The following is a 115,343-nucleotide window of genomic DNA, read 5'->3' as shown; positions in this document are numbered from 1 at the left end:
CGGCCTCACCGTCGGCAGCGGGCCGCTGTTTTACGAAGCCATGGAAAAAGCGGCCGCCGTCGGCCTGCCCGTGAGCGTTCACTGCGAGGCTCCCGGCTTCGAAGGCGACCGCTCCATGAACCGCGGCGAGATCTCCAAAAAACTGGGGCTCGCCGGCGCGCCGGCGCTGGCCGAGGAGCTGATGATCATGCGCGACGTGTTCTTCGCCGAGAAGACGGGCGCGCATGTGCACGTGCAGCATGTCAGTTCGCGCCGCGGCGTCGAGATCATCGCGGCGGCGAAAGCCCGCGGCGTCGCCGTTACCGGCGAGGCCACGCCGCATCATATGTTCCTCGACGAAACGGCGATTCTCGAATGCGGCGCCAACGCCAAGATGAGCCCGCCGCTGCGCACGGCCGACGACGCGGCGGCGATCCGCGAGGCGCTGATGAGCGGCGTGCTCGACGTGGTCGCCACCGATCACGCGCCGCACACGCCGGCCGAAAAAGCCCTCGGCATCGCCAAGGCCCCCAACGGCATCATCGGTCTGGAAACGTCGCTGGGGCTGTGCCTCGACGGATTGTGCCGCGAGCGCGGATTTTCGCTTTCCTCGCTGGTGGAGCGCATGAGCTCCGCGCCGCGGCGGATCTTCAAGCTACCGCCCGTTCATCTTCAGCCCGGCTCGCCGGCCGATCTGACGCTGTTCGATCCCGAACGCCGCTGGCGCGTGGACGCGGCGAAGTTCAAATCGAAGTCGCGCAACTGTCCGTTCAACGGCTGGACGCTGAGCGGCACGGTCCTGATGACCGTGCTGGGCGGACGGATCGTCTGCGATCGAAGAACTTTCGTGCAATCGGTTGTATAAAACGGTCCGTTGCGATACAATAAATCCGTCGATCGCGCGGCCGTTTGCGCCGCGCGCCGGGGGATGAAAGCGCGCCGCGCAAACGGCCGCGCGGGGAGCGCCAACGAGAGGGGAGTTTGGATTGATTCGCGATTACGATTCGCGGCTGCTCGAAAAGGAACGGGTCTCGCCGGACATCTGGCATTTGACGTTCGCGTGTCCAGAGATTGCCGAAAACGCGCGGCCGGGGAATTTCGTGCTGCTCAAAACGTCGGCCGCCACGGCGCCGCTGCTGCGCCGGCCGCTCGGCATCCTCGATGCCGACCCCGCAAAGGGGACGATCGAGACGCTTTTCCGCGTCGTTGGGCAGGGCACGGCTCTGCTGGCTGCCGCCGAACCTGGCGCGTCGCTTTCCGTGCGCGGGCCCGTAGGCGGGCAGTTCGCCCCGTTCCGGCACGAAAAAGTCTGGGGCGTGGCCGGCACGCTGGGCATCGCGCCGCTGCTGTTCCTGCGCCGCGAGCTGAACGGTTTCGACCGTCTGTTCCTCGGCGTCGGCAACGCCTCGTGGCGGAGCTTCGCCGACTGGGTGCGCGCCCGCGCGCCGGAGATGGTTTTGTACAGCGACGACGGTTCGATCGGACGCAGGGGATTTTCCATCGCCGGACTGGAAGGGCAGGATCTGAGCGACGTGTCGCTGGCCTGCTGCGGCCCCAATCCGATGATGAAAGCGCTGTACGAACGGTACGGCGCGCAGTGCGACGACATCCAGGTCAGCCTCGAGCGCCGCATGGGCTGCGGCATGGGCGGCTGCTTCGGCTGCGTGGTCGACACCACGACGGGACGGCGGCGCGTCTGCATCGACGGCCCCGTGTTCCAGGCCAGGGAGGTGAAATGGGATGAGCTGCATCTCTGATCCGCTCGCGCTCGACGTCGGCGGCATGAAGCTGAAAGTCCCCGTCGTGATCGCGTCGGGCACGTGGGCTTACGAAGCCGGAATGTGGGCGGACGACCTGACGCGCCACGTCGGCGCGATCTGTTCCAAAGCCATCACCAAGGATCCCTGCCCCGGCAATCCCGGCTACCGCATCTGGGAGACGCCCTCGGGCGTTCTCAACAGCATCGGATTGCAGAACGAGGGCATCGACCGCTTCATCGACTGCCGTCTGCCCGACCTGAAAAAACGCGGCGTGCCCGTGATGCTCAACGTCTGTATGCAGAGCGCGGAAGATCTGGCTTACATGATGGACCGCATCGCCGAAGCCGGGGACATGGTCGACGGCGTGGAACTGAACGTTTCCTGCCCCAACACCGATCACGGCTGCATGAGCTGGGGCGTCGACCCGGCGCTGACGGCGCAGGCCACGGAGATGGCGCGCCGGCGCTGGGACGGCCCGTTGTGGGTGAAGCTGACGCCGCAGGCGCCCGACATTCCCGCGGTGGCGAAGGCCGCCGAGTCGGCCGGAGCCAGCGCGGTCGTGGCCGCCAACACCTGGCTGGGCATGGCGATCGACACGCTGCGCGGGGTGCCGGTTTTCAGCCGCCGCGTGGCGGGACTTTCCGGCCCGGCCGTTTTTCCGCTGGCGCTGCGCGTCGTCTGGGACGCGGCCGGCGCCGTGAAAATTCCCGTGATCGGCTGCGGCGGCGTGGACGGCCCCGATTCGGCGCTGGCCATGATCATGGCCGGAGCCAGCGCCGTGGAAGTCGGAGCGGCGCTGTTCGGCGATTTCAAAGTGCTTGAAAACGTCCACGAGGGATTGCTCGCCGCCGTGGAGCGCTGGAACGTCGCTTCCCTGGCCGAACTGATCGGCCGCGCCCGCCGCGCGTGAGCACGCGAAAATTTTGTCAAAAAAACGGGATCGATCCTATCAACGTGAGGAGTGCTTTTATGACCGAACACACATCTTTGCCGCTGTTTGCGGCGCTCGACCTCGACACGCTGCGCGAGGCGCGCCGCACGATGGACGCCCTTTCGGGAATCGTGGACGCCATCAAGATCGGCCCGCGCCTCTACGCTCAGGGCGGCGCGCCGTTTCTGAAGGAGATCGTCGACCACGGTTTCAAACTGTTTCTCGACCTGAAGCTGCACGACATCCCCAACACCGTGCGCCTGGCCGTGGAGACGCTGGCCGACCTCGGCATCTTCTGTCTGACGCTGCAGGCCGCGGGCGGCCGCCGCATGATGGAAGAATCTGTCGCCGCCCGCGATCGGCTCGGCTCGACCATGAAGCTGCTCGGCATCACCGTGCTGACCAGCTTCGACGAAAAAAGCTGGGACGAAGTCGCCCCCGGCTGCCCGATGGACGCGGCCATCAAAAAGCGCGCCTGGCTGTGCGGAGACTGCGGCATGGACGGGCTGGTGTGCTCGCCGCTCGATCTGACCGAGGTGCGCGCCGTGACGCCGCCGACGCTGCTCAAGGTCGTGCCCGGCGTGCGCCTCGTCGCCGGCGGCGACGACCAGAGCCGCGTCGCCACGCCCGCCGACGCGTTCCGCAACGGCGCCGATTACATCGTCATGGGGCGTCCCATCTACAAAGCGCCCGACGTTCGCAAGGCGGTCGAAGAGATCGCCCGATCCATCGAGGAGGGATTGGCATGTCGGAAGTGATGACGAATTCTCAGGTGCAGGAAAAACTGAAAGAGATGCTCGTCGAGAGCAAAGCGTGGCTTGAGGGGCATTTCAAGCTCACCTCGGGGCGGCACAGCGGCAACTACATGCAGTGCGCCATGCTGCTGCGCTTTCCCAAATACGCGGCGTTCGCCGGCGGCGAGATCGCCAAACGGATCGCCGCGTTCAGGCCCGACTTCATCGTCTCGCCGGCGCTGGGGGGGCTGATCATCGGACATGAGGTGGCGCGCGCGCTGGATATTCCATTTTTGTTCTGCGAACGTGAGGAAGGCAAAATGAAGCTGCGCCGCTTCCCGATGCCGGTCGGCAAACGTTTCGTCGCCGTCGAGGATGTCGTCACCACGGGCGGCTCCGTCAAGGAGACCGCCGAGCACATGATCGCCGGCGGCTGCGTCTGGGCCGGTTCTGCCTGCATCGTCGACCGTTCCGGCGGCGCGCAGCAGCTCGGGCCCGAGCTCGTTTCGCTCTTCAAGGTCTCTTTCCCCACCTGGGAAGCCGACGACTGCCCGCTGTGCCGCGAACTGGGCACGCCTCCCGTCAAGCCCGGCAGCCGGCCCAACGCGAAGTAGAAAAACGATCCTTTTACGACTGGAGGCGACGCGGCGTTGAAACTGAAAGAAAAAGCCGTCGTGATGACGGCCGAAGACATGGAGCGCGCCTTGCGCCGCATGGGCAACGAGATCGTCGAACGCAACCACGGCGCCGACGACCTCGTCATCATCGGCATCCAGCGCCGCGGCGTCTATCTGGCCGGACGGCTGCGCGAGTTCCTGCGCGCCTCCGAAGGCGTCAAGCTGCCGCTGGGTGAACTGGACATCACGCTGTACCGCGACGACATCACGCTGCTCAGCGACCAGCCTGTCGTGCACAGCACCGCCATTCCCGTCGACGTCAACGGCCGCCGCATCATCCTCGTCGACGACGTGCTGTACACGGGACGCACGATCCGCGCCGCGCTGGAAGCCATCGGCGACATCGGCCGCCCCGCCTGCGTGCAGCTGCTGATCCTCATCGACCGCGGCCATCGCGAGCTGCCGATCCAGCCCGACTATCTCGGCAAGGCCGTGCCCACCTCGTCGCAGGAGATCGTGGACGTGCGCGTCAAAGAGCTGGACGGCGAGGATGTCGCCGTGATCTGCGCCAAAGCCTAGCCATGCGCCGGTTCCGAATCGTCCTCTGCGGCGCGGCGCTGCTGCTGGGCGCGCTGTCGGCCGCCGCCGCGGAAAAAACGCGCGTGCTGGCGCTCGACCCGATGACCGAGCTGCTGTTTCAATTTATCGGCGGCCCTTATGTGAGCACTGCATCCGGCGCGAGCTGGGACGACAACGGCCGCCTGCGTGTCAGCCGCGCCGCCATCATGGGCAGCGCGAACGCGGCGCTGCCGCTTTACGCGCTCGACCCGGCGCAGTATCGCGAGTTCATGACGGCCGGCCGCCGCGGCAAGAATCTGACCGCCGCCGAGCAAAACCGCGCCAATCTGCATTATCTTTATCCCGACGGCGTGAAGCGCGGCGACGTCGACGCCTTTTACGGCGATCCCGCCAACATGCCGTTCACCGCGCAGCAGGTCGCAAACGCCCTCAGCGAACTCGTCCCCGCGCGCTATGCCTACTTCCAGCGCCGTCTCGGCGAATTCAACGCGCGCCTCCGCTCCGTGCTGATCACCGGACGCCGTCTCATGACGGGCACGAAGGTGCTCTGCCTGAGCGAACGGTATCGTCTCTTCTTCGCCGCTTTCGGCTGCACCGTCAGCGTTCCGACCGAGGAGGAAATGCGGCGCATCCGCCAGATCAGCCAGGCTTCCAATCCGAAATACATCGAAAGTCTCGCCGCCGGCCTGGCCGCCGGACGCCTCGTGGTCGTCGCTCACGATGCCGATCCCAAGCTCCGCCGCGCCTTGATCGCCCATCTCGGGGCCGTTTACATTGCGCCGCCGAAGAACGAGGACATCCTGTTTTTCATGCACCGCGTCCTCCTCGACGTCGGTTCCCGTCTCAGCCGCCGTTGAACGAAAAGGCAGGACAAAGGCCGCCGCGGAGACACGGAGAAAAGCAAAGAGAAAAATGGAGCCGCCGCTTTGCGGCGAAAATCGAAAACCGCGAGGGCGGATGACCGATTCACATCCGGTCATCCGCCCTCGCGGTTTTCGATGTCTCTTTTCCTCCGTTTTTGCGCCGCTTCTCCGCGGCGGCCTTTGTCCCCATGGTCATACGCAGACGATGCGCCCCGTGCCGGGCTTGAAGCGGCCGATCACGCCGGCGCGGTCGAAACCGTGCCGTTTGGCGAGCGCCGCGATTTCTTCGGCGTCTTCCGGCGGGCAGGCCATCATCAGGCCGCCGGAAGTCTGCGTGTCGAAGAGGAAGTCGCGGTACGTGCGCGATACTTTTTCGAGACGGTCGATCTGCGGCGCATAGAGCTTTTCGTTGCGGTAACCGCCGGCGGGAAACAATCCCATCTGGGCGAGGTCGGCCGCGCCGTCGAGCAGCGGCAGAGCCTCGACGCTCAGTTCGAGGTCGACGCGGTGGTCGGAAACCATGTCGAGCGCGTGCCCGGCCAGGCCGAAGCCGGTGACGTCCGTGGCGGCGTGGACGCGGCGGCGCTGCTCGGCCGTCATGCGGTGGGGCAGGTCGTTGAGCGCCGTCATCCAGCGCACGGCCTCCGCCGCCTGCGCGGGATCGGCCATTTCCGCCTTGATGGCGGTGGCCATGATACCCGTGCCGAGCGGCTTGGTGAGCACGAGCGCGTCGCCGGGATGCGCGCCGGTGGTGCGCCACATGGCGTCGCGTTCCACTTCGCCGAAGACGCAGAGCCCGTACTTGGGCTCCTGATCCTCGACGCTGTGCCCGCCCATGAGAAAAGCGCCGCTTTCGGACACTTTCGAAGCGCCGCCTTCCATGAGGCGCTTGAGCATGTCCAGCGGCAGACAGTTGAGCGGGAAGGCGACGATGTTGAGCGCCACGAACGGCGAGCCACCCATGGCGAAGACGTCGCTGATCGAATTGGCGGCGGCGATCTGCCCCCACACGTAAGGATCGTCGACGACCGGCGTGATGAAGTCGAGCGTGAGGATGCCGACGCGCTCTTCGGTGATCTTCCACAGCGCCGCGTCCTCGCCCCCTTCCCAGTCGGTGAGGATACGGCCGTCGTGGGGACGGGGGAGATCCGCCAAAACTTTCGCCAGGTCCTCCGGACCTATTTTGGCGGCTCAGCCGCTGCTGTGGGAAAGTTGGGTCAGTCGTTGGTCAAGGCTCATTTTCGTTTCGCTCCTGTCGTAAAACTTCTTTAATAACCATTATACCGCAGCGGCGGCAAAAAGTCGCCCGGCGGCTCAGCGGCGGAAGAAGAGGTTGGCGGGGACGGTGAGGACGACGCTGACGACGATCGAGCTGGCGAGCGGGAAATGAATCGACCAGTTCTTGCCCTGCCAGGCAAAGTCGCCGGGCAGGCGGCCGAGGGGCAGAAAGCGCCCGCCGAAATGGACGACGGCCCCGACGGCGAACAGCGCGAGACCGATGATCATGATGGTTTTGCCGATGTCGTGAACCATGATTTCATTCCTTTCCGTGAAGTCTCCGTTTTCGATTGACCGGGATCTTTGGAAGCGCCGCGTTTCGAAGCGGGCAGGTCCGCCGGGGCGGCGCGGCTTCGACGAGCCGGCGGCGGAAGGATCTTCGTCGTTTTATTTATACCATGTCGGCGCAAAAGGGCAAGCGCCGCGGCGGAGAGATACGTAAAAAATGCAGACAAAAGAGAGGCAACGGATTCTGCATCGAGGCGCAGGATGCTATAATAAATGACAAATCTGTTTTTCAGGAGGAATGAAACCGATGGCATTGATGCCGATCACCACGGTCATGGAGGAACTGCAGGCGCTGAAGGCCGAGCTGCAGGAAAGCCTTTGACCTGCCTGCGATAAGGAAGGACTGCGAAGAATTGCGCGCCGAAACGGCCGCGCCCGATTTCTGGTCGGGGGCCGACGCGCAGAAAGTTTCGGCCCGGCTGTCGCGACGCGAGGCCGATTTGGCCCGCTGGGACAAGATCGAACGGGAATTCGCCGATCTGCAGACGATCGCCGAGCTGCTGGGCGACGGCGAGGACGCCGAACTGACGAGCGAGTTTGGCGAACGCAGCGCGGCGTTCCGCCGCGAGATCGAAGACGAGCAGATGGCGCTGCTGTTGTCGGGCCCCTACGACCATTGCAGCGCTATTTTGAGCGTGCACGCCGGTTCGGGCGGGCTGGATTCGCAGGACTGGGCGGAAATGCTGTACCGCATGTACCTGCGCTGGTGCGAGGAGCGCCGTTTCAAGACGAAGCTGCTCGATTACCAGCACGACGAAGAAGCCGGTATCAAGAGCGCGACGCTGCTGATCCAGGGCGAGACGGCCTACGGCTATCTGCGCTCGGAGATCGGCGTGCACCGCCTCGTGCGCATCTCGCCGTTCGACACCAACAAACGGCGGCACACGAGCTTTGCGTCGGTGGACGTGTCGCCGCAGCTGCCCGACGACGTGGACGTGGAGATCGCGCCGGAGGATCTGCGCATCGATACCTATCGTTCCAGCGGCGCGGGCGGCCAGCACGTCAACATGACGGATTCGGCGGTGCGCATCACGCATTTGCCCACGGGCATCGTGGTCAGCTGCCAGAACGAGCGCAGCCAGCACATGAACAAAGCTACGGCCCTGTCGGTGCTGAAGTCGAAACTTTACCAGCGGGAGCTCGAGCAGCGGCATGCGGAGATGAGCGCGCTCGCCGGCGAAAAGAAAGAGAGCACGTGGGGCAGCCAGATCCGTTCCTACGTGCTCCAGCCCTACACGCTGGTCAAGGATCACCGTACCGGCGAAGAGACGGGCAACGTCGGCGGCGTGCTCGACGGGGGGCTCGATCCTTTTATTTTGGCCTATCTGAGGTGGGCGCGATGAAACGATTTTGGGCGGTTGTGGGCGCAGCGCTGGCGCTGTGCGTTCCGGCTGCGGCGGAGCCTTTTGCGCCGACGGAGCCGATCATGCCGCTGGCGCAGGTGCGGGCGGGCATGAAAGGGTACGCGAAAACGGTCTTTTCCGGCAGCAGGATCAAATCGTTCCCGGTCGAAGTGCTGGGAGTCGTCAGCAAGAAAGACCGCCCCTCGAAGCTGATCCTGATCCGCGCCTCCGGTCCGGACATCGACAGGGCCGGCGGCATGGCCTCGGGCATGAGCGGTTCGCCGGTGTACGTGAACGGGCGGCTGATCGGCGCGTTTTCCTTCGGCTGGGATTTCGGCGATCCGAAGATGGGGTTGGTGACGCCGATCGAACAGATGATGGAGCTTTTCGATTATCCGAGCCGCGCTCAAAAGCTTGCGAGCGTGCGTCCGCTGCTCTCGAAAAAGAAGGATACCGAGCTGGAACGGCGGTTCAGCGAACTGTACGACCAGTACGCGCGGAACGCCGCGAAGAAAGCGGACGGCGTTTTGGCGCCGACGCCGGCACATCGGGCGATGAAGGAAAAGTCGGTTCCCGATTTCGAGTTCTCGCTGCCGCAGGATATCGCCGCCGCGGAAGCCGAAGAACTGACTCATAGGGAGCCGGCGGTCGCCGAGACCACGGCGAAAATGTACGCGACGGCGGATGGACTCAGCCGCCGCGCGCTGAAGAAACTCGGCGACCGGCTCGGCATGCGCGTGGTCGAGGGCGGTTCGGGCGACAATACGGCGGTGTCGGAAAAGGCCAAGCCGCTCAAGCCGGGCGACGCCGTTTCGGCGATGCTGGCCTGGGGCGACGTGGCGCTCGACGTCAGCGGCACGCTGACGGCCGTGGACCGCGACGGACGCTTCATTGCCTTCGGCCACAGCTTCAAGAACTGGGGGGCCGTGGCCTACCCGCTGGCGAAAAGCGAAGTCTACGGTGTCATCGGCAGCTACGAGTCGCCGTTCAAGCTGACCGCGTCGCAGCGCCTCGTCGGCACGGTGACGCAGGATCGGCCGGAGGGCATCGCCGGCTGGCTGGGGCGCTTCCCGCCGGCGGTCTCGGTGCGGGTGGAAATCGAAGATCTCGACAGCCGCCGTACGGTGGTGCGCCGTTTTCAGATGATCAACGACGAGCACGCCGTGGTCTCGCTCTTGCCGGAGCTGCTTGCGGGACTGGCGGACCGCGAGCTGGCGCGCGAGTCGGGAGGCACCGTGCGTTATGACGTCACCGTCACGGGCGACGGCATGCCCGACGACTGGAGCGTGAACGACGTGGTGGTTGCCGACGAGGACGTGATGAGCGACGCCGTGTCGCCGCTTGCGGCGCTGGTGTCGAACGTGGTCGGCAATCCCTATCGGAACGTCAGCCCCGTGGGGCTGAAGATCAAGCTGTCGGCCTCGTCGCAGATCCGCAAGCTGATCATCGAGAGTCTCAGCGTCGACCGCAGCGAGGCGGCTCCGGGCGATACGGTGACGGTGACGGCGACGCTGCGCCCGTGGCGTCATCAGCCGGTGATCCGCAGTTTCACGCTGAAAGTTCCCGAGGATGCGGCGGGCGGCTACACGGTTGCGCTTCGGCAAGGGAATCCCGCGCCGACGGACGATTCGAACGACGAGCCGCCGGTGACCGATCGCCGTCTGTCGTCGTTCGAGCAGCTGCTGTACGAGCTGCAGACGCGCGAACGGAGCTGCGAGGTGATCGTGGAGCTGGTCAGCCAGGATGATTCGGGGACGCACAGCGAATTCCCCGGCGAAGTCCGCCGCCGCAAAATGCGCGAAGGCTCGATGCGGATCTTCCGCTCCGATTACGTGGTCGAAGGCAGCCTGCAGGTGCCGCTGACCGTGCTCGAACCGAAAAAGAAACGTTCGTGAGCGGCGGAGAACGACGGCCGCCGCGGAGAACCCGAAGATCGGTCACGAAGGAACCGGAAAAATTCCAATGAAAGTAATGCAGAAAGCCTGTCGATCGCTTGATCGGCAGGCTTTCTGCATATGGGCGGTTCTGTACGGACGTTCCATATCATATTCTTTTGAATTTTTTTCTTCGCTCCACCGCTTCTCCGTGACGGCTTTTGTTTGAAAACATGCTCATCGTCCGGCGGGGATATCGACGGTGACCAGCGTGCCGCCCTCGGGGCGGGGGCGGATGGAAAACGACGCGCCGATCAGCGCGGCGCGTTCGTTCATGCTGGCGATGCCGCGGTGCCCCTGCACGCGCAGGACTTCGGGATCGAATTCGCGGTCGATGCCGGAGCCGTCGTCGGCGATGGTGAGTCGACAGCCGTCGCCGCAAGTCAGCTTGACGTCCACGGCCGCGGCGTGCCCGTGCCGGGCGGAGTTGGCCACGGCTTCCTGGACGATGCGGCACAGCGCCAGCACCTCCTTTTCGCTGAGCGCGTCGACGCAGCCTTCGACGGCAGCCGTGACGGCGACGTTGTGGATGCGGCTGAGACGATTGGAAATCTCCTCCAGGGCGCGCATGGCGCCAAGGCTGAGCCACGGCGGCGAGAGCCGGTCACAGACGTCGCGCATCTCCTGTACGGCGGTGAGGGCGGCTTCCTGCGCGGCGGCAAGGTGTCCGCCGACGCGTTCGCGGTCGATCTCAGGCCTGCCCAGGCCGCGCAGCGCGAGCTGAATGCGCTGGATCAGCGACGCCACGGTCTGCAGCGGGCTGTCGTGGATCTCGCGGGCGAGGCGGGTGCGTTCTTCTTCCTGAGTGCGCACGATGTCGCCGACGTAGTTCTTCTTTAAAATCTCGCGGTCGACGGCGCTGACCGACAGTTCCGAGAGGGCTTCCTGCATGTTCTGCAGTTCGGGCAGCGGCGGTCGGGAACCGGCGCGCAGCACGTCCCGCCCCCAGTGCAGCGTTTCCACCTGCGCGGCAAGACGGCGCAGCGGCGTCACGCACCAGCGCCACAAAAGCCAGATACCGATCAGGGCGATCGCGCTGACGCCGATGGTGATGAACTGCTGCAGAAAGACGAGATCGCGCATCGGCCCGGGGACGAGGAACTTGGAGATGACGACGACGACGACGCGGATGCCGTCGGGATAAGGATAGACGGCCGCAGCCGAGGGCGGATGCGGATCGATCTGCACGGAGAGCAGCTGCATCTCGCCGCTGGCGAACGCGCGGTTGACGGCGAGCGCCAGCTCGGGCGTGATCTTGCTGCCGGGCGAGCCCTGCAGCTTGATCCCCCCCGGTCCGACGGTGGCGATCCAGCCGGGCACGGGCGGACCGAGCGTGAGCATTTTCAGGAACAGCCCCATGCGCCGGTGGCGCTGCAGCGGCGATTCGTTGCTCGCGCCGCTTTCCTCGCGGACGATGCTGCGCGCCAGACTCTGAGCGTAGCGCGACGCCATGCCCGCCATGGCCCGCTGCTGCCGGTAAAGGCCGAAACCGGAAAAAAGCAGCGCGGACAGCGTCGGCACGAGGATCATCATGAGGATGGCGGGGAGCAGCCAGCGGCGTTTCCTCATGAAGGAAGTTCCCCTTCAAGCAGTTCATCGACGAGGATCACGCCGTTTTTCAGGGCGATGATCAGGGCCTCGGTCTTGTTCTTGGCGCCGAACTTGGCGTAGACGGAGGAGAGATGGGCCTGAACGGTGCGTTCGGTGATGAACAGCTTCGCCGCCACTTCTTTGACGGGAAATCCCTGGGACGAAAGCAGCAGCACTTCACGCTCGCGCGGCGAGAGCGGTTCCAGTTCGTTCGACGCGGAGTCGACGGAGTTGGCGATGGCGGAATCGAGATAGATGCCGCCGCCGATCACCGACTGCAGCGCCTGCGTCAGCTCCATGACCGCCGACGTCTTGACGATGAAACCGCGCGCGCCGGCCGAAAGCGCCGCCACGATGTACGGCTGGGCGTTGTAGGCCGTGAGCATGATGACCTTCGTCGGCAGCTTGGCGTCCTTGACTTTGCGGGCCACGGTGATGCCGTCCATTTCCGGCATGCGGATGTCGAGCAAGGCCACGTCGGGTTTGAGCTTTTCGATCATTTCCCAGGCCTGTTTGCCGTCGGACGCCTCGCCGAGCAGATTGAGACCTTCTTCTTCGTTAATGAGCGCCGCCAGCCCGGCGCGGGTGAGCGGATGGTCGTCGGCCAGAACGATTGAGATCATGTGAAAGAACCTCCCGTTTCATGATGGAGTCGCTATCCGGTACTGCGCTTATTGTATCGCCGGAAAATCGGATTGGGAATGGGAATCTGTACAATCTTTTGTGACAGCGGGTTTGAACCGTCAAGGACAGCGCGCAAAAATTTCCTGTGAGAATCCGCAGGCGGAGGATTGATGAATCCTTCAATGCGCGGCGGGCGCTTTTCAATTATACTCAGGACACGTTCGAGGGAGAACGCGAGAGAGGTTCCCCTGCGGCGCGTTCCATGAAAAGACATTTATAACAGGAGGCCATGCAAAATGAAAAAAACGCATCGTGTTCTCGGCGGTCTGGCGATCGCGATCCTTGGCAGCGCGGCGGCGTGGGCTGTTCCGCCTCGCCCCGGCCGGGAAATCCACGGCGGTCCCGGCATGCCCCCGCCACTGCGGATACAGCGCTGGGAAACTGACAGGCGTATCTCTGAGAAGGCGCCTGAGGAAATCAAAAACGCTTTTGCGGAGATGAAAAGCCTGAAGAAAGACCTTCGCCTCGAGCTTGGCAAGGATAAGCCCGACTCGGCCAAGGCGCTGGAGATGCTGAAAAAGTCCGAGGAACTGCACGCCAAGGTGCGCGAGTGGGAAGTGAAGCAGATCCTTGAGGGCAACGCGCCCAAACCCGACGGCCGCCGGCATCGCGGCGGTTTCAGGGGACACGGCCCCGACGGCCGTCTCGCGCCTGCCGCGCCCGGGTTCGGTCCGCACGCTCCGGCGCCGGTGGTTCCGCATTATTATATGATGCCGATGATGCCTTACTCCGTGGCACCGATGTACCACTGCCCTTGCATGACGATGGTGTCGCCGGTGTCCCCGCAGGACGCGCCCGCGGCGCCCGCCGCCGAAGCTCCGGCGGCCGAGGATGCCGTTTCTCGCGCAGACGGGGTTTGATGACGGAAGGGCGGAGAATCCGTCCGTGTCCTCTGCTTGAAGAAGGGAATGAGTTTTGATGAAAGCCACACGCGCTCTGTTTGCTTCGCTGCTTTTGGGATCTTTTGTCCTCTCGTCCCCGGCGGCGACTTTTGCAGCCGTCCGCGGCGACGTCGCAGCAGAAAACATGTCGCCGCGGAGCGGCGCTGATCGTCCGGCACCGCCTCGTCCGATGCCTGCGCCTGACCGTCCGGGGCCCGATCGTCGGCGACCTGCGCCGGATCGTCCGGGCTCCCGCCGTCCTACGCCCGCTCCCAGCCGACCGATGCCCGGTCCGAATCGTTCAGGAACGAACCATCCCGGGCCAGACCGTCCGATGCCAGGACGACCTGCACCTCAGCCTCCCGCACGCGGAGGCTATAATCCTCCTCCCCCTCCGCCCCGTCGTGATCGTCATCACGACGACCACGACGCGCTGAAAGTCGGCGGCGCCATGCTCCTTCTCGGAGTGCTGATCGGCGCGGCCGCCAACAGCGGCGACTGATACTTCCCGAAATCTAATTCTCCAGTGTCCCGCGGACACTGAACTATTGCAGACAAGGAGGTTTTTCCATGTATAAGAAAAGACTGGCCGGCGTCGTTCTTGTCGCTGCGGCTGTCGTCGTCCTGAGCGGGGCGGGAACAGCCGGTGCCGCCTCGAAGAAAAGTGCCGTATCCCAGATTGCTGTTCCGCGCCGCGGCCCCGGCGGTCCGGGCTTCCGTCCCGCGCCCCCGCCGCCTCGTCCCGGTGGTCCGGGCTTCCGTCCCGCGCCTCCGCCCCGTCCCGGCGGTCCGGGCTTCCGCCCCGCGCCTCCGCCGCCCCGTCCCGGCGGTCCGGGCTTCCATCCCGCGCCTCCGCCGCCTCGTCCCGGTGGTCCGGGCTTCCGTCCCGCGCCCCCGCCGCCCCGTCCCGGCGGTCCGGGATTCCATCCTGCGCCCCCTCCGCCCCCGCCTCCGTACGGGCACCGTCCGCCGCCCCCTCCGCCTCCCCGGAGATATCATCGTCATCGCGACCGCGACGATCTGTTCGTTGTGGGCGGCGCCATGTTGCTGCTCGGAGCGATCCTCGGCGGCGCGAACTGAACTCCTCCTCGAATCGGCAGCTCAATGAACGGCTCCCGGCAGGAATCCTGCCGGGAGCTTTTTATGGAGCTATCATACTATTTTTCTTGATTGGAATACTGAAGAACAAAGGCGCTCCGAGGAAGATTCACAAAACGAACGACGCAGTCGAGATCGTCCTGAGCGGGCGCTGGGCGCTTGCAGTTAAGCTGTTCCATTAAGAATTGGTATCACAACATTTGCAAACGGGAAGGAGAACGCTCGAGGAAGTTATGTTTTCTTTGTTTTCGCCGAGGGACGATGAATCTGTTTTGCCGAAAAAAAGTAAGCGACGGCGCAGAAAAAATTTGCAAAATTTCTTCGCGGACGGTATACTTACTTCCATCTACAGGCAATCGGCCCATTTGGACTGATTGTGGCGATGTGTTCCGAAAAAAACTTTTGTTCCGGGGGGACGGAAAGGTTTTTCGGCAAAATCTTGTGTGTCGAGAAGGAGCGAGAAGAGATTATGCTTGAGTTCTTTAAGTACAATTTCATGGCGGCGTTTGCCATCTGCGGTCTGATGTACGTCATCGGCGAATGGGTTTCCACGATCACAAAAGCCTGGGTTCCCTCGGTTTTCGTCACGGCCTGCCTGATGCTGCTGGGGTACTGGCACGGAGTGCCTCACGATCTGGTCACCAATTCGGTGCTGATCCCCTTCGGCGCGAGCACGGGCATTTTCCTGCTGCTGGTGCACATGGGCACGATCATCAGCTTCAAACAGCTGATGGAGCAGTGGAAGGTCGTCGTTGTGGCGTTGGCCGGTCTGGCTGGCATGTGCCTTGCCGGTTACTTCGTCTGCCCGTTGTTCATGGATCGCAGCTTCGTCATCGCCGGACTGCCGCCTCTGACGGGAGGCATCGTCGCCGCTTCGATCATGCAGCAGGCGGCCATCGCCAAGGGCATGACGGCCGTCGGCGTGTTCGCCATCGCCATGTACTGCGTACAGGGTTTCGCGGGCTATCCTCTGACGGCGATCTTCCTCCAGAACGAAGGGCGCCGTTTGATCAGGAACTTCCGCGCCGGCAAATCCGACGCCAACGGCGTCACGGAAGAGCAGGCCGTTCTGGCCGCTGCCGCGGTGCGCCGCAAGTTGCTTCCTTCCGTGCCGAAGAAATTCGATTCGGCCGTGGTGGTGCTGCTCAAACTGGGGATCGTCGGCTATCTCGCCACAGTCATGGGCGGCGTCTCCTTCGGTCCCGTCGGCAAGATCAGCGGCGCGATCTGGTGCCTGCTGCTCGGCGTGCTGTTCACGTCGATCGGCTTCCTTGACGAGAATTCGCTGACGAAATGCAACTCCTTCGGCATCGTCATGTTCGCGCTGATGATGTACATTTTCGACGGCCTGAAGGACTGCACCCCCGAGATGCTCAAGTCCATCATCCTGCCCCTGGTGCAGCTGATCGTTACCGGCGTTTCCGGCCAGTTGTTGTTTGCCTTCATCGCGGCGAAGATCGTCAAGCTCTCCGTCCCGCTGGCGTTCTCCGTTTCGCTGACCGCCTTGTACGGCTTTCCCCCCAACGCCGTCATCACCGAGTCGATCTGCAGGGCTCTGGCCGAAAACGACGAAGAGCACGATTACCTGTCGGGCATCCTCATGCCGGCCATGATCGTCGGCGGCTTCGTCACCGTTACGATCACGTCCGTCTTCGTGGCTGGGATCTTCGAGAAGCTGTTCTAAACGGAGTGCAATAGGTGCGCGGAAAGCTGCCAGGCTATGGTCTGACAGCTTTCCGCGTCGGAAGCGATTGAAAGGAGAAATGCATTATGGACGTCAAAGCTCTTGCCGACAAGTACGAATCCTACATCGTCGAACGCCGCCGCTATTACCATTCCTGCCCGGAACTGTCGGGCGAGGAGAAGGAGACGCGCGCGCAACTCCGCCGCGACCTCGAGGCCATGGGCGTCACCGACATCAGAGAGTTGAAAAACTGCTGCGGTCTGACGGCCACGATCCACGGCGGCCATCCCGGCAAAACGGTGGCGCTGCGCAGCGACATCGACGCGCTGCCCGTAAAGGAGCAGACCGGTCTGCCGTTCGCCTCGAAAAACGAGGGCAAAATGCATGCGTGCGGCCACGACAACCATATGGCCATGCTGCTGGGCGCGGCGCAGATCCTCAACGAGGTGAAAGGCGAGCTGCACGGCGACGTGCGCCTGATCATCCAGCCCGCCGAAGAAGTGGCCACCGGCGCCAAGGCCATGCTCGCCGAGGACGCGCTGGACGGCGTCGAGGCCATTTACGGCGCTCACATCTGGGGCGTGCTGGGGAGCGGGCTGATCGACGTGACGCCGGGCAATCGCATGGCCTGCTGCCACCAGTTCAAAATCACCGTCACGGGCGTGTCGGCCCACGGTTCGGCCCCGCATCTGGGCATCGACGCCATCACCGTTTCGGCGGCGATCGTCAATAACCTGCAGCAGTGCGTGTCGCGCATGAACGACCCGCTCAATCCCCTCGTGCTGACGGTGGGCACGGTGCACGGCGGCGACCGCTGGAACTGCGTGCCCCGCGAGGTGGAAATGGAAGGCACGGTGCGCACTTTCAAAGCCGATACCTCGGTGGAAGAGGCCATGCGCCGCGTCATTGCCGACACGGCCTCGGCCTTCGGCGCTACGGGCACGCTCGAATACAAGTATCTGACCCTGCCCGTGATCAACGAGGACGAACAGCTGAACCGCATTGCCCATGACGCCGTAGTCAAACTGTACGGCGAGGAAAGCGTCGGGCACATGCCCACGATCATGGGCAGCGAAGATTTCTCGTGGTTCGGCGAAAAATGCCGCTGCATCTTCGGCTTCATCGGCAGCCGCGACGAGGAAAAGGGCTACGTTTACACGAATCACCAGGAGAAATACGACGTGGACGAGAGCGTCCTCAAGCGCGGCAGCGCCGTGATGGCTCAGTTCGCGGCGGATTTCCTGGCCGAAACGGCGCGCTAGGAGGTAAAACGAGAGACGCCGCGAAAGCGGAAAGAGGATCGCAGAGAAAGCTCGCAGGACGTTTTTCTTAGGAGAAGTCCCGCGTGAAACGTTCGATGCCGAACGTCAAAGAGGCGGCCCGCCGGAACACGTCGGCGGGCCGCCTCTTGTCTGGCCGCAACGGAGAAGATGAAATGGAGGCGAGGCGCATGAAGTTCGAGGCCGTCATGGCGAAAACGGAAGACGCTTTCACCATGGAAGTGTGACAGGCGTCCGGCGCGGCTTTTCACGGGAGCGGTCTACGCCAGCAGTTTCGTGCCGGGATAGGCCTTCAACCCTTCGCCGAGGATGGCGATGGCGCGGGTGAGATCGGCGCAGTTGAGCACGTAGGCCAGGCGCGCTTCGTCCCTGCCGAGGCCGGGCGTGGCGTAAAAGCCGCTGCCGGGCGCGAACATGACGGTCTCGCCGTGGGAGTCGAAGTGTTCCAGCAGCCAGATCGCAAACTTTTCGGCGTCGTCGATGGGCATTTTGATCATCACGTAGAAAGCGCCCTGCGGCGACGAACAGGCGACGCCGGGGATTTTGGCGAGCTCGCGCTGGAGCGTGTCGCGCCGCCGGCGGTACTCGGCGTTGACGCCGTCGAGATAGCTCTTCGGCGTGGCGTAGAGCGCGGCGGCGCCGATCTGTTCCAGCTCGGGACAGCACAGGCGGGCCTGGCAGTATTTCATGATCTGGACGCAGAAATCTCTGTTGCGGCTCAGCAGCGCGCCGATACGCGCGCCGCAGGCGCTGTAACGCTTGGAAAGCGAATCGACGAGCACGAGATGCTTGTCGAGCTCCGGCATGGCGCCGAAGCTGCGGTACGAAGCTCCGTAAACGAACTCGCGGTACACTTCGTCGGCGATCAGCGCCAGATTGTGGCGGCGCACGACGCGCGAGATCAGTTCCATCTCCGCGGGCGTATAGACGCGCCCCGTGGGGTTGCCGGGATTGGTCAGCAGAATGGCTTTGGTGCGCGGCGTGATGCTGCGCTCCACGTGCGCTTCTTCCGGCAGCGCATAGCCGTTTTCGACATGCGTCGTAATGGCGCGAACGGTGATGTTGAGCGCCCGGGCAAGCGCGTTGTAATTGGCGTAAAAGGGCTCGAAAACGAGGATCTCGTCGCCGGGGTCGCAAAGCGCCATCATGGCGATCAGCAACGCTTCCGAGCCGCCGTTGGTGATGGTGATCTGTTCGATGCCGTAATCCATGCTCCAGCTCTGGTAATAGGCGCGGATCGCTTCGAGCAGGCGCGGATTGCCGTGCGAGTCGCCGTAGGCGATGACTTTTTTGTCGAAGCGGTGGATTGCCTCAAGAAAGCCGGCGGGTGTTTCGATGTCGGGCTGACCGATGTTCAGATGGTAGACTTTCTTGCCTGCGGCCTTTGCCGCGGCGGCGTAGGGAGTCAGCTTTCTGATGGGGGACGCGGACAGGCTGCTGATTCGTTCTGAAATGATCATTGTCAATTCATCTCCTTCGGAATTTGGTGAACAGCGGCGCGAAGAACCCGGCCTTCGCATGCGTGTTCCTTGTGAAATAAACGTGCTTCATAGTGCCTCGAGAAATCGAACCGTCCTGACACAATATAGCAGCTGATACTATTTCTTGATAGAAAGCGTTAACGTGGTCTACTGGGCGCTGCGAGCGACTGAACTCCCTCGCAGCGCCCTTGCGTTTGGCATTTTAATCGAGAACCAGTATGACAAACTGGAAGGCATCGTATCCGAGATTTCCGCCGCGGCGTTCTTCAAAACGCGGCGGCGTTATGCCGGATCACCTGAGCATCCGCCACAGGGTGCTTCTGCTGATGCCAAGGCGTTTGGCGGTTTTCGTCTGGTTCATGTTCTCCTGCGCGAAAATTGCCGTGACGATCTCCCTGACGATCTCGTTCAAAGGACGGTTCAGGTTAAAAGCGGCCGCAGCGGTGGGGAGCAGCTGATGACGCTCCTCCGCCAGAACCTCTTCCGTCGCGCTGGCGGAAATGTAGGACATCTTGGCGGAGACCACGAGACAGCGCACCACTCTGACGAGCTGGTCGATGTTCCGCTCCCAGGGAAACTTTTGGAGCAGCAGCATGGCTTCGGGCGTGAACCCCACGACTTGGGTGCCAAGCCGGGCGTTCAGCGAGTTGATGTAAAGCCCTACCAGGGTGGGAATGTCGCCGCTGTGCCGTCGTAGAGGCGGGATTTCGACGGTAAGGCAGGAAAAGATTTCCCTGAGATAGATGAAGAAGCTGTCGCGCTCGGTGAAGCCGTCGCCGAGAGAACAGGAAAGGATGAACTTGTTTCGGCACGCAACGGCGGTGTTCCCGAAATAGTTTTCCAGCCTCAGGCGCTGTTCGGGCGGAATGCGTTCGACGCAGCGGATGTAAAAGGTGAGACCGTTGTCGCGGAGCGGGGAGTTCTCGTTTTCAAGCAGATACTCCCAGTGAGATTCCGTCATCATCCTGCAGTCGATACGGACCAAGGAGCTGCGGCGCCGTCTGCTGTGAGCGTAAATATAGTGAGCGAAACGGTCTTTCCCGGTCCCGGGTTCGCCCACCAGAAGCACCGGCTGGTCGATGGCGGCGCAACGGTTGATGCGGTGAATGACCTTTTGCATGATCTCGCTCTCGCCGAGAAAATTTTCGAAAGGCGCCGTCTGAAGGGCTTCCTCCGGATCGTAACACCGCAGCGCCTTGTTGCCAAAGGGTTCCGCGTAAGGCTGCCGCGTCAGCGTGTAGACGCAGTAGTTCCGTTCCCTCGAGACAAGGGCTTTGCCTTCGATGGAAACTCGCTGCGCGTCAAGGCGTCGGACGAGATGCAGGTTCTCTCCGGAAAGAATCGAGGGGACATTTTTTTCCAAGGTGGAACGAAGTTTCTGCGGGATATCCTTCAGTGTGGAGAAGCAAAGTTCCCGGCGGTCGCCAAAGACGATCAGGTTGTCGTTGAGGCTGTTGAGCAGGGAATCGAGAAGATTTTTGCTTTCCTGCAGGTCGCGGTAATAACTTTGCAGGTGCAGCGCCCTTTGGAACGCGTCTTCGATGCTTTCCATGCCTGAGGTGACCAGGATTCCGTTCATATCGAGCTTTTGGGCGATGATGGCGGTGATCGTGTCGCCGACGACGATTCGGCGCCCTTCCTTTTTGAGTTTTTCGAGCTGTTCTCGCGCTTCGTCGGCGCTGTGGATGGTGATCACGGGAGTCGTGTACTGAAGCAGGTCGCAGAGCGACGAGGCGTTTTTTGTGATGCTCGGGTAGCCCATGATGGCAAAGTCGTCGGAGAAATTGCGGGCCAGCCGGATGGCCCGCAGGATGTCGCAGACCGAGAGATCGATCTCGCAGACGGGAATGGAGAAATGCCTGCGGATCTCTTCGGCCGTGCCTCCTCGTGAGATGATGGCGTCGATGCTGGATTCGAGGTGCTCCGAAACGGCTCTGACGCCGTCGGCCAGATCGCCGACGCGGATCACGAGCTCCAGGTCGCTGCGGCGCGCGGCAATGTTCATCATGACGTCGCGCATTCCTTCGTAGGGGGCGATACAGAGCAGACGAACCTTTTTCAAAATACGACACCTCCCAGGTCAGTATGTTTTATTCTAACACAAATTTCGGAAATGGACGAAAACGGAACGGTCCTGCGATTTTATGAGCATGGCTGAGCGGCGGCGCGGAACGCTCGAGCGAAAGCGCGCATTCCAGGCGAGGCCGTGATCGTTTTTCCTTCTTGTTTCAAAATAAAACACATCGTCGAAAAGAGTTTCATAATGAAACTGAAAAAAGAATATCCGCTCTTGTTTACGAAATATTTTTTTCTTATGCTTTTGCGTAGGAAACGAAAACAAGAGAAAGAATCGTTGAAGGGAGCTGACGATATGCTTCGACTGCTGATACTGGCCGACGATTTTACGGGGGCGCTCGATTCGGGGGTACAGCTGGCTCAATGTGGAGCGCACACTCACGTGACGACCAATCTGGATGTCTCCTTCGATGCTTGGAAGGACGACGCCAGGGAATCTGTCGTCGTTGTCGACACGGAATCGCGCCACATCGATCCGCGGCGGGCCTTCGAGATCGTCCGCGACATCGCCGGACGTGCCGTGAAAAGCGGCGTTCCCGTGATTTACAAGAAAACCGACTCGGCACTGCGCGGCAACATCGGGGCAGAGCTGGAAGGCGCTCTGGCCGGCAGCGGAGCGACGCGCCTTCTGTTCGTCCCTGCGTATCCGAAATTGAAGCGCCTGACCCTTGGAGGGATTCAGTACATTGACGGCGTCCCCGTGAGCGAGAGCGTTTTCGGCCGCGATCCCTTCGATCCCGTAAGGGAATCGTCGGTGGCGAAGATCATCGGACTTCAAAGTACCCTTCCCGTGGTATCGGTGGCGGAGGGAGCGCCGATTTTGGCAGCGGAACGTCGGGAGATTCTCGTTTTCGACGCTTCGTCGGACGAAGCCTGCGTGGCCATCGCAAGACAGCTTGGAGAGATCAGGGAGACCACCGTTTTGGCTGGCTGCGCCGGGTTCGCGGGGCATCTGCCGCAGCTGCTTGGCCTGCGTCGTCCCCTTCCGCCGGTGACGCTTGAGGCGCAGGGACTTCTGGTGGTTTCGGGAAGCCTGAACCCGATCACGACGGCTCAGCTGGAATACGCGCGCAGTTCGGGTTTCGACGCCTATCGGCTCACCTCGTCGCAGATGCAGGAGGGGATTCCTGCAGGCCCCGAGGGCGACAGGATATTGGACGATATTGCGACGCTTTACGGGCGGAACAAGCGGCTTCTTTTGTACGGCGCGCCGCCGGAAGAGGGGGTGGGTTCCGTCGCTTTGGAAGAAAAGAGCCGCGCCGTGGCCGGTCACCTCGGCGAGCTGGTTCGGCGACTGTACCGCCGCGGTCTCAGGGGCGTTTTCGCCGTGACCGGCGGGGATATCCTGAGCGGCGTGCTGGCCCACATGGAATGTTCGCGTATGCGCCCTCTTTGCGAGATCGAATCGGGCGTGGTGCTTTCCCGCGCCATCCTTCCCGAAGGCGACGTGATGATCGTTTCCAAATCGGGGGGAATGGGATCTCGCGAGGTCTTCGTGAACGTGGCCGACTTTATTGAGCGGCACCGCGCGTCCTAGGACCTCGTGGCTTCGAGCATGAACCACCGGCGTCGGCGACAGAGGCGTCCGTGCCCCCAACGACATTCGGGAGGCCTGTCGGCAACCCTTCCGACAGCTTTGAAAAAAATGGAGTGAGATCATGTATAGACCCCTGCTTGGCATTACCATGGGCGATCCCGCCGGCTGCGGCCCGGAAATCGCCGTAAAGGCCCTGGCCGATTCCCGAGTTTACGAGCGGTGCCGCCCTTTGCTTATCGGCGACGTGAAAGTCATGAGCGACGCTCTGAGAATCGCCGGACACCCCGAGGTGAAGATCAACGCCGTCTCGTCGCCGCGCGACGGAAAATACGAGTTTGGAACGATAGACGTTCATGCCTTGGATTTAGTCGATATGGACAGCCTCGTCTACGGCAAGGTCCAGTCTCAGGCGGGCGAAGCCGCTTTTCAGTGCGTGAAAAAAGCCATCGAGCTGGCCATGAGTCGGGATATCGACGCGACCGTGACCAACCCGATCAGCAAGGAAGCGATCAACCTCGCGGGACATCATTATTCGGGACACACGGAGATCTACGCGGAATTCACCCGCACGAGAAAGTACACTATGATGCTGGCTCACGGCGACCTGCGCGTCGTTCATGTCTCCACTCACGTGTCGTTGCGCGAAGCCTGCGAGCGAGTCAAGAGAGAACGCGTCCTCGACGTGATCCGCATCGCGAACAAGGCATGCAAAGACCTTGGCATCGAGAAGCCTCGCGTAGGTGTGGCCGGACTGAACCCTCATGCCGGAGAAAACGGCATGTTTGGGCGCGAGGAGATCGAAGAGATCATCCCCGCGATCGAGTCGGCCCGGGCCGAGGGGATCGACGCTATCGGCCCGGTACCGCCCGACACGGTTTTCTCGAAAGCGCTGGGCGGGTGGTACGACATGGTCGTTTGCATGTATCACGATCAGGGGCATATCCCCCTGAAAGTGGTCGGCTTCGTCTACGACAGGGGAAAGAAGATGTGGAACGCTGTCGCCGGCGTGAACGTCACGCTGGGACTGCCGATCATCCGCGCCTCGGTGGATCACGGCACCGCCTTCGGTCACGCGGGAACGGGCGTCGCCAACGAGCTGAGCCTTGTGAACGCCATTGACTACGCTGTCCGTTTGGCTCAGGCGAAAAGGCGCCGGGAAGAGCCGTCGTAAGCGCGGACGAGGGAAGCGTCAACGCCGTAGGCTGCGAGCGGAAAAAAGTTCCGCGCACGGCGCGGAGATGGGCGACGGCGGCAGATGCCGCGTGTGCCGCATCCTGCGGGATAAGGGGAGCGTGTGGTTTATCGGCGCGGAAACGTTCGAGCGCCGAGCGTGGAAGCGGCTTCGGCATTTCATTTTTCTACCAAGGAGAGAAGAGCATGAAAATTTTGAAAACAGTGCAAAAGATCCCGGGGGGCTTGATGGTCGTTCCTCTGCTGCTGGGCGTCGTCGTCAACTCGGTGTTCCCCAGGTCGATTCAGATCGGCGGCTTTACCACGGCGCTGTTCAAGAGCGGCGCGACGGCCCTGATCGCTCTGTTCTGCCTGTGCAATGCGGCGCAGATCGACGTCAGGCAGGCAGGTAAGCCTTTGGCGAAGGGGATCCTTTTGACGGCTTCCAAATTTTTTATCGGCGCGTTCATCGGGTGGGGCGTAGGCAAATTCGCCGGGCCCGCGGGCGTTTTGGGCCTGACTCCGCTGGCCATCGTCGCCGCCGTCACGAATTCCAACGGCGGATTGTACGCCGCTTTGGCGGGGCAGTACGGAGACTCCACCGACGTTGGCGCTATTTCCATCCTCTCGCTGAACGACGGCCCCTTCTTCACGATGCTGGCCTTCGGGCTGACGGGCTTGGCGAACATCCCCTTCCTGACCTTCGTCGCCGCGTTGGTCCCCATCGTTCTGGGCTTTATCCTGGGCAACCTTGACGAAGATCTCCGCAAGTTTCTGGCCAGCGGTACGACGGTTCTGATCCCTTTCTTCGCTTTTCCGCTCGGTTCAAGTCTCAGCTTTAGCCAGCTGGTCCGCGGCGGTTTGCCGGGCATCGTCCTGGGCGTGATGTGCACCGCCCTGACCGGCATGGCGGGGTATTTCGTTATCCGCGCCATGGGCGAGCGCAAAGCCAGCGGTGCGGCGATCGGCACCACGGCCGGCAACGCCGTCGGCACGCCGGCTGTCCTTGCCGCCGCCGATCCTTCGCTGGGCGCTGTCGAGGCGATCTCCACCGTGCAGGTGGCGGCTGCCATCATCGTGACGGCGATCCTTTGCCCGCTGTTGTGCAACCTGCTGGACCGGCGTTTGCGCAAAAGATACGGGACCGATCCCGACGGCACGATCCGTCAGGAAGATCGGTAAACGTTTTTCCCGGGCAGTCTTGGCATGGGAAAGAACGCGCAGCGCATCTCTGGAAGAAAGGCGGGAAAACATTCATGAACGCAGTCATTCACGTGAATCCTCGGGACAATCTGGTGACGTGCCTGCGCCCGGTGGCAAAGGGCGAACGAATCGAATTTGAGGGCACAACCTACGTGGCCGCGGCCGACATTCCGCAGTTTCACAAGATGGCGGTAGCCGAGATCAAGAAGGGCGAACATTGCTACAAATATGGCGAGATCATCGGCACCGCGCTGACAGATCTGCATCCGGGCGATTACGTGCACGTGCATAATCTGGAAAGCACCCGCGGCCGCGGCGACAGAAACGCCGAAGGGAGGAATGAACGATGAAGCTGATGGGATACAGGCGCGCACAAGGACCGCACGGTATTCGCAATTATCTGCTGGTGCTGCCGACCTCGGTCTGCGCGGCGGATACGGCGGAGAAGATCGCCTGCCAGGTTCCCGGCGCCGTCAGCGTCCCCACCCAACATGGCTGCTGTCAGATCGGCAGCGATCTGGCCCTGACCGAACGCGCTCTGGCGGGCTTTGGCATGAACGCCAACGTCGGGGCGGTTCTTGTGGTGGGGCTGGGCTGCGATGGCATTCAGGCGCGCCATCTGGCCGGCATGATCGAGCCGATGGGCAAACCCGTACAGTCCATCGTCATTCAGGAAGAAGGCGGTACGCTGAAGACCATCGCCGAAGGTGGACGCATCGCGGCCGATATGGCGCGGGCCATTTCCGCGGACGTTCGCGAGGAGTTCGACATCGGCGAGATCATCTTGGGCATGGAGTGCGGAGGCAGCGATCCCACAAGCGGGCTCGCCTCCAACCCCGCTATCGGTTATGTCTCCGACAAGCTGGTGGACATGGGCGGCAGCTCGATCCTCAGCGAGACCACCGAGGTTATCGGGGCCGAACATCTGCTGGCCGCGCGTTTCGCCGACGAAGAAGAGCGGCGCAAGTTCCTGCGTATGGTCAAGGATGTGGAAGACCGCGCCATCATGTTGGGGCAAGATCTTCGCAGCGGCCAGCCTACCCCGGGAAACAAGGAAGGCGGACTCTCCACCATCGAGGAGAAGTCTTTGGGATGTATGTACAAGGCCGGTACCCGTCCTTTTGCCGGCGCTCTGGAATATGCCGAGCGGATTCCGGAGGGAAAGAGAGGCCTGTATTTCATGGATACGCCGGGGCAGGATATCGATTCCATCACCGGCATGGTTGCCGGCGGCGCGCAGGTCGTCGTTTTCTCCACAGGACGCGGCACGCCCACGGGGAGCCCGATCGCTCCGGTCGTCAAAATCACCGGCAACGCCGAGACGTTCCGCAGCATGCGCGACAACATGGACATCAACGCCGGTCGCATCATCACCGAGGGGGCCTCGCTGCCGCAGATCGGCGAAGAATTGTTCGAGATGATGGTGAAAGTCTGCAACGGCAGGCAAACCAAAGCGGAAGCGCTGGGACACCGGGAGTTTGGCATCTATAAACTGGCGGGCACGTTCTGACGCCGATTTTCAATGGTGAAGCGTCGAACTGACCGAGATTCCGCGCTCCGAAACGCGGCAAAGGCGCCTGGCGCGCCGGTCATGAAGATGGGAGGCTGGAAGATGAAAGTCGGCGTGTTCGGCATCGGCGGCGTCGGCGGTTTTGTGGGCGGCGCGCTGGCGCGCGTCCACGGGGAAACGTATTTTTGTGCTCGCGGCGAAAATCTCGAAACGATCCGCCGCGGCGGATTGAGAGTCGAGTCCGTCCAGCTGGGAAATTTCACGGCGGTTCCGGCGGGGATCTCGGAGCGCGCGGCCGATCTCGGCGTCATGGACGTGTTGGTCGTCGCCTGCAAGGGCTACGAACTGGAGGCTTCCTGCGCGGCCATGCGTCCGATGGTCGGGGCGCGGACGCTGGTGGTCCCGCTGCTCAACGGCGTCGTCGTTTCCGAGCAGATGGAGCCGCTTCTGCCGTCGTGCCTGCTGGCCGACGGCACGATCCGCGTGTTCAGCCATCTGGAAGCTCCCGGCGTGGTGGTTCAGACGGCGGGCCAGTGCAGCGTGGTTCTGGGAATGAAAGACGGTTCGCGCCCGGCCGCGTTCGACGCGGCGGCGGAGCTGCTGAACCGCTCGGGCGTCGAGACGAAAGTGACCGATCGCATCGTGCGCGCCAGCTGGAACAAGTACGTGACCATGGGCAGCAACAGCTGCGTGTTCTGCTGGTACGACGGCCCGGCCGGCAAGGTCCTGGCCGACCCCGATCATGAAAAGGTGATCCGCGCCGTCATCGGCGAGATGACGGCAGTCGCGGCCGCCAAAGGCGTGGATTTGCCGGCGTCGCTGCCCGACAAGCTGGTCGACGCCTTCGAAAAAATGCCGGCCGACACGGTCACGTCGCTGTACCGCGATCTGAGCGCCGGCAAAGATCCCGCCCGCACCGAACTGGATCACATCATCGGCCGCATGGTGCGGCTGGGTCGCGAAACGGGCGTGCCCGTGCCCTACCACGAAGCGGCGTATGAAAAATGGCGCAAGTAAAACAAAAGAGACCGGTTCGCGCCGGTCTCTTTTGTTTTATGGACGCCGGCGGCCGTCGCCGAAAAATTCGGCGGCGGGCGGGTGAATCGCTCGGCGGCGCTTGCCTTTTCGGCACTTTTTGCTTATAAAGAGAGAAAGTTTTTCATCTCATTGACGAACGAGGAGAGAGCCATGGACGAACAAACGGCGGCAATCACACTGGACGTGCAGCTGACGCCCGTCGTCAACTACGCGCAGCAGCAGAACGGCCTGCCCCTTGTGCGCCGCGTCGCCGTGAGCAATGACGGCGAGGCGGATTGGGAAGATCTGGAAGTGCGCCTTTTCGCGGCGGAGGATTTCGTCGAGCCGGCGAGATTCGGCGTCGCGCGGCTTCCGGCCGGCGAGACCGCGGAGATCGGCGACCTCAAACTCACGCTCAGGGCCGAGCGTCTCGCGCAGCTGACGGAGCGCGTCGTCACGACGCTGACGGCGGAAGTATGGCGGGGAGAGCGCCGTCTGGCTTCCGTCGTGAAAGAAGTGACCTTCCTGGCCTTCGACGAGTGGCAGGGAAGCGGCTACTATCCCGAGCTGCTGGCGGCCTTCGTCACGCCCAACCATCCCGAGATCGCCCGACTCATGAAGCGCGCTTCGAAGCTGCTGGAAGAATGGACGGGCAGCCCTTCGTTTGACGCGTATCAGACGCAGAATCCCAACCGCGTGCTCCGGCAGGCGGCCGCTCTGTACGGCGCGATTCAGGAGCTGAACGTCGTCTACGCCGTGCCGCCGTCGAGTTTCGAAGCGACGGGACAGCGCGTGCGCCTCTGCGACGCGGTGACAGGAACGCGGATGGGCACCTGCCTTGACCTGACGCTGCTCTACGCGGCCTGCCTCGAGGCGGCGGGATTGTATCCGCTGCTCCTGCTCAAGAACGATCATATTTTCGCTGGCGTCTGGCTGGAGGAGATGACCTTCCAGGACGCGGTCAAGGACGATCCGTCGCTGGTGAGCAAGCGCATGGCCGACGGCATCGGCGAGATCGCCGTGGTGGAATGCACCGGCGCCGCCGCCGGGAAAGGCCTGACCTTCGACGAAGCCCGCGCCGCCGCCGCGTCGGAAATGGGCGGCGACGATCCCGTGCGTCTCGTCGTCGACGTGCACCGCGCCCGCCTGGCGGGGATCCGCCCGCTGCCGCTGCGCGTGCAGAGCGATCAGGGCTGGCGCGTGGAAGCCGAATCCCGTTCCGCCGCGGAGCTGACCGCCGCGCCGGAAGAGATGGCGGCGCGCGTCCCCGAAAGCGCCGGACAACCGGCGGCACGGCGGCCGCTGGACGCGCGCGGAAAGAAAATCTTGCAGTGGGAACGCAAGCTGCTCGATCTGGGGCTGCGCAACACGCTGCTCAACCTGCGCGCCTCCAGGAATCTGATCCCCGTGCTGGCCGCGTCGCTGCCGCAGCTCGAAGACGCGCTCGCCGACGGACGGCAGTTCACCGTCTCGCCGCGCCCGCAGGAGTGGCGTCTTCCCGAGGGGGCGGCGCGCAGCCTGGAACCGCTGCCGGAGCTGCCGCTTTCCCGGGATCTGCTGCATTCGGAATACCAGAACGGGCGGCTGCGCTCGCTGATGAACGAGACCGAGCTGCAGCGCGCCGTCAAAGAACTGTACCGCGCCGCCAAAGTCTCGCTCGAGGAAAACGGCGCCAACAGCCTGTATTTATCGCTGGGGCTGCTGCGCTGGTACGAGACCGAGCGCAGCGAACGCCCGCGTTACGCGCCGCTGGTCCTGCTGCCGGCGGAGATCGTGCGCAAGGCCGCCAACAAGGGCTACGGCCTGCGTCTGCGCGACGAGGAGCCGGTCATGAACGTGACGCTGCTGGAGATGCTCAAGCAGAATTTCGGCATCGTCATCGACGGCCTCGACCCGCTGCCGGCCGACGGACACGGCGCCGACGTCGTGCGCGTCTTCACCGCCGTGCGCCGCGCCGTGATGCAGCAGAAACGCTGGGACGTGGTCGAGTCGGCCTTCGTGGGCATTTTCTCGTTCTCGCGCTTCGTGATGTGGAACGACATCCGCAACCGCATGGACGATCTCGAAAAGAACAAAGTCGTACGAAGCCTGATGGACGGCAAACTGAGCTGGGAAGCCGCGCCCATGGAGGCGCCGCGGGAGCTTGACGAGGCCGGACTGCTGCTGCCGCTGCCGGTGGACTCGTCGCAGCTTTACGCCATCAAGTCGGCCGTCGCGGGCGAGACCTTCGTGCTGCACGGGCCGCCCGGCACCGGCAAGTCGCAGACCATCACGGGACTGATCGTCAACGCGCTGGCGCAGGGCAAGACCGTGCTCTTCGTCGCCGAGAAGATGGCGGCGCTGTCGGTCGTGCAGAAACGCCTGCGCAAATTGGGGCTCGATCCGTTCTGCCTCGAACTCCATTCCAACAAAGCCCGCAAAAAAGACGTGCTCGAACAGCTGCGCGCCGCGGCCGAAGCCGGACGCGCGCAGAAAACCCCGATCTACGCGCAAAAAGCCGAACAGGCCGCGCGGCTGCGCTCCGAACTGGCGGAGTATCCCCGCCGTCTGCACGAAAAGCGCGCTTCGGGCCTTTCCGTTTACGAGATGATCAACGCCTACGAGCCGCTGGCCGACGCCGACGACGCCGGCATCCGTCTCGAATATTCGCGTACCTCCGCCTGGACGGCGAACGATCTGCAGCGCAACGAGTCGCTGCTTGGCCGCCTTGCCGCCGCGGCGCGCGCGGTCGGCCATCCCTGCGGCCATCCGCTGCGCCTCGTCGGCGAGACGGAATATTCGCAGCGCCTGCGCAGCCAACTGCCGTCGCTGGCCGAAGATTATCGGGCGCGCCTCGATGCGTTGGAAGAATCGGCGCGGTCTTTCGCGGCGCGACTGGGGCGGGACGCGCCGCGTCTGAAAAAGGAATACGAACAACTCCGCGACGTCGCCGCCGAACTGTCGCAGTGGCGGGAATGGCCGCGCCGCTGGGCCGCGGACGGCGACGCCGGAGCGTATCTGCGCGGCGTGCAGGAAATGGCCCGGCACGCTCTTGCGGCGGGAGAATGCGGCGGCGAACTGCTCAAGGCGTATCGCCCCGCCTTCCTCGAACAGGACGGCGAGGCCCTGCGCGGCGAGTGGAACGAAATCCAGCGGAAGTGGCTGCTGCCGCGCCTGCTGGCCGAATCGGGCTTTGTGAAAAAAATTTCGTCCTATGCGTTCCTCAAACGCGGCAAAGAAGATGTGCCCGGAGATCTCGACCGGCTGAACGCCTACCGCGCCGAAATGGCGAGCGCCGCCCGGCTTCGTCGGGAGTACGCCCCCGGCCTCGAATCGCTCGACCGCGGCGGGGACACGGACTGGCGGCGCGTGGCCGATATGGCTCGAAAGGCCGAGCAAAGCGCGCTCCGTCTCGACGGATTGAACGGCGGCGCGGCGCTGCGGCAGCGGCACGCCGCCGATCCCGAATCGCAGCGGGCGGCCGCGGAACTGCTGGCGCTCTGGCGGGAACTGGAAACGTCGCGCGGCGCGCTCGACGAACTGCTGCGCACGGAAGATCCTCCCGACGGCGGCGACTGGCTCGCGGCGCTGAAAGACCTCTGCGCCGCCCTGCTCAACAACGCCGACGCTCTGCGCGACTGGATCCTCTGGAACAGCCTGTGCGAAGAGGCCGAAGACGCCGGACTGGGGCCCGTCGTCTCGGCCTGCCGAAACGGGCTGGAACATGACAAGGCGTTGCCCGCCTACCGCAAAGCCTGCCTGCGCAACCTCATCGAGGACGCCGTCGACGGCGATTCCGTGCTGAACCGCTTTTCCGGCGCGGTTTTCGGTGAAAAAATCGCCCAGATCAAGGGACTGATCGACGAGCTGTCGCGGCTGGCCAGCGCCGAAGCCTGCGCCGTTCTGGCCGCCCGAGTCCCCGACTTCGCGCGCGAAGCCTCGCAGAACTCCGAACTGGGCATCTTGCAGCGCGCCATCCGCTCCGGCGGGCGCAACCTCAGCATCCGACGCCTCTTCGAACAGCTGCCCAACCTGCTGCCGCGCCTGTGCCCCTGCATGCTCATGAGCCCGATCTCGGCCGCCCAGTATCTCGACCCGCGGCGCGAGATGTTCGACCTCGTCGTCTTCGACGAAGCGTCGCAGCTCACCACCAGCAAGGCCGTCGGCGCGCTGGCCCGCGGAAGGAACGCCGTGATCGTCGGCGATCCCAAGCAGATGCCGCCCACCAGTTTTTTCATGACCAATCTCGACGACCGCGAGGAAGACCCCGAAGTGGCCGACCTCACCAGCATCCTCGACGACTGTCTGGCGCTCGGCATGCCGGAAACGCACCTGCTCTGGCACTACCGCAGCCGCCACGAAAGCCTGATCGCCTTCAGCAACAATCGGTTCTACGAGAACAAACTCTGCACGTTCCCGTCGGCAAACGACCGCGTTTCGAAGGTGAGCTTCGTCAAGATCGGCGGCACGTTCGACCGCGGCGGTTCCAGGACCAACCGCGCCGAGGCCGAAGCCGTCGTGGCCGAAGTGATCCGCCGCGCCAAGGACCCGGCGCGGCGCCGCGAAAGCGTCGGCGTCGTCACCTTCAACATCTCGCAGCAGAACCTCGTCGACGACCTGTTCGAAGAGGCCCGCGGCCAAGATCCCGAACTGGAAAAGTGGTATCAGGAGTCCGAAGAGCCGCTGTTCATCAAGAACCTCGAGAACGTGCAGGGCGACGAGCGCGACGTGATCCTGTTCTCGGTCGGCTTTGGCGCCGACCGCGAAGGGCGCGTGAGCATGAACTTCGGCCCCGTCAATCAGGCCGGCGGCTGGCGGCGGCTCAACGTCGCCGTGTCGCGCTCGCGCGCCGAGATGATGGTGTTCTCGTCGCTGGAACCGGAGCAGATCGACCTGACCCGCACTGCCTCGGAAGGCGTGGCGGCGCTGAAGGCGTTCCTCCAATACGCCCGCAGCGGTTATCTGCCGTTGAAAGCTTCCGCCGCTGGAACAGCCGCGCCGCACGAGCCCGACGGCGTCGCCGCCGAGATCTGCGCGCGGCTGAACGAATGCGGCTACGAGACGGCGCGCCAGGTCGGACATTCCAAATTCCGCGTCGACATCGGCGTCGTCGATCCCGATCAGCCCGGCGAATACCTGCTGGGCGTTCTGCTCGACGGCGGCGCGTACCGCGACGCCCGCATGGTGCGCGAGCGCGAGATCTCCCAGATCGGCGTGCTGAAGGGCCTGGGCTGGACGATCGAGCGCCTCTGGACCATGGACTGGTGGGACAACAGGAAGCGCGAGCTCGATCGCCTGCTGCGCCGCATCGAAGCGTGCCGCGCCGCCCGCCGCGAAGAGCGCGAAGCCAAACGCCGCGCCGCGGAGGAAGCCGCGAAGGCCGAAGCCGAAGCGGCCGTGCGCCGCGCCGCTGAAAACGGAGAAGACGCGGCGATCCCCGCAGAATGTGCCGTCGCGGCCGATGGCGGCGGACCGGAGCGCACAGGAAAGGCGGATCCTTCGCCGCAGACAGATGCCGCTGCCGAAAAAACGACGACGGCTCCGCGAACGGCCGGCCGGCCGTACCGCCCCGCGCTGTTGCCCGAGAAAAAACTCACGACGGCCGAATTCGCCGAGCCGCGCAACGAAAAATTATTGCGCGGCCGCGTCGAGGCCATCGTGCGCACCGAAGCCCCTATCTCCGCAAAACTGCTGACACGACGCCTGCTGCAAAGCCTCGGCATGAGCCGCCTCGGGCCGCGCGCGCAGAAGCGCCTCGACGAACTGCTGACGTCGATGAAATTGCAAACGACCGAGCGCGAGGGCGTCGTCTGGTACTGGCACAGCGGGCAGGATCCCGATACATACGCGGGATTCCGCGTCAGCGGCGCCGGCCGCGCCAGGCGCGACGCCGCCGACGTGCCCGCGCAGGAGGCGGCCAACGCCCTTTGCGAAGTGCTGCGCGAACAGATCGCCCTGCCCGAGGAAGACCTGCTGCGCGAAACGGCGAAAAAACTCGGTTCCTCCCGCGCCGGCGCTTCCGCGCGAAACGCCGCGGCCGCCGGACTGGCCCTCGCCGTTTCCCGCGGGCTGACCGCGCCGGACCGCAACGGCTGCTGGACGCTGAAATAAGCGCGCCGGGGAGACGGCACGAAGCAGACGAAAAAAGCTGGAAGAACTCGCGGAACTTCAAGCTGAACAATGCCGAAAGCCTGACGGTCGAACGATCGCCAGGCTTTTTGCGTAAGCGATGTTCCACGTGGAACATCGCCGGCCGCTGAGCGTTTTCTTTTTTCCCGACTTTTAGAAATCGAAGAAGCGCAAAGACTTGCAATAACTCTTTCGGCAGGGAGTTTTTATGACTTTTGAATATACGCTTAAGAATCGCTTAATATGTTATAATACTCCTTGAGGAATCGTCCTCCCGGAGGTCAGCATGAGTTTCCGAATCAAACTGATGAAAAACAAGGGCAGACTTTACGCGGCCATCGTCGAGGAGACTTACAATCCTCTCATCAAACGCAGTTCCGGAAAAACGATCCGCACGTACGGCGACCTGAACAAACGCCGCCTCACAGAGCCGGACATCGACGAAAGAATTCAGGCGGATCTTGCTGAGTTGAGGGCAAACGCAGATCTTGCAGAACGCCTCAAAGCGCAGACGCTTAAGGATCAGGTCGCAACATGTGCACCCAACAATAAACCGGACTGTGCGGGCATTTATAACTACGGCATCGCCCTTTACCGCAGATTATGGGAACGCCTTGGGCTGGACGTCTGGTTCAAACAGTATCGACGCAATCACCGACTCAAGTTCGACTTCGACCTTGCCGCATTCTTCCTCGCCGCACTGCGCATTCTGGCGCCTTGTTCGAAAAAACGGACGCACGAATACCGCGGGAACTTTGTCTTCGATTTCTCTTCCCTCACCCAGGCGGACCTTTACGAAACTCTCGGGCTCCTGAGCGGGAGCAAGGATGTCCTGATACGTAACGTCAACAAGGGGATCGCGGATATCTACGAGCGAACGATGACTGTCGCGCTTTACGACTGCACCACGTTTTACTTCGAGAGTTTTGATTCCGACGAACTTCGCGCGCGCGGGATGTCCAAGGAGAACCGCACGAATGAGGTGCAGGTGGTGATGGGACTGCTCGTTGACGCCGACGGCATCCCTCTTGACTATGAGCTGTTCTGCGGTAACACGTCGGAGATCAAGACCCTGCTGCAGGTCGTCCGGAAGCACAAGGTAAATTCCGGACTGGGGAAAGTCACGGTCGTCGCGGATCGCGGGCTCAACTGCAAGCTCAACTTGCAGCACCTTGCGGAAGAGGGTTTTGATTACATCGTGGCCCAGAGCATCAGTCGGCTGAAAAAGGACGTGAAGGAGCGGGTTCTTTCCGAGGAGAACTGGGAGCACAGCGAACGGTTCCACGAGGACGTGTTCAAGATGAAGCGTCTGGACGCCAGAGCGGATCCCGAACGTGACGCAGGCATCATCGTCACTTGGTCGCTGAAACGGCACCACCATGACCTGGACGTTCTGGAGGAATTGTGGACGAAGGGGAAAGAACTGGTCGCGAAGGGAGCCTCAGCCGTCGAGACATCCATGAAACACGGCTCAAGACAGTTTCTGAAGAGCAAGAAAGGGAAGAAAGGCGAATACGAGGTGAACACCTCTCTCTACGAAAAGCGTAAAAAGCAGGCGGGTTTCTACGTCATCGCCACCTCCAACAAGGACGCCTCCCCGCAGGAGATCTTCGCGAACCTGCGCCGGCTTTGGCGCGTCGAGGAATGTTTTCGAGTACTCAAGAGCAACCTCGATGCCAGGCCGGTTTTCGTCTGGACGCCGGAACACATCCGCGGGCACTTCCTCGTCTGTTACCTTGCGCTGGTTCTGGAACGTCTTTCCTGTCACCTCATCCGCATGAAGGGCATCAGAGACATCTCGCCTCACAAGCTCGTTGAACTCATGCGCCAGCAGAACGTCACCGTCCTGAGCGGCAGAGCCAGGAGCACGCCCATCAGCCTTCGACTGGGACACGACGGCAGCACGCCGGAGAGAAAGAACGCGGACATCGCGTCGGCCGACGCCGTGATGCAGATATTTGGAATCGCACCCGTCAATATGATGGAAGCCTATCCCGATCTCAAGAACAAACTCGCTTGTCGACTGCCTTTTGCTGCACGGGAGGCGACAGGAGGGATTATCCGTAGATCTCGCGGTTGAAAAAAATCGCGCTTACTCTTGATGCTGCTTGAGCTTGGCTTCGATTCCCCTTGGAAAAGTCGGGTAAGCGATGTTCCACGTGGAACATCGCCGGCCGCTGAGCGTTTTCTTTTTTTCGCCGCGTCTTCGTGGCGGGAGACTTGCTTTTCCTCTGTCAGCGAAATTCGGCCTCGCTCCGTTGGCTTTTGCTCGATAAGGATGGATCGCTCGCACTTTTCGTGATAAAAATTATTCGTATCAACGGACACGCGTCATCAAAATTTTTCATATAATTTATGAACGATCACCGATGGAAAGGGAGGCGGCCGCCGTGGAAGACATCGTGCTGCAGGCGACGGGGCTGAAAAAGTCGTTCGGCCACGTGCGGGCGCTGACGGACGGCTCGTTGAAACTGCGCCGCGGCGAGATCATGGCGTTGGTGGGCGACAACGGCGCGGGAAAATCGACGCTGATCAAATGCCTTTCCGGCGTGCTGACGCCCGACGCCGGCGCGATCGAAACCGGCGGCAAACGCTACGGACGCCTGACGGTGCCTCTGGCGCGCGCCCTCGGCGTGGCCGTGGTCTATCAGGATCTGGCGCTGGCCGACCATCTGGACGTAGCCGCCAACATCTGGCTGGGCGCGGAGCCGCTGAAATGGGGATTTTTTCTCGACCGTGCGCGCATGATCGCCGACGCGGAAAAACTGCTGGCGCGGCTGTCCGTCCGCCTCACCGCGCGCGGCGTGCCGGTGGGCGCCCTTTCCGGCGGTCAGCGCCAGGCCGTGGCCGTCGTGCGGGCCATCGCGCAGGGGGGGCGCGTCCTGATCATGGACGAGCCGACCGCCGCCATGGGGCTGCGCGAATCGTCCCATCTGCTGGAGGTCATGTCGCAGCTGCGCGAGCAGGGGCTGACGCTGTTGTGCATCAGTCATAACCTGCCGCAGATTTTGCAGATCGCCGACCGCGTCACGGTGCTCCGCCGCGGCGTGACGATTCGCGAGGAGCCGGCGCGCGGCCTGGATCCTCTGAAGCTGGCTGGGTGGATGTCGGGAGCGCTGTCATGACCTTCATGAAAAGACATCTGCAGCAGTTCGCGCTGGCCGGCGTGATCCTGCTTTTCGGCGCGCTGTTTTGCGCCACGTCGCCCTATTTCTGGGACGCCGACAATCTGCGCAACATCCTCGACCAGAGCACGGTGAACGTCGTCGCCGGTCTGGGCATGACACTGGTCCTCACGTCCGGCGTCACCGATCTGTCGGTCGGTTCCGCCGCGGCGCTGACGGGCGTGCTGACGGCGCTGGCGATGAAGGCGGGAGCGCCCGCGTGGGCGGGCTGCGCGCTGGCGCTGCTGTGCGGCCTCGGCGTCGGCCTGTGGAACTCGCTGATCATCGTGCGCGTGGGCGTCAATCCCTTCATGGGCACGCTGACGTCGATGTCAGTCTTTTCCGGACTGGCGCTGGTGATCACGCAGGCGTCGCCGGTGTACGGCCTGCCGCCGGCATTCACGTGGATCGGCCGCGGGCGGATCGGCGGCATGCCGGCGTCGGTGCTGATTGCCGCGGCGCTGTTCGCGCTGATCTTCATCCTCTATTACGGCACGCGGTGCGGCGTGTACGTCAGCACGCTGGGCGTCAACGCCGAGGCGCTGCGTCGTTGCGGTGTGAACGACCGGCGCTGGCGGACCGGGACGTTCTGCGCGTGCAGTCTCTGCGCCGCCGTGGCGTCGATCCTGATCACGGCGCGGCTGAACTGCGCCGAGCCGCTGGCGGGCGCGGCCATGAACCTCGACGCCATCGCCACGTCGGTGTTGGGAGGAACGGCCCCGCGGGGCGGACGGGCGGCGCTTTTCGGCACGGCGCTGGCGGGCGTGCTGCTGGCGCTCGTCAAAAACGGGCTGACGATGTGGAGCGTCTCTTCGTATTATCAGGAGCTGGCGGTGTGGGCGTGATCATCCTCGTCTCGATCGTGCTTTCCGAGGCGCGCCGCGGCTGATTTTGGACGGTGTTTTACCGGCGTTTGGCGCCGTGATATTTTTTTCGAAGGATGTGCCGTTATGAAAAAGTTTTTCGTTCTGTTCCTGTGTCTGTGCGCTTTCGCCGCGTCTCTGAACGCGGCGGAGAACCCGATGGTGCTGTCTTCCATCGCCAAACTGGAAGAGCAGCTCGCGCCGCTGCCCGAACTGACGGGCAAGGAGCGCGTCGGCGTGCTGGTGACGTCGCTTTCCAACCCCTACTGGGTGACGATGAAGGAACGCTACGGCGAGTGGGCTGAAAAGATGGGCGTCGCCGTCGAGGTGATGGCGCCCGCGACCGACAAGGACCCGCGCGCGCAGCTCGATCTGTTCGAGGCGATGATCGCCCGCCAGTACGACGCCATTATCGTCACGCCGCTGGACGGCATGAATCTGGTACCGGGTGTGCTCAAGGCCAACGAGAAGAAGGTCCCCGTAGTCTGCTCCGGTCCTGCCGTGAGCGCCGAGGGGCTGGCCCAGGCCGGCGCGAAGATGGACGGCTGGATCTCCGCCGCCTTCCTCGAGCAGGGACGCCTCTGCGCCGAAGACATGGCCAAAAAACTGCCGGCCGGTTCTTCCGTGGCGGTGATCGAGGGCAAACCGGGCGCCATGCAGAGCCGCCTGCGCCGCGAGGGCGCGATTGCGGCTTTCGAAGCCGCGGGCATGAAGGTCGTCGCCGTGCAGGCCGGCAACTGGGACCGCAACGAAGCTTACAACATCGCCACGAATATGGTCAAGGCGCATCCCGAATTGAAGGGGCTGTACTGCGCTAACGACGTGATGGCGCTCGCTGCCGTCGACGCGTTCGAAGTGGCCGGAATCAAGGGCGTGATGGTCTACGGCACAGACTTCATCCCGCAGGCAAAAGAAGCGATTGCCGCCGGACGTCTGACGGGCTCGACGACGTTCTCGCAGGCGGCCTGGACGCGCGGCGCGCTGATCTACACGCTGAAGCTGAGCAAGGGGCTGTCCGTGCCGGAACGCCTCGGCATTCCCATCACGCTGGTCACGTCGGAGAACATCAATAATTTCGAAAGCTGGAAATAGCGTGTCCCGCCGCGTCGGCATCCTCTTCGGCGATCAGGACAATCCCTTCTGGCAGGAACAGATTCGTTGGTATCGGATGTTTCTGCCCGAATTTCCCTTCGAAACGCAGATTTTCTTTCCCGATCCGCCGCGCGACGCGAACGCGCAGGCGCGCCTGTGCGCAACTTTGATGGGACGCGGTTTCGACGCGCTGATCGTCAATCCTCTTGACGGCGCGGCGCTGGCAACCGCGGCGGCGGAAGCCGGCGACACGCCGCTGTTCGACGTCGGGCCGAAGAGCGACCCCGTCCTGGCGTCGCGCGTCGCCTGTTATCGGCCCCTGACCGTCTGCGACTTCGAGGAACAGGGACGGCTCTGCGCGCGCGAACTGACGTGCGCCGCAAAAAAACGGCGGCGCTTTGCCTGCGTGTCCGGTCCCGCCGCGGCGCGTCAGAGTGCCGGCCGCGTCGCCGGAGCGCTGGCCGAAGCGCGAGCCGGAGGAGCTGAAGAGGTGCGCGTGGAGCAAAGCGATTTTACCCGCGCCGGCGGACGCGCCGCGATGGAGCGCCTGCTGCCGTGGCAGCCGGACGCCGTGTTCTGCGCCAACGACCTGATGGCGCTCGGCGCCTGTGACGTTTTGGCGCCGCGCGGGCTGGAACTTCCCGTCGGCGGCGTCGATCTGATCCCCGAAGCGCTCCGCGCCGTCGCGGACGGGCGCATGACCGCCAGCGTCGGGCCGCTGGGACGCGAGATCGTCCGCGGCGTGCTGGAAGCGGTGCGGTCATATTTTGAAACTGGATGCATCCCGTCGGGTTTCATTGCCAAAAATCATCTGGTCACGCGGACTTCGTTGTTGCCCGAGCAGCAGACAAGCTGACCGCAAAAGAAAAACGCGGGATACCTCCGTTTCCCGTTGAGAAGTTGTGAGGCGGTATGGCCAGCGTGTCCGAAAGCGCTTTATTCCAAGCGGCAAAAAGAGCGGGCTCCGGCTGATTTTTCAGTCGAAGCCCGCTCTTTTTGTCCATGCGTACTACAGAGTGATTGAAATCCCGTCTGGCCTTTCGATGCGCTTCGTGCGAAGGAGCACATGCGGGAGTCGCTTTACAATGCCGGCGGCTTGCGGAAATGCGAATGCTGTTCGAAGGCATAGGCGATGGCGATGAGCAGAGCTTCGCTCCATGGGCGGCCGATGATCTCCATGCCGACGGGAACGCCGACCGGCGCGTTTTCGTCGGGAGCGAATCCCGCCGGCACGCAGACCGAAGGGAACCCCGTGGACGAGCAGAGCACGCCGTTGCGCTGCCGCTGGCTGGCGCCGCATTTGCAGACCAGCTGCTGCTGGTGGGGGTAGATCATCGCGTCAAGCCGCAGATCGGCCATGATCTTCAGCACGCGAGTGCGGAGCCCGATCTTGTTGTACATCTTTTCAAGGTAACGCGGAGTACCGACTTCGAGTTTCATCGCGTCACGCATGTTGCTTTCCGAGAAAGGGTGGAACAGCCCTTTGTCGAGGATTTCCTTCATGCTGTGAACGGGCCAGTCGGCGGGCAGTTCCCTGAGATAGCTGTCCAGATCGCGGCGAAAATCGTCGAGGTGGACGGACGTCTCGCTGGTCAGCCATGACTGGTCGATGTCGTCCCTGACGGGAACCAGCGTGGCTCCGTTGGCCTCGAATACCTTCATCGCTTCGCTCATGACGGCGTTGGTGGAGCGGTTGACGGCTTCCTTGCCGAAAAGACTTTCCAACACGCCGATACGTTTGCCCGGCAGCGCGTTTTCGTCGAGATACTTGGTGTAGTCTTCCACGACGTGGCCGACGCCCCACGCCGTTTCCGCGTCGTCGGGGTCGTAGCCGGCGATGACGCTGAGGCACCGCGCCGCGTCCTCCACGGTGCGGCAGATCGGTCCGGCCGTGTCCTGCGTCAGCGAGTAAGGCACGATGCCGGCCCGCGAAACCAGGCCGATCGTGGGACGGATGCCTACAAGGCTGTTGGCCGAGGCGGGCGAACGCACCGAGTTGATCGTGTCGGTGCCCAGGCCGACGATGCCGATGTTGGCGGCGATCGTCGCGCCGGTACCGCCGGAAGAGCCGCCGGGCGTGCGTGTCGGATCGTACGGATTGACCGACTGGCCGAGGATGGAGCTGACCGTTTCGCCCCAGATGGCGAACTCGTGCAAGTTGGTCTTGGCGAGGATCAGCGCGCCGCTTTCGCGCAGCCTTTTGGTGACGAGGGCGTCTTTTTGCGGCACCCAGCCCTTCAGCGCGACGCTTCCCGCCGTCGTGGGCATGTCGGTCGTGTTGAAGTTGTCTTTCAGCATCACGGGGATGCCATGAAGCGCTCCGCAAAGCCGGCGTCTTTCTTTTACATACGCGTCGAAGCGGTCGGCTTCTTCCAGCGCCTTGGGATTGACGCAGATGATGGAATTGATCCGCGGCTCCAGCTGTTCAATGCGCTTCAGATAATATTCACACAGCGCGCGGCAGGTCAGCGAATCGTCCAAATAGGCGGCGTGGACTTTGGCGACGGTCGCTTCCATAAAATCGAAAGGTTCCATAATAATCTCTCTCTCTTACGGGGTAAGAAAATATCCCGTTTCTTGGCACAAAGCTGCGCTTCTACATAAACAGAGGCGCAGCTTTGTCTTTAAGAAGCGTCTTATTTGAGTATCTGGCTAAAACCACGGTAAGATTTGCATCGTAACAGCTACAATAATAGTGGTGATTGCCATCGACGTTACATTTGCTACCGTACCTGGCACATAATCGGGTATTTTGTTGGCGAAAAATTCAGCCAGAGGTGCTCCTAGGATTGCTCCTAACACTGCGGAGAAAAGCGCTACAGGTATTGTGGCGCCGAACATCAGAACACAGGCCGGTGCTGTACTTACGACGGGGACGTAGGTGGCATACCAGCCTTTTTTCTTCCACTTGCCGGCATAAAGAAACACACCCACGCTACCCGCAATTATTTCAGACAAGACAATGGCACCGATGCATTTTCCACCGTAGACTGAAAGTCCTGGATTCAGCATTGTATCGAGGAATACGCCGATTAATAGAAGAAATCCAGCCAGATCATTGCCATAAAAGAGAGGTTCCGTAAAGTCGGCCAGAGTACGGCGGATCAACCAAGTTGCGCTCTGCGTATCGTTATGGATCGGGATAGGAACGGTAATTGGTCTGATATCCTTTTTCTTCATCCACGGCAGTGCCTGGCAGGCAGAAGCCGCAATAGTACCTGCTATGGCCATTGCTCCAACGTTGGAAACGACGCCAGGAACGTTCCATGGAGCAAATACTTTACTTAACCAAACAGCAACAGGGGTGCAGATAAGAGCTCCCAATACAGAAGTTGTAAGTAAGCTCACAATGCCAGGACCGTATATAAGGGTTAGAGCTGGAGGAACATTGACGATGGCTATAAAGGTTGGAATCCAGGTGACGTCTTCCTTGAACAACGACATGTAGTTGAATCCAAACATGACGAGCGAAAGCGTCAAAACCTGTGAAGCAAAAACCCATGGCCAAATTCGTGCGTTGCCATAACAGATCTCAAAGCCAGCCAAGGCAGAGCCTCTAAGAGCCGCTCCCCAGGCAATCGCTGCTCCGATGATGATAAGGAGCGATGAACAGAAGCCTGCGAAAAAATTAGCTTCTGTAAAGTTCATGAAGAACCAGTACAGTTCCCCCTTGCCATGGATATTTTTAATAACGGTGTCATAGTCAGGAAGCGTTGTTCCTCCTTGAATTGAGTTCAGCCCATAATAAAGTGCAAAACCGAGCAGGACGACAATGATCAGCCCCAGTGGAGAACCGCATCTCGGCTGATGTTCAACTTGCGGAGCATCAGGCATCTGCACTCCCTCCTTTCCGTTTTCTTTCAGTTCACTTGCCGTATCCCTTGAGGAGGCACATATCGCCTACGCCTGTGTTGCGCAGCATGCCGAACTTAGTCATCCAGCCGCCGGCTCCGTTACCGCGGCGCACGATACGATGTTCAAAGGAAGTGATAGTTCCATTGACGATCGTGTACACGGGAAGTTTGTTTTCTCTGCTAATGACGGTAACGTTCGCTAACGCACCAACGCCAAGATTGCCGATCTTTGTGTTCCACCACGGATTGGCGGTCAATTTGGCAATCTGGTCGGCCGGATTGGCTGTCATGGTTGCAACAGAATCCATAAGGGAAAGGACGCCCATCTCTGCGAGTTCAAGGATAGCTGGCACATCGTCGCGAGTATCGCCGAATCCCTTCATAGAACCATCGCCTTGTCCATCGGAGATCAAAATTTTCACGATACCCTTCTCAAGAGCTTCATAACAGACTTTTTGAGCTTGGGGTTGGATAAGCAAGCCTTCACGATGACCACGTGACGGGCGCATCATGGAAGTGACGAATTCGCCGGAAACATGTTCATTCTCTTTGATGAGGCCGACAATAATGTCCATAGCTTCCTTTCCATCCATATGCGTACCACAGCCGGGGGCGCTGGCGTGCCCGAGATGAAGCGGGCGTCCCTTGGACAACTTGACCATGCGCAGAGTATGTTCAGGATCTTGAGTGTGAGACATGTAGATCATGTGCGCCTGAGAAGTGACTTCAAAGAGCTTGTCGATGTTTTCGTCAGACATAATGAAGTGTCCCATATGATCTTTGATGCCCATGACCAGATTGCCTGTCGTCCCTGAGACGGCATTACGGGTGAACTTACTGTAAACAGTTGCCTCATCGCACTCACCCTTAAAATAACGGATCAAATCTTCCGTAGACATCATGGTTCCAGCGACGTTCGCACCTCCAAGATAGAGCCCAAGGTTCATCGGAAGACCTCTGTCGATCTCAGCACCGAGTAGAGACGGCGACATCGAAGTGTTTCCGGCTCCCGGCGAAAGGCCGATAGCAACGCCATCACAGGCCGCATTAAAGATAGGTGCGGTTGAGACTTCGAACAAGTCTCCAAGGTGGACATGCATATCGATCAAACCAGGAACGACTAACAAGCCTTCGCAGTCAAGTACCATATCCCCTTTTTCGACTGGAATATCTACGTTGATGTTGACAACCTCTCCACCCTCAATGACAATATCACGAATATCTTGGATTCTGTTCTTGGGATCGACCACATAGCCATCTTTGAGCACAAGGCGACCGCTTTTTGGAATATCACCAATCGTATCCTTAATAGCCGAATTGCGCACCGTAGCAAGCTGCTCCGACATAAAGTGGACATTATTGCTATAGTACATAAAAAGTTCCCCCCTACTCTAGAAAGATTGATGTTACATAAAGAGACTACCGATCGCTCGGAAAGAGCCATTTGAAAAGAAACATTTGCGTATTAAATGTATTCATTTGTCTGTGTGCAAAAATCAATTGCCGAGAATCTGATAGCCGACGCCGATGGATTTGTGTCCCGACAGCTCATGCATGGCCAGGTTTCCGTAGAAGCACAGCGTGAACTCTTCCCTGCGCCGCACGACGGCCGCTTTGAAACAGAAGTTCTGGCCGATGGCGTCGGAAGCGCGGGTACTCTGCGCCGTTTCGAGGACGCAGTGGCAGACCGGATGAACATGGGACCTCTTGCGTTCGATCACGTTCGTATTCAGACAGAGATTGACCACGCTTCGCACGATGCTCGTCTGGCTGTCGATGCCGAACCCCGAAATCATCGTCGCGGCGCTGCGCAGGCCAAGTTTTTGATACTGCGCGATGATTTCCTTCTCGACGTCCTGATTCGGCGTCATGGCAAGGAGAATCACCAAACGGCAAAGATCGGTTTCGTTGTCGGGGATCATGAAATTCTCCCACGTTACCATGGCATCACTCTCCTCATCCGATGAAAAAATAAAAGCAAGTGAAAGCAAGCCCTCGCGGCCTGTTTTTACTTGCTTACTCAGATACTTTTACTGGCGCAAAAAACTTTGGATTTTTACTTAGTATGCTATGGATTCATATACTTTTCTTACGTCGAAAGTATATAACAGAATTCTTCCCCTCGTCAAGTGTTTTTTGTTCGATCGATTTTCATTCGAAGGCACTGAAGCGGCATGGATATTTCCGCGTCAGCGGCGCGGCATTTTCTCCATCGCCAGAGCGATGAGGGCGAGGAAGGGGTCGTCCACGGAGTTATGCGCGGGGGAGTGGATGAAATAATGTCCGAAAAGGTCCTGTACGGTCTCGCGCCGCGCGACGATGTCCACGAAGCGTTCGGCGAGGTGGACGGGGCTGTCGCCTGCCGAGACGATCTGGAAGCCGAGGATCTGGCCGGGCTTGAATCCCTCGTCTTCGCCCGTGGAGAGAACGACCTTCCAAACGGCGTCCTTGCCCGAGGGCATGAAGGGATCTCGGCTGCGCACCGGCAGGGAAAGCGGGATCACATTGAATCCGGCGCGGCGGGCCGCTTCTTCGCTCCAGCCCACGGCGCCCCAGTGCAGGCCGAAGATCTCGCTCACGCCCCAGAGCGTCGCAGGCGGAAGCTGCGCGGGCAGTCCGGCGACGTCCATAACGGCCGTCATGGCCTGGCGCATCGCCAGCGTGCCGATCAGCGGCAGAACGGAGCGCCCCGACGCCGCGTCGGCGACCTGCGCGGCGTCTCCCACGGCCCATACCGAAGGCAGCGAGGTGCGCTGCGCGGCGTCGACGACGATGCCGCGCTCGATTTTCAGCCCCATGGCGCGCGCCAAATCGAGGCGCGGGCGCACGCCCGAAGCGAAGACGACCGCGTCGGCGGCGAGTTCTCCGCTGCGCAGCGTCAGCGTGCCGGGCGTCCAGCTCAGCACGGCGTCGTTCAGATGGAGTTCGACGCCCCGTTCGCGCAGGCGGCGTTCTACCGCCGCGGCCATGTCGGCGTCCAGCGCCGAAACGGCGTGCGGCAGAGCTTCTACGGCGACGACGCCGACGCCGCGGTCGGAAAGGGCTTCGATGATCTCCAGGCCGACGGCTCCCGTGCCGACGACGGCCACTTTTTGGACGCGCGCGGCCAGTTCGTCCAAAGCGCGAGCGTCCTGAGCGCCTCTGAGGACGTAAACGCCGTCGGCGAGGAACGAACGCTCGACGAGCCGGTCGCCGACGGCGACCATCAGGCCGGAAGCGCCCCCCTTTTCTTTTAAGATCCCTTCCGCCGGCGGCAGCCAGGGGACGGCGCCGGGAGCGAGGATCAGGTTCTCGTAGGCGATCTGCGTCTCGCCCGCGGGGCCTGCGACCGTCGCGGTCTTCGCCGCCGCGTCGATTGTCGTCACGGAGCCGAAAACGACGTCTTTCGCGGCGTTGGGCGGCAGGCGTTTCTCGCGCGACAGATCGACGACCGTCGCTTCGGGGCCGTCGGGGATCAGGCGGCGTCCCACGCCGTAGGGCAGGCTGCAGATGACGGTGGGTTCTTCGTTCATCACCATGACGGCCGGTTCCACGCCGAAACGGCGGGCTGTGATGTACGACACGCGGCCGCCGGGACCTCCCCCGACGATCAAGAGTTTTGCTGCGCGCACGGCTTCTTTTTTCTCAGACATGTTTTCGTTCCTCCTCCGGAAATGTCCCCGCATCCGCCGCGCCGCTGCCGGCGCGTTCTTTGGATGCAAGGCGTTTTTGCGCTGTGGTTCCACTTTAACCGTTCGCCGGATTTCTTTCAGTGATAACGTCACAGTTCTCTGATATTGAAATAACGGCAGTTGTTATTCATGTTTATTTTTGTTATACTTTATTCACGTTAAGCTTCGAATAGGCGCGGTTATAGGATTCGGGAAAATATATGACGCTGAGGGGTTGACAACGATGTCCGAGGCCACTATGCTGTCACAGCACAGCACAGCACAGCACAGCACAGCACAGCACAGCTAACTAAAACTGTTTCCTTCGATAGAGTGAAAAAGCCTCCGGAAGGCGGCGGAACGACCAGGTTTTGTGGTCGTTCCGCCGCCTTCCGGAGGCTTTTTTTGTAAATGTACGTTTGTGTGACAAGTTGAACGTTCTATGATGTAAAAGCTAACGTAAGGATTATGTCGTGCGCTTTTTCGCTCATGGGACCAAACGATTTTCCGGATTAGGAACTGTTCCGATCCTGATTTTCAATTAAAAAGCACAATTGAAAATCAGGATCAGTTTACGGAAAGGGGCTTCCTCATTTGAGAATCCTAGCCAGAGCCAAAGAGATCTACGCTTACCGCGAGATGGTCTACAACCTCGTGCGGCGGGATCTTCACGGACGCTACAAACGTTCTTTCTTCGGTTTTGCCTGGACGTTTTTGAATCCTCTTTTACAGCTCATCGTCTATACGATCGTCTTTTCAACCATCATGCGCGCGGGGATCGACAAGTTTTATTTATTCCTTTTCGTCGCCCTGATCCCGTGGACTTTCTTCAGCGCCTCGCTCACCGGCGGCTGCGGTTCCGTCCTGGCCCAGGGCGGCATGGTCAAGAAAATCTACTTCCCGCGCGAAGTCCTGCCCATCGCCTTTGTCACGACAAGCTTCGTCAACATGCTCTACTGTTTCGTCGTCGTGTTTGCCGTCGTCGCCGTATCGGGCGTCGGCTTCAACCTGCGCGCGCTCCTGTGCCTCCCGTTCGTCATGCTCGTCGAGTACGTCATCTGCCTGGGCGTCGCCCTGCTGACGTCGGCCGTCACCGTTTACTGCCGCGACCTGGAGTACATGCTCGGCATCGTTTCCATGCTGTGGATGTACCTCACTCCGGTCCTCTACCCGATCTCCATGGTGCCGCGGCGGTACCTGCCGCTTTTCATGCTCAACCCGATGACTCCGGTCATCACGGCCTATCGCGACATCCTTTACGCCGCCAAAGCGCCGGAACTCTCCACGCTGCTGCACTCGCTCGCGATGGGCGTTCTCGTTTTGGGCGTCGGCTGGTACGTCTTTGAAAAACTGCAGCGCGGTTTTGCGGAGGAACTGTAACGATGAAAGCCATTCAGGTCCATGACGTCGCCAAACGATTCAAGATCTATTACGACCGAAATCGAACGTTGAAAGAACGCCTGCTCTTTCGCAAAAGGAACCGCTACGACGAGCGCTGGGTCCTCAAAGACGTTTCGTTCGACATCGAGCAGGGGGAAGCCGTCGGCCTCGTCGGCGAAAACGGCTGCGGCAAAAGCACCACGCTCAAGCTGCTCTCCCGCATCCTCTTTCCCGACCGCGGCACGATCGCCGTCAACGGCCGCGTCTCCTGCCTGATCGAGCTGGGCGCCGGCTTTCATCCCGACATGAACGGCATCGAGAACATCTACCTCAACGCCGCCATGTTCGGCGTCGGCCGCAAGGAAACCGGCAAACGCCTCGACCGGATCATCGCCTTTTCGGAACTGGAACCCTTCATCGAAAACCCCATACGCACCTATTCTTCGGGCATGTACATGCGCCTCGCCTTTTCCGTGGCGATCAACGTCGATGCCGACGTGCTGTTGATCGACGAGATCCTTGCCGTCGGCGACATGAACTTTCAGGAGAAATGTCTCGCCCGCCTGCGCGAGATCAAGGAGCGCGGCGCCACCATCGTCATCGTCTCCCACTCGCTGGGACAGATCGAAGCCTTCTGCGACCGCTCCATCTGGATTGACGGCGGACGCGTCCAGGCCGACGGCGCCCCCGCGGAGACCCACGCCCGGTACGCCGCGTTCATGAACGGAAAGAAGGCTCAGCCATGATTCCCGCTTTATTGGGTATGAAAAACGCCATGGGAGAAATGCGCGCGCGGCCGCTGCGGATCCTTCAGGTCGTCGACAAGCTCACGCCCGACAGCGGCGTTGCCGGCGTTGTCCTGCGCTATCACGACGCAATAGACAAAAAACGAATCGTCTTCGATTTTCTCGCGCATGAAGAGCCCGACCTCTGGATCAGACGCAGACTCGAAAAAGACGGCTCGAAGATCTTTGTCGCCCCGCCGCTGCGTCTCGCCGCGCTTGTTCCCTATCTTCGCTTCCTGAGACGCTTCTACGCGGAGCATCCCGAGTACGCGATCGTCCACGGTCACCTGCCCAACGCCGCGCCGTTTTATCTGGGCATGGCCCGGGCGGCCGGCGTGCCCGTGCGCATCGTTCACTGCCACAACACCCGCAGCGGCGACACCGCCCCGAAGAGGATCAGGAACAGCCTGCTCTTCAAGCTGATCCCCTTGTGCGCCAACGTGCGCTGCGCCTGCTCGGAGGCCGCGGCCAGGTTCCTTTTCGGCGCGCGCAACGGGCGCGTCAAACGTCCTTATCATTTGGTCCGCAACGCTTTGCCGCTGGGACCGTACCGTTTCCGCCCCGAGGTGCGGGAACGGGCCCGCGGCGAACTTGGCCTCGGTACGGACTGCCTTGTGGTCGGCCACATCGGCCGCATGTGCCCGCAAAAAAATCAGGCCTTTCTGCTGAAAATCTTTGCCGCGTTTTACGCCAAACACAAGAACGCCGTGTTGATGCTGATCGGCGACGGCGAACTGCATGAAACCCTTCGCCGCTAGGCCCGCGAACTCGTCCCCGAAGGAGCCGTCCTCTGGCTGGGCGTGCGAAACGACGTCCCCGCGCTCCTTCAGGCGATGGACGTTTTCGTCCTGCCCTCGCTTTACGAAGGTTTGCCCCTTGCCGCGCTCGAGGCTCAGGCGTCGGGCTTGCCCTGTCTTTTGTCGGCGAACATCACAGAAGAAGCCCGCATCGTCCCCGGCTTGGCGCAGTATATCAGCCTGCAAGAAACGCCCGCCGAGTGGGCCGCCCTGATCCAGCCCCGGCACGAAAGAACGTCCGACACCGGACGCTTCTTTGCCGCCGCCGGCTACGACATTTCCACTGAAGCGGCAAAACTAGCAACACTGTACGAAAAACTTCACGAAGAACATTGCCGGCAACGCCCGGCGGAGGAGCCTTGACGATGAATGAAACGACAAAACAAACACGGCCGCAGAATCGCTACGACGTCAGCTGCCTCGTGACCTTTCACAGCGAGGGCTATCTGGCGCACCGTACGCTGACTTCGATCGGCATGTGCCGGGACTACGCCGAAAAGCGCGGACTCCATGTCGAGCTGGTGCTCGTTCTCGACAACGCCGATGCCGTGACCGAAGCGGTCGTCGCCGGGCACTTCGCCGTACGCAAGGACGATCAGATCCTACGCGTACATGAACGCAGCGCCCCTATGTCACGGAATAAGGGAATACAGGCTGCCAAGGGAGAATTCATATCCATTCACGATGGAGATGATTATTATTCTGAAAATCTCGTCTATGAAGGAGTGGCGCAGTGCAAAGCACAGCCGCGCCTGATCACGCATGCCGAGATAAATATCGGATTCGAATCCGAGTATTACATGTATAGAGTTGGAAATATCCGACACGGCGATTACACAAAATACGATCTGCTCACTCAGAATCCTCTCAGCGTGCAAACCATAGCACCTCGACACGTATTTATACAGATCCCTTACCAGCCAACTGGAAACGGTTTTGGTTACGAGGATTGGCATTGGAATGCCGAGACGATAGCCGCCGGATTCGAACACGTTACAGTTCCGCATACATTCATGTTCTATCGGCGCAAAAGACAAGGATCAGTACTTGCAAGAGAATCTGCCAGCAAGTCTTTGATTCGTCCGAGCCGTTTGTTCGATCAGCTGGAATCGCCAATGCATGAACTGTCCTCCTCCATTTTGCGAGACAACCTGTCGGAAAACACCTCTCGAAAGCCGGTCGTTTCTGCCGATCTTGCCGATGTCGTAAAAACTGCCCGAAGAAAATCACGGCTCTACGCTTTTCTTAAGCCGCCGGCTAAAAAACTGATTTCCAAATTGCCCGACGACCTGCAGCCGCCGGCAAAGGCTTTTGCGTGGTCTTTTCTGGCACTGGCCCGTTCGGTCAGAGAACATGTCAGAAACAAACGGCCGACGCCGGCTGTCCAGACGTCGCCAGCCGTCCCGCAGACAGAAAAGCCGGCGCCAGAAATTTTCCCCACCGTCAGCATGGCCGAATGCGTTGCGGCGCTCAAGAGAATCTCGCGCCTCGACTCGTCGCTTCATCCTGACGTGAACCCGCCGCTTTATGAATACCGTTTTGTTTCGGACGACCGTCTCGGCCGACTCTTCGCTCTTTTGTACAATCCCATAAAGGGGCAACGTTACGATGCAGTGTACCTCGTGCCGTGGCTTGTGCCCGGCGGCGCCGATCTGATGACGATCAACTTCGCCAACACTTTGGCGGGACAAGGCAAAAAGGTCCTTGTGATCAGCACTTTGCCCTGCCCGTCACCATGGCGAAACCAGTTGGCCGAGGGCGTGGATTTTGTCGACCTCGGCAACGCGGCCGACGGATTTTTCAACGAGGACAAGAAGCTTCTTCTGGCGCGCATCCTGCTGCAGCTCCAGCCCAAGGCCGTTCACTGTATGCTGTCGCAGCTGGGCTATGAGACTTTTATCGACTATGCTGCCGCCCTGAGACAATACATGAAGCTCTATGCTGCGTTTTATTGCGACGAAAAGCGCAAAGATGGCTCAGATGCAGGATATGTGCCCCTCTTTCTTATGGCAATACTGCCGATCGTATCGGGGATCAGCACGGACAACACGGTGATGCCACGTCTCTGGCACAGGAAGTACGGCGCGCCCCTTGCGCTTTTCAGTACGGTTTATGGGCGTATGGATTTTGCGCCTTCCGATGGGGAAAATCCTTTTTGCAGCGGGAAATCCGTTCTCTGGGCCGGGCGCTTCTGCCAGCAAAAACGCCCGGAGCTTTTGCTGGAAATCGTCAAAAAAATGCCCGAGACTCATTTCTTCGTTTATGGTGAACCGTATGCGGAAGAGGACAGACACCTGTACAGTTCTTTCAAATCTCTGCCGAACGTCACTCTTGGCGGAAAATATAGTGGTTTTGTCTCTCTGCCGGTCAAAGAGTGCTTCTGCTTTCTCTACACCAGCGCGTATGACGGCCTGCCCAATGTTCTCCTCGAAGCTGCTGCAGCCGGCTTGCCCACAATTGCGCCCGACATCGGTGGCATCAGCGATTTTATCAACGATCAAACCGGTTGGCTCGTGGGACAGGATGCATCGGCCGATGATTATGCGAGAGCAATGGAAGAGATGCGCAGCGCGCCGGAACTGCGCCGGACAAAAGTCCTTGCGGCGCAGAATCTGTTGCATGTACGCCACAATGAAACGGCTTTTAAAAACAGTATATTAAAGTTCTATGGATTCTAGGTGTTGTAAAAAAACATCATATCATCCCATAGAACGTGACCTGTCATAACAACAACGGCTGTCTCATCTTCTCAAATGGGAAGATGAGACAGCCGTTGTACTTCTGTGGCAAGAGAGATCGTTAGCCCCACTGGATCAGGCCCGTGTCGAACAGGTTGTCAAGATCGGGGCTGTAGGCGAGGACGCGCAGGCCGTAGAGGTAGCGGCCGTTGTGGGTGGGGGTGTAGGCGCCTTGATAGACGAGGCGCCCCTGGTCGTCGCTGCCGGTGCAGGAGAGCGCGAGCACGTCGGGTTTTTCGATGAAGTTGCGCTCGTCGCTGCGTCCGGCCACGAATTGGAGCTGCAGTTCTTCGGGTTTCATGGCGCCGGGCACCACGTACGCGGTGACGCTGAGCGGATCGGTGCAGGCCACGGCGTTCTGCACGAGGCCCTGAACCTGGATCTGATCGATGCGCACGCCGGCGAAGCGCGCTCCGACGTCGGCTTTCCAGGCCGCGAGCGTGCGGGGCAGCAGGCGGTTTTGGGCGCGCATTTTCACGTGGCGCTGCGCGGCCGGCCGGTAGCATTCTTCGAAGTACTGGCGCACCATGCGAGCGCTGCTGTACTGCGGACTCAGCGTAGCGACGCTGTTTTTCATGCGCGCGATCCAGCCGTGGGGGAGGCCGTCGCCGGCGCGTTCGAAGTAGAGCGGCGCCACTTCGTCTTCCAGCAGCGCGTAGAGGCTTTCGGCGTCGGCGTAGTCGCTTTGTTCGGCGGGCGCGTCGTGAATGGAGGTGACGCGGGGGCCGATGGTCCAGCCGTTGAGGCCGTTGTCGCCTTCGCACCACCAGCCGTCGGACACGCTCAGGTTGAGCGTGCCGTTGGGGGCCGCTTTCTGGCCGCTGGTGCCGCTGGCTTCGTAGGGGCGGCGCGGCGTGTTCAGCCACACGTCGCAGCCCTGCACCATGATTCTGGTGATGTCGAGGTTGTAGTTGGGGATGAAAAAGAGTTTGCCGAAGAGTTCGTTTCGGCTGGCGAGCACGACTTTCTGGATCAGGTCGTTGCCCTGCGTGTCGGCCGGATGGGCTTTGCCGGAAAAAACGAGGATCACGGGACGCCGGGCATCCGAGAGGATCTTCGTCAGCCGCGCCAGATCGGCGAGGACGAGCGTGGCGCGTTTGTAGGGCGCGAAACGGCGCGCGAAGCCGATCACCAGCGGCTGCTGCTGCCATTCGGAAGAGGCCTTGTGGAACGCCTTGGGCGACGTCTTCTTGAGCAGCTCCAACAGGGCTTTTTTCTGCTCCTGCTTGGCCTGCCAGAAATCGGCGTCGGCGATCTGTTCCACTTTTTGCCATTGCGGCGACTGCGGCGGCAACGCGCTCCAGTCCGCGCCCACCGCCGTTGCGAGCAGCGCCGCCGCGGGGCGCCCCGCAAAGCTGTTCAGGTGCACTCCGTTTGTGATGTAGCCGATGGGGATTTCTTCCGTGGGCACGCCTTTCCAGTTGAACTGCCACATGGCGCGCGACACGCCGCCATGGAGGCGGCTGACGCCGTTGCTGCGCATGGCGTGGTTCAGCGCCAGCAGCGTCAGCTCGAAATCGCCGGACGTTCCCGGACGGGTGCCCAGGTTCATCAGCTCGTCGCGGCTGACGCCGATGCGCCGCGCCAGCTCGTCGAAATAGCGGTGCATGAGTTCGGCGGAGAAACGTTCGTTGCCGGCGTCCACGGGCGTGTGAGTGGTGAAGACGCTGTCGCCGCGCACCACCTCGCGGGCGGCGGCGAAGCTGAGGCCGCGGGTCAGACAGAGGTGGCGGATGCGTTCCAGGATCATGAAGGCCGAGTGCCCTTCGTTCATGTGGTAGGCGCGCGGATGATAGCCCAGCGCCGCCAGCGCGCGCGGACCGCCCATGCCGAGCAGGATCTCCTGGCGGATGCGTGTGTCGCGGTCGGCCACGTAGAGGCGCTCGGTGATGCGGCGGTCTTCCTCGGTGTTCTTGGGCGTGTCGGTGTCGAGCAGATAGAGCGGCACGCGCCCGACCTGGACTTTCCAGACGCGGGCGAAAAGCGTGCGCCCCGGCAGGTCAAGCGACACGTAAAGGTGTTCGCCGGTCTTTTCGTTTTTGACGCGGCCGATGGGCAGCAGCCGGAAATTGTTCTCCGGATAAAGCGCCGTCTGGTGGCCGTCGGCAGCGATTTTCTGCTGGAAGTAACCGCATTTGTAAAGCAGCCCCACGGCGACCAGCGGGATGCGCAGGTCGCTGGCCGATTTGAGGTGATCGCCGGAAAGCACGCCGAGCCCCCCGGAGTAAATGGGCAGACTTTCGTGAATGCCGTACTCGGTCGAAAAGTAGGCGACGGGCGTCGTGGCCGTCAATTCGGGGACCGACGTGTCGAAAGGCGCCTTCATGTCGGCGTCGAATCGTTCCAGAGCGCGGCCGTAAAGCTGCACGTATCCTTCGTTCTGCGCCAGCTCGACAAAGCGGCTGTGATCAGTTTTCCCCAGCAGTTCGACGGCATTGTGACCGATTTTGTCCCACAGCGCCGGATCGACGCGGCGGAACAGCGGCTCGTATTCGGGATGCCACGTCCACCAGAGATTGTGGGCCAGTTCGCCGAGGCGGCTCAGCTTGTCCGGCAGCTTGACCGAGCTGGTGAAACCGTGCAGCAGCGGCGTCACCGACGGCGTGCCGGTGAAAACGCGCGTCAGGATCTCGTCGTCCATGCGCGAAACCGGCCGCGTGGCCACGCGCTGGCGGGCCTGATTCGCGGCGAGAGCGTAGGCGTCGTCGTAATGCTGATAAAAGGTGGACCAGTCGGTCTTTTCGGCCAGCGCGCGGGCGGCGGCGCGGCGCTTCAGCAGCGCTTCCTCCGGCAGCGAAGCCAGCTCGCCCATCAAAAAGGTCAGTTTTTTCACCGTCGCCTCGTAAGGCGCGTGACTGCGTTCGATGACGGCGATGCCCTCGTTCTCGCCCTGTTCGCGCGCCCACAGGCCGAAGCCCGCCAGATCGCTGGTGACGGTCGGCACGGAATTGGCCGCGGCCTCCTGAGGCGTATAGCCCCACGGCTCGTACCACGAGGGGAAGATCCCTGCGTCGCAAGCCGACAGCACCTCGTCGTAGGTCATGCCGAAGAGGCCGTCCTGCCCGTCCAGCAAGGCGGGATTGAGGACGACCTGCACGGCGTTTTCGGGACGGTTGTCCAGCCCGAGGCGGGCGCAGGCGTTCAGGATCGGGTCGTGAACCTTGTCGAACACCCGATGGGCCGTGATCCAGAAGGGCGCGTCGTCGGGTTTCTGGGCGGGATTGCCCGAGAGCGCCCGTTCGTCGGTGCCGTTGTGTCCGTTCATGACGGCGCACAAGGCGACGATGGGCGGTTCGCCCGCGGAACGCGAGCGGTTCAGCGCCGCGGCGGCGTCGAGAAACAGGTCGATGCCTTTGTTGCGGAACTCGTAACGCCCGGAGATAAGGAACAGGCGGCTGTTTTCCGGCAGCGGGCGGCGCAGCAGCCGGGCGACGGCGGCGAGAATTTTCTTCTTGTTGGCGGCGGGCGCGGAACGGTCGCCGCTGTAATCGGGAATGGCGCTCAGGCTCAGGCCGTTCGGCGTCACCAGGTCGGGGCGGCGGCCGAGAAACGCCGCCGCCTCGTGAGCCGTGAGGGCGCTGACCGTCGTGAAACAGTCGGCTTCGCGCGCGGCGGCCGTTTCCATGGAACATTTGGCGGTGACGTTGAAGTTGGCGGCTTCGCGCGCTGCGTTGATCTGGTCCATCTCGGCGTAGATGTCGCGCCCCGCCCCCGCCATGGAGCGTCCCAGCACGGTGGCGTGGGTGGTGAATACCGTGGAAATGGAGGGCGCGTGCTTTTTCAGATAGAGCAGGCCGGCGCCGCACATCCACTCGTGAAAATGGGCGGTGACGGCGCGTTCGCCTTCGTTCTCGTCGGAGATGACCTGCGAGAACGCCGCGATCGCCTCGCCGCAGGCCATGCTGAACATCACCGGCTCCACGTAGTCCCACGCGCCCGTCAGCGAATCGACGCCGAAGTCGCGCCACAGGTCGTAAAGGATCTGATTCTGATTGTAGCGGTCCTTCCAATCCACCAGGACCGCTTTGGGCGAACCGGGGATGTCCCAGCGCCCGAAGCGGCATTTCAGATTGTGAAGCGCCGCGGCGCGTCGGAACGTCTCCCACAGGCGGCCTTCCTCGCCTTCGGCGGAAGCCTCGATGAATCCCGGGTTCTTGTCGCGCGCCGGACCGAGCAGAAAATAGTTCTGTCCGAAGCGATCCACGGCCTGCCGGGCCTTGGTGGCGACCACGGTGTAAATGCCGCCGACTTTGTTGCACACTTCCCATGAGACTTCGAAGAGCGTGGCGGGAAGCTGGGCTGAATCCTTATGCGTCATAAAATACCCCTTTACTCGGATCTCTCGTGATTTTTAGCTGTCCAGCGTCATTTTGAAGTCGGACAGCACGTTCATGTAATTGATGTAGGCGTCGTAGGGCGTGCCGTAGGGATTGAAATACTTGTGCACGTCGCCGTCGGAGAACCATTTGGTGCACATGTAGTAGAAATGGTCCGACGTCTGCAGCCGCCGCCAGGTGCGCACGATGCCTTCGCCGCCGTCGGCCAGGACTTTTTCCTTGAGCGAGTAAACGGTCTCGATGGCGTCGCGCTCCATGTCGTTGCCGATCCAGGCGGTGAGGTCGCGTTCCACGTCGGCCCAGGAGATGGCGTTGGGCACGTCGATGCGGGCGATGGGCGAGTAACGCTCGGCCGCCTGCGAGGGCGTGACGAAATCGAAGTTTGGATCGGCGAAAACGGCTGCCGGCAGCGCCTCCATGAAGTCGAAGATGCCCGTTTCGGCCCATTGGTGTTCGCCGAACGTCTCGTAGTCCATGAAGAGATTGATCAGCTCGCCGGCTCCGTTGACGGCGTGCGCCCAGTCCGCGAACTTTTCGGCGGTGAGCGGCCACTGGTCCCAGCCGCGGTTGGAGAAGCGGAAGGCGATGTCGTCGGACAGCCGGTAGTTCTTGAGCAGCAGCTTCAGCTTCGTGCAGCTTGACGGCTGGTACATGTAGTTGGGACTGCGCCAGCCGAGGATGTGGTCGGCGCCTTCGGTGAGGATCGCCTCGTAGCCCATGTCCTCGACCATGCGCGCGATGTCGTTGCGGTAGATCAGCTCGGTGTTGCGGAACACGCGCGGCGTCACGCCGAAGTGCTTTTTGATCAGCTCGTCGTGCAGCGCGACCTGCGCGCGGAACTCGTCGGCGTCGTACAGCGCGGCCAGAGAGTGGGCGTAGGTCTCCGAGATCAGTTCGACGCAGCCCGTGTCGACAAGAGCGCGGAAGCTGTCGAGAATCTCCGGCTGGTACTCCTCGAACTGATCCATGGCCACGCCGGAGAGCGAAAACGCGACGCGGAAGCGCCCTTCCCAGCGGCGGATCATTTTCAGCAGCAGTTCGTTCATGGGCAGATAACATTTCTGCGCCACCTTGTCGAGGATCGTGCGGTTGGCTTCGGCGTCCTCGTAGAAATGATCCTGCCCGATGTCGAAGAAGCTGTAGTGTCGCAGCCGGTACGGCTGATGAACCTGGAAATAGAAACAGATCGATGGCATAGCGCTCAACTCCTCCGGATGCAGTCACGATACATTGCGTTCAGGCGATCGGCGGCGGCAGACCAGCGGATGCGGCGCAGATCCTCGCGGCTGTTCTTCACCATCGCTTCGGCCAGTTTCGGGTAGGCAAGCACGGCGCAGATTTTGTTGGCCATTTCCTGAACGTCCCAAAAGTCCACCTTCAGCGCGTTGCGCACCACTTCGGCGACGCCGGACTGACGCGAAAGGATCACCGGCGTGTCGCAGATCATGGCCTCCAGCGGGGCGATGCCGAAAGGTTCGGAGACGCTGGGCATGACGTAGAGGTCGCAGCTGGCATACATCCGTTCCACGTTCACGCCGGACTGGAAGCCGGGAAAGTGGAATGCGGTCCCCATCCCCAGCTGGGCGATGCGGCGCACCATGCGGTGGAACATGTCGCCGCTGCCGGCCATGACGAAGTGCACGTCGGGCATGCGCTCGTGCACGAGCCGCGCGGCTTCGACGAAGTAGTCGGGCCCTTTCTGATAGGTGATGCGGCCCATGAAGAGCACGCGCTTCTCCCGGTGCGGCGGGATGCTTCGCCAGCCCAACTGCGATTCGTTGCGGTTGACGGCGTTGTGGACGACGTCGATTTTTTCGTCGGGGATCCGGTAAAGGCGCATCACTTTGTTCTTGGTGTAATAGCTTACGGCGACCACACGATCGGCGGCGGTCATGCCGGCCCACTCGATGTGGGCGATCTCGGGATTGACGTTTTCGCCGCTGCGGTCGTGCTCCAGCGCGTGGATGTGAGTGATCAGCGGCTTGCCGGTGATCTGCTTGATGAGGATCCCCGCCGGGTAAGTCATCCAGTCGTGCACGTGGATCACGTCGAATTTTTCTTCGCGCGCGATCTGCGCGGCCGCGAGACTGTAGCGGTACACTTCGGACATCAGGTCCTGCCCGTAGCCGCCGTGGATTTCGACCGGCTTCCAGCGGACGGCCGCGTCCTGCGGCTGTGAAGCCGCCGCTGCGGCGTCGGCGGGCCAAACGCTCCCGCCAAGCTGCGGCAGCCCGAGGCGGCGGAAGATCTCATTTTTCCCGCCGGCGGCGCTTGAGGTTCGGCGGCCTTTGCCGTGCCGGGCGAGTCGTTGTTCGTAACTTGCCGCGCTGTCGTAGGGACGAAGGCTCGACCTGATGCCGCGCACGACCATCCGCGCGGCAAACTGCTGAAGCTCCGCGATGCCGCAGTTTTGCCGCGGCCTTGCAGCGTTTTGAGAATGGCTGTCCGGTGCGGCCGTGGCGCCCCCCGCTTCCGGTTCGCTCCGCGAGACGACGGGGATCAGGGTTCCCGAGGCGGAACGCAGTTTGACGTGCGACTCGGGGTGCTCGGTCAGGCGAGTCTGCGGCATGACGAAAAGCACGTCGGTGCCTTTCCGCAGCAGCGCCTGCGTGATGCCGTAACAGGCGGTGCCAAGGCCTCCGCTCTTGTCGGGCGGAAATTCCCAGCCAAGCATGAGCACGCGCATTTACCTCGCCTCCTCTCGCAGGTTCGTCTCCCAGCGACGATACACGCCCGGAGCGGCGCGCTGCATCTTTTTCAGGACGCGCAGCAGTTCCGCCACGCTCCAGGCCTGGGCGACGGCGCCGTTGGGGCGATACGGCGGCGCGGCGTCGAAAATTTCGGCCACTGAACCGACGCCGTACTCGCGCAGATGGGCGGTGCACAGCGGCGTGATCGTCCCCAGCAGATGCCGGGCGGCCGCCGGCCGATCCCATAAAGCGAAGAGCAGGGTATCGCCGTAGGCTCCCAGCAGCCACGGCCAGACGGTGCCCTGATGGTAGGCGGAATCGCGTTCCTCCGGCGACCCTTCATAAAGCGATCGGTAGTTGGCGTCGGCGGGCGACAGGGTGCGCAGTCCATACGGCGTGAGCAGCAGCGTGCGTACCCGCCCCAGCATCTCCGCCGCCAGCGGCCGGTCGAGCACCGGTTCGGGCAGCGAGGCGGCAAAAAGCTGGTTGGGACGGAAGCTCCAATCGGCGCCGTCCGCGCGCCACACGTCGGCCAGGTAGCCGCGCTCCTCGCTCCAGAAGCGGCGCTGGAATTCCTTTTTCAGCGCCGCAAGACGCTTTTTGTCCCACGGCGGCGTTTCGCCCAGGGCGGCGGCGGTCTTGCCGGCAAAAACGAGGGCGTTGTACCACAGCGCGTTGATCTCCACCGGGCAGCCCCAGCGCGGCGTCACCGGCCGCCCGCCGACCGACGCGTCCATCCAGGTGAGCTGGGTGTCGGGGGCGCCGACATGGAGCAGTCCCGCTTCATCCATGTGCGTGTGGGGAGCGCGTCCGTCCGCGTACGCGGCAATGATCTCTTTGATGGGCTGCCAGCACAGCTTTTTGACGAGCTGCAGCCCATTGGCGGCCTGCTCGGCCATCTGTTGGACGGCCCAGACGTACCAGAGCGAGGCGTCGGCGGAATTGTAACTGTGATGGACGCCGTCGGCGCCGTAACAGTTGGGGATCAGACCGTCCTTTATGGCTCCTCCCGCGCCCGCAAGAATGTCCACGCCCTCCTGGCTGCGTCCGGCGCAGAACGTCAGCCCCGGCAGAGCGATGAAAGTGTCGCGCCCCCAGGCGTCGAACCATGGATAGCCGGCGATCACGGTTTTTCCGTTGCGCGGGCTGTCGATGAGGAATTTTTCGCCCTCCCGCTCGAGATGGGCGGTCAGGCTCCTGTCCTCGCCGCGGCTGAGGCGGCGCCGCGTTTCATCGTTCCAGAGCCGCGCCAGCCGTCCGGCTTTGCCGGTCGGCTGCAGCGCCGCGCTGAGGATCACGGGACGCTGCGGCGAAAGCTCGATTTCGAACAGGCCGGGCTGGAACAGGTCTTCCGCGTAAGGGAAGCCGCGCTCGCGCTCGATCAGGTATTCGGCGTTGTAGTACCAATCGGGCGACGGCAAAAACGTGAAACGGCCGTCGGTCTGCATGAACAGCGGCGGCATCCCGTCGTAAGGTTCAACCTTGAAGCCCGCGGTCTCCGGCCAGGTGCGCACGTGCAGATTCATGTTGGCGTGCGTGAGCGCGTGAAAATTCCGGTAGGCGAGCAGCAGCTTGATTCTCAGCTTCGCCAGCGCGGCGCCGCCTTCCAGCGAATAGCGGATCAGCACGCGGTGTTCGCCGTGCGGCATGACGATCTCGCGCGTCAGCACGGCATCGCCGATGCGGTAGCGAAACAGCGGCCAGGCGCCGATCTCGGCCTCGCGCAGATATTCGTGCCCCTTGGGGAAGAAGTTGCCGGGATGCTGGCGGCAGGAGAAGAAAAACTCGTGCCCGCCAAGCAGCAGCGATTCTTCCAGCGCCGACAGCAGCACGTGACGTCCCGCCGGGCGGTCGAGATTGGCGACGAAAAGTCCGTGATAACGGCGCGTGTTGCACGAAACGATGGAGCTGGAGGCGTAATCTCCCAGACCGTTGGTTTCCAGCCACTCCAGGCGCAGCGATTCGCGCAGGTTCTGGCAGATCGCTTTGTTGTATTTGAAGTTCATGTCTGTTCCCTCCTCCGAGCCCTGAAGTGCGGCATTGATATTATCTTCCACCTGTATTATAAACACTTGCATGAGTGATTGTAAATCAAATCTGTGTTAAAATCTCAGCGATTTCTCGAACGGGACGAACAGGGCGCAGGCGCGTTCTCGCGGCGGCCCTGGAAAACCCGGAGCGGGAAGGACGGGAGGATTGACTGTGCCTGAACTGCCGGAGGTCGAAACGGTAAAGAACGTGACGGCGCCGCAAATCTGCGGACGCCGCATCGAAAGAGTAACGCTGGACCGGCGCGAGGTGATCGCCCATCCGGCGCCGGACGATTTCGTCAGCCTCGTGACGGGACGTGCGGTGACGGGGATGGGACGGCGCGGCAAATTCCTGCGCTTCTTCCTCGACGACGGCGCCGAGATGGTGTTGCACCTGCGCATGACGGGGCAGCTGCTGGTCGTGCCGCCGGAATTTCCCGCGGAGAAGCATACGCATGCCATTTTTTCGCTGAGCGGACATCTGCAGCTGCGCTTTGCCGACATGCGCCGTTTCGGCCGTTTCTGGCTGCTGCGAAAGGGCGAGAAGGACTGCACCGGCATGAACGGTCTCGGCCTGGAACCCTTCGACGCCGCGTTGACGCCCGTCTGGCTGAAAGAGCGGCTGGGCGCCTCTCGCCGCGCCGTCAAGACCTGCCTGCTCGATCAGAGCGTCGTCGCCGGCATCGGCAACATTTACAGCGACGAAATCCTTTTCGCCGCGCGGATCCGGCCGACGCGCGCCGCGTGTTCGCTGAGCCGTCCCGAATGGGAACGCCTGACGCGGGCGGTCCGCGAGGTGATGCGCTTTCACGTGGAGCGGATCGCCGTTTCGGCGGAGGAGTTTCTGCGCGGACGCGGCAAGGAATATCGCAACACGCCGCTGCTGAAAGTTTACGGACACGACGGCGACCCCTGCCCCGTCTGCGGCGCGGCGTTGCGGCGCGCCGTCGTCGGCGGCCGTTCCAGCGTGTTTTGTCCGCGCTGCCAAAAGCGGAATGGAACAAAAGCGCCTTCGCTTCGGCGGGAAGCGGCGGAAAGAATAAAGGACGTTCGATGAACGACACTGTTCCACGTGGAACAGTGTCCCACGAAAAACGCCGGCGGTCAGACGACCGCCGGCGTTTGCGCATGGAGCGCCCAGAGGCCGTTTCCGGCCGATGCCGATTTTTTTCTGTTCACCGCCGAAGACGGAAGCGCTCCGGTTTCAGCCCCAAGGATGCGCAGAGCCGTTCGCACTCGTCGAACTTGCAGCACAGCGTGGCGGCGCGGTGACTGTCGCTGGACAGGACGACGCGGCCGCCTTTGGCGGCGATGCGTTTCAGCAGCGGCGGCGACGGATAGGGCGTCGTGCGCCAGCCGCGGGAGACGGCGCCGCTGTTGATCTCGAAAGGACGCCCCGTTTCCAGCAGGGCGTCGAGGGCTTCGGTGGCGGCGCGGACGTAGCGCGGATGACTTTCGTCGAAAAATCTTCCGCCCTCGTTGAACTTGCCGATCAGGTCGAAATGGCCGATCAGATCGGCGTGAGTGCGGCTGACCACGTCGGCCTCCTGCCGATAGTACAGTTCGGCCATCGCGTAAAAGTCGCCGCCGAAATATTTTTGGGCGGCCTGCTGAAAAATTTCGGGACTCTCGTCGACGGGCACATAGTCGCCGCCGATCTTCAGATAATGCACCGAGCCGATGACGTAGTCGTAGCCGTCGGCGGGCAGATCGGCGAAGTAATCCTGTTCGATGCCGCAGCAGATGACCAACCGCTGCCGGTACTTTTCGCGCAGCGCCGCGATCTCGCTCGTGTAGGCGGCGGTCCCTGCCACGGACATGCAGTACGATTCGTCGCAGGGCGTGTGGCTGTGCCCGGAGAAGCCCAGCCGCGTCATGCCCATGGCGATGGCGGCCTGAACGACGGCCTCGGCGCGGTCTTCGCCGTCGCAGAACGTCGTATGGACGTGAAAGTCCTCGCGGATCATGAGGTCATTTTCTCCTGCTTCACCTTGCGGTCGATGACATGCCGCGAGGCAAGCTCGTGCATGACGTCGTCGAGCGAGATCCCGGCCTGGATCATGAGCACCAGCACGTGATAGGCGAGGTCGGCGATCTCGTAGACGGTCTCTTTCCTGTCCTCCGCTTTGGCGGCAATGATCACCTCGGCAGATTCCTCGCCGACTTTCTTGAGGATCTTGTCGAGCCCCTTCTCGAACAGATACGTGGTGTAGGAATTTTCCTTCTTCTCGGTTTTGCGGGAGGCAATGAGCCGCATCAGCTCTTCCAGCGAGAATTCGCCGCGGCTCTCGCTTTGCCAGAGGGGGTTGGAGAAGCACGAAGCCGTGCCGAGGTGGCAGGCCGGCCCGTCGGGATCGACCATGACGAGCAGCGCGTCCTTGTCGCAGTCGGCCGTGATGGAGACGATGTGCTGGTAGTTGCCGCTGCTCTCGCCTTTGAGCCACAGGCGCCGGCGCGAACGGCTCCAGAAACAGGTCAGTCCCTTGGCCATGCTGATCGCCAGGCTCTCGCGGTTCATGTAGGCCAGCGTGAGCACGCGCTTTGTGGCCGCATCGGCCACGATCGCGGGGATCAGCCCTTTTTCGTCGAATTTCAGTTCGTCGATGGAAATCATGCAATCGTCCTTTTCTCAGTCAAAGCCTGACGGGAATGCGGTTTCGGGCCATTTCCGCCTTGAGGTCGGCGATCTTCACCTCGCCGAAATGAAAGATGGACGCCGCCAGCCCGGCGTCGACCTTGGGCAGCGTTTTGAACAGCGTGATGAAATCGCCGATGCTGCCGGCGCCGCCGGAAGCGATCACGGGCACCGATACGGCTTCGCAGACGGCGGCGAGCAGTTCCAGATCGAATCCTTTTTTCACGCCGTCGGTGTCGATTGAGTTGACCACCACTTCGCCGGCGCCGTCGCCGACGCAGCGCTCGATCCATGCGACGGCGTCCATGCCGGTATCGTCGCGCCCGCCGCGGGCGAACACGTGAAAAGCGCCGTCCACGCGTTTGACGTCGACGGAGAGAACGACGCACTGGTCGCCGTACAATGCCGCCGCTTCGCGGATCAATTGCGGGCGCGCGATGGCGCCGCTGTTGACGCTGACTTTGTCGGCGCCGCAGGAGAGCGCGCGTTCGAAGTCAGCCACGGCGCTGATGCCGCCGCCGACGGTGAGCGGGATGAAAACGCGGCGCGCCGTCTCGCGCAGGATTTCCGTGAAAAGCCTGCGCCCGTCCGACGACGCGGTGATGTCGTAAAACACCAACTCGTCGGCGCCGCAGGAACTGTAGAACTGCGCCAGATCGGGCGGCGACGACACGTCGTGAAGTCCCGCAAAGTTGACGCCCTTGACGACGCGCCCGTCCTTGACGTCGAGACAAGGGATGATCCGTTTGGTAATCATTGGGCCACCTCGATCGCTGCCGCGATGGAAATCGCTTTCGTGTAATAGGCCTTGCCGATGATCGCGCCGTACAGTCCCAGCGCGGTCAGTCGCTTGACGTCGTCCAGCGACGAGACGCCGCCGGAGGCGATGATCCGCATTTTCAGTTCGGTCGAAAGAGTTTTGTACAGCGCCACGTTCGTCCCCTGCATCATGCCGTCCCGGGAGATGTCGGTGCAGACCAGCGTGGCAACGCCGTCGGACTGCATGCGCCGGCAGAACTCGAACGCTTTCAGCGGCGATTTTTCCGTCCAACCTTTGACGGCTGCGAAGCCGTCTTTGATGTCCACGCCCACGGCGATGCGCACGCCGTATCGTGCGACGGCCCGGGCCGCGAAATGCGCCTGGGTCGCCGCGGCCGTGCCGAGGATGACGCGATCGACGCCGGCATCCAGATACGCGGCGATCGCGTCCATGCTGCGGATGCCGCCGCCCACCTGACAGAAGAGGCCGGAACTGTTTTTGACGGCGACGATCGTCTCGAGGTTGGGCGTGCCGCCGCTTCGGGCGCCTTCGAGGTCGACCAGATGGATCTGTCTCGCCCCCTGGGCGGCGAAGTCGGCGGCGACGGTTTCGGGACGGTCGCTGTAGACGGTCATCTGCGCATAATCGCCGCGCTGCAGCCGCACCGCTTTGCCGGCGTAAAGGTCGATGGCCGGATAGATCAGCATGAGGGGCCCCCCAGCTCGCAGAAAGCGCGCAGGATGCCGAGGCCGACGGAACCGCTCTTTTCGGGGTGGAATTGGCAGCCGAACACGTTGTCCCGCGCGACCGCCGCCGTCAGCCAGGCGCCGTATTCGGTCTCGGCCGTGACGTAATCGTCGCAGCCTCGCGCGGCGAACGAGTGTACGAAGTAGACGCAGTCGCCTTCCGTGACGTACTTGAACAGCGGCGTCGGTTTTCTGAACCTCAGCGCGTTCCAGCCGATGTGGGGGATCTTCAGTCCCGGCGGGACCGCTTCGGCGATGGCGCGTACTTCGCCGGGAATCAGGCCGAGCCCGGCGTGTTCGCCGTACTCGAAACCTGTGTCGAACAGCAGCTGCATGCCCAGGCAGATGCCCAGAAGCGGCTTGCCGGACGCGGCCTCGTCCAGCAGAGGACGGTCGAGCCCCGAGGCGCGCAATTTGTCGGCCGCGTCGCCGAAGGCGCCGACGCCGGGCAGGATGATCTTCTCCGCACGGCGCAGTTCAGCCGCGTCGGCCGTGACGGTCACCGCCGCGCCGAGGGCCGCGAACGAGCTGCGCAGCGAAAAGAGGTTGCCCACGCCGTAATCGACGATGGCGATCACTTCAGAGCACCCCCTTGGTGGACGGGATCTCGTCGGCGCAATCGGCCTCGATGGCCACGGCCTGACGCAGACTGCGGGCTGCCGCCTTGAACGCGCCCTCGATGATGTGATGCGAGTTGCCGCCGGCCAGCCGGCGCAGATGCAGGGAGCAGCCGGCGCAGCGCGCGAAAGCCTGCCAGAATTCCTGCACCAGCTCGGTGTCGAAGGAGCCCACCTTTTGCGCGGGGACCGGCAGGTCGTAACCGAGGCACGCGCGTCCGGAGAAATCCACGGCGGCGAGGACCAGAGCCTCGTCCATGGGCAGGGCGCAGAAACCGTAGCGCGAGATGCCGCGCTTTTCGCCAAGCGCCTGCGCGAAGGCTCGGCCGAGACAGATGCCGATGTCTTCGACGCTGTGATGGTCGTCCACGCTCGTGTCGCCGCGGCAGGTCAGCTTCAGATCGAAACGGCCGTGCTGCGCCAGCAGCGTCAGCATGTGGTCCAGAAAGCCCACGCCGCTGTCGATCTCGCTTTGTCCCGTGCCGTCAAGTTCCAGCCTCAGGGCGATGTCGGTCTCGGCGGTCTGGCGGATGATTTCGGCATGACGCATTCAGCATTCCTCCAAAATAGTTCCAAGCGTGTCCAGCAGGCGGTTCATCTGCTCGCGGCTGCCGATGGTGATGCGGTTGTGCCGGGCCAGCAGCGGCGTGTCGAAATGGCGCACGAGGATGCCGCGGGCGCGCAGTTCCTCGTAGAGCTTGTGACCGTCGATTTTGGGATGGCGGGGAAACACGAAATTGGCCTTCGAGTCTCCGAGTTCAAAGCCCATTTCGCGCAGCGCGGCGGTGACGTCCTCGCGCGTCTCCATGACGGCGTGGCAGTTGGCGCGCGTGTATTCCTCGTCTTCCAGCGCGCCGATGCCGGCGGCCATGGTCATGCCGTTGACGTTGTAGGGATTGGTGGCGTATTTGATCGCGTTCAGGTCGGCGATCAGCTCCTTGCACGCGGCGCCGAAGCCGAGGCGGGCTCCGGCCATGGAGCGCGACTTGGAAAACGTCATGGTCACGAGCAGATTGTCGTACTTGTGGATCAGCGGCAGCGCGCTTTCGCCGCCGAAGTCGACGTAGGCCTCGTCGACGACGACGACGCTGCCGGGATTGCCCCTGACGAGGCGTTCGACGTCGGCGAGCGGCAGGGCCAGCCCCGTGGGGGCGTTGGGATTGGCGATGAAGATGGTCTTGTTCAGGCCGACGTAGTCGTTCACGTTCGCGGAAAAGTCTTCGCGCAGCGGGACCTCTTCGTACGGCACGCCGTTCAGCGCCGCGAAGACCTTGTAAAAGCCGTAGGTGACGTTGGGAAAGGCGGCGGGGTGCTCTGCGTCGCAGAAGGCCATGAAGGCGAAGTTGAGGATCTCGTCGGAACCGTTGGTGCACAGGATCTCCTCGGGCGCGAGATGGTAGACCTCGGCCAGTTTCGCGTTCAGGGCGCGGCACTCGGGGTCGGAGTAGAGGTTCAGCCGGCGCGCGGCCTCCGCGGCGGCGCGGATGGCCCGCGAGGAGGGGGGGAAAGGCGATTCGTTCGTGTTCAGTTTGATGAACTCCTGGCTGCGCGGCTGTTCGCCCGGTACATAGGGGACCAGCCCGGCGTATTTGCTGCTGAAAAAGCGGCTCATCGATTTTCCTCCGTTCGGCTCAGGACGCTGCGGGCGTGTCCCGTCAGCCCCTCCTGGCGCGCGAAGCCGGCAACGTCCGGCGCCGCTTTGCACAAAGCGTCGCGCGTGTAATAGATGTACTGCGATTTCTTCACGAAGTCGTCCACCGACAGCGGGCTTGAAAAACGCGCCGTGCCGCCGGTGGGCAGGGTGTGGTTGGGGCCGGCGAAATAATCGCCCAGCGCCTCGGGACAGTGGCGGCCGAGAAACACCGAACCGGCGTGACGGATGCCGTCAAGATAGTCGAACGGAGCGTCGACGCACAGCTCCAGGTGTTCCGGCGCGATCGTGTTGGCGATCTCGACGGCTTTCGTCAGCGTGTCGGCGACGATGATCTTGCCGTTGTTCTCGATGGCGGCGCGGGCGATCTCGCTCCGCTCCAGTTCGGGGAGCTGGCGCTCGATCTCGGCCTGGACGGCCCGGGCCAGCGCCATGGAATCCGTGATCAGCACGGCGCTGGCCATTGTGTCGTGCTCGGCCTGCGAGAGCAGATCGGCGGCGCACCAACGCGGATTGGTCCGGCCGTCGGCGATGACGAGGATCTCGCTGGGGCCGGCGATCATGTCGATGGAGACGGCGCCGAAGACCTGTTTCTTCGCCTCGGCGACGAACGCGTTGCCGGGGCCGACGATCTTGTCCACGCGCGGCACGCTTTCCGTTCCGTAAGCCAAAGCGGCGATGGCCTGAGCGCCGCCGCTCTTGAAGATCCGGTCGGCTCCGGCGACGCGAGCGGCGGCGAGGATAGCGGGATCGACCGAACCGTCCCGGCGCGGCGGCGTCGTCATGATGATCTCGCGCACGCCGGCGATCTTGGCGGGAATGAGATCCATCAGCACCGTCGAAGGGTAGGCGGCCGTGCCGCCGGGCACGTAAATGCCGGCGCGATCCATGGGGATGACCTTCTGGCCGATGACGACGCCTGGCTCGTCGTTGATGATGAAGCCGTTCCTGACTTGGCGCGAATGAAAGGCGCGGACGTTCCCCGCCGCCTTCTCGAGGATGCCGATGAACTCCGGCGCGACCTGCGCCATGGCGGCCTCGATCTCCGCCGGCGTCACCGCCAGCGTCTCGAGCCTGGCGCCGTCGAATTTCTCGGCGTATTTTTTCAGCGCCGCGTCGCCGTTTTTCCGCACGTCGGCGATGATCTCCGCCACGACGCCCTCGACGTCCGCCGTCGGGATGGCGCGCGCGAGGATATCCCCGTCGGCGACCTCGCCGCATTTCAATATTCTGATCATTGTTCTGCCTCCGTCATGGCGGTCATGGCCCGCATGATCTCCAAGATCTGTCCGTTTTTGAATTTGAAGCTCGCCTTGTTGGCGATAAGCCGCGCGCTGATGGAGACGACCGTGTCGAGCACGCGCAGATGGTTTTCCTTCAGCGTCGTGCCCGTTTCGACGATGTCGACGATCACGTCGGAAAGGCCGAGGATCGGCGCCAGCTCCACCGAACCGTTGATGCGGATGATGTCGATGTCGCGCCCTTTGGCGGCGTAATAGTTCTGGGCGATGTGCACGAACTTGCTGGCGACGCGCAGCGTGCGGTCGGGGTTGTCGCGGAAGTCTGCCCGCGCGGCGACGGCCATGCGGCAGACGCCGGTATGGAGGTCGAGCAGCTCGTAAACGTCGGGCTCGTGTTCGAGCAGGATGTCCTTGCCTGCCGCGCCGAGGTCGGCTGCTCCCCGCTCGACGTAAATGGCGACATCGGAGGGCTTGACCCAGAAATAGCGCACGCCCTTGTGCGGGTTTTCGAAAATCAGACGGCGCCCCGGCTCGAGCACGCCGCCGCATTCCAGTCCGGCCCGCGCGAACATGGCGTAGACCCGCTCGCCCAGGCGTCCCTTGGGCAGTGCCACGTTAAGCATGTTCAAGGAGCTTCGCCTCGTTTCCGTCAAGTCTCATCAGCTGCCTGAACTTGATGCCCTCGGGCAGTTCCTTTTGGGCCATGACGCTGTGTCCGCCGGACGTCAGCTTGGCCGCGGCGGCGCGCAGCGCGCGGGGATCGTCGCGGCGGTCGTAGAGAAGGAGCGTGTCCACGTCGTAGGCGCGTTCGGCGTGGTCGAGCCGTTCGAGCAGGTCCAGATAAATGGCGAAACCGATGGCGCCCGACTGGTGCTTCATCTTGCGCATGAGTCGATCGTACTGGCCGCCGGAAAGGACGCCCGTCGGCACGCCTTCGACGAAGCCGCGGAAGACGATGCCGTTGTAGTAATTGAGGTCGTTGGCGACGGAGAAGTCCACGCGCAGCATGTCCTCGAGGTCAGTCCCTTTGAACTGTACGACGATGCGTTCCAGCTCGTCCAGCTGTTCGGCAAGCCGCGCGCTGCCGGAACGGCTCAGCAGGGCGCGCAGCTTCGGCATGGCCGCGGCCGGACGGTCGCAGAGCGACACCAGCCGGCGGAGGGCGGCGGCCTTGTTCTCCTCGACGCCGGACTGAGCGCAGATCAGGCTCAGCTCGTGCACGTTTTTTTCGTTGATGCACTTGAGGACGGCGCGGCGGACGCTTTCGGAAAAGGAGAAGTCGTCGATGATGGCGGCGATGATGCCAAGATGAGCGACATCGAGCACGCAGCGCGGCGAGATGCAGCGCAGACTTTCGGCGGCGAGCATCAGCACTTCGCCGATACAGTACGCGTCGATGGCGCCCACGCACTCCAGACCGACCTGCATGATCTCTTTGAACGTGCGGGTCTTCTGCGAGACGCGGTAGACGTTCTCGTTGTAGAAGAGTTTCTGGACGACGCCGGGCTCGTCTTTGATGTGGCGGATGATGGAGAGCGTCACGTCGGGTTTGAGGGCCATCAGGCGCCCGTTCGTGTCTGTAAAGGTGATGACGCTGTCGCTGACGAGGAAATCCTTGTTGCGCACGTACAGATCGTACTCCTCGAACTTGCTCATTTTGTAATAGGAGTAGCCGTATTTCGAGTAAAGCGAGCGCAGCGCGAAAATGGCGCGCTCGTCGTACTTGAGGGAATTCGAGTCGATGTTCATTCTTTCACCGCTTTTCCCGCCCGAGCCGCGCCAAGTCGGTCGGTAAGTTCTGAGCTGAGGTAAGTCATGGGGAACCGTTCCGTCCTTCCGGGAAAATTTACGAATGGCATGTTATCACTTTACCATGATAAAGTCAAGAAGCCTCGGCGGATTAAAAAAAGCAGCCTGCCCGAAAGCAGACTGCGAAAAAATCACCGCGAGCGGTACAGTTCCGACTCGACCGGTTCGAGCCATTCGGTGGCTGTCTCCTCGCCGGGGACTTCCACGGAAACGTGCGAGAACCAGCCGTCCCGCGCCGTGCCGGTGCTTGACGTTTGGGGGGATGACGACGACCTGGCCGGGCGTCAGTTCGGCGGGGTCTTTGCCTTCCTCCTGGTACCAGCCGCGCCCGGCGGTTTGTTTTTTCATTGGTGCCTCCTGTGCCGACTGAATTCGAGCCTTGCCGACCCGTGAGTCGATCATACGCTTCCATTCGAAGAAGTCGAATGTCTTTGTTCAATAGGCCGCTATGCCCGCGGCACATGGCGGCGAAAATTTTTTCGGCGCCGATCCGCGTTTTCTCCGGATCTTGTCCCCCGCGCCCGGCGGCAATGGCCCCGGAACGCTACAGACGGCCCTGTTCGCGCAGCGCCTGCACCTTCACGGGCAGTCCCCAGAGGTTGATGAAGCCGGCCGCCTGTGCCTGATCGTAATCGCTCTCGCCGAAGGTGACCAGCTTTTCGGAATACAGCGAATACGGCGAGGTCGTTCCGGCCGGGATGATGTTGCCCTTGTACAGCTTGAGTTTGACCGAGCCGGTCACGTATTTGTTCGCTTCGTCGGCGAACGCCGTCAGCGCCTCCTGCAGCGGCGTGTACCACTTGCCGTTGTAAATGAGGTCGGCGAAATCGACGGCCAGCTTCTGCTTGACGTGCAGCGTGTCCTTGTCCACCGTGATCATTTCCAGCTGCTCGTGCGCAAAATAAAGGATGCTCCCGCCCGGCGTCTCGTAAATGCCGCGATCCTTCATGCCGACCAGGCGGTTCTCGACGATGTCGGTAATGCCGATGCCGTTCTTGCCTCCGGCCTCGTTCAGCTTCCTGATGATGTCCGACGCCTTCATCTTCTCGCCGTTGAACGCCGTCGGCGCGCCGGCCTCGAAGTCGACGCTGACGTATTCCGGCGCGTCCGGGGCCTGCATCGGCGAAACGCTCATCTCGAGGAACCCCGGCTTGTCGTATTGCGGCTCGTTGGCGGGATCTTCGAGGTCGAGGCCCTCGTGGCTCAGGTGCCACAGGTTCTTGTCCTTCGAGTAGTTCGTCTCGCGCGAGATCCGCAGCGGCACGTGATGCGCCTCGGCGTAGTCGATCTCCTCGTCGCGGGATTTGATGTCCCACTCGCGCCAGGGCGCGATGATCGGCATGTCCGGCGCGAAACGTTTGATGGCGAGCTCGAAGCGGACCTGGTCGTTCCCTTTGCCCGTCGCGCCGTGGCAGATCGCGTCGGCTCCTTCCGCCAGCGCGATCTCGGCGAGCTTCTTGCCGATCACCGGGCGCGCGAAGGCGGTGCCGAGCAGATACTTTTCGTATTTTGCCCCCATCTTCAGCGCCGGGATGATGATCCCGTCCACCATTTCGTCGACGAGGTCGGCCACGATCAACTTGGCGGCGCCGGTTTTGATGGCTTTTTCCTCCAACCCTTCCAGCTCGTCGCCCTGTCCGACGTCGCCCGAAACGGCAATGATCTCGGGATTGTCGTAGTTCTCCTTCAGCCAGGGGATGATGATCGAGGTGTCGAGGCCGCCTGAGTACGCCAATACGATTTTTCTGATGCTCTTCTTCATGGATCGTTCCTCCCTATCTGTGTGGTTTTTGGGGCGGCGCGCAAATGTGCCGTCCTGCACGGGAACCAGCCGCCCAGTTTTCTTCGTTCGTTCGATTCGCCGTCGGGACGACGTTCTGCGTCGCGGCCGACGCGTCATCCCGTTTTGCCTCCTTCCTTTGCCGAGCATGGGCCACCGCGTGCGACCCGCAGGTCTTAAAATATGAGTTGATATTGTCGTGTGTTACTATACCATAATTTATTTTCTGGTCAATATCGAATTTTCATCGAGATGTAATAAATGAACTTATATTTATTATCGTCCGCCGTTTCATGCGCAATGAGCGCGGGACGCCAACGCCGCATCGTTTTTTTCAGCGAACGGATACGCCTTTCATGCCGAAGATTTCAACGTTTTGCTCCGGAATCTCCGAGACTCGAAACGGAAGTAAATAATTATTCATTATCTATTGACAAATAAACTTTGATGGATTATGATCTGATTCAAGGTTAGTTTATAACCTGTGATAAAATAAACTGTCTTTTAGGAGGTAACAGCATGTGGAAACGTATTCTTGGAGGGGCCGCTTTGTCCGTTCTGGCCGCCACGGCGGCTTTCGCCGTTTCGGCAATGGACAAGGAGACGCTGATCGTCGGCACGTCCGGCGCCTATCCGCCGTATGAGTTTCATGGGCAGTCCGGCGACTTGGTCGGATTTGATATCGACATGACCGAAGCCATCGCCAAAAAGCTGGGCAAAAAATTGCAGTGGCTCGATATGCCCTTTGATTCGCTGCTTCCGTCGCTGATGGCCGACAAGATCGACCTGGTCTCGGCCGGCCTTTCGGCGACGCCGGAGCGCGCCAAGCGCGTCAGCTTTTCGTCGCCTTACGAGATTTCCTACAGCGCTTTCATCACTCGCGTCGACTATCAGCCCAAGAGCACCGACGATCTGGCCGGCAAGACCGTAGCCGTACAGATCGGCACTGTGCAGGAGACCTTTGCGCGCGCTCTCGGCAACGTCGAAGTCAAGACGTATCAGAAATTCGACGAGTGCGTGCGCGAAGTGGCGCTGGGGCGTGTCGACGCGACCTTCATGGACATTCCCGCCGCCAAGGCCTACGTCAAGGCCAAGGATTTCGACGGCAAGATCACCATCGCCTTCAACAAGCAGATTACCGGCGCCGACAAGGCGATCGCCATCTCCAAGGAAAATGTGGAACTGACGGCCGCCGTGAGCCGGATCATTGAGGAAATGGACAAAAACGGCGAACTTCAGGCCCTGCGCGACAAGTGGTTCAACGAGTGAACGAACGGGATGTTCCACGTGGAACATCCCGCGGACAAAAAGACATCGGGGTGTCCGCACGGTCATCGTGCGGGACACCCCGATGTCTTTTTGGGCGGGTTCCTCGCGGTTCAGAGTGGGGAACAGAAGAAAGCGAGAAGGACGTTTCCTGCGACAAGAGACTGCTTTTTTGAGAAATCCACGCGTCGTGCCAGTCGAAACAGAGCGGCGCAGTTCGGCTGCAATTTGCCGCAGACAAGGTAGATCATGGTCTTGAAATATTCAAGGTTACCGAATCCCCCTCGCGCAGCGCTTGATATCCTGGATGACGCTGTTCAAGTCTCCAATCATCGCGTTGGTGCGGCGGATGTCAAAGGAGTCGAGGATCTCGTCCGCAGAGGCGTCGATAGTATATAGATTGTATTGAAGAGGGATTCCGGCTCGAGGCAGCGCATTACGCGGGCCGGTAGATTGTCGCCAGGTTCGAGCGATCGACCTGATGAATTGCTCCGCGGCGCCGCGCTGGATATTACCAGACGGGGAACTGGGGGATGTTTTTCGCGCAGGAGGTTGGGCCGAGGGCAGGTGCAGGTCAGGCCGCCGTCCGCGCTGTTTTTGCCGCGGACGGCGGCCCTTCGTCGTTACCGCCGGCCGGTCATCGCTCCGACGTCTTCGAGCCAGGCGTCGATGGAGCTTGGCACGTTGCAGAGATGACCGTCGCGGATGTCGGCTTTGGGGGCTGACGCCCGCAGGCTCTCGACGCTCTTCTGGATCGAACTGCCGCCGCTGGTGGCAAAGGGCAGGATGGTTTTGCCATCGAGGTTGTGGGCGTCGAGGAAGGAGCGGATGGGCATCGGCTCCACGAACCACCAGATCGGATAGCCCAGCAGGATCAGGTCGTAGTCTCCGATGTCGGGGACGGAGGCGGTCAATTTGGGACGGATGTTTTCGGCTTTTTCCTTTTTGGCCTGAGCCACGGTGTCGCTGTAACCGGCGGGGTAGGGCGTTTCGGTGCGGATCTCGAAGATATCGCCGCCGATTTTTTCATGAATGGCGCGGGCTGCCGTGCGCGTGTTGCCGCCCCAGGAGAAATACGCGACGAGAATTTTCTTGCCGTTTTTGGCGGTTGAACCGAGCACGTCTTTTTCCGCGGCGGTGGCGTCTACGCGCGCGCGGCTCGTGTTCAGCCAGCCGACGACGGACTCCCATTTCCACGCGGCGCCGCCGGCGGCAACGAGCAGCAACGCCAGCAGGGCCATCATCAGTTTTCTCATCGGGATCACCTCGTTCGCAGGATCGCGGCCTTATGGACCGCTGTGATGATGTCATCACTATAACACATGGACTGGGCTTTATGGCGAGGGGAATTTTGCATGCTGCCGTCTTTTGAGCGGCGCTTCTTTTTGCGGGGCGCTCCTGCTAAAATGATCTTGGAACGTCGGCAGGCGTTTTCGGCGTGCGGAAGGAAAGCCGCTGCCGCAGCGGCCTCAACAAAGTGAAAAAACGGCACGCACACATCAAGGGAGTGACCAAAATGAGCAAGACAACGAAAAAGATCCTCGTCACCGTGATGCCCGTCACGGAAGAACACAAGATGTGGCTGGAGGAGCGGGCCGGGGGCGGAAATTTCGACTGCCGGTTTGTCTATCAGGAAGGCGGTCTGAGCGCCACCGATCTGGAAGACGTGAACGTCGTCATCGGCAACCTGCCGCCGGAACTGGCCAAAGGCGCGCCGAAGCTCGAATGGCTGCAGCTCAATTCCGCCGGCGCCGATCCCTACGCGCAGCCCGGCGCGCTTCCCCCGGGCTGCCGGCTCACCAGTGCTTCGGGCGCTTACGGGCTGACCGTGTCGGAGCACATGCTGGCGCTGACGTTCGCGCTGGTGCGCCGCCTCGAGCAGTACGCCCTCAATCAGACGCGGCGCGAATGGAGCGCGCGCGGCAGCATCATCTCCGTGGAGGGGGCGACGATCCTCGTCCTCGGTCTGGGCGACATCGGCGGCTCTTACGCGCGCAAGGTGCACGCGCTGGGCGCTCACGTCCTCGGCGTGCGCCGCCGCGTCGGCGAGAAGCCGGATTATCTCGACGAACTGCACGCCATCGACGAGCTCGATCGGCTGCTGCCCCGCGCCGATATCGTCGCCATGGTCCTGCCCGGCGGCGCCGCGACGGAACACCTGATGGACGAGCGCCGCCTCGGCCTGATGAAAAAAGGCGCTTTCCTCATCAACGTCGGCCGCGGCAGCGCCGTCGACCCGGAAGCGCTGAAAAAGGCGCTGCGCGCCAAGCATCTCGGCGGCGCGGCCTTGGACGTGACGGAGCCGGAGCCGCTGCCCGCCGGCGACGAGCTGTGGGGGTTCGACAACGTCATCATCACGCCGCACGTGGCCGGATTCTTTTATCTGCCCGAAACGCTGAACCGCATCGTGCGCATCGCCGGGGACAACCTGCGCGCCTGGACGCGCGGCAGACCTCTGAGCCATGTTGTCGACGTGAAAAAAGACGCTTGAACGCAGAACGGCTCGGCCGTTCATGAAATTTTCTTCATGAGCGGCCGAGCCGTCCGTTTTTGCGATCGCGCGGAAAAAGGACTACAGATACGGCATATAACGCCGTCGTCCGTGCCGCTCGCGCCGCAGCGATTCCCTCGTGACCACGTGATTTTCGGCGAGGAATCCGCTGGAGACGGCGCCGGCCGTCAGAAAGTCGTCCATGGTGCGGATGACGCCGAGCGCGACGTCGTCCCCGCGAGGGCCGACGGTGGCCGTCATGTCGCCGGTTCCGACGGCGAACTTCGCTCCCGGTCGTTGAAGTCGGAGCGCGTAAGATGTTATACTGACCTGCACAAGATAAGTGCAAGGAGAATGAAGCATGAGCTATATAACGACGTACGGCGGCATCCATTTCGATCCGCTGGCGCCGCGGCCGGAGCAGATCCTGGCGGAAGACATCGCCCACGCCCTGTCGCTGATTTGCCGCGGCAACGGACACGTGCGGCGCTTTTACTCGGTGGCGCAGCACAGTCTGGCTTGTTCATACGAAGCGGAAGCCCGCGGACTTTCGGCGCGCGTCCGGCTGGCCTGCCTGCTTCACGATGCGGCCGAAGCTTATCTGTCGGACGTGACGCGCCCCGTGAAGACGCTGATGCCGCAGCTTCGCGCCGCTGAAGACCGATTGCTCGACGTCATCTGGCGCAAATTTCTCGACGAGGCGCCGGACGAGAGCGAACAGGCGTTGGTTTTTGAAATCGACGACGACATGCTCAGCTACGAGTTTCACGTTCTCATGCCCGAGGATATTTCCGATCGCTGGCGCAAAATCCGCTGTGCCGTCGATACCCGCTGGGAAGAACCGGCCCGCGCGGCGGCCCGCTTCGAGAAGCGGTTGCGCGAGCTGTGGGCGATGATTTTGGAATAGAATGGGTATCTTTCGAGAGGCGTTTGCGCGGAACGGAAACTGACGCGGCAGAGCGCGGAGAAAGGCGCACGGCATTTTCAATTTGTTTTCGAGCGCCTGTGCCGTCTCTTGCCGAGGACCGCCCCCGAAGCGGTCGAAAAGTTTTCACGGTGGCTGTTTCAAGAAGGCGGGAGACGTGCGCCGGAAACGATTTCTCCGGCAATGCCGAGAACGCTTCTGCACCGTGGACGCCTCTCCCTTTGGGGGCTTGCCTCGTGATGTATAATGACGGCGGGGAAACGGATTTTTGTTCAATATCTTATGGATTGCGGGGGGATTTGTGATGGATTACAAAGAAGTGCTGGAAACGGCGCGCAAAGTTCTGGCGGCCAAGTGCCGCGTCTGTCCGGTGTGCGACGGGCGCGCCTGCCGCGGCGAGGTGCCCGGCGTGGGCGGCAAGGGAACCGGCGCCACGTTCGTGCGCAACGTCGCCGCCCTTGCGGAAGTGAAGCTCGTGCTCGACACGCTCTACGCCGACCGCGGTCAGGACACGAGCTGCGAGTTCTTCGGACGCACGTTCGCCATGCCCGTGTTCGCCGCGCCGATCGGCGGCATGAAACTCAACTACGGCTCCGACATTGGCGAAGCCGCCAACGGCGAACGCGTCGTCAGAGGGGCGCACGCCGCCGGCAGCGCCGCCTTCACCGGCGATTCGCCCGACGAGGCCTTTTACGGTCCGCTGGAGGCGATCAAGGCGCTGGACGGCTGGGGCGTGCCCACCATCAAACCCTGGGCCATGAAGCAGGCGCTTGCGCGCATGGCCGACGCCGTCGCCGCCGGCGTGATGGCCGTGGCCATGGATGTGGACGCCGCCGGCCTGGTCAACGTGAAGCTGCGCGGCGAATCCGTCTATCCCAAGAGCGTCGCCGATCTTCACGCTCTCGTCGAGGCCGCGGGGAAAACGCCGTTCATCGTCAAGGGCATCATGTCCGTCAAGGGCGCGCTGAAAGCGCTCGAAGCCGGCTGCTACGGCATCGTCGTCTCCAACCACGGCGGCCGCGTGCTCGATCACGGCCAGTCCACCGTGGAAGTGCTGCCCGAGATCGCGCAAGCCGTGAACGGCCGCATGAAGGTCTTCGTCGACGGCGGCGTCAGAAGCGGCGTCGACATCTTCAAAATGCTGGCGCTGGGCGCCGACGCCGTGCTGATCGGACGCCCCGTCACCATGTCGGCCTTCGGCGGCGGAGCCGAGGGCGTGGAGATCTATTTGAAAAAAATCCAGTCCGAGCTGACGGGAACCATGCTCATGACCGGCGCGGCGACGCTTGCCGAGATCGGCCGCGACATGGTGAGCGTGCCCGCGTATTTTTAGGCGAAGCGCGCCGAAGACGGCCGCCGGAAAAAGGCGAAAACGAAAAAAACGAGACAAGGCGATCATAACGAAACGCCCGACGGTTCAGCAGCCGTCGGGCGTTTTTCATGCGGAGTGTTCCGCGTGGAACATTGGCGAACGATCGCTACTCTTCGACTGTGAAGGAGCTGTTTCTCTCGATCCGCGCCTGAAAATCGCTGAAATCGCCGATATGGGTGTAGAGCCCGCGCTCTTTCTGCGTGGCGATGCGGTCGCGGTAGGCTTTGGTGCCGCCGGTCTCGCGCAGGCTCGCGAGCGCGTCGTGCATGGCTTTCATGGAAGCGCGGATCAGCGTCTGCGGGAACTTGACGAGCTTGAACCCCATGTCCGCCAGCTGGTCGACGGTGAAGTCCTCGTTGACGGTGCCTTCGACGATGCTCGTGCAGACGGGAAAGGGCAGGGCGGCGATGCGCTTCATGTCCTCGGCCTTGGGCGGCACGGTGATGAAGATCATGTCCGCTCCGGCGTTACGATAGATCTGGGCGCGGCGCAGCGCCTCGTCGAAGCCGAGCGATTTGGCCGCGTCGGTGCGGGCGATCACGAAGAAATCGGGATTGAGGCGCGCGGCGAACACGGCGCGCAGACGTTCCACCATTTCCTCGGCGCTGACCACGGCCGTGTTGCTGTAATAGGCGCACATCTTCGGGAAAACCTGATCCTCGATCTGGATGCCGGCGATGTCCATGGCCTCGTACTCGCGCACCATGCGGCGGATGGGCAGCGTGCCGCCGTACCCCGTGTCGGCGTCGACGATCATCGGGATCGTCGTAGCGCCGAGGATGTTGAGAAAGTTGTTGCGCAGTTCGCCGTAGGAGAGGATGCCCACGTCGGCGCTGCCCAGCTCGAGGTTGGACATGGACGACCCGCTGACGACCACGGCCTCGAAGCCGGCGTCCTCCACCATGCGGGCGCCAAGCGCGTCGCCTGCGGCCGGTGCGACGACGACCCGATTGTTTCTGAAGAGATCGCGCAAGACCGCGGCTCGTGATTTTTTACTGTACATAGAGGGATTCCTCCTTGGACGATCAGATGTGATGCATGTGAAATAAAATCGGCCCTTTCAGGCTCCGTCGCGAATCTGAAAGGGCCTTTTGTTTTTTTCGCCGCGTGCGGCAAAGCGCGGATCAGTCCCTCTGCCCGTAGAGTTTCAGCGCGTTCTCGCTCAGCACCATGCGGGCGCTTTCTTTTGCCTGACGTTCGGAGAGCAGACCGTCTTCCGTGAACTGCCTCATGACGCGCGTCAGCGCTTTCTTGGCGATGAAAGCGGCGATCCAGACCATTTCGGCGTACCAGTGCTGTCCCGTGCCGAGCATGATCTTGTCGTGCGGCGTGATCGAAAGCGCGTCTTCGAGGCAGCGCGCAAACAACAGCGGCTGCCAGGGCAGCGTCTGGCTCAGGTCGAGGTACACGTTGGGGAAGTTGCAGGCCATGATGGCGGCGTTGCGCGTGAAGGGAAAACTCTGATGCAGGAAAACGATTTTTGCGTGGAAGAAACGTTTTTCCTTGAGGAACGGCGCCATCAGGATCGGATCAACCTGATAGAAGTCAGTACGATTTTTGAATCCCGTGCTGCCGGAATGAAGATGCAGCGGCACGTTCAAATCCTGACAGATCGTGAGAATATGAGGGAACATAGCGTGATAAACCGTGTCGACGGCTTCCTTTTTGCCGGATTTCGCGGCGTCGAAGGATTTTTCCGCATCCTGCGCTGTTATGTCGCGCACGGCCATGCCGCCGAACTTTTCGCCGATATGCCCTTTGAGTCCGGCAAACCCCTGCCGAGCCGCGTCGTTGATGCTCTGCAGCACTTGATCCAACAGCGCTTTGTAAGAATCCGCCGTTTGAAGTTGTTCGCTGAAGACATTTTCGTACTGAAACAGGCGGTTCACGCGGCAGGGAAAGCACATCGTGTCGTGGTGCCCCATGGGCAGCTCGCAGTCGAGCGTGCAGCCGCAGACCTTTTGGTCGGCGTAGAGCATGCGCGTGTAGCGGCGCAGGTCCTCCGGCGTTTTCGTGCGGCTGTTGCGGAAGGCTACGACGCCTTGCAGCGACTCCTCGCAGCCGAAGCGGTGCGACATGGCGTGAACCAGCGTCCGTACGACGCTCTGGTACGGCATGTGACTGAACGCCGCGGCGGACGGGCAGGGACGCCCCGCGTCGTCTTCGGCATCACGCACGCCGTGATAGTAATTGAGCGCGAACTCTTCGGCCGTGACGGATGTCCTGTCCATAAACAGACGGTGCGTGTGATTGTCATAAAAAGCTTCGTGGCTGAAGTCGAAATCTGCCATCGTAGAAGCCTCCGCTTTAAGCCGCGGCCTTGCGGCGAGAGCTGATCCACTTGGAGATGTAGGGGAACAGCACGCCGAGGATCGTCAGAGCGATGAAGAACTTGTTCAGACCGCCGGCGAAGAAAATATCCATGGAGCCGCGGGACATCTGCATGGTGCGGCGCAGGTTGCCCTCCACCAGTTCGCCGAGAACGAATCCGAGCACCGTGGCCGCCGGCGCGAACCCCAGTTCCTTCATGACGAAACCGATCAGGCCGAAGACCAGCACGAGAATTACGGAGTAAATGTCGTTGGTCGTGGAGAACGCGCCGATGAAGGCGAACAACATGATAGCCGAAGTGAGGTAAATTTTCTTGATGGAGGTGATGTACACGCAGGGACGGAGCATCATCAGCCCCACGAAGAGCAGCACGATCTGCGCCACGAACATGCTGGCCATCAGACCATAGGGAACCTGCGGCTGATTGATGAACAGCATCGGGCCGCAGGAGATGCCCGCCAGGCTGAATCCCACCATGAGAATAGCCGTCGAGTTCGAGCCGGGAATGCCGAGCGCCAGCAGCGGAATCAGGCCGCCGGCGGGAACGGCGTTGTTGGCCGATTCGGGAGCGGCGACGCCGCGGATGTCGCCAGTGCCGAACGTCTCATTGTTCTTGCAGAACATCTTCGTCTCGGAATACCCGATCCACGAGGCGATCGTGGCCCCTGCGCCGGGCAGAGCGCCGACCACGGATCCCATGGCGCCGCAGGCCAGAACGATGGGAGTGACGCCGGCGAGCTCCTTCTTGCTGGGGTAGGTCATCTTGATCCTGTCCTTGATGACGTTGAAAATCTCGCCCGAAAAAATTTGGCGGAACACCTCGCTGAGGGCGAACAGCCCGACCAGCACGGGAATCAGGTCAAGCCCCTCGGAAAGCCGGAACACGCCAAACGTGAAACGCTGCGTCGACGTGAACTTATCCATGCCGATGATGGCGAGGAACAGGCCGAACGCGGCGGAGATGATGCCTTTCATGGGATCCTTGCCGGACACGGCGCCGACGATGGAAAGCCCCATCATGGCCATCCAGAAGTACTGGCTGGGTCCGAACTTCAGAGCGAAACGCGCCAGCGGCAGCGTGGAAAACACCAGGATGATGACGGAAACCAGGCCGCCAAGCACACCGGCATACAGCGAAATGCACAGCGCCTTGCCGCCCAGCCCCTTGCGCTGCATCTCGTAACCGTCGAGCACTGTGGCCGCCGCGGCGCCCGTGCCGGGCGTCTTGATCAGAATGGCGGGGATCGAGCCGCCGTACTCCGCTCCCACGTAAACAGCCGCCAGCATGGGCAGCGAATGCGCGGGGTCCATGCCGAACGTAAGCGGCAGCAGCAGCGACATAGCCACCGAAGCGGAAATGCCGGGGATGGCGCCGCCGATGATGCCCCAGATGACGCCGAAAGCGATGTACATGATGTTGAGAGGCGTCGCGGCCTGCATCAGGCCCTGACCGAAAAGAGCCAACATGAGAAAAACCTCCTTGAAATCAGCCGAGCAGACCGTGAAGTACGCCGCCGGGCAAAAGTACGCCCAGCAGTTTGGCGAAGAAGAGATACAGGAAAACGCTGAACAGCACCGCATAAAGCGCGGCGTTGCGCAGCCGGACCTTCATCTCGCTGGGGTCGAAGTAAATCACCATGCACAGCAGGAACAGAATCGTCGTAGGGATAAAACCGAGCGGATTCAGCAGGGTAGCGTAGGCGGCGGAAAGCAGGATCACGTACAGGAACGATCCGTACTTGGGGCGCGAAGCGCCGGCGGCGTTTTCGGGCTTTGCCTTCAGGAAAATGATCAGCGCCGCCAGACCGATGACCGTGGCGAGAAAACGCGGATACAGCGTGGGACCGACCGCGTCGAAGTCGGATGTGGGGAACGTCCCCGCTTCGTACCAGACGTAACCGGCAAAGGCGAAGCAAAAGAGGCCGATCAGGCGATCCTTGCTGAGAAAACTGCTCAAAGGGATTCCTCCTTGAACGAAAAATAAAAATCAGTTCCCAAAATCGCGGCGAACCGTCGATTTCGATACGAAAGAGCAGACTCGCCGCGCCGCGGCGGCGAATCTGCCAGAATTTCGACAAGACTAATTTTTCTTGCCGCGCAGAGCCGCTTCGTTGTCTTTGATGGTTGCGGCCACGCCGTCATAGGAGGCGAGGAACGCGGCGCCATCGACGAACTTGCCCTCGATAGCCTCGTCGGCCAGATACTTTTTGAACTTCTCGTCGTCAAGGGCGGCCTTGAAAACTTCGGCCATACGGGCCACCAGTTCGGGATCGGTGCCGGCGGGAGCGGCGAGACCGCGCAGACGCTCGAAGACGATGTTGAAACCATTCTCGACGGTGGTAGGCACGTTGAGGCTGTTGCGGTCTCTGGCAAGCAACGCAATCAGCTTGAGGTTGCCGGCTTCGACCTGCGGACGCATGTCGACGTATTCGCCGACGCCCACGTCGCAGAAACCGCCGAGAATATTGACCAGCGTGTCGCCGCCGGTGTCGAAAACGATCCGGTTCACGTCGATCCCCGTCGTGCGGATGATCTCGGCGGAGCAGATCGTGCTGGCGCTGGTTGGTGCCGCGGTGCCCCAGTTAAGCTTGCCGGGATTCTTTTTCGCGTAGTCGATCAGCTCGGGCAACGTGTCGAACTGCATGTCCTTACGGGTGAAGACGTACTGAGGATCGTTGCCCAGCGCGCAAACATAGGCGAAGTCGGGATATTTGACGGGCGAATGACCGATCAGATCGGCGGTGACCACCGTGGTGCTCAGGCAGGCCAGCGTGTAGCCGTCCTGGGGCGCTCTCTGCACACGCCCCCAAGGCACGGCGCCGGAAGGATCGATGAGATTCTCGATCACGATGTTGTGCCCGTTCAGCTTGTTCTTGACGGCGACGGCCATGTTGCGAAGGAACGTGTCGCCGCCCGAACCGGGGCGGGTGTAGTAGACGATGTGAATATCCTTTTCCGGCCAGTTGTCGTATTTGCCGGCGGCGAAGGCCGCACCGCATGTGATGAACAGCGCGGCGACAGACACAACTTTTGCTAAGATGCTCTTTTTCATCATGATCGTCCCCCTGTTGAATAATTTCGTATGTGTGAACGCCATTTCGTTCACGGTCTCAATATATCAGCCCGGTCCAGTAAAATCAAAGACTTGCTAGGTATCTGTTTTTTGCGTTTTGCGAATGACCTATCGAAAAAATATATATTTAATTTTTCTGAAGGCTGGCAAAATCGTCCCGTGCGTGTATACTTGATTTTAGAAGTTATAAGTTTTTTCAATAAGAAATTTTCGAGAGAAGAGAGGCCGACAGATGCGATTCGAACAGCTTCACCTTTTTGCGACGATTTTGAGCTGCGGTTCTTTTGCTGCCGCCGGCCGTCTGCTGCACCTGAGCCAGCCGAGCATCACGGCTTCGCTGAACGTGCTGGAGGCGGAAGTGGGGCAGAGGCTGTTGGAACGCACGCCTGGGCAGCGGCGTCCCGTTCGTCCGACGGCGGCCGGCGAAATCTTTGCCACGTTCGCTCGAAAGGCGCTGGCCGATTATCGGGGCATGCTGTCGGCCGTCACGCTGTCGTCGGATGCGCCGCAGACGCCCGTCAGAATCGGCGTCACGCCGACGCCGGGCAGCTCGCTCCTGCCTGTGCTGACCAATAAATTCCGCGAGGAGAACCCTACGCTTACGGTACAGGTCAAAACGTTTCGAGGCACCGAACTGGCGCGTCGTCTCAAAGAGGGGGAGTTCGATCTCGGCGTGACCGGCACTCGACCGCAGGACGACGGCATCGTTTTCGAGCGGTTCTTTTACGATCCGCTTGTTTTGATCGCTCCGGTCCGCATGGGACTGTCGGGACCGATTACGCTGCGCGAACTGAAACGCCTGCCGTTGATCGTGCGCGACGCCTCGGGCAATCTGATGCGCCTGCTGATCCAGGCGCTGAACCGCGTCGGCCTGTCGTTGGCGCAGATGAACGTCGTCATGCAGGTGTCGGGCAACAACGACGTGCTGTCGTCGGTGACGCTCGGCGCCGGCGTCGGTTTTGTGGCGCGCTCGCTGCTGGCGGCCAACCGCGAAAACCATGACATCATGGTCGTGCCGGTGCGCCGTCTGCAGGTGGCGCGTTACGTCTACATGCTGCGGCGCGAAAGCAGTTCCTTCACCGGCGGCATGAGGCTCTTCTGGGAATACGCCATGGGCACGGAATGGCGCGAGCACGTTTTTTCGTACAACACGATGATGCTGTGATGCGCATCGCAATCAAGGGGTTTGATTGACGGCGCACCGTAAATGAAAGGAGCGGCGTGAAAATTTTGTAACGGGCGAACGAAGATCGCAAATGCCCCTTTCTTGCGAAAACAAAGCCATAATCATAAATTTGAAGCATAAGCGATATATAACTGATGTATTAGACGCATGAAGGAGGTCTGCTTATAATGGACCGCGTGTCCGGGGCGAATAGGGAAGAGCGAGCCGTCCTTCTTAAACTGCCGCTGTATTTTAAATAGATTCTCAACGTGTCAGTTAGCTTCAATGACAATTTTATCGAATGGCCTGTGCTAGAATTTCGTCAGGTTATTATAACCTTATGGTATGTCCTCCCGATAATGTTGGGCGTGGCATATAAAGTTTTAAGCAAGGGCGCTCCGGATGGAGCAGAGGAGAGTATTTCATCTTTGTGAGGGGGAAGTACAATGAACAAGAAAGTTTTGGCAGCAGTTGCGCTGGGCCTGAGCGTTTTTGCCGGCAGCGCGAGCGCGAATCTGATGTACAAGCAGACGCGTCCCACGATCAGCGGCCGCGCCGTCGCTCACGCGGGCAGTCCCGCCGCGGCACTGGCCGGCATGAAGATCCTGCAGGCCGGCGGCACCGCGTTCGACGCGGCGCTGGCCATGGCTGCGGCGCAGAGCTACAGCGAGGTCATGATGTGTCACATCTTCGGCGGCGACCTGCAGCTGATCGGTTATTCCGCCAAGGACAAGAAGGTTTTCAGCTTCAACGGCACCGGCTGGGCTCCCAACAAGGCCAAGGAGCAGCTCGAGAGAGACGCCGAGATTCCCGCCAAGGGCATTTTCTCCATGCACATCCCCGGCGAGTGGTCGGGCTGGATGACGTTCCTGGCCAAGTACGGCACGATGCCCCTGAAGGACATCCTCGCGCCCGTGGTCGACATGGCCGAGAACGGCATCATCGTCGACGACTTCCTGGCCAACATGATCGAGAAGAACGCCGGCCCCATGAACGATCAGGCCAAGGCCGTGTTCTTCCCCAACGGCAAAGCGCTGAAAGCCGGCGACGTCTATGTGAACAAGGACTATGCCGATCTGATGAAGACGATGGGCGAGGTGGCGGCCAAGGCGGCCGAAGGCAAGACGCTTGCCGACGGCTTCAAGGCGGCCGACGACTACTTCTATCGCGGCCCTGTCGCCGAAGAGATCGTCAAGTGGAACAACGAAAACGGCGGCGATTTCTCCATCGAGGACTTCAACGAGTTCCATGCCGAGGAGACCACGCCCATCACCACCAACTACCGCGGCATCGACGTGTACTGCACGCCTCCCAACAGCCAGGGCACCGTTCTGATCGAGACGCTCAACATGCTCGAGAACTATGACCTCAAGGCCATGGGGCACAACAGCAAGGATTACATCAACGTCCTCACCCAGGCTCTGCAGATCGCCATCAACCACCGCAACCGCTTCAGCGCCGATCCCCGCTTCCACAAGTTCCCCGCCGCGCTCCTGACCAAGGAGTTCGCCAAGGAAATGACCAAGCAGATCGACATGAACAAGGCCGTCGACGAGATCCCGCTGGGCGACCAGAAGTACTTCGTCGACTACGAGAAGAAGGGTCCCGACACGACGCATATGTTCGTCTGCGACGCCGAAGGCAACATCGTGGCCGTGACGCACTCCATCAACCATTTCTTCGGTTCCAGCATGATGGTGCACGGCATCATGATGAACGACCGCCGCATCCAGTACTCGCCCGACATGGATCTGCCCAACGCGCTCGAGGCTCACAAGCGCACCGTGCAGACGATCACGCCTTCGATCGCTCTGAAGGACGGCGAACCTTACATGGCTTTCGGCACGCCCAACGCCGACCGTCAGGAACAGACGAAGGTCCAGGGATTCCTGAACGTCGTCGAGTTCGGCATGCGCCCCCAGGCGGCCGTCGAGACTCCCCGCATCGCTACGGACGCCGCCGGCGACACGGCCAGCCTGAACAAATATCCCAAGCAGATTTCCTACATGGTCAACTATCCGACCCAGGTCGATCCCAAGGTGCTCGACGAGCTGAAGGCCATGGGCTACAAGATGGTCCCCGTGACCAACACCGGTTCTCTCGGCCTTGGCGTGCGCGAGAACGGCTTCTGGAGCGTCGGCGCCGATCCCACCAGAAACGCCTACACCTTCGCCTGGTAAGTTTCTCTTGCCTGGCGCTCAAATCTATCCGTTAAAGGAGATTTTCGCAACGATGAAGAAATTTACGCTTGCGGCGCTTCTCTGCGCCAGCTTTCTCGCTTTCGGCGCGGCCGCTTTTGCCGATCAGCCGGCGCTTCCCACGGTTCAGCAGCCCGTCCTTTTGACCCCCTTCGGTCAGAGCCAGGACGCCAACGCCGTGAAGCTGATGACGAAAAAGTATCAGGTCGACTACGAGATGGCGGTTTTTGCCAAAGACGTTGACTGGACAAAGTACAAGACGCTGTTCGTGGTTCTCGGCGGCAGCGGCAAGGGGCTTGGCGCCGCCGGTCTGGACATTCCTTCCGAACTGGCCCGCTGCACCGAGCTCATCGCCGAAGCCAAGAAGAACAACGCGTACGTCGTGGCGCTCCACATCGGCGGCCCCGACCGCCGCGGTCCGAATTCGGCCCCTTTCCTGACTTTTGCCGGCGACGCCAACTTCATGATCGTTCGTGAGGACGGCAATGCTGACGGTTACTTTACCAACCTCAGCACTGAGAAGAACGTTCCCATGTACACGATTCAGAAGACCGGCGACCTCCGCAAGATCATGCCGGAGATGCTCAAGTAATACAGAAGCATAGATCTGAACGTCATGACTCATTCTTCTTTCGCGGGAGTGAGTCATGATGTTTTAACGGGGCAGGAGCGGATTCTTCGAGCGTCGTTGGAAGACTGTCCCGCTCTCTTTCGGCTTTCCTGCCGACATGACGCCGAAAATTACGCATCACGCAGCCCGTCGTCCTGTCCGAGTGCGGCGCTGTGCGAGCTCTCCTCTCTTGTGTGTGAAATGCGCAAGAGAAGCGGAGGGCTGTAAAAAATTCAAGGAGACTTCAGATGATGATCAATCACGATACTTCCCGTACCTGGGATACGATCAAGCGCGATACTGACGAGCGTCTTGCCGCGGCGGCGAAGATCGTCGGCAGCGGCAAGGTCGTCGCGGCGGAGGATGCCGTCGCTCTGCTCGAAGCGGTTATCCGCCCTTTCGACCGCGTCAACATCGAAGGCGACAATCAGAAGCAGGCTGATTTTCTGGCTCAATGCCTGTGTGCCGTCGATCCTGCCAAAGTGCACGATCTGCACATGGTGCAGTCGGTCCTGACGCTGCCCGAGCACCTCGACGTGTTCGAAAAGGGCATCGCCAAGAAGCTCGATTTCTCGTTCTCCGGGCCTCAGTCCGGCCGCATCGCCGAGCTGCTCGGCGCCGGCAAGCTGGATCTCGGGGCCATTCACACCTATCTTGAACTTTACGGCCGCTATTTCCTCGATCTGACGCCCCGCGTGGCGCTGGTCGTGGCTGATGCCGCCGACCGAGAGGGCAACCTCTACACCGGTTTCAGCACCGAAGATACGCCGACGATCGTCGAGGCCACCAAGTTCCGTCAGGGCATCGTCGTCGTCCAGGTCAACGAGATCGTGGACCGGCTGCCGCGCGTGGACATCCCCGCCGATTTCGTCGATTTCATCGTCAAATCGCCCCGGCCGTTCTACATCGAGCCGCTGTTCACGCGCGATCCCGCCAAGATCACCGACGCCCGCGTGCTGACGGCGATGATGACCATCAAGGGCATTTACGCCGAATACGGCATCCAGAACCTGAACCACGGCGTCGGCTACGACACCGCGGCCATCGAACTGCTGCTGCCCACGTACGGCGAGGAACTGGGGCTGAAGGGCAAGATCTGCACGAACTGGATCCTCAATCCGCATCCGACGCTGATTCCCGCCATCGAGTCGGGCTGGGTCAAGTCGGTCCACAGTTTCGGCGGCGAACTGGGCATGGAACGTTACGTGGCGGCCCGTCCCGACGTGTTCTTCATCGGTCCCGACGGCTCGATGAGGTCGAACCGCTGCATGTCGCAGGTCGCCGGCCATTACGCCATCGATGCGTTCGTCGGCGCGACGCTGCAGATCGATCCTTACGGCAACAGCAGCACGGCCACGGCGACGAAGGTCGCCGGTTTCGGCGGCGCGCCCAACATGGGCTGCGATTCCCGCGGCCGTCGTCACTCGACGGCCGCATGGCTCAAGGCGGGCGCCGAAGTCGGCGCCCAAGCCTCTGCCATCGGGCCCGATCTGCACCGCGGCCGCCGCCTGGTCGTGCAGATCCTGAACACGGTCGCCAAGATCAGGGACACGAAGAATCCCGGCCAGTTCAAGGAAATCCCCGCGTTCGTGGAACATCTTGACGCCGAGAAACTGATGAAAAACGCCAACCTGCCCATCGAGCCCGTCATGATCTATGGCGACGATCTCACTCACATCGTCACCGAACAGGGTATCGCGTATCTGCACCGTTGCCGCGACATCGAAGAGCGCCGGGCCGCCATCCGCAGCGTCGCCGGCAAGACCCCCGTAGGGCTGCAGGGCAGCGAGGAGGAGCGCCGCCGGATGCGCGAGCTCGGCATCGTCAAAACGCCCGCCGATCTTGGCATCGACGCGGCTACGGCGACCCGCGACCGCCTGGCCGCCAAGAACATCATGGAGCTGGTGGAGTGGTCCGGCGGGCTCTATGATCCGCCCGCGAAGTTCCTCCCCGGGAAAGAGGATTTATCCCGTCAATGAATAACGGTCCGCCGCGTTCCGTCCGCGGTCGCGGACGGAACGCGGCGGCCGGTTCGAAGTTCCGCGCGTGAAAGTGCTGCCGTGGGGCAGCGAGGCCGAAGTCACAGTTTTACCTTTCTGGAGGTACGAAAGAGAATGACCAATTCGTTAATCGTTTTGGGAGTCATGCTGGCGATCCTGGTGGCAGGTTCGTTCATGCGTAAGATCCCCGTCGCCGTTCTGCTGGTCGTCGCGTCGATCGCAGGGGCCGTCGTCGGCGGCATGACCGATCCCCTTCTGAAACGCGACTACTTCACGTCCATCGCCAGCGTCTTCGTCGGCAACAGCGAGACCGTGCCGTCGCTGCTGAGGCACTTCATGGAGGGCTCCATGCTGTTCCTCAACCTGATGCTGACGGTGGCGGCCGGCATGCTCTTCATGAGCATCCTCAAGGAGAACGGAGCCTTGAATCTGCTGACCCGCGAGATCGTCAGCGGCTTCCACAAGTCGCCTACGCTTCTGCTGGTCCTGATCATGATCCTGATCATGCTGCCGGCCATGCTCACCGGTTCGGCCCCCGCGTCGGTCCTGAGCACCGGCGTGCTCGTGCTGCCCATTCTGCTGGAGATCGGCGTTTCGCGCGACGACGCCGCGGCGATCATCGCTCTCGGCTCGCTGTTCGGCATGGTGGCGCCGCCCGTCAACGTGCCCGCCATGCTGATCGGCACGGGCGTCTACATGCCTTACGAGGGCTTTGCGATCCCGCTGCTGATCCTGACGCTGCCGCTGGCCGTTTTCTCGGTGCTGTACATCGCCCGCCGCTCGGTCGGCAAGGTCGACAGGGAAGCCGTTCTCGCCAAGATCCCCGGCGATCCCGCGGTGAGGGGATTCCTGCCTCAGTTCCCGCTGGTGTTCCTGATCGGCTACATGATCGTCAAGAGTTACTATCCGCAGATCGACCCCGGCACGCCGCTGGTGTTCTGCATGGGCATCGTCATGGCGCTGCTGTGCAGCAAAAAGAAGATCAACTTCTGGAAGGTATCCGTCCAGTCCATGTCCGAGTCCGTCGAGGTCATGGCGCTCTTTGCCGCCGTCGGCATGATGATTCAGATCATGGGGCTGACCGGCGCCCGCGGCGCCACGGTGCTTGGCGCCCTCGGATTGAAGGGACCGCTGCTTTATCTGTCCATCGCGGTGGTCGCGCCCATCGTCGGCGGTCTGCTGATGCCCTTCGGCTGCGCCGGCGTGCTCGGCATCCCGCTGATCATGGCCTTCACGAACAAGAACGCGATCTGGGTCACCTCCGCCCTGACGCTGATCATGTGCGTGGGCGCGCTGCTGCCGCCGACTTCGGTTTCCGCGCAGTTTGCCGCCCGCGCCGTAGGGCTTGAGAATCAGGGCAAGATGCTCAAGAAATGCGTTCTCCCCGCCGTCCTGTCGTTGATCATCAGCGTTGTCGTCATGGTCTATGCCAACGAGATCGTGGTCTTCCTGCGCGGTCTGGGCATTCCCCTGAAGTAAGAGAGGAGTCTTCTCATTATGGCAATCCAGTACATTATCATGAAGTACGCCTATCTGGTCATGGTCGCCTTCTTCTCGGTGTTGTTCATCTATAACCTGTTCACCCAGAAAAGCCTTGCCAAGCAGATCGGCTGCGCCATCCTCCTTATTCCTTTCCTTCTGCGTCTGTTTCTGCTTCACTGATCGGTTCAAGAGGGAGAATGAAAAATGTCTGAAAACAATTCTGCGAACAAAGGCCGCGGCAATTTCCTCACCGGACTGATCCTCGCGGCCGCACTCGGCGCCGGGATCTTCACCGTCGGCAAGGAATTCCGCCATCAGTTCAACGTCGAGCCCATTTACAGAGGCCCCGGCGTCACCAGCGTGAAGATGCTGAGCGATTACAATCCTTTCCTGAAAGGGACCAACGGCGACTCCAAGGTCTACGTCCTCGACAGCGGCAAGCCCGGCGGAAATTTCATCATCATGGGCGGCACGCATCCCACCGAGCCCGGCGGACTGCTGGCGGCCATTCTCTTCGTCGAGAACGCCGTGGTCACCGAGGGCAAGGTCATGGTGGTGCCTCACTCCAACAACTCCGGCTTCAGCACCTGCGAGCCCGGGCTCGGCCATGTGCCCTATTTCCACATCGCCACGCCCAGCGGCAAGGTCCGTTATTTCCGCTACGGCAACCGCGGTTCCAACCCCGTCGACCAGTTCCCCGACCCCGACATGTACCTGCATTATCCCTCGGGGCAGAATCTGGCCGCCGACGAGATCCGCAACCTTGACCGCGCCCATCCCGGCAATCCTCACGGTCTGCTGACCCAGCAGGTCGCCTACGCTTTCAACCGCATGTGCTGGGACGAGGGCGCCGACATGATCATCGACCATCACGAAGCTCCGCCCGAAAAGCCTCTGGTCAACGCCATCTGCGTGCATCAGAAAGGCATCGACCTGACCTCGGAGATGGCGCTGATGCTCGAGGAACAGAACATCAGGATGCGCGTCGAAATCTCGCCCATCCCGCTGCACGGATTTTCGCACCGCGAGCTTGGCGACTACACGCCCGCCATCGCTTTCCTTTCGGAGACGCCCAACCCCAGCCAGGGTTCCGCCCGCGGCGTCACCTATGAAGAGCTGATCATCAACGGCAAGGACGAAGTGTACCGCCATCTGCTCGAGGACAAGCTGCTGAAGGTCGACTACAAGAGCGAGGGCGTCACTCTGAACGAGCGCACCGGCCGCAACGTGGCCACCGATCTGTCTCTGGCGGAGATCTACTCCGACCTGGGCGAAGACGCCCGCAACGAGTACGGCGGTTATCCCAAGGATCTCGGCGAACTGAAGCCCGGTGCGGCGCTGAAGATCGACGACGCCGAGGCGCAGCGGATGCTGGCGAAAGGCCCCGAAGGCGAGCGCAAGATCGTGATCACCAACATGCCTTCCTATGACGATATCATGCAGAACGGCATCGGCCGCTATCTGCGCGACGCCGACGCCACGGCCGAAGAAATCGAAGCCGCCAAGAAGGCTGCCGACTAGACGACGTTCGTCCTGAGAGAATCGAAGTCCCGGATCTGCGTCAGGTTCGGGACTTTTTGCAAGGCCGCGAATATGGGGAGGCGTTATGCCTTCCGAATGATATTATTTTCTCAATTAAAAAGCCGAACATAAGGGTGCTGCGGGGAAAATTCACAAAGCGAGCTGCGCAGCAGTCGAGGTAGTTCTGAGTGACTGAACTCCCTCGCAGCGCCCAGAAAACTATGTTTATACTTTCTATCAAGAATAGTATGACATGGCGGAACTCCGTCATGCCGGAGGTGTCTTTTCAAAAAGCCGCGCCGCGTTCCCCTTTTGTCAGGGGAGCGCGGCGCGATCTTTTGCCGTTCTGCGTGAAACGGTCTGCGGCGAAATCTGCCGTTGACGGCGTTTTTCGAGTTTTGGCGAATCGCTCTTTACAGCGCCGTTCCCGTTTTGGGGACGAAGAAGCGGCTCAGGTCGACGCCTTCGAGGCGCAGCAGGGTCTGTTTTCTGGCGAGGCCTCCGGCGTAGCCGGTCAGGCTGCCGCCGGCGCCGACGACGCGGTGACAGGGCACGATGACGGAGATGGGATTGTGAGCGACCGCGCCGCCGACGGCCCGCGCCGACATATGGCTGAGTCCCCGTTCCGAAGCGATCCGGCGGGTGATGTCGCCGTAAGTCCTGACGGTTCCGTAGGGGATGGCCACGAGCGCGTCCCACACGGCCAGTTGGAATTCGCTGCCGTGCAGGCTCAGCGGCGGAACGGGGCCGGGGTTCTGGCCCGCGAAATACGTGTCCAGCCACGCCGCCGTTTCGGCGAACACGGGCAGGTCGCCCTCGGCGTGCTGTCCCGCCAGCGTACGGGCGAAATGTTTCTGCCCCTCGAACCACAGCCCCGTCAGCGCCGCGCCGTCGGCGGCCATGAGCATTCTGCCGAGCGGCGAATCGTAATATTTTGTGTACGTCATTGTCCGGGCCTCCTCTCGCTTGAAGCGTAGCGCGCGAATCTTTTCGCGATTATTATACCGCCGAACGCGCGCGAAAAACATTGTCTTCGGCGGCGGAGCGGGAAATATCGCCCGCTTCCCGAGAAAAATTTGCCGGCGGCTTCAGCATGGGGATTTTCGTTGACACGCGGCGGCGGGAAATGCTATGATGACGCTGATGTTAGATTTATCTAACTACAATATCCAAGGAGGCTGAGCTATGTTGAAAAAAGGACTGACAGCGGCAATCGCCGCGCTGGCATTGGCGGCGTGCGGAGCGGGGAGCGCCGAGAGCGCGCCGGTTTTCGTGCTGATGAACGTTCCCTACGACGATTTTTACAGGGCGGAACTGACGAAGAACCCCGTGCCGGTGGATGCGGTCACCTCGGCGACCGTCGCCAAGGCGAGGAACGCGAAGCTGGTCGGAGGCACCTACCACACCGGCGACGACAAAGCGCTGGTCATCGAAGGCGTGACGTTCCCCGTCAAGACTGACGAGGCGGCGCTGAAGGGATTTGCTCGCGCCGCTTCGGCCGACGAATTGTTCGCCCTCGGCAGCTACGCCTGGACCGAACTGGCGCAGGTTCCCGCGTTCTTCAAGGAAATGAGCGTTGCCGGCGGCGCGCCCGCCTTCGGCAAGGTGCAGGGGCTGCCGGAAGTGGCCGTCGCGGACGTGAAGGGCAGCGTCAGGACCATGACCCGGCGCGGCGACTACCAGATGAAGCTGGACGGCTTCGACACCGACCCCGAGAAGGAAACGCTGTACGGCGTGATCGTCCGCACGGCGCAGAGCGACTACGGCATGCGCCGCCTGGAGAACATCTGGCGCGGCGGCCGCGAGCTGGGCTGGAACGTGGGCCACACCAAATTCATCAAGGACGTCAATCCCACCTTCCCCGCGCACTACAAGACCCTGACCGGCACGACGATCACCGGCCTGACCTACATCACCGACAAGGCCGTCTACAATGTGGACGCGCAGGTTTATCTGCCCGTCCTCACCGGCTGCCGTCTGAAGGCGGAGAACGCCGCGCTCGCGGCCGGCGGCACGGCGTTTGCGATCGAAGGCGAGCTGCCCAGGGACTACGTTCCCGTGTACGACGCCGGCGCGCTTGACGGCGGCGCGGCCGCAGACGGCCGCATCGTTTGGTCCGCGCAGAACAAGCCCGGCGAATACGAGATGAAAATCACGGACGAAAAGGGCGTGTACGAGACGCTGACCGCGATTTTCGTGCTCTCGACCGACGCGCTGCCCGCCGCTTGGGACGCGGAAGGCGGACGCCTCGTCCCCGTCGGCGGAGAAGACGATTTCAAGAACTATCTGCGCTGCGTCCGCGAGCTGACGATCGACGGCACAGCGGTCAATCCGAAGAAAGCGAAGGTCATCGACGGCGAAGGCCGCCTCGACCTTTCCGCGCCGCTCTTCAAGGAGCGCAGCGCCGTGACCGTCCGCGCCGCCGGTTATCCCGACCTGAGCTTCGAAGCCGCGCGCCGCTAGCCGACTGTCCGCGCCCGGCGCGGCATGAAAAAGCCTCCGGAAGTTCCGCAGGAACGCGGGATTTTCCGGAGGCTTCTTGAATTAATTTATCATGAGCTGTTTATCGATGCGTGGGGATGGGAACGAAGGCCAGCACGGAGGCACAGAAAAAAAACGGAAAAACACGATACGCGCGATCGGTGAACCGGGCTGGCCGATCCCGCTTTTATCAGCGTGATGACGCGGCGTTTGCCGCGTCTCTCCGTGGCCTGGCGTCTCCGCGGCATTTTTTGTCCCGCCGCCGTTCTCACCCCAGCATCACGTCCAGCGCCATCATGACGCTGAATCCCAGAGCGAACGAGAGCGTGCCGCAGTCGGAGTGGGGGCCCTGCGACATCTCCGGGATCAGTTCTTCGACGACGACATAGAGCATGGCGCCGGCGGCGAAACTGAGCAGATAGGGCATGGCCGGTACGACAAGGCCGATGGCCAGCAGCGTGCCGGCCGCGCCCAGCGGCTCGACGGCGCCGGAGAGCACGCCGCCCGTGAACGCTTTCCATTTGTTCTGCCCTTCGGCGTGGAGCGGCATGGAGATGATCGCGCCTTCCGGAAAGTTCTGGATGGCGATGCCGACAGCCAGCGCCAGCGCGCTCATCGGCGTGATGTTCGCCGTGCCCGACAGCAGGCCGGCGTAGACCACGCCGACGGCCATGCCCTCGGGCACGTTGTGGATCGTCACCGCCAGAACCATCATCGTCGTGCGTGCCAGACGGCTGCGCGGCCCCTCCGCCTCCTCACTGAACTGGTGCAGGTGCGGAATGGCGTGGTCGAGCAGCAGCAGAAACAGGATCCCCAGCCAGAAGCCGGCGACCGACGGCACGACGGCGCCCCGGCCGTAGTCCGCCGCCAGATCGATGGCCGGGATCAGCAGGCTCCACACGGAAGCGGCCACCATCACGCCGGCAGCGAAGCCGGTAAGGCTCTTCTGCACGTTTTCCCTCAGGTTGCCCTTCATGAAGAAGACGCAGGCCGCGCCCAGGCTCGTGCCCAGAAACGGGATCAAAAGCCCCGCGGTCACGTGAACAGCGTTTGTCACGATGATTTCACTCCCGTCATTTTCTTCCCGTCAGCAGCGCCGAGCCCGTGAGCATCAGACGTCGGGCCTCCGCCGGGCTCATGAACATGCCTGTGGTCGTGTCGAGCAGCTGAACTTCTTCATACCCCCGCCGCTTCAGTTCGCGGACGAACTCCCGCATGTCGCCGTAGCGCGACGGCGTCATCAGGTCGTGGATGGCGAAGACGCCGCCCTTCTTCAGCACGCGCAGCGTTTCCAGAAGCAGTTCCCGTTTGTCGGCGCCGCGCACGTTGTGATACACGTAGTTGCTGGTCACGGCGTCGAAACTTTCGTCGGGAAAGTCCAGCTTCAGCGCGTCGCCGCGGGCGAAGCCGACGTTGCTCGTGCCCTCGGCCGCCGCGTTGCGCTCGCAAAGCGGCTTGTTGTACGAGGCGTACTCGCGTCCCCAGCGGTCGATGCCCAGCATGGAACCCTGCGGATTGCGCTTGGCGCAGGCGATCGTCAGCGCGCCGCTGCCGCAGCCCACGTCCAGTCCGCGGCCTCCCGGCGGCAGTTCGACGTACCGCGCCGTGCCCTCCACGATCTGGCGCGCCAGCTGCCGTTTGCCATTATAGGAAAAGGCGCGGTACATGACGATGAACTGCGCCGCGAGAAGGCCGCAGAGCGCGCAGATCGTCCCGGCGGCGACGGTCCAAGCGATCCGGGCCGTCCGTCCTACGCCCCAGCCGGCGGCTCCGAAGGCGGCGAAACACAGCCCGCCCGTCGCCGACGCGGCCAGCAGCGCCGCGATCAGCCCCTTCGGCACCCAATTTTTGTAATCGGCTTTCATGATACAAATGCGCCCCCTTCCTGTCAATCCGCTTTCGGCTTGCGGCCGACGACGGTATAGATCAGCCCGCGCAGCCGTTCGTTTCTGATCACCGCGAAGCCGTGACGCTCCATGCGCGCCGCGGCGGCGTGCCGGTTTTCGCTGCGGCAGTCGCCGCTTCGCAGCAGCGGGAAAATGATGCGGTTGTCGAGCCACGCCCCCAGTCCGCCGACGCCCGTGTCGGAGAGCAGATACAGCCCTCCCGGCCTCAAAACGCGATAAACTTCCCGCACGGCCTCGTCGGCGTAGGGATAATGGTGAAAGCTCTGGATGCACGTGACGACGTCGAAAACGCCGTCCTTCCAGGGCAGTTTGTCGGCGCTTCCCAAAACGAATTCCGCGCCGGGGATCTTTTTCCCGCGCGCGACGTCGATCATCCCTTCCGAGATGTCAAGCCCCTTGTAAACGGCGCGCCGCTGCCGGGCCAGTCCGTCGAGAAGAAAGCCCGTGCCGCAGCCGACGTCGAGCAGCGATTCGTATCGTATCTCCCGGAGATACGCCAGCGCGTCGGCGCCGCTGACCCTGGCCGGGCCGGAATAGTACATGCCGGTGTTTTCGTCGTAGACGGCGGCCTGTCTGTTGAAATGACGGCGGGAAAGTTCTTCGTAATTTTTCGTGCCGATCGCCTCCCATTCGTCTTTTTCGAATTTGAATTAGTTGCAGCTAACTATAAATATATCACGCGCCGGTGCGAATATTCAAGCCAAGAGCAACGAAGTCGAGTGGAAAATCTCATCAGGAGGTTTCCAGCCAAGACATTTACGAGGTCGCGTGTTGAAGCGGCTGACATACATTTGGATAATTTCGTCGGGGATATCCGTGACGTCCTTCCTCTTGAGAAGTATTCCCTCAAAAGCCCGTTGGCGTTCTCGTTCGTTCCCCTCTGCCATGGTTGATGCGGCTCGGGATAATAGAATTCGATTCCCCCAAGACCGGTGTTGATCTGTTCGCAGTTGGAGAACTCGCAGCCACGGTCGGGCGTGATGTTCTTATGCGGCAGATCTTTCAGCAGGTCGATGATGGTCCTGTCGACGCAGTCGTCGGCGGTCTTGCTTTCCGCTTCGCGGCGCAGGAGAAGGCGGCTCTTTCGGTCGACCAGAGTGACACGACAGGCTTTTCTTCTTGTGCCGCACACGAAAAATGCCGCGAAAATACCCCTCGAAGGCCGGAAACGTTCCGGCTTTCGAGGGGCGTTTTTGTGGAGCGGTATTCGTGTTTTGTCCTTACGCCAGCGCCTTGACGGCCTCCAGCAGCTTGTCGTAGTCGATGGAGTTGGTGGCCTCGGGCACCACTTCGATATAGCGGATCACGTCGTCGCAGTCGACCACGAACACGGCGCGGGCCAGCAGGCGCAGTTCCTTGAGCAGCACGCCGTAGGCCGTGCCGAACGACGCCTCGCGGTGGTCGGAGAGCGTCGCCACCTTGTCGAAGCCCTTGGCGGCGCAGTAGCGCTTCAACGCGAAGGGCAGATCCATGCTAACGTTGAGCACGTACACGTCGCCCAGCTCGGCCGTGTCCTCGTTGAACCACGTGGCCTGCAGATCGCAGACGGGCGTGTCCAGCGACGGCGTCACGGAGAGCACCTTGATCTTGCCCTCGTAATCCTTCAGCGATTTGGGCGCCATGGCCGTGTCGACCACGATGAAATCGGGCGCCTTGTCGCCGACTTTCAGCTCCGGTCCGACCAGCGTGAGCGGATTCCCCTTCATCGTGACGACGCCTTTTCTTTCCTGCATGTGAATGACCTCCTTAAGATTAACGGCCGCCGCATCGTTCTCCGGCAGCGGGTGAATTCCGAGCAAAAAACACTTCTTTGCTTCTACGAATATTTTGACACACAAAGCGAAAAATTGCAAGGACCGCGGGAAGCCCAAAAAGCCGCCGCGGAAAATTGACAGCGGCGGCGGGAGCGTTTACACTCTTGCAGGATCATTCATAAGGAGGAGTTTTCATGCCTGAAAACTGGAAAGGCGGCGTTCTGCGGGCGATCGCCGGCGCCGACGGCGGCGCGCCGGCGGCGGCCGTTTACGACGGCGCGGCGGACCTGCAGCTTGTCTATAACGGCGGCCGGTTTGTGCCCGCCGGGCTGATGGCGGCGCTGCCGGCGCTGTGGAATCTTTTCGAGCGCGTCGAGGCGGACGGACTCAAGCTGGAAGAACCGCTTCCCGGCGCTTCCATGAGCTGGGAAAACGCGGCCCGCGACGTCTGCGGCGGCAGCGTGGAAGCGGCCAACGCGCTGATCGGCGCGCTCGGCATGGAAGCGGTCAACGCCGCGGCCCGCCGCGCCGGCATGACGCAGACGGAGATCCGTCGCCCGGTGGGCGAGAACGAATCGCTGCGGGGCAACGTCACCTGCGCCGAGGACGCGGCCGCGTTCTTCCGCCGTTTGATCGGCCGCGAAGGCCTGTCGGAGGCCAGTTGCCGGCGCCTGCTGGCGCTGATGTCGGAATTTCGGGGCGATGACAAGTTCGCGTCCGTGGGAGAAAAATGCCTGGCGCATTTCGGCGCTTCGTTTCCCGGCAGCGAATACGACGCGGGGATCCTCTGTCCCGACGGCAAGCGCCCCGTGGCTGCCGCGGCGCTGACCATGCTGCAGCCGGATCGGGAAAAGGCCGCGCTCTTCTGCCGCCGCGTCGCCGAAGCCGTCTGCGGTGAAGGCTGAGAGGCGTAGGGGCGAAGGTCAAGACAAAAGCTGCCACGGAGACACTGAGAAAAGCGAAAAACATGAACTATAGAAATACGAGGGAAGCCGGCAGGAAATTGTTCTCCTGCCGGCTTCCCTCATGTTTTTGCCGCGGCGCGGCGACCGTTTCCCGCCTTTCTTTGTATCTTCGTGTCTCCGTGGCGGTTTTTGTTTACAGCAGACGTTCGATGAACAGCTCGCCTTCGCCGCCCGCGGGCAGTTCGGCGGCGTCGAAAATTTGGCGCAGCGCGCCGCCGCGCAGCACGGCGAGGCGGTCGGCGAGGCGGCGCGCCTGGAGCAGGCTGTGCGAGACCATCACGATCGGATAACGTTCTTTCAGCGACAGCAGCAGATCTTCGACGACCTCGGCGGCGCGGCGGTCGAGCGACGCGGTCGGTTCGTCCAGCAGCAGCACGTCGGGTTCCAGAGCCAGCGTGCGCGCCAGACAGAGGCGCTGCTGCTGGCCGCCCGACAGCGATGCCGCGGACTGATGCAGGCGGCCGGCGACCTCTTCCCACAGCCCCACCTGCTCGAGCGCCTGCTTCATGCGCCCCTCGGCCTCCGTTCCCTTTAGCCCCAGCGTCAGCTGCAAGGGCAGCAGCACGTTGCGGGCGACGCTCAACGGCAGCGGATTGGGCGACTGAAAGACCATGCCGGCGCGGCGGCGCAGCTCCGGCAGCGGCAGCGACGCGTCGTCGACGGCCCGCAGGCGGCCGCCGATTTTCAGCTCCACGCGGCCCGACGTGCGCAGCGCCGGAAAACAGTCGTTCAGCCGGTTCAGCGACCGCAGCAGCGTCGTCTTGCCCGAGCCGCTGCGACCGACCAGCACCGTGATCGCCCGGTCGGGACATTCCAGCGACAGACCGCTGAGAATGTTCTGCGCGCCGGCGCAGACGTTCAGGTTTTCGATGCGCGCGCACAGACTCATGGGCGCTCTCCTTTCCATTTTCGTTCGAGGCTCCTTTGCAGGGCATGGGCGCACAGCAGCAGCGCGCCCGAGAGGATCAGCAGTACCAGCGCCGCGCCGAAGCCGCGCCGCAGATCGTTCTGGTCGGCGTACTGCGCCGAGATGTAGAAGATGAAGAACGGCAGCGCCTCGTACTTGGCCGTCAACCCGGCGGGCAGCCCCGCGTTGGCGACCGCCCCCGTGACCATGATCACCGCCGTGTCCTCGGCGGCGCGTCCCAGCGCCAGCATCACGCCGCCGAGGATGCCCCGTCCGCCCGCGGGCAGCAGCAGATGGCGCGCCGTCTGCCAGGGCGTCAGTCCCAACGCCTCGCCCGTCAGCCGCAGTCCGTCGGGAAGGCTTTCCAGCACCGTCCGCGTCGTGATGATCAGCGGCGGCAGCACCAGCAGCGCCAGACAGAACGCCGACAGCAGCAGGCACGTGGTGGCCTCGGGCGCGAACAGCCGCCGCCGGGGAGCAACGCCAGCGCCATCGTCAGCGCCAGCAGCGACAGCGTGCCCGCGGCCGCCGGCCAGATGCCGTCCCAGACGGGAAACTGACCGAGTATCGCCTTTAGCGGCGGCGCGTCGCCGAAGAACAGTTCCAGCCCCAGCTCCGGGGCGCCTTCGGCGCACAGATGCCACAGCATGGCGCCGACGGCGGCGGGCACGATCAGCGCCGCGCCCCACGAAAGAATCAGCAGCGCCCGGCTCCTCATGCGCTTTTCTCCTTTTGCGTCTTCAGGCGACGCACCGTCAAACTGGCCGCGGCGCTGAAAAACAGCAGCAGGCCGCCGGCCGCGAACAGCGAATGGTACGCCTGTCCGGTCACGTCCGTCGAGGTGATCAGACCGATGTGAGCGGAGAGCGTCCGCATGGCCTGCAGCGGCGTGCGCGCATACTGCACGGCGTTGCCGGCCAGCATCGTCGGGATCAGCGTGTCGCCCACGGCCCGGCCGAATCCCAGCGTCGCGGCGCTGAGCAGCGCGCGGCGCGACGCCGGCAGCCCGATCCACGCCAGCGACTGCGCGGGCGACAGCCCGAGTGCCGCCGTCGTCAGCGCCGTGCGCTCCTCCATGGCGCGGAGCGCGCCGTCGATCACCAGCGTCATCGCCGGCAGGATCTGCAGGCTGAGGACCAGCCCCGCCGACAGCCAGCACAGCCCCGATCCGCCCAGAGAGCGCCGCACCAGCGGCACGAGCAGGAACACCGAAACGAAACCGTACACCACCGTCGGCACCGCCGTCATGAAGCGGATCACCGCGCCGAGAGCGCACGCCGCCCCGCGGGGCGCCAGCCCGTGCATGAAACAGGCGCAGCCCAGCGACAGACACCACGACAGCGCCAGCGCCGACAGCGACAGGACCAGCGTCGCCCAGACCATCGGCGCGATGCCGTACTGCCCGGCGTCGGGCCGCCACGCGTCGCCCATCAGCGCCGCCGCGTCGCCGCCGAGCGCCGCCTGCAGCGCGCAGACGATGATAAAGCCGAACACCGACGCCATCAGCGCCCCCACGCAGGCCGCCGCGGCCGAGAGCCACGGCGGCGCTCCGTTTTCCGTCATCGAATCATCTTCCTTTTTTATTGCCCCGAATATTTATCGCCCCGACGCGAAAAGCGGCAGAACGCTCGTCACGATATGGATACGACGACGCGGGGAAAGCGCCGAAGCTTTCCCCGCGTGAATTGTGCGCTGCGAGAACTTTTCCCGCGTCCCGTTATTTGCGGGGCAGGGGAATGTAGCCGCTTTTGCGGATGATCTCGGCGCCCTCGTCGGTGTAGATGTAGTCGATGAACGCCTTCGTCAGGCCTTCCGGCTCGCCCTTCGTGTTCATGAACAGGTCGCGCACCACCGTGTAGGAACCGTCGGCCGCGTTCTCCTGCGTCGCCGTCATGCCGTCCAGCGTCGGCGCTTTCACGGAGGCGTCGATGTGGCCGATGCCCACGTAGCCGATGGCGCGCTCGTCGCCGCCGACGGCCGTCTTCATCGCGCCGTTGGAGTTGACCACGTTCACGCCGGGGGCCAGCTCGCCCTTGTTGATCACCTTGTCGGTGAACACTTCGCGCGTGCCCGAACCGTCTTCGCGCCCGAACACGTTGATGGCGCCCGCCGTGCCGCCCACTTCCGACCAGTCCTTGACCGTACCGGCGTAGATCGCCGCCACCTGTTCCTTCGTCAGCGCGCCGACGGGATTGGCGGGATTGACCACGACCGCCACGCCGTCGATGGCGAAGGGGAACGTCTTCAGCCCGTACTGGGCGATTTCCTTTTCTTTCAGAGGGCGGCCCGTGTTGCCGATGGCGACCAGACCTTCGCCCGCCTGCTTGACGCCCACGCCCGAGCCGCCGCCGGCCACGGTGATGCGGATCTCGGGATTGACGCCCATGATGCGCTTGGCCGCTTCCTTCATCACGGGGATGTGCGCCGTCCCGCCGGCGATGTCCATCGTACCGGACATGCCCTTGAAGGCGTCCAGCGGCGCGGCGGCCGCCGCCGAAGCTGCGGCGAGAGCCAGCGCGGCGGAAAGGAAAATCTTTTTCATATTCATGTTTTTCATCTGCTCCTTTGAAATGAAAATAATCTATACAACCATAAAGAATATCTTAGACGAAAAGGACCTTCCGTGATACTGCCGAATAACTGAGAACTCCGCAAAGAAATCTAAGCGATTTAAGCTGTTTGTCGTGTATTCCCGAATCCTATCGAGGCGTGCTTAATTCATAACTTCATGTTTTGAAACAAAAACCACCACGGAGACACGGGGCCTCCGTAGTGGTTTTTGTTTGATTGGCCGAAATGGCTTTATTTTGAAAAGGGGATTTAAAGTTCCCGAGCATTGATTAGTTATGACAGACTAACTATAATGATCATGCGTTAGATCCTGTTTTTGCGACGGGATTCGCTTTTCAAAGAGGCGGCGACAGGGCCGAAGAGGAAGCGGCGAGGCAACGAGGAAACTCCCGAAGAGACTTCTCCCCCGCTCGCGAAGCCGAATTCGAGAAGCGCGCAAAAAAATCGTTCGAGGAGGAGTTTTGAGAATGAGTATGAAGAAAATGCTCGCCGTAGTGGCCGCCGCGTCGCTGGCGGCCGCAGCCGCGCCCGCGTTCGCCGCGAACCCGTTCAGCGACGTGCCGATGAACCACTGGGCGTACGACGCCGTGGAGCAGCTGAGCGCGAAGGGCATCCTGGAAGGTTATCCGAACGGGACGTTCAAGGGCAACCGCGCCATGACGCGCTACGAGATCGCGACGATGGTGGCGCGCATGATGGCCGCGGGCGGCCTGAGCGGCGAAGACCTGGAGAAGCTGAAGGCGCTGGTGGTGGAGTTCCAGCCCGAGCTGGAAGCCTTGGGCGTGAAAGTGGACGGCTTCGACAGCCGCCTGAGCGCTCTTGAAAAGGGCGTGGGCGGATGGAAGATCAGCGGCGAAATGCAGTTCGACTTCGTATCCGGCGACAACGATCTGACGCTCAACAAGCACGGCTTCGAGTTCGACAGCGCGCGCCTGTTCCTGCACAAGGATCTGGCCGACGGTCTGAGCTTCGACGCCGAATACGGCGACGGCGTCTTTGACCGCTTCTGGCTGACCGCCGAGGACTTCCTCGGCTGGGAAGGTCTTACTCTTAAGGCCGGTCAGTTCGACATCGACTGGGAAGACGACGACGGCCTGTACTACGGCGAACACGAAGACAGCGGCCTGTTCATGGGGGTACCCTATCGCGGCTTCGGCCTCAGCAAGACATTCGGCCTGGCCGAGGTGAGCGGCTTCGCCGCTTCCAACGTAAGCGATGACGGCGTCAGCATCTACGATGCCAACGCCAGCGACGAGTACTACGGCGCCCGTCTGAAGCTGAACTTCAACGAGAAGCTTTGGCTGAGCGTCAACGGCCTGTGGACGAACGACGACACGGATAAATACAAAACCTACTGGGCCGGACTCGGCTTCAAGTTTGCCGAAGGCTTCGAACTGAAGGGCGCGTACTACATGCAGGACATCGACAACGTGGCGCCGGGCGATCCCGACGATCCCAAGGCATGGAAGGTCGCCCTCGACGTCAGCCAGGACGTGCTCAAGTTCACGTCTCTGTGGGCCGAGTACGCCAAGTTCGACGACGGCTTTATGGCTCAGAATCTTCCCTACGCGTTCAGCAAGCTGGGCGATTACTTCGAAGAATATGCCTGGAACGGCACGGGCGACGTCGAAGCGTGGCTGGTCGCCGCCAAGCAGGAGTGGAACGACAAGTGGAGCACCTTCGGACGTTACGGCCAGTACAAGCCCGATGCGGGCGACAAGGTCAAAGAGTGGGCGGTCGGCGTCGGCTATCAGTACACCCCCAACCTCTACTTCGAGCTGTCCTACGACAACATGGACTTCGGCAGCGGCCTGACCAAGGGCGCCGACAAAATCACGGACGACAAAGTCATCCGCTTCCGCACCCTGCTGACGTTCTAAATCCAATTCGTGTCTGCAAAAACAGAGGCGGCTGCTTTCGGGCAGCCGCCTTTTCGCGTTCTCGGAGGAACGGCGCGCTTTATATCGAGAATGAGTATAGTTCGGCATTTTAATTGAGAAATAGTGTAAGGTGTTTCATTGAAGATCTGCGCTGGGCGGAGACGCGACGACAACAAAAAGACAAGGCGGCGCGCCATTTCCGGCGCACTCGCCTTGTCTTTCGTTCAGGAACGTTCTGGAAATTCATTGTTTTGATCAGGAATTGTTGTTACAGATCGATTGCCTGTTCGTTCAGCAGAAAATCCTGCACGCCGAGGTACAGAATGCCTTTTTCGTCATGCCACGGAATGATATTGTCCTTGGTCACAACGATCTTTCTGAAAGAATCGTCGATGCGGTTCAGAGAGTTGATTTCCTGTTCCTTTTTTTGCGGTTCGTCGATATGGAGGGCTGATTGAATGTAATATCTCCGATTCCCCTGGTTTACTACAAAATCCACTTCGAGCTGGATCGTCGCCCTTTTTTCTCCCTTCTCGGTTTTTCTGCGGCTGTTATACTGTACAACGCCGACGTCGACGTTATATCCGCGGCGGATCAGCTCATTGTAAATGATATTCTCCATAATGTGAGTTTCTTCGATCTGCCTGAAATTCAGCCGTGCATTTCTCAGACCAATATCCGTGAAATAGTATTTCAGCGGAGTGGAGAAATACCCCGCGCCTTTGATGTCATACCGCTTGGCGCTGTCCAGAATGTAGGCTTCCCTGAAGTAATCGAGATAGCCTGCGATCGTGTTATGGGAAACTTTGATCTTTTTTTCCGAACGGAAGCGAGCTTCCAGTTTGGATGGATTCGTCAGCGAGCCGATCGCCGACGAAACGAAATCCAGCAGAATTTCAAGAATTTCCTTGTCGTTCCTGATGTCGTTCCGCTCGATAATGTCTTTGATGTAGGTCTCTTCGAACAAATTCTTCAGATACTGACTCTTTTCTTCCGGCGTTTCCAGAGACAAAAGGTAAGGCATGCCGCCGTACGTGCAGTAATCCCTCCATGCGTCCCCGGTACGGGCGTCGAAGAACGAGGAGGATGACGAAGCCGGAATGGGAGACCTTGAGCGGACCTCTTCATATGCCGGACAGAACTCGGCAAAGGACAGCGGAAACACCCGTATTTCATCGCCTCTGTCCCGGAACTGCGTCAGCACCTCTTTGGAAAGCATTTTGGAGTTGCTGCCGGTGACGTAGACGTCCACGTTTTTGATCTTCATCAGGCCAAGCACCGTGTCGATAAACGTTACTTTTTCATCGGGGGTATCCACGTACGGATTGGGAACCTCCGCGCATAACTGTATCTCGTCAATAAAAACGTAGTGCCGCCGGGACGTGTCCGCAATTTTATCTTTGATATGCGCGTCGAGTTCGAACGGATTTCGGAACCGGATATTTTCGATTTCATCGAGCGGCATTTCGATGATCTGCTCTTTCCGAACGCCGTTTTCCAGCAGATAGTCCTTATAGAGTTCAAAAAGCAGATAAGACTTGCCGCAGCGTCTGATGCCGGTAATAATTTTGACGCGCCCGTTGTCTTTTTTTCGGATGAGCGCGTTCAGGTATCGATTTCTTTTGATTCTCATCTTTTTTCCTCCTGCAGACTATTTTTATTCCAAGACGCATTTTTTGTCCGTAGCAATCATACCGAGAATTGGCAAAACGGTCAATCAAATATGATCGATTTTGATTCCACGATTCGCCATCGGCTGCGAAAAATGGTATTATAGTGGCGCGCGGTTCGCGAGCGTGTGGCCGCGCGGTGACGAATGCCGTCGATCGGCCGGTCCGCCGGCCTTTTTCTCCCGTGTCCGCCGTCGCGGCGCAGGAATTTTCTGTCTTTCGAAAAGCGGGGTGAAGCGAAAATGAATATCCGCAGAACTCTTTTGCTTGCGGCGGCGCTCGCGTTGGCGGCGCTTTCCGCCGCGCGCGCCGAGCCGTTCGACGACGTGCCCGCCGGCCACTGGGCTTATGACGCCGTGGCCGAACTCGGCGCCAAGGGGATCCTCGAAGGCTATCCCGACGGCGCGTTCAAGGGCGGGCGCGCCATGAGCCGCTACGAGATCGCCGTCATGTTGGCCCGCGCGCTGGTCAACGGCGGCGCGGGCGGCGAAGACCGGGCCCGTCTTAACGATCTCGCGGCCGAATTCCGTCCCGAACTGGAAGCCCTCGGCGTGAGGACCGACCGTCTCGACGGCCGTCTGGGCGCCCTCGAAAAGGGGCTGGGCGGCTGGAAGATCGGCGGGACTCTGCGGTTCGATTACAACGCCTGGGACAACGATCTGCCCGGTTCGGGCGCGCTGAGCGACGGCTTTACGTTCGACGAGGCCCGGCTTTACCTGCACCGCGATCTTGGCGGCGGGGTCGGCTTCGACGCGCGTTGGAGCGACGGCACGTTCGACCGTTTTTGGGTGACGGCGGCCGATTTCCTCGGCTGGGGGCTGACCTTCAAGGCCGGACAATTTGCGCTTGACTGGGAAGACGAGGACCGCCTCTATCATGACCGCCACGGGTTCTTCATGGGCTCCGCCTATCGCGGCGCCAGCCTGAAGAAAGATGCCGGCGCCGTGGAGCTGGCGGCGTTCGCCGCCTCGCAGCGCGCCGACGACGGTGATTCGGTTTACGCCGCCAACGCGAGCGACGAACATTACGGCGCCCGCCTCAAGGTCAATCTGGGCGAGCGCGCCTGGCTGAGCCTGAACGGCCTGTGGCGCAACGAGAACGACGCCGGTTTCAACACGTACTGGGCCGGGTTGGGATACGCGCTTTCCGACGGCATCGCCTTCCGCGGCGCTTATTACCGGCAGGATCTGAACGACGGGCTGGCGGACTATTACGGCGTTCCCACGGCAGCCGACGATCCCAAAGCCTGGAAGGTGATTCTCGACCTCGGCCAGGAAAAACTGCGCTTCACCAGCATCTGGCTGGAATACGCCCAGATCGACGCGGGCTTCCGCCTCGACAACGTCCCTTGGTCGTTCAACGACGACGTCGACTGGCCGCGGCGCGGCGCGAGACGCAATTTCTCGCTCGCGGGCGATACCGGCGTGTGGTTCGTGGGCGCGCGCCAGCAGTGGAACGAGCGCTGGAGCACGTTCGAACGGTATGCCCGTTACGACGTCGACAGCCTGTCGCCGGCGCCGCGCGAGTGGACTGTCGGCGTCGGCTATCAATACAGCCCCGGCCTGTATTTCGAACTGGCCTACAACGATCAGGACGGCGCCGTCAACATGAAGGATTACGACAGCAAGCAGGTGCGCTTCCGCACCATGCTGAGCTTTTAACCGACGCGTCAATTGTCAATTGAAGAGGAAAAAGCCGCCGCCGCGCTGAGGAGCGCGACGGCGGCTTTTTTATACTGTTTCTCAATTAAAAGGGTGAACGCAAGGGCGCTGCGAGGGCGATTCGCAAAGCGGGCTGCGCGGGCCGCGCAGCGGTCGAGGCAGTCCTGAGCGGGCGAACTCCCCGCAGCGCCCTGCAAACTATGTTAACGCTTTTTATCAAGAAGCGGAATTACGGGAGACGAGCTCTCCGCAGTCCATGGACAAAACGCTGAAAAAATACGGACCAGTCGCTGAAAATTTTTGGTGAAGAAATTTTGCGAAAGGGATTTTTTTGTTCAGGTCATAGAGATAAAATCCATTGTAATCACTTGATTGGATATAAAAAATAGAACATTGTCGAAGTTTTTTGTATTGTTTACGTTGTAAATATGGACGCTCTACGGTGAACGTAATAAGAGACCATTAAAATCAACGATCGAAATCTAAAATCTTCGGCGTTGGGCGAGGGGTTGCAAAACAAAAAATTTTTGCTAATATTAAGGCGCGTGCAGGAAGGATTCTGCGACGAAAACAGGATCGCTCGAAAAAAGCTGGGCGAAACGGGCCGAAGAGGAAGCGGCGAGGCAACGAGGAAACTCCCGAAGAGACTTCTCCCCCGCTCGCGAAGCCGAATTCGAGAAGCGCGCAAAAAAATCGTTCGAGGAGGAGTTTTGAGAATGAGTATGAAGAAAATGCTCGCCGTAGTGGCCGCCGCGTCGCTGGCGGCCGCAGCCGCGCCCGCGTTCGCCGCGAACCCGTTCAGCGACGTGCCGATGAACCACTGGGCGTACGACGCCGTGGAGCAGCTGAGCGCGAAGGGCATCCTGGAAGGTTATCCGAACGGGACGTTCAAGGGCAACCGCGCCATGACGCGCTACGAGATCGCGACGATGGTGGCGCGCATGATGGCCGCGGGCGGCCTGAGCGGCGAAGACCTGGAGAAGCTGAAGGCGCTGGTGGTGGAGTTCCAGCCCGAGCTGGAAGCCTTGGGCGTGAAAGTGGACGGCTTCGACAGCCGCCTGAGCGCTCTTGAAAAGGGCGTGGGCGGATGGAAGATCAGCGGACAGATGCGCTTCGACTACAATGCTTGGGATAAGGATGAGGACACAAAAGGCAAAAAGACTGACGGATTCGAGTTCAACCGCGCCCGTCTGTTCCTGCACAAAGATCTGACCGACGGCATCACGTTTGACGCCCGCTGGCACAAGGACACGTTCGACCGCTGGTGGCTTACTGCCCGCGATTTCATGGGCATGGAAGGCCTGACGCTCAAGGGCGGTCAGTTCGAGCTGAACTGGGAAGACGATAACGGCTGGGGCGCGGACAACAGCACGTTCTTCATGGATGACCATTATCGTGGCTTCGATCTGAAGTACAGCCGCGGCATGTTCACCGTCGAGGGTTTTGCTGCTTCCCATAAGGGCGATAATGTCTATACTGCTAACGACAGCAACGAGTACTACGGCGCCCGCCTGAAGTTCGACTTCAGCGAGAAGTTCTGGTTGAGCGTCAATGGTCTGTGGCAGAATGTCGATGACTCCAACTACAAGGCTTACTGGGCTGACCTCGGTTTCAAGTTCATGGAAGGCCTTGAACTGCGCGGTGCTTACTACATGGAAGACATCGCGGCTGACAGTGTGCTTGTTGCTGGCGTCGACGATCCCAAGGCCTGGAGGGCGGCTCTTGTCGTCGATCAGGACGTGCTCAAGTTCACCTCTCTGTGGGTCGAGTATGCCAAGATCGATCAGGGCTTTATCCTTGAAAATAGCCCTTGGAGCTTCAGCGACATCGTCTGGCCCGATCATACGAGCTTCAAGAGCGCTCAGGACACCGACGTTCTCTTTGTCAAAGCCAAACAGAAATGGAACGACAAGTGGAGCACGGTCGAGCGTTACGTCAAGTACGATATGGATACGGTTGGCGATGCCAAAGAGTGGAGCGTTGCCATCGGTTACCAGTACACCCCCAATCTGTACTTCGAACTGGCTTACGCCGACATGGATGGTCGTTGGAACGATCCTAACTACGACAACAACCAGATCCGCTTCCGCACCTACCTCACCTTCTAGTCGAATCTCCGCAAACGCAAAAAGCGGGGCTGCCTCGGCAGCTCCGCTTTTCCTATGCCGGGACGGCGTCGAATTCGGCGCCGTCCCGGCCTGATGCCCGACAATAAATCCGCGCCATTCCGGGGCAGCGCTGCCCCGGAACGGCGCGGATTTATTGTCAGGCATAGTGCGTGCGGCAGGAGATGACGACGATATGATCGTTTTCGACGCGGTAGACGAGCCGGTGCTCGGCGGTGATGCGGCGGCTCCAGTACCTTTGCAGGTCGTATTTCAGCGGTTCCGGTTTGCCGATGCCTTCGTAGGGGTTGCGATCGATGTCTTTCAGCAACTGATTGATGCGCCCGACAATCTTTCGGTCGCGGCTTTGCCACCAGAGATAATCGCCCCACGCTTCATCTGTCCATGTCTTCTGCATACTCAGTCGACTTCGATCAATTCGTGGGGGGTGAGGCGTCCCGCTTCGGCCTGGGCAACGCTGCGGCGCAGGTGCGCCATGTTGGCCGGGGCGTAAAAGGGATCTCTTTCGATCTCGAAGGGGATGCGGTTTTCTCTGAGCATGGCCTTGAAAAAGAGGTTGACGGCGGTGGACGGATTCATGCCGACGTCGGCGCAGAACGCCTCGACTTGCTTTTTGGTGTCCTCGTCGACGCGCACGGACATTGTGGCGAGTGCCATACAGATCACTCCTTTCGAGAAAATTATAACACTTTTTGACCGCAGTGCAATACTACGTAATGCTGTGTATTAGAAATAGGCGTCATTCGAACAGAACATTTTACCGCATCTTTCATGCCGGCTTTCAGTGAGGACGTTGAATTGAAAGTCGGCATGAAAGATGTCCGGAGCATATAGTGTTTCCTTTTTTGTACGTCTCTTGTAGTGTCTTTGACGTGCGGCGTCAACGAATATCCCGACCGGCCGATGAACTGTGTTTCGCGCCATGTCGTTTTTTGTGTTATGCTTACCGAAATGGAAGATGCGGGCGAGGTGAAACGATGGCCGTGCGGCACAAGATTCGCGATTTTTTTTCTGCGACGCGCAGGAGGCGCGCGCCGGGGCGCTGGTTTCGGTGACGGTGGGGGCGCTGTCGAAACCGGTCGGGTATCTGCGCACGCTGATGCTGATGATCCCAAGGCGTGGAAGGTTGCCCTCGACGTCAGCCAGGACGCGCTCAAGTTCACCTCTCTGTGGGTTGAATACGCCAAGTTCGACGAAGGCTTTGTCCTTCAGAATACGCCTTATGCTTTCAATGACGAAGTGTTTGTCGCGCCCGGGGTAAAGGATATGCTGGAAGCCAATCCTGTCCTTCAGGATATGAACGTTATCTTTGTCGGCGCTAAGCAGAAGTGGAACGACAAGTGGCATACCTTTGAGCGTTACGCCAAGTACGACATGGATAAAGTTGGCGATGCTAAGGAGTGGACGGTGGGCGTCGGCTACCAGTACAGCCCCAACCTTCGCTTCGAACTTGCCTATAACGACATCGATGTGAGCGACGATGCCGGGTGGGGTTTCAAGTACGACGACAACCAGATCCGCTTCCGTACGTTCCTTGCTTTCTAGTCGAATCTCCGCAAACGCGAAAAGCGGGGCTGCCTCGGCAGCTCCGCTTTTTTATCCTCCTGCTCCCTATGAAAAGAAGCGCTGGAAGTCTTTTTTCAGCGCTTCTTTACATTATGGGGAATCTTGTGCGCGCTTTTGTGACGCGTCGGAACGTTTAACCTGGTTGGGCGCGCTTGAGAAGCCATTGATAAATGCCTTGAAGATGAAGTTCGCCTCTGGCGATTTCGAGCGCCGTGTTCAAAAATTCGTCGTTGCCGGCTGTAAGCGTATAACCGTTGATCTTTAAAAAGTACGTGCCGAGCAACATTCCCATTCGCTTGTTTCCGTCCTGCAGCGGGTGTCCTTGTATGATGGAGCGAAAAATCACCGCTGCCAAACGGTACACGTCGTCATCGTAGTAGCACGATAAAGCTTCGAGATGAAGAACGTATTCGATAGGTTCTTCATTGATAATGGAGATCGGGTCGTCTGCGTATCGACAACGCAGGGATTCGATCACGTCGTCGATGCTTTCGGGCGAGAGCCACTCAATATTTGGCAAGGGCATCGAGAGCGTCTTTGCGTTCGGTTATAATGCTGTGAAGAATCGCGCGTTTTTCGTCGTCCAGTTTGCTGTCCCGCTGAGCGACGATTCCCGCCTTGTAACGGCGCGAAAGGGTTTTATCGAAGATTTTGTCGGTGGTTGTCATGGGGATTCCTCCTTATCGGCGTTGTGCCTCCGGCTTCGGAAGTCGTTTCGTCGTTTTTGCCGGAAAGCCCCGCCTTATACCTTGGGCTCTGCGGGGTCTTTTCGGATTTTCTTCGTGAAGGGAGACGTCGGGCCTTTGTCTGGGCATGTGACCGTCTCCTTTTTTTGTACGTCTATTGTAGTGTCTTTGACGTGCGGCGTCAACGAATATCCCGACCGGCCGATGAACTGTGTTTCGCGCCATGTCGTTTTTTGTGTTATGCTTACCGAAATGGAAGATGCGGGCGAGGTGAAACGATGGCCGTGCGGCACAAGATTCGCGATTTTTTTTCTGCGACGCGCAGGAGGCGCGCGCCGGGGCGCTGGTTTCGGTGACGGTGGGGGCGCTGTCGAAACCGGTCGGGTATCTGCGCACGCTGATGCTGGCGTGGCTGTTCGGCGCATCGGCGGGCATGGACGCTTTTTACGTCAGCATGGGGATCCTTTCGCTGCTGTGCCAGATCGTGCAGAATGTGACGGAATCGGCGCTGCTGCCGCGGCTGGTGCGGCAGCAGACGGAGGCGGATGCGGCGGCGCTGATGGCGCGCGTCTTTCGTCTGGCGTTGATCGGCGCGCTGCTGCTGGCGGCGCTGACGGCGGCTTTTTCGTCGCCGCTGGCGGCGTTTTTCGCGCGGCGTTTCGATCCGCCGCGGCTGAAGACGGCTGCCCGAATGCTGGTGATCCTGATCCCTTGGGGGGGCGCGTGGACGCTGATGCCCTTTTTCGAGGTCTGGAACAATTTCAAGGGGAGGTACAGTCTTTCGGTCTCTCTCTCGGCGCTGGGGCATGCGCTGCTGATCCCGGCGATCTGGGCGGCGTCTTTTTTCTGGGGCGTGTACGCCGTGCCGGCGATGTACAGTTTGGTGGTGGCGCTTCTGGCCTGGGGCACGTTCCGGGCCACGGGGGATTTCCCCTGGCGGGCTGCGGGCGCGGCGCGCAAAGAAGCGCTGCGCGAACTGCGCGCGGATTGTCTGCTCTGCGTCGGCATCGTCGGCGCCAGCGGGCTGTATCAGCTGGTGGATCGCTATTTCGCCTCGGGGCTGCCGGCGGGAAACATTTCCGCGCTCAGCTACGCGGGGCTGATCTACACGCTGCCGCAGAGCGTGCTCGCGCCGGCGCTAATGATCTATCTGCATCGCGTCAGCGCGCTGATGGCTTGTCCCGAAACGCCGCAAGCGCAGCTCAAAGCGGTGATGTGCACGGGCTGGCTTTACATGTTTCCGCCGGCGGCGCTGATGTCGGCGCTGAGCCGGCCGCTGGTGAGGATCTTTCTGGGCTACGGCGCCTTCGACGCGGCGGCGGTGGCGCTGACGGCGCCGTGCATGGCCGCGGCGGCGTGGAGTCTGCCGCTGATGCTGTGGGGGCAGTTCTTGTCGCGCTACGCGCAGGCGGCGTGCAGGCTGAAGACGATCCTGTCCGTGAGTTACGGAGCGCTGGCGCTGAACGCGTTTCTGGACTGGATGCTGGCGCCGCGGTGGGGCGCGCCGGGGCTCTGCGTGGCGACGGGGCTGACGTGGGGCGGCTCGGCGCTGGTCTATGCGGCGCTGTTGGCGCCGGGAGCGTTGAAGCACGCGGCCCGCGCGGTGTGGAAGCCGTCGCTCGCCTTCGCGCTGTCGTGCGTGGCGCTCTGGCCGCTGCGGGAAAACGGGATCGCGGCGGTCCTGGCCGGCGGGCTGCTGGCAGCGGCCTACTACCTGGGCGGCGAAAGGCTGGGTTTCTTCGATTCGGTGCCGCCGGTCTGGCGGCCGCGGGCGCTGTTGGCGCTGGCGCTGCGGCGAAAAAGAGGGGAATGAAGGCGGCGGGAAAGAGCCGGTCGCCTTCGATGGTGCGTTCCACGTGGAACATTTTGCATGAAGAGAGCCCGACGGCCGATTCTCCGTCGCGTCCTCCGGACGGTTCGATCGCGATGCGGAAACGCGCCGGCGAAATCCGCCCTCTGTTGTGCCGGGATCGCGGCGCCGCTGTGCGCGGAAAACGGCCCGTTCGTTTTTTTTAATTGATTTATCGGCGATGACGGGAAGGTCAAATTTTGTTGGGCGAGAATCTTTTGCTGTGAAGTGCGCATGAATTTTTAATGAAAGATCAAATATTCTGCCAAAATGATGAATTTAATTCGATCCGCGGGGCGAGGCTTCAGGTGAGACACGCTGTTTTTTTAGATTGGGCCGTGGACAAGACGGGCGCACTTTGATAAAATTCCAGAGAACCTGTTCACTCTTGTATGGACGAGCGAAAAGCAGAACGTTCGTCTGCGGCCTCTCCGCCCGCATCGCGGTGGAGTCGTCTGCTGGAACGGAGAAAGAAGCTGTCGGCGACGGTCCTTTGTGACGCGGTCGCAGGAGAGATGACGCAGGCTTGATTTTCGATAAGCGGCCCCTGCAGGGCCCGAAAATTTTCAGTTTTAGGGAGGCCACACCAATGGCAAAAGAGAAATTTGAGCGCAGCAAGCCCCATCTGAACATCGGAACGAT

Annotated in this window: 102 protein-coding genes and 1 pseudogene (1 of these 103 running past the window's edge); 52 read left to right on the top strand and 51 right to left on the bottom strand. The window is 61.4% G+C overall.

The genetic code is table 11. The features are described 5' to 3' along the window. From B0D78_RS03815 to B0D78_RS03785, 7 genes are all read left to right on the top strand, one after another. Positions 1-844, top strand: partial view of a dihydroorotase gene (locus B0D78_RS03815; RefSeq protein ID WP_078015661.1) — the 3' portion only. It extends 458 nt beyond the left edge of the window; 844 of the gene's 1,302 nt are visible here — the last part of the coding sequence; the start codon falls outside the window, past its left edge; the stop codon is at positions 842-844. A 121-nt stretch (positions 845-965) separates the two neighbouring features. Next, the gene (locus B0D78_RS03810) at positions 966-1,736 is read left to right on the top strand and encodes an iron-sulfur cluster-binding protein (protein WP_078015660.1); all 771 of its coding nucleotides are present in this window, start codon (positions 966-968) and stop codon (positions 1,734-1,736) included. Next, the gene (locus B0D78_RS03805; RefSeq protein ID WP_078015659.1) at positions 1,720-2,649 is read left to right on the top strand and encodes a dihydroorotate dehydrogenase; all 930 of its coding nucleotides are present in this window, start codon (positions 1,720-1,722) and stop codon (positions 2,647-2,649) included. The genes B0D78_RS03810 and B0D78_RS03805 overlap by 17 nt, the downstream gene beginning before the upstream one ends. 59 nt (positions 2,650-2,708) lie before the next feature. Further along, entirely contained in the window at positions 2,709-3,428 is a 720-nt protein-coding gene (gene pyrF, locus B0D78_RS03800; protein WP_078015658.1) for an orotidine-5'-phosphate decarboxylase, read from the top strand. After that, the gene (gene pyrE, locus B0D78_RS03795) at positions 3,416-4,018 is read left to right on the top strand and encodes an orotate phosphoribosyltransferase (protein WP_240496113.1); all 603 of its coding nucleotides are present in this window, start codon (positions 3,416-3,418) and stop codon (positions 4,016-4,018) included. The genes pyrF and pyrE overlap by 13 nt, the downstream gene beginning before the upstream one ends. A gap of 36 nt (positions 4,019-4,054) precedes the next feature. Continuing rightward, the gene (gene pyrR, locus B0D78_RS03790) at positions 4,055-4,600 is read left to right on the top strand and encodes a bifunctional pyr operon transcriptional regulator/uracil phosphoribosyltransferase PyrR (protein WP_078015657.1); all 546 of its coding nucleotides are present in this window, start codon (positions 4,055-4,057) and stop codon (positions 4,598-4,600) included. Between the two features lie 2 nt (positions 4,601-4,602). Then, positions 4,603-5,457 (top strand): hypothetical protein, encoded by an 855-nt coding sequence (locus tag B0D78_RS03785; protein ID WP_078015656.1) that lies wholly within the window; start codon positions 4,603-4,605, stop codon positions 5,455-5,457. A gap of 198 nt (positions 5,458-5,655) precedes the next feature. On the opposite strand, the gene selD is transcribed toward B0D78_RS03785, so the two are convergent. After that, entirely contained in the window at positions 5,656-6,702 is a 1,047-nt protein-coding gene (selD, locus tag B0D78_RS03780; protein WP_078015655.1) for a selenide, water dikinase SelD, read from the bottom strand. Between the two features lie 75 nt (positions 6,703-6,777). Then, complete coding sequence (locus tag B0D78_RS03775) at positions 6,778-6,996, bottom strand: DUF2905 domain-containing protein (RefSeq protein ID WP_078015654.1); 219 nt, start codon at positions 6,994-6,996, stop codon at positions 6,778-6,780. A 280-nt stretch (positions 6,997-7,276) separates the two neighbouring features. On the opposite strand from B0D78_RS03775, the gene prfB reads away from it, so the two are divergent. Next, a protein-coding gene (gene prfB / locus B0D78_RS03770) for a peptide chain release factor 2 (protein WP_205948260.1) occupies positions 7,277-8,372 on the top strand; the annotation gives its coding sequence in 2 pieces (ribosomal slippage) (positions 7,277-7,348 and positions 7,350-8,372; 1,095 coding nt in all). Continuing rightward, entirely contained in the window at positions 8,369-10,267 is a 1,899-nt protein-coding gene (locus B0D78_RS03765; RefSeq protein ID WP_078015652.1) for a SpoIVB peptidase S55 domain-containing protein, read from the top strand. The genes prfB and B0D78_RS03765 overlap by 4 nt, the downstream gene beginning before the upstream one ends. 216 nt (positions 10,268-10,483) lie before the next feature. Here the strand turns inward: B0D78_RS03765 and B0D78_RS03760 are convergent, their stop codons facing one another. Further along, entirely contained in the window at positions 10,484-11,875 is a 1,392-nt protein-coding gene (locus tag B0D78_RS03760; protein ID WP_078015651.1) for a sensor histidine kinase, read from the bottom strand. Beyond that, positions 11,872-12,519: a response regulator gene (locus tag B0D78_RS03755; protein WP_078015650.1), complete on the bottom strand. Its 648-nt coding sequence runs from the start codon at positions 12,517-12,519 to the stop codon at positions 11,872-11,874. Before B0D78_RS03755 ends, B0D78_RS03760 begins: the two co-directional genes overlap by 4 nt. A 297-nt stretch (positions 12,520-12,816) precedes the next feature. Here B0D78_RS03755 and B0D78_RS03750 point away from each other — a divergent pair, with 297 nt between their 5' ends. The 6 genes from B0D78_RS03750 to B0D78_RS12765 all read left to right on the top strand — a co-directional run bounded on the left by B0D78_RS03750 (position 12,817) and on the right by B0D78_RS12765 (position 17,750). Then, a complete protein-coding gene (locus tag B0D78_RS03750; protein WP_078015649.1) occupies positions 12,817-13,440 on the top strand; it encodes a hypothetical protein in 624 nt (207 codons plus the stop codon). 355 nt (positions 13,441-13,795) lie between these two features. Beyond that, complete coding sequence (locus B0D78_RS12770) at positions 13,796-13,963, top strand: hypothetical protein (RefSeq protein ID WP_168169991.1); 168 nt, start codon at positions 13,796-13,798, stop codon at positions 13,961-13,963. Between the two features lie 68 nt (positions 13,964-14,031). Continuing rightward, positions 14,032-14,541, top strand: a complete 510-nt coding sequence (locus B0D78_RS13510; RefSeq protein ID WP_078015647.1) for a hypothetical protein — start codon at positions 14,032-14,034, stop codon at positions 14,539-14,541. Between the two features lie 487 nt (positions 14,542-15,028). Continuing rightward, a complete protein-coding gene (locus B0D78_RS03735) occupies positions 15,029-16,243 on the top strand; it encodes a hypothetical protein (RefSeq protein WP_078015646.1) in 1,215 nt (404 codons plus the stop codon). A gap of 86 nt (positions 16,244-16,329) precedes the next feature. Further along, positions 16,330-17,505, top strand: a complete 1,176-nt coding sequence (locus tag B0D78_RS03730) for an amidohydrolase (protein WP_078015645.1) — start codon at positions 16,330-16,332, stop codon at positions 17,503-17,505. 83 nt (positions 17,506-17,588) lie between these two features. After that, positions 17,589-17,750 carry a hypothetical protein gene (locus B0D78_RS12765; RefSeq protein WP_168169990.1) on the top strand — a complete coding sequence of 54 codons (162 nt, stop codon included), beginning with the start codon at positions 17,589-17,591 and terminating at the stop codon, positions 17,748-17,750. A 33-nt stretch (positions 17,751-17,783) separates the two neighbouring features. On the opposite strand, the gene B0D78_RS03725 is transcribed toward B0D78_RS12765, so the two are convergent. After that, positions 17,784-18,983, bottom strand: a complete 1,200-nt coding sequence (locus tag B0D78_RS03725; RefSeq protein ID WP_078015644.1) for a pyridoxal phosphate-dependent aminotransferase — start codon at positions 18,981-18,983, stop codon at positions 17,784-17,786. Between the two features lie 313 nt (positions 18,984-19,296). Next, positions 19,297-21,066: a sigma-54-dependent Fis family transcriptional regulator gene (locus B0D78_RS03720; RefSeq protein ID WP_078015643.1), complete on the bottom strand. Its 1,770-nt coding sequence runs from the start codon at positions 21,064-21,066 to the stop codon at positions 19,297-19,299. Between the two features lie 309 nt (positions 21,067-21,375). On the opposite strand from B0D78_RS03720, the gene B0D78_RS03715 reads away from it, so the two are divergent. From B0D78_RS03715 to B0D78_RS03660, 12 genes are all read left to right on the top strand, one after another. Next, on the top strand, positions 21,376-22,617 hold the full coding sequence (locus B0D78_RS03715; RefSeq protein ID WP_168169989.1) for a four-carbon acid sugar kinase family protein: 1,242 nt from the start codon (positions 21,376-21,378) through the stop codon (positions 22,615-22,617). Between the two features lie 121 nt (positions 22,618-22,738). Continuing rightward, a complete protein-coding gene (gene pdxA, locus B0D78_RS03710) occupies positions 22,739-23,788 on the top strand; it encodes a 4-hydroxythreonine-4-phosphate dehydrogenase PdxA (RefSeq protein ID WP_078015641.1) in 1,050 nt (349 codons plus the stop codon). Positions 23,789-23,994: 206 nt separating this feature from the next. After that, positions 23,995-24,969: a 2-keto-3-deoxygluconate permease gene (locus B0D78_RS03705; protein WP_078015640.1), complete on the top strand. Its 975-nt coding sequence runs from the start codon at positions 23,995-23,997 to the stop codon at positions 24,967-24,969. Between the two features lie 74 nt (positions 24,970-25,043). Next, entirely contained in the window at positions 25,044-25,340 is a 297-nt protein-coding gene (locus B0D78_RS03700) for a UxaA family hydrolase (RefSeq protein ID WP_078015639.1), read from the top strand. Beyond that, entirely contained in the window at positions 25,337-26,500 is a 1,164-nt protein-coding gene (locus B0D78_RS03695) for a UxaA family hydrolase (RefSeq protein WP_078015638.1), read from the top strand. Before B0D78_RS03700 ends, B0D78_RS03695 begins: the two co-directional genes overlap by 4 nt. A gap of 102 nt (positions 26,501-26,602) precedes the next feature. After that, entirely contained in the window at positions 26,603-27,517 is a 915-nt protein-coding gene (locus B0D78_RS03690) for a ketopantoate reductase family protein (protein WP_168169988.1), read from the top strand. A gap of 171 nt (positions 27,518-27,688) precedes the next feature. Then, positions 27,689-33,607 (top strand): DUF3320 domain-containing protein, encoded by a 5,919-nt coding sequence (locus B0D78_RS03685; RefSeq protein ID WP_078015636.1) that lies wholly within the window; start codon positions 27,689-27,691, stop codon positions 33,605-33,607. Between the two features lie 304 nt (positions 33,608-33,911). After that, positions 33,912-35,705, top strand: a complete 1,794-nt coding sequence (locus B0D78_RS03680) for an IS1634 family transposase (RefSeq protein ID WP_078015635.1) — start codon at positions 33,912-33,914, stop codon at positions 35,703-35,705. 289 nt (positions 35,706-35,994) lie between these two features. Beyond that, positions 35,995-36,750: an ATP-binding cassette domain-containing protein gene (locus B0D78_RS03675; protein ID WP_240496112.1), complete on the top strand. Its 756-nt coding sequence runs from the start codon at positions 35,995-35,997 to the stop codon at positions 36,748-36,750. Next, a complete protein-coding gene (locus B0D78_RS03670; RefSeq protein WP_240496111.1) occupies positions 36,747-37,634 on the top strand; it encodes an ABC transporter permease in 888 nt (295 codons plus the stop codon). Before B0D78_RS03675 ends, B0D78_RS03670 begins: the two co-directional genes overlap by 4 nt. A 105-nt stretch (positions 37,635-37,739) precedes the next feature. After that, a complete protein-coding gene (locus B0D78_RS03665) occupies positions 37,740-38,744 on the top strand; it encodes a substrate-binding domain-containing protein (RefSeq protein ID WP_078015633.1) in 1,005 nt (334 codons plus the stop codon). Position 38,745: 1 nt separating this feature from the next. After that, positions 38,746-39,600, top strand: coding sequence for a sugar ABC transporter substrate-binding protein (locus tag B0D78_RS03660; RefSeq protein WP_078015632.1), 855 nt, complete (start codon positions 38,746-38,748; stop codon positions 39,598-39,600). A 224-nt stretch (positions 39,601-39,824) separates the two neighbouring features. On the opposite strand, the gene B0D78_RS03655 is transcribed toward B0D78_RS03660, so the two are convergent. From B0D78_RS03655 to B0D78_RS03635, 5 genes are all read right to left on the bottom strand, one after another. Next, positions 39,825-41,279: an amidase family protein gene (locus B0D78_RS03655; protein ID WP_078015631.1), complete on the bottom strand. Its 1,455-nt coding sequence runs from the start codon at positions 41,277-41,279 to the stop codon at positions 39,825-39,827. Positions 41,280-41,396: 117 nt separating this feature from the next. Continuing rightward, a complete protein-coding gene (locus B0D78_RS03650) occupies positions 41,397-42,578 on the bottom strand; it encodes a hypothetical protein (protein WP_078015630.1) in 1,182 nt (393 codons plus the stop codon). 31 nt (positions 42,579-42,609) lie between these two features. Continuing rightward, positions 42,610-43,971: an amidohydrolase family protein gene (locus B0D78_RS03645; protein ID WP_078015629.1), complete on the bottom strand. Its 1,362-nt coding sequence runs from the start codon at positions 43,969-43,971 to the stop codon at positions 42,610-42,612. 123 nt (positions 43,972-44,094) lie between these two features. After that, entirely contained in the window at positions 44,095-44,541 is a 447-nt protein-coding gene (locus tag B0D78_RS03640) for a HutP family protein (protein ID WP_078015628.1), read from the bottom strand. A 246-nt stretch (positions 44,542-44,787) separates the two neighbouring features. Beyond that, positions 44,788-46,230: an NAD(P)/FAD-dependent oxidoreductase gene (locus tag B0D78_RS03635; RefSeq protein WP_078015627.1), complete on the bottom strand. Its 1,443-nt coding sequence runs from the start codon at positions 46,228-46,230 to the stop codon at positions 44,788-44,790. 612 nt (positions 46,231-46,842) lie between these two features. On the opposite strand from B0D78_RS03635, the gene B0D78_RS03630 reads away from it, so the two are divergent. From B0D78_RS03630 to B0D78_RS03610, 5 genes and pseudogenes are all read left to right on the top strand, one after another. Then, complete coding sequence (locus tag B0D78_RS03630; protein ID WP_240496110.1) at positions 46,843-47,628, top strand: ABC transporter permease; 786 nt, start codon at positions 46,843-46,845, stop codon at positions 47,626-47,628. A gap of 2 nt (positions 47,629-47,630) precedes the next feature. Next, complete coding sequence (locus B0D78_RS03625; RefSeq protein ID WP_078015626.1) at positions 47,631-48,374, top strand: ABC transporter ATP-binding protein; 744 nt, start codon at positions 47,631-47,633, stop codon at positions 48,372-48,374. 29 nt (positions 48,375-48,403) lie between these two features. After that, positions 48,404-49,171 carry a glycosyltransferase family 1 protein gene (locus B0D78_RS03620; protein ID WP_168169987.1) on the top strand — a complete coding sequence of 256 codons (768 nt, stop codon included), beginning with the start codon at positions 48,404-48,406 and terminating at the stop codon, positions 49,169-49,171. A gap of 27 nt (positions 49,172-49,198) precedes the next feature. Beyond that, a pseudogene (locus tag B0D78_RS03615) lies at positions 49,199-49,573 on the top strand (glycosyltransferase); the annotation flags it as partial. 2 nt (positions 49,574-49,575) lie between these two features. Continuing rightward, positions 49,576-51,888 (top strand): glycosyltransferase, encoded by a 2,313-nt coding sequence (locus B0D78_RS03610; protein WP_078015623.1) that lies wholly within the window; start codon positions 49,576-49,578, stop codon positions 51,886-51,888. Positions 51,889-52,009: 121 nt separating this feature from the next. Here the strand turns inward: B0D78_RS03610 and glgP are convergent, their stop codons facing one another. The 4 genes from glgP to B0D78_RS03590 are packed head-to-tail and all read right to left on the bottom strand — an operon-like array spanning position 52,010 to position 60,981. Then, positions 52,010-56,266 (bottom strand): alpha-glucan family phosphorylase, encoded by a 4,257-nt coding sequence (glgP, locus tag B0D78_RS03605; protein ID WP_078015622.1) that lies wholly within the window; start codon positions 56,264-56,266, stop codon positions 52,010-52,012. Between the two features lie 33 nt (positions 56,267-56,299). Next, entirely contained in the window at positions 56,300-57,481 is a 1,182-nt protein-coding gene (locus tag B0D78_RS03600) for a glycoside hydrolase family 57 protein (protein WP_078015621.1), read from the bottom strand. Between the two features lie 5 nt (positions 57,482-57,486). Next, positions 57,487-58,971, bottom strand: a complete 1,485-nt coding sequence (locus B0D78_RS03595) for a glycosyltransferase family 4 protein (protein ID WP_078015620.1) — start codon at positions 58,969-58,971, stop codon at positions 57,487-57,489. Beyond that, positions 58,972-60,981, bottom strand: coding sequence for an amylo-alpha-1,6-glucosidase (locus tag B0D78_RS03590; protein WP_078015619.1), 2,010 nt, complete (start codon positions 60,979-60,981; stop codon positions 58,972-58,974). It lies immediately after the preceding gene. 196 nt (positions 60,982-61,177) lie between these two features. Between B0D78_RS03590 and mutM the strand changes: the two genes are divergently transcribed. After that, on the top strand, positions 61,178-62,062 hold the full coding sequence (gene mutM / locus B0D78_RS03585; protein WP_078015618.1) for a bifunctional DNA-formamidopyrimidine glycosylase/DNA-(apurinic or apyrimidinic site) lyase: 885 nt from the start codon (positions 61,178-61,180) through the stop codon (positions 62,060-62,062). 118 nt (positions 62,063-62,180) lie between these two features. On the opposite strand, the gene B0D78_RS03580 is transcribed toward mutM, so the two are convergent. The 12 genes from B0D78_RS03580 to B0D78_RS03525 form a co-directional block, all read right to left on the bottom strand. Beyond that, positions 62,181-62,972 carry a histidinol-phosphatase gene (locus tag B0D78_RS03580; protein WP_078015617.1) on the bottom strand — a complete coding sequence of 264 codons (792 nt, stop codon included), beginning with the start codon at positions 62,970-62,972 and terminating at the stop codon, positions 62,181-62,183. Beyond that, positions 62,969-63,619 (bottom strand): bifunctional phosphoribosyl-AMP cyclohydrolase/phosphoribosyl-ATP diphosphatase HisIE, encoded by a 651-nt coding sequence (gene hisIE, locus B0D78_RS03575; RefSeq protein WP_078015616.1) that lies wholly within the window; start codon positions 63,617-63,619, stop codon positions 62,969-62,971. The genes B0D78_RS03580 and hisIE overlap by 4 nt, the downstream gene beginning before the upstream one ends. A gap of 19 nt (positions 63,620-63,638) precedes the next feature. Next, positions 63,639-64,397, bottom strand: coding sequence for an imidazole glycerol phosphate synthase subunit HisF (hisF, locus tag B0D78_RS03570; protein ID WP_078015615.1), 759 nt, complete (start codon positions 64,395-64,397; stop codon positions 63,639-63,641). Continuing rightward, on the bottom strand, positions 64,394-65,107 hold the full coding sequence (hisA, locus tag B0D78_RS03565) for a 1-(5-phosphoribosyl)-5-[(5-phosphoribosylamino)methylideneamino]imidazole-4-carboxamide isomerase (RefSeq protein ID WP_078015614.1): 714 nt from the start codon (positions 65,105-65,107) through the stop codon (positions 64,394-64,396). The genes hisF and hisA overlap by 4 nt, the downstream gene beginning before the upstream one ends. Beyond that, a complete protein-coding gene (hisH, locus tag B0D78_RS03560; protein WP_078015613.1) occupies positions 65,101-65,724 on the bottom strand; it encodes an imidazole glycerol phosphate synthase subunit HisH in 624 nt (207 codons plus the stop codon). The genes hisA and hisH overlap by 7 nt, the downstream gene beginning before the upstream one ends. Before the next feature lies 1 nt (position 65,725). Next, on the bottom strand, positions 65,726-66,313 hold the full coding sequence (hisB, locus tag B0D78_RS03555) for an imidazoleglycerol-phosphate dehydratase HisB (RefSeq protein WP_078015612.1): 588 nt from the start codon (positions 66,311-66,313) through the stop codon (positions 65,726-65,728). Continuing rightward, the gene (gene hisC / locus B0D78_RS03550) at positions 66,314-67,375 is read right to left on the bottom strand and encodes a histidinol-phosphate transaminase (protein WP_078015611.1); all 1,062 of its coding nucleotides are present in this window, start codon (positions 67,373-67,375) and stop codon (positions 66,314-66,316) included. Next, on the bottom strand, positions 67,372-68,652 hold the full coding sequence (hisD, locus tag B0D78_RS03545; RefSeq protein ID WP_078015610.1) for a histidinol dehydrogenase: 1,281 nt from the start codon (positions 68,650-68,652) through the stop codon (positions 67,372-67,374). Before hisD ends, hisC begins: the two co-directional genes overlap by 4 nt. Further along, positions 68,649-69,278 carry an ATP phosphoribosyltransferase gene (hisG, locus tag B0D78_RS03540; RefSeq protein ID WP_078015609.1) on the bottom strand — a complete coding sequence of 210 codons (630 nt, stop codon included), beginning with the start codon at positions 69,276-69,278 and terminating at the stop codon, positions 68,649-68,651. The genes hisD and hisG overlap by 4 nt, the downstream gene beginning before the upstream one ends. Beyond that, on the bottom strand, positions 69,271-70,404 hold the full coding sequence (locus B0D78_RS03535) for an ATP phosphoribosyltransferase regulatory subunit (RefSeq protein ID WP_078015608.1): 1,134 nt from the start codon (positions 70,402-70,404) through the stop codon (positions 69,271-69,273). The genes hisG and B0D78_RS03535 overlap by 8 nt, the downstream gene beginning before the upstream one ends. 114 nt (positions 70,405-70,518) lie before the next feature. Further along, on the bottom strand, positions 70,519-70,866 hold the full coding sequence (locus tag B0D78_RS13205) for a hypothetical protein (protein WP_205948259.1): 348 nt from the start codon (positions 70,864-70,866) through the stop codon (positions 70,519-70,521). 142 nt (positions 70,867-71,008) lie between these two features. Then, positions 71,009-72,226, bottom strand: a complete 1,218-nt coding sequence (locus B0D78_RS03525) for an argininosuccinate synthase (protein WP_078015607.1) — start codon at positions 72,224-72,226, stop codon at positions 71,009-71,011. Positions 72,227-72,763: 537 nt separating this feature from the next. Here B0D78_RS03525 and B0D78_RS03520 point away from each other — a divergent pair. Next, on the top strand, positions 72,764-73,513 hold the full coding sequence (locus B0D78_RS03520; protein WP_078015606.1) for a transporter substrate-binding domain-containing protein: 750 nt from the start codon (positions 72,764-72,766) through the stop codon (positions 73,511-73,513). 620 nt (positions 73,514-74,133) lie between these two features. On the opposite strand, the gene B0D78_RS03515 is transcribed toward B0D78_RS03520, so the two are convergent. After that, the gene (locus B0D78_RS03515; protein WP_078015605.1) at positions 74,134-74,766 is read right to left on the bottom strand and encodes a flavodoxin; all 633 of its coding nucleotides are present in this window, start codon (positions 74,764-74,766) and stop codon (positions 74,134-74,136) included. Positions 74,767-75,026: 260 nt separating this feature from the next. Between B0D78_RS03515 and B0D78_RS03510 the strand changes: the two genes are divergently transcribed. Further along, entirely contained in the window at positions 75,027-76,001 is a 975-nt protein-coding gene (locus B0D78_RS03510; protein WP_078015674.1) for a D-2-hydroxyacid dehydrogenase, read from the top strand. A gap of 81 nt (positions 76,002-76,082) precedes the next feature. Here B0D78_RS03510 and B0D78_RS03505 read toward each other — a convergent pair whose 3' ends face one another. Beyond that, on the bottom strand, positions 76,083-76,262 hold the full coding sequence (locus tag B0D78_RS03505; protein WP_205948258.1) for a hypothetical protein: 180 nt from the start codon (positions 76,260-76,262) through the stop codon (positions 76,083-76,085). Positions 76,263-76,362: 100 nt separating this feature from the next. Between B0D78_RS03505 and B0D78_RS03500 the strand changes: the two genes are divergently transcribed. Together B0D78_RS03500 and B0D78_RS03495 are read left to right on the top strand one after the other, a co-directional pair. After that, positions 76,363-76,908 carry a phosphohydrolase gene (locus B0D78_RS03500; protein ID WP_078015604.1) on the top strand — a complete coding sequence of 182 codons (546 nt, stop codon included), beginning with the start codon at positions 76,363-76,365 and terminating at the stop codon, positions 76,906-76,908. Positions 76,909-77,230: 322 nt separating this feature from the next. Continuing rightward, complete coding sequence (locus B0D78_RS03495; protein ID WP_078015603.1) at positions 77,231-78,259, top strand: alpha-hydroxy-acid oxidizing protein; 1,029 nt, start codon at positions 77,231-77,233, stop codon at positions 78,257-78,259. Between the two features lie 145 nt (positions 78,260-78,404). Here B0D78_RS03495 and B0D78_RS03490 read toward each other — a convergent pair whose 3' ends face one another. The 5 genes from B0D78_RS03490 to B0D78_RS03470 all read right to left on the bottom strand — a co-directional run bounded on the left by B0D78_RS03490 (position 78,405) and on the right by B0D78_RS03470 (position 83,681). Next, positions 78,405-79,301, bottom strand: a complete 897-nt coding sequence (locus tag B0D78_RS03490) for an isocitrate lyase/PEP mutase family protein (RefSeq protein ID WP_078015602.1) — start codon at positions 79,299-79,301, stop codon at positions 78,405-78,407. Positions 79,302-79,422: 121 nt separating this feature from the next. After that, a complete protein-coding gene (locus B0D78_RS03485) occupies positions 79,423-80,589 on the bottom strand; it encodes an amidohydrolase family protein (RefSeq protein WP_078015601.1) in 1,167 nt (388 codons plus the stop codon). A 16-nt stretch (positions 80,590-80,605) separates the two neighbouring features. Next, the gene (locus B0D78_RS03480) at positions 80,606-82,096 is read right to left on the bottom strand and encodes a tripartite tricarboxylate transporter permease (RefSeq protein ID WP_168169984.1); all 1,491 of its coding nucleotides are present in this window, start codon (positions 82,094-82,096) and stop codon (positions 80,606-80,608) included. Between the two features lie 19 nt (positions 82,097-82,115). After that, positions 82,116-82,586: a tripartite tricarboxylate transporter TctB family protein gene (locus B0D78_RS03475; protein ID WP_168169983.1), complete on the bottom strand. Its 471-nt coding sequence runs from the start codon at positions 82,584-82,586 to the stop codon at positions 82,116-82,118. A 123-nt stretch (positions 82,587-82,709) separates the two neighbouring features. Continuing rightward, positions 82,710-83,681, bottom strand: coding sequence for a tripartite tricarboxylate transporter substrate binding protein (locus tag B0D78_RS03470; RefSeq protein ID WP_168169982.1), 972 nt, complete (start codon positions 83,679-83,681; stop codon positions 82,710-82,712). Positions 83,682-83,934: 253 nt separating this feature from the next. Between B0D78_RS03470 and B0D78_RS03465 the strand changes: the two genes are divergently transcribed. The 7 genes from B0D78_RS03465 (at position 83,935) to B0D78_RS03440 (ending at position 92,678) form a co-directional block, all read left to right on the top strand. Continuing rightward, positions 83,935-84,867, top strand: a complete 933-nt coding sequence (locus tag B0D78_RS03465; RefSeq protein WP_078015597.1) for a LysR family transcriptional regulator — start codon at positions 83,935-83,937, stop codon at positions 84,865-84,867. A 446-nt stretch (positions 84,868-85,313) separates the two neighbouring features. Next, entirely contained in the window at positions 85,314-87,047 is a 1,734-nt protein-coding gene (locus B0D78_RS03460; protein WP_078015596.1) for a gamma-glutamyltransferase family protein, read from the top strand. Positions 87,048-87,099: 52 nt separating this feature from the next. Next, on the top strand, positions 87,100-87,657 hold the full coding sequence (locus tag B0D78_RS03455; protein WP_078015595.1) for a DUF6305 family protein: 558 nt from the start codon (positions 87,100-87,102) through the stop codon (positions 87,655-87,657). A 266-nt stretch (positions 87,658-87,923) separates the two neighbouring features. Continuing rightward, positions 87,924-89,654, top strand: coding sequence for a malonate decarboxylase subunit alpha (gene mdcA / locus B0D78_RS03450; RefSeq protein ID WP_240496108.1), 1,731 nt, complete (start codon positions 87,924-87,926; stop codon positions 89,652-89,654). A 135-nt stretch (positions 89,655-89,789) separates the two neighbouring features. Then, positions 89,790-91,154, top strand: a complete 1,365-nt coding sequence (locus B0D78_RS03445; protein ID WP_078015594.1) for a TRAP transporter large permease subunit — start codon at positions 89,790-89,792, stop codon at positions 91,152-91,154. Positions 91,155-91,172: 18 nt separating this feature from the next. Beyond that, positions 91,173-91,337, top strand: a complete 165-nt coding sequence (locus B0D78_RS12760; RefSeq protein WP_158606266.1) for a hypothetical protein — start codon at positions 91,173-91,175, stop codon at positions 91,335-91,337. Positions 91,338-91,361: 24 nt separating this feature from the next. Beyond that, positions 91,362-92,678, top strand: coding sequence for a hypothetical protein (locus tag B0D78_RS03440; protein ID WP_078015593.1), 1,317 nt, complete (start codon positions 91,362-91,364; stop codon positions 92,676-92,678). Between the two features lie 413 nt (positions 92,679-93,091). On the opposite strand, the gene B0D78_RS03435 is transcribed toward B0D78_RS03440, so the two are convergent. Continuing rightward, positions 93,092-93,625 carry a methylated-DNA--[protein]-cysteine S-methyltransferase gene (locus tag B0D78_RS03435; protein ID WP_078015592.1) on the bottom strand — a complete coding sequence of 178 codons (534 nt, stop codon included), beginning with the start codon at positions 93,623-93,625 and terminating at the stop codon, positions 93,092-93,094. A 238-nt stretch (positions 93,626-93,863) separates the two neighbouring features. On the opposite strand from B0D78_RS03435, the gene B0D78_RS03430 reads away from it, so the two are divergent. After that, entirely contained in the window at positions 93,864-95,141 is a 1,278-nt protein-coding gene (locus B0D78_RS03430) for a hemoblobin-interacting domain-containing protein (RefSeq protein ID WP_078015591.1), read from the top strand. 286 nt (positions 95,142-95,427) lie between these two features. Here the strand turns inward: B0D78_RS03430 and B0D78_RS03425 are convergent, their stop codons facing one another. The 5 genes from B0D78_RS03425 to tpx all read right to left on the bottom strand — a co-directional run bounded on the left by B0D78_RS03425 (position 95,428) and on the right by tpx (position 98,799). Next, positions 95,428-96,216, bottom strand: coding sequence for a ZIP family metal transporter (locus tag B0D78_RS03425; protein ID WP_120372173.1), 789 nt, complete (start codon positions 96,214-96,216; stop codon positions 95,428-95,430). Between the two features lie 16 nt (positions 96,217-96,232). Continuing rightward, positions 96,233-97,024 carry a class I SAM-dependent methyltransferase gene (locus tag B0D78_RS03420; protein WP_078015589.1) on the bottom strand — a complete coding sequence of 264 codons (792 nt, stop codon included), beginning with the start codon at positions 97,022-97,024 and terminating at the stop codon, positions 96,233-96,235. Positions 97,025-97,047: 23 nt separating this feature from the next. Beyond that, positions 97,048-97,608: a class I SAM-dependent methyltransferase gene (locus B0D78_RS03415; RefSeq protein WP_199674692.1), complete on the bottom strand. Its 561-nt coding sequence runs from the start codon at positions 97,606-97,608 to the stop codon at positions 97,048-97,050. 122 nt (positions 97,609-97,730) lie between these two features. Further along, positions 97,731-98,198, bottom strand: coding sequence for an IS30 family transposase (locus B0D78_RS13570; RefSeq protein WP_168169981.1), 468 nt, complete (start codon positions 98,196-98,198; stop codon positions 97,731-97,733). Positions 98,199-98,286: 88 nt separating this feature from the next. Continuing rightward, positions 98,287-98,799 (bottom strand): thiol peroxidase, encoded by a 513-nt coding sequence (gene tpx / locus B0D78_RS03405; RefSeq protein WP_078015586.1) that lies wholly within the window; start codon positions 98,797-98,799, stop codon positions 98,287-98,289. Between tpx and B0D78_RS13200 the strand changes: the two genes are divergently transcribed. Continuing rightward, complete coding sequence (locus tag B0D78_RS13200) at positions 98,800-98,958, top strand: hypothetical protein (protein WP_205948257.1); 159 nt, start codon at positions 98,800-98,802, stop codon at positions 98,956-98,958. Between the two features lie 56 nt (positions 98,959-99,014). Further along, on the top strand, positions 99,015-99,725 hold the full coding sequence (locus B0D78_RS03400; RefSeq protein ID WP_078015585.1) for a serine hydrolase: 711 nt from the start codon (positions 99,015-99,017) through the stop codon (positions 99,723-99,725). 193 nt (positions 99,726-99,918) lie between these two features. Here B0D78_RS03400 and B0D78_RS03395 read toward each other — a convergent pair whose 3' ends face one another. The 5 genes from B0D78_RS03395 to B0D78_RS03380 all read right to left on the bottom strand — a co-directional run bounded on the left by B0D78_RS03395 (position 99,919) and on the right by B0D78_RS03380 (position 103,234). Next, a complete protein-coding gene (locus B0D78_RS03395; protein ID WP_078015584.1) occupies positions 99,919-100,674 on the bottom strand; it encodes a phosphate ABC transporter ATP-binding protein in 756 nt (251 codons plus the stop codon). Next, positions 100,671-101,096 carry an ABC transporter permease subunit gene (locus B0D78_RS13385; protein ID WP_240496107.1) on the bottom strand — a complete coding sequence of 142 codons (426 nt, stop codon included), beginning with the start codon at positions 101,094-101,096 and terminating at the stop codon, positions 100,671-100,673. Before B0D78_RS13385 ends, B0D78_RS03395 begins: the two co-directional genes overlap by 4 nt. After that, entirely contained in the window at positions 101,081-101,410 is a 330-nt protein-coding gene (locus B0D78_RS13380) for a hypothetical protein (RefSeq protein WP_240496106.1), read from the bottom strand. Before B0D78_RS13380 ends, B0D78_RS13385 begins: the two co-directional genes overlap by 16 nt. Further along, positions 101,407-102,255, bottom strand: a complete 849-nt coding sequence (locus B0D78_RS03385; protein ID WP_078015583.1) for a PstC family ABC transporter permease — start codon at positions 102,253-102,255, stop codon at positions 101,407-101,409. The genes B0D78_RS13380 and B0D78_RS03385 overlap by 4 nt, the downstream gene beginning before the upstream one ends. 154 nt (positions 102,256-102,409) lie before the next feature. Beyond that, the gene (locus B0D78_RS03380; protein WP_078015672.1) at positions 102,410-103,234 is read right to left on the bottom strand and encodes a phosphate ABC transporter substrate-binding protein; all 825 of its coding nucleotides are present in this window, start codon (positions 103,232-103,234) and stop codon (positions 102,410-102,412) included. 496 nt (positions 103,235-103,730) lie between these two features. Between B0D78_RS03380 and B0D78_RS03375 the strand changes: the two genes are divergently transcribed. Beyond that, on the top strand, positions 103,731-105,143 hold the full coding sequence (locus B0D78_RS03375; RefSeq protein WP_078015582.1) for an S-layer homology domain-containing protein: 1,413 nt from the start codon (positions 103,731-103,733) through the stop codon (positions 105,141-105,143). A gap of 268 nt (positions 105,144-105,411) precedes the next feature. Here the strand turns inward: B0D78_RS03375 and B0D78_RS03370 are convergent, their stop codons facing one another. Further along, positions 105,412-106,776, bottom strand: coding sequence for an ATP-binding protein (locus tag B0D78_RS03370; protein ID WP_078015581.1), 1,365 nt, complete (start codon positions 106,774-106,776; stop codon positions 105,412-105,414). Positions 106,777-107,055: 279 nt separating this feature from the next. Between B0D78_RS03370 and B0D78_RS03365 the strand changes: the two genes are divergently transcribed. Beyond that, a complete protein-coding gene (locus B0D78_RS03365; RefSeq protein WP_078015671.1) occupies positions 107,056-108,474 on the top strand; it encodes an S-layer homology domain-containing protein in 1,419 nt (472 codons plus the stop codon). 716 nt (positions 108,475-109,190) lie between these two features. Further along, positions 109,191-110,582 (top strand): S-layer homology domain-containing protein, encoded by a 1,392-nt coding sequence (locus tag B0D78_RS03360; RefSeq protein WP_078015580.1) that lies wholly within the window; start codon positions 109,191-109,193, stop codon positions 110,580-110,582. A gap of 157 nt (positions 110,583-110,739) precedes the next feature. Here B0D78_RS03360 and B0D78_RS03355 read toward each other — a convergent pair whose 3' ends face one another. After that, positions 110,740-110,997, bottom strand: a complete 258-nt coding sequence (locus B0D78_RS03355; RefSeq protein WP_078015579.1) for a Txe/YoeB family addiction module toxin — start codon at positions 110,995-110,997, stop codon at positions 110,740-110,742. Between the two features lie 2 nt (positions 110,998-110,999). Then, positions 111,000-111,257, bottom strand: a complete 258-nt coding sequence (locus B0D78_RS03350; protein WP_078015578.1) for a type II toxin-antitoxin system RelB/DinJ family antitoxin — start codon at positions 111,255-111,257, stop codon at positions 111,000-111,002. A gap of 282 nt (positions 111,258-111,539) precedes the next feature. Here B0D78_RS03350 and B0D78_RS03345 point away from each other — a divergent pair, with 282 nt between their 5' ends. Beyond that, entirely contained in the window at positions 111,540-112,145 is a 606-nt protein-coding gene (locus B0D78_RS03345) for a hypothetical protein (RefSeq protein ID WP_078015577.1), read from the top strand. 154 nt (positions 112,146-112,299) lie between these two features. On the opposite strand, the gene B0D78_RS03340 is transcribed toward B0D78_RS03345, so the two are convergent. Further along, the gene (locus B0D78_RS03340) at positions 112,300-112,692 is read right to left on the bottom strand and encodes a type II toxin-antitoxin system death-on-curing family toxin (protein ID WP_078015576.1); all 393 of its coding nucleotides are present in this window, start codon (positions 112,690-112,692) and stop codon (positions 112,300-112,302) included. Next, positions 112,673-112,834, bottom strand: coding sequence for a hypothetical protein (locus tag B0D78_RS12755; protein ID WP_009164375.1), 162 nt, complete (start codon positions 112,832-112,834; stop codon positions 112,673-112,675). The genes B0D78_RS03340 and B0D78_RS12755 overlap by 20 nt, the downstream gene beginning before the upstream one ends. A gap of 370 nt (positions 112,835-113,204) precedes the next feature. Between B0D78_RS12755 and B0D78_RS03335 the strand changes: the two genes are divergently transcribed. Next, complete coding sequence (locus B0D78_RS03335) at positions 113,205-114,665, top strand: lipid II flippase MurJ (protein ID WP_078015575.1); 1,461 nt, start codon at positions 113,205-113,207, stop codon at positions 114,663-114,665. 418 nt (positions 114,666-115,083) lie between these two features. On the opposite strand, the gene B0D78_RS13195 is transcribed toward B0D78_RS03335, so the two are convergent. Continuing rightward, positions 115,084-115,343, bottom strand: a 260-nt coding sequence (locus B0D78_RS13195) for a hypothetical protein (protein ID WP_205948256.1), incomplete at its 5' end; no start/stop codon positions are given.

The sequence above is a fragment of the Pyramidobacter sp. C12-8 genome (assembly GCF_002007215.1).
Classification (GTDB): domain Bacteria; phylum Synergistota; class Synergistia; order Synergistales; family Dethiosulfovibrionaceae; genus Pyramidobacter.
This window is presented reverse-complemented; position numbering and strand designations above follow the sequence as displayed.

What these genes read in the sequence shown, in the direction of transcription:
- B0D78_RS03805 (WP_078015659.1), top strand. Translation starts at nt 1,720, where the DNA reads ATGAGCTGCATCTCTGATCCGCTCGCGCTCGACGTCGGCGGCATGAAG.
- pyrF (WP_078015658.1), top strand. Translation starts at nt 2,709, where the DNA reads ATGACCGAACACACATCTTTGCCGCTGTTTGCGGCGCTCGACCTCGAC.
- pyrE (WP_240496113.1), top strand. Translation starts at nt 3,416, where the DNA reads ATGTCGGAAGTGATGACGAATTCTCAGGTGCAGGAAAAACTGAAAGAG.
- B0D78_RS03785 (WP_078015656.1), top strand. Translation starts at nt 4,603, where the DNA reads ATGCGCCGGTTCCGAATCGTCCTCTGCGGCGCGGCGCTGCTGCTGGGC.
- B0D78_RS03775 (WP_078015654.1), bottom strand. Translation starts at nt 6,996, where the DNA reads ATGGTTCACGACATCGGCAAAACCATCATGATCATCGGTCTCGCGCTG.
- B0D78_RS03765 (WP_078015652.1), top strand. Translation starts at nt 8,369, where the DNA reads ATGAAACGATTTTGGGCGGTTGTGGGCGCAGCGCTGGCGCTGTGCGTT.
- B0D78_RS03760 (WP_078015651.1), bottom strand. Translation starts at nt 11,875, where the DNA reads ATGAGGAAACGCCGCTGGCTGCTCCCCGCCATCCTCATGATGATCCTC.
- B0D78_RS03755 (WP_078015650.1), bottom strand. Translation starts at nt 12,519, where the DNA reads ATGATCTCAATCGTTCTGGCCGACGACCATCCGCTCACCCGCGCCGGG.
- B0D78_RS03750 (WP_078015649.1), top strand. Translation starts at nt 12,817, where the DNA reads ATGAAAAAAACGCATCGTGTTCTCGGCGGTCTGGCGATCGCGATCCTT.
- B0D78_RS12770 (WP_168169991.1), top strand. Translation starts at nt 13,796, where the DNA reads ATGCCAGGACGACCTGCACCTCAGCCTCCCGCACGCGGAGGCTATAAT.
- B0D78_RS13510 (WP_078015647.1), top strand. Translation starts at nt 14,032, where the DNA reads ATGTATAAGAAAAGACTGGCCGGCGTCGTTCTTGTCGCTGCGGCTGTC.
- B0D78_RS03735 (WP_078015646.1), top strand. Translation starts at nt 15,029, where the DNA reads ATGCTTGAGTTCTTTAAGTACAATTTCATGGCGGCGTTTGCCATCTGC.
- B0D78_RS03730 (WP_078015645.1), top strand. Translation starts at nt 16,330, where the DNA reads ATGGACGTCAAAGCTCTTGCCGACAAGTACGAATCCTACATCGTCGAA.
- B0D78_RS03725 (WP_078015644.1), bottom strand. Translation starts at nt 18,983, where the DNA reads ATGATCATTTCAGAACGAATCAGCAGCCTGTCCGCGTCCCCCATCAGA.
- B0D78_RS03715 (WP_168169989.1), top strand. Translation starts at nt 21,376, where the DNA reads ATGCTTCGACTGCTGATACTGGCCGACGATTTTACGGGGGCGCTCGAT.
- pdxA (WP_078015641.1), top strand. Translation starts at nt 22,739, where the DNA reads ATGTATAGACCCCTGCTTGGCATTACCATGGGCGATCCCGCCGGCTGC.
- B0D78_RS03705 (WP_078015640.1), top strand. Translation starts at nt 23,995, where the DNA reads ATGAAAATTTTGAAAACAGTGCAAAAGATCCCGGGGGGCTTGATGGTC.
- B0D78_RS03700 (WP_078015639.1), top strand. Translation starts at nt 25,044, where the DNA reads ATGAACGCAGTCATTCACGTGAATCCTCGGGACAATCTGGTGACGTGC.
- B0D78_RS03695 (WP_078015638.1), top strand. Translation starts at nt 25,337, where the DNA reads ATGAAGCTGATGGGATACAGGCGCGCACAAGGACCGCACGGTATTCGC.
- B0D78_RS03690 (WP_168169988.1), top strand. Translation starts at nt 26,603, where the DNA reads ATGAAAGTCGGCGTGTTCGGCATCGGCGGCGTCGGCGGTTTTGTGGGC.
- B0D78_RS03685 (WP_078015636.1), top strand. Translation starts at nt 27,689, where the DNA reads ATGGACGAACAAACGGCGGCAATCACACTGGACGTGCAGCTGACGCCC.
- B0D78_RS03680 (WP_078015635.1), top strand. Translation starts at nt 33,912, where the DNA reads ATGAGTTTCCGAATCAAACTGATGAAAAACAAGGGCAGACTTTACGCG.
- B0D78_RS03675 (WP_240496112.1), top strand. Translation starts at nt 35,995, where the DNA reads ATGGAAAGGGAGGCGGCCGCCGTGGAAGACATCGTGCTGCAGGCGACG.
- B0D78_RS03670 (WP_240496111.1), top strand. Translation starts at nt 36,747, where the DNA reads ATGACCTTCATGAAAAGACATCTGCAGCAGTTCGCGCTGGCCGGCGTG.
- B0D78_RS03665 (WP_078015633.1), top strand. Translation starts at nt 37,740, where the DNA reads ATGAAAAAGTTTTTCGTTCTGTTCCTGTGTCTGTGCGCTTTCGCCGCG.
- B0D78_RS03655 (WP_078015631.1), bottom strand. Translation starts at nt 41,279, where the DNA reads ATGGAACCTTTCGATTTTATGGAAGCGACCGTCGCCAAAGTCCACGCC.
- B0D78_RS03650 (WP_078015630.1), bottom strand. Translation starts at nt 42,578, where the DNA reads ATGCCTGATGCTCCGCAAGTTGAACATCAGCCGAGATGCGGTTCTCCA.
- B0D78_RS03645 (WP_078015629.1), bottom strand. Translation starts at nt 43,971, where the DNA reads ATGTACTATAGCAATAATGTCCACTTTATGTCGGAGCAGCTTGCTACG.
- B0D78_RS03640 (WP_078015628.1), bottom strand. Translation starts at nt 44,541, where the DNA reads ATGGTAACGTGGGAGAATTTCATGATCCCCGACAACGAAACCGATCTT.
- B0D78_RS03635 (WP_078015627.1), bottom strand. Translation starts at nt 46,230, where the DNA reads ATGTCTGAGAAAAAAGAAGCCGTGCGCGCAGCAAAACTCTTGATCGTC.
- B0D78_RS03625 (WP_078015626.1), top strand. Translation starts at nt 47,631, where the DNA reads ATGAAAGCCATTCAGGTCCATGACGTCGCCAAACGATTCAAGATCTAT.
- B0D78_RS03620 (WP_168169987.1), top strand. Translation starts at nt 48,404, where the DNA reads ATGGGAGAAATGCGCGCGCGGCCGCTGCGGATCCTTCAGGTCGTCGAC.
- B0D78_RS03610 (WP_078015623.1), top strand. Translation starts at nt 49,576, where the DNA reads ATGAATGAAACGACAAAACAAACACGGCCGCAGAATCGCTACGACGTC.
- glgP (WP_078015622.1), bottom strand. Translation starts at nt 56,266, where the DNA reads ATGACGCATAAGGATTCAGCCCAGCTTCCCGCCACGCTCTTCGAAGTC.
- B0D78_RS03600 (WP_078015621.1), bottom strand. Translation starts at nt 57,481, where the DNA reads ATGCCATCGATCTGTTTCTATTTCCAGGTTCATCAGCCGTACCGGCTG.
- B0D78_RS03595 (WP_078015620.1), bottom strand. Translation starts at nt 58,971, where the DNA reads ATGCGCGTGCTCATGCTTGGCTGGGAATTTCCGCCCGACAAGAGCGGA.
- B0D78_RS03590 (WP_078015619.1), bottom strand. Translation starts at nt 60,981, where the DNA reads ATGAACTTCAAATACAACAAAGCGATCTGCCAGAACCTGCGCGAATCG.
- B0D78_RS03580 (WP_078015617.1), bottom strand. Translation starts at nt 62,972, where the DNA reads ATGATCCGCGAGGACTTTCACGTCCATACGACGTTCTGCGACGGCGAA.
- hisIE (WP_078015616.1), bottom strand. Translation starts at nt 63,619, where the DNA reads ATGATTTCCATCGACGAACTGAAATTCGACGAAAAAGGGCTGATCCCC.
- hisF (WP_078015615.1), bottom strand. Translation starts at nt 64,397, where the DNA reads ATGATTACCAAACGGATCATCCCTTGTCTCGACGTCAAGGACGGGCGC.
- hisA (WP_078015614.1), bottom strand. Translation starts at nt 65,107, where the DNA reads ATGCTGATCTATCCGGCCATCGACCTTTACGCCGGCAAAGCGGTGCGG.
- hisB (WP_078015612.1), bottom strand. Translation starts at nt 66,313, where the DNA reads ATGCGTCATGCCGAAATCATCCGCCAGACCGCCGAGACCGACATCGCC.
- hisC (WP_078015611.1), bottom strand. Translation starts at nt 67,375, where the DNA reads ATGAGCCGCTTTTTCAGCAGCAAATACGCCGGGCTGGTCCCCTATGTA.
- hisD (WP_078015610.1), bottom strand. Translation starts at nt 68,652, where the DNA reads ATGATCAGAATATTGAAATGCGGCGAGGTCGCCGACGGGGATATCCTC.
- hisG (WP_078015609.1), bottom strand. Translation starts at nt 69,278, where the DNA reads ATGCTTAACGTGGCACTGCCCAAGGGACGCCTGGGCGAGCGGGTCTAC.
- B0D78_RS03535 (WP_078015608.1), bottom strand. Translation starts at nt 70,404, where the DNA reads ATGAACATCGACTCGAATTCCCTCAAGTACGACGAGCGCGCCATTTTC.
- B0D78_RS13205 (WP_205948259.1), bottom strand. Translation starts at nt 70,866, where the DNA reads ATGATCGACTCACGGGTCGGCAAGGCTCGAATTCAGTCGGCACAGGAG.
- B0D78_RS03525 (WP_078015607.1), bottom strand. Translation starts at nt 72,226, where the DNA reads ATGAAGAAGAGCATCAGAAAAATCGTATTGGCGTACTCAGGCGGCCTC.
- B0D78_RS03520 (WP_078015606.1), top strand. Translation starts at nt 72,764, where the DNA reads ATGTGGAAACGTATTCTTGGAGGGGCCGCTTTGTCCGTTCTGGCCGCC.
- B0D78_RS03515 (WP_078015605.1), bottom strand. Translation starts at nt 74,766, where the DNA reads ATGAGAAAACTGATGATGGCCCTGCTGGCGTTGCTGCTCGTTGCCGCC.
- B0D78_RS03510 (WP_078015674.1), top strand. Translation starts at nt 75,027, where the DNA reads ATGAGCAAGACAACGAAAAAGATCCTCGTCACCGTGATGCCCGTCACG.
- B0D78_RS03505 (WP_205948258.1), bottom strand. Translation starts at nt 76,262, where the DNA reads ATGACGGCCACCGTCGGCCCTCGCGGGGACGACGTCGCGCTCGGCGTC.
- B0D78_RS03500 (WP_078015604.1), top strand. Translation starts at nt 76,363, where the DNA reads ATGAGCTATATAACGACGTACGGCGGCATCCATTTCGATCCGCTGGCG.
- B0D78_RS03495 (WP_078015603.1), top strand. Translation starts at nt 77,231, where the DNA reads ATGGATTACAAAGAAGTGCTGGAAACGGCGCGCAAAGTTCTGGCGGCC.
- B0D78_RS03490 (WP_078015602.1), bottom strand. Translation starts at nt 79,301, where the DNA reads ATGTACAGTAAAAAATCACGAGCCGCGGTCTTGCGCGATCTCTTCAGA.
- B0D78_RS03485 (WP_078015601.1), bottom strand. Translation starts at nt 80,589, where the DNA reads ATGGCAGATTTCGACTTCAGCCACGAAGCTTTTTATGACAATCACACG.
- B0D78_RS03480 (WP_168169984.1), bottom strand. Translation starts at nt 82,096, where the DNA reads ATGTTGGCTCTTTTCGGTCAGGGCCTGATGCAGGCCGCGACGCCTCTC.
- B0D78_RS03470 (WP_168169982.1), bottom strand. Translation starts at nt 83,681, where the DNA reads ATGAAAAAGAGCATCTTAGCAAAAGTTGTGTCTGTCGCCGCGCTGTTC.
- B0D78_RS03465 (WP_078015597.1), top strand. Translation starts at nt 83,935, where the DNA reads ATGCGATTCGAACAGCTTCACCTTTTTGCGACGATTTTGAGCTGCGGT.
- B0D78_RS03460 (WP_078015596.1), top strand. Translation starts at nt 85,314, where the DNA reads ATGAACAAGAAAGTTTTGGCAGCAGTTGCGCTGGGCCTGAGCGTTTTT.
- B0D78_RS03455 (WP_078015595.1), top strand. Translation starts at nt 87,100, where the DNA reads ATGAAGAAATTTACGCTTGCGGCGCTTCTCTGCGCCAGCTTTCTCGCT.
- mdcA (WP_240496108.1), top strand. Translation starts at nt 87,924, where the DNA reads ATGATGATCAATCACGATACTTCCCGTACCTGGGATACGATCAAGCGC.
- B0D78_RS03445 (WP_078015594.1), top strand. Translation starts at nt 89,790, where the DNA reads ATGACCAATTCGTTAATCGTTTTGGGAGTCATGCTGGCGATCCTGGTG.
- B0D78_RS12760 (WP_158606266.1), top strand. Translation starts at nt 91,173, where the DNA reads ATGGCAATCCAGTACATTATCATGAAGTACGCCTATCTGGTCATGGTC.
- B0D78_RS03440 (WP_078015593.1), top strand. Translation starts at nt 91,362, where the DNA reads ATGTCTGAAAACAATTCTGCGAACAAAGGCCGCGGCAATTTCCTCACC.
- B0D78_RS03435 (WP_078015592.1), bottom strand. Translation starts at nt 93,625, where the DNA reads ATGACGTACACAAAATATTACGATTCGCCGCTCGGCAGAATGCTCATG.
- B0D78_RS03430 (WP_078015591.1), top strand. Translation starts at nt 93,864, where the DNA reads ATGTTGAAAAAAGGACTGACAGCGGCAATCGCCGCGCTGGCATTGGCG.
- B0D78_RS03420 (WP_078015589.1), bottom strand. Translation starts at nt 97,024, where the DNA reads ATGAAAGCCGATTACAAAAATTGGGTGCCGAAGGGGCTGATCGCGGCG.
- B0D78_RS03415 (WP_199674692.1), bottom strand. Translation starts at nt 97,608, where the DNA reads ATGTACTATTCCGGCCCGGCCAGGGTCAGCGGCGCCGACGCGCTGGCG.
- tpx (WP_078015586.1), bottom strand. Translation starts at nt 98,799, where the DNA reads ATGCAGGAAAGAAAAGGCGTCGTCACGATGAAGGGGAATCCGCTCACG.
- B0D78_RS03400 (WP_078015585.1), top strand. Translation starts at nt 99,015, where the DNA reads ATGCCTGAAAACTGGAAAGGCGGCGTTCTGCGGGCGATCGCCGGCGCC.
- B0D78_RS03395 (WP_078015584.1), bottom strand. Translation starts at nt 100,674, where the DNA reads ATGAGTCTGTGCGCGCGCATCGAAAACCTGAACGTCTGCGCCGGCGCG.
- B0D78_RS13380 (WP_240496106.1), bottom strand. Translation starts at nt 101,410, where the DNA reads ATGAGGAGCCGGGCGCTGCTGATTCTTTCGTGGGGCGCGGCGCTGATC.
- B0D78_RS03385 (WP_078015583.1), bottom strand. Translation starts at nt 102,255, where the DNA reads ATGACGGAAAACGGAGCGCCGCCGTGGCTCTCGGCCGCGGCGGCCTGC.
- B0D78_RS03380 (WP_078015672.1), bottom strand. Translation starts at nt 103,234, where the DNA reads ATGAAAAAGATTTTCCTTTCCGCCGCGCTGGCTCTCGCCGCAGCTTCG.
- B0D78_RS03375 (WP_078015582.1), top strand. Translation starts at nt 103,731, where the DNA reads ATGAGTATGAAGAAAATGCTCGCCGTAGTGGCCGCCGCGTCGCTGGCG.
- B0D78_RS03370 (WP_078015581.1), bottom strand. Translation starts at nt 106,776, where the DNA reads ATGAGAATCAAAAGAAATCGATACCTGAACGCGCTCATCCGAAAAAAA.
- B0D78_RS03365 (WP_078015671.1), top strand. Translation starts at nt 107,056, where the DNA reads ATGAATATCCGCAGAACTCTTTTGCTTGCGGCGGCGCTCGCGTTGGCG.
- B0D78_RS03360 (WP_078015580.1), top strand. Translation starts at nt 109,191, where the DNA reads ATGAGTATGAAGAAAATGCTCGCCGTAGTGGCCGCCGCGTCGCTGGCG.
- B0D78_RS03355 (WP_078015579.1), bottom strand. Translation starts at nt 110,997, where the DNA reads ATGCAGAAGACATGGACAGATGAAGCGTGGGGCGATTATCTCTGGTGG.
- B0D78_RS03350 (WP_078015578.1), bottom strand. Translation starts at nt 111,257, where the DNA reads ATGGCACTCGCCACAATGTCCGTGCGCGTCGACGAGGACACCAAAAAG.
- B0D78_RS03345 (WP_078015577.1), top strand. Translation starts at nt 111,540, where the DNA reads ATGCTTACCGAAATGGAAGATGCGGGCGAGGTGAAACGATGGCCGTGC.
- B0D78_RS03340 (WP_078015576.1), bottom strand. Translation starts at nt 112,692, where the DNA reads ATGCCCTTGCCAAATATTGAGTGGCTCTCGCCCGAAAGCATCGACGAC.
- B0D78_RS12755 (WP_009164375.1), bottom strand. Translation starts at nt 112,834, where the DNA reads ATGACAACCACCGACAAAATCTTCGATAAAACCCTTTCGCGCCGTTAC.